The organism is Flavobacterium frigoris PS1 (genome assembly GCF_000252125.1).
Taxonomy (GTDB): Bacteria; Bacteroidota; Bacteroidia; order Flavobacteriales; family Flavobacteriaceae; genus Flavobacterium; species Flavobacterium frigoris_A.
Genome location: NZ_AHKF01000010.1, coordinates 288356 through 373503 on the forward strand (window position 1 = coordinate 288356; position 85148 = coordinate 373503).

Below are 85148 nucleotides of genomic sequence, written 5' to 3' on the forward strand. Positions count from 1 at the left end.
ATTCTTTTGGCATTGGCTGGATTGATATTAGGATTGGTAAATCCAAAAATAGGGACCAAAATGGAAACGGTGAAAAGGGAAGGAATTGATATCGTTTTTGCGATGGATATTTCTAAAAGTATGCTTGCCGAAGATATTGCTCCAAGCCGATTAGAGAAAAGCAAACAGATAGTTTCGCAAATCATAAACCAATTAGGAAATGACAGAATCGGTATTGTAGCTTATGCAGGAAGTGCGTTTCCAGTCTTGCCTATAACGACAGATTACAGCGTGGCTAAAATGTTTTTGCAAAGCATGAATACAGGAATGGTTTCTTCGCAAGGGACATCTCTTGATGAAGCGATCAAATTATCGGCGACTTATTTTGACGACAAGAGCAAAACGAGTAAGTTGTTGATTTTGATTTCTGATGGCGAAGACCATTCTGAAGGAGCACAAGCAGCGGCGGAAGAAGCCAATAAGCAGGGAATGAGAATTATTACGATAGGAATCGGAACCGAAAAAGGAGGGACTATTCCTTTAAAAAGGAACGGAATTGTTGAAAGCTATCAGCGAGACAATAATGACCAAGTTGTAGTTACAAAATTAAACCGTGCTAGTTTAGAAGCAATCGCAAAGGCTACAAAAGGCGGTTATGTGAACGGAAACAACACTAAAGAAGTGCTGGAATACATAAAAAGTACTTTGGATAAAATTCAAAAAACTGAATTTGAATCTACGCAAATGGCAGATTTTCAGTCGCAATTTCAATGGTTTCTTGGAATCGCATTTGGTTTGTTGTTTTTAGATTTCTTCTTGTTAGAAAGAAAAACGAACTGGGTTAGCAAGTTGAATTTATTTAACGAAGAAAAGTAAATCGTTACTCCTTCAAAGTTTTGGCTTTGTAGGATTGACAGAATTAAATTAAAATGAAAAACATTAAGAAATATATATTTGCCTCTTTCTTCTTTCTCCTTTGGGGACTGGGAGGAGTGTTTGCCCAAGAAAAGGATAAAAGTTTGCCTAAAGCAAATGACGAATATGCTGACAGTAAGTTTGTTGACGCTGAAGCGAATTATAGGATTTCAAATTCAAAATTCCCCAGTAGAACTATTGCTTCCTATAATTTAGGGAATGCGATTTACAAGCAAAACCAAGCTTCAGAAGCGAAATTTGCCTATGCAAAATCAATAAAAAATGCCAAAACTAGACCTCAAAAGCACAAAGCCTTCCATAATTTAGGAAATGTTTTTATGAAGGAGAAAAATTATACTGAGGCAGTAGAAGCATATAAAAATGCACTTCGCAACAATCCAGCTGACGAGGAAACAAGATACAATTACGCCTTGGCTAAGAAGATGCTAAAGGAAAATCCTCCGAAAGACGATAAGAGCAAGGATAAAAAAGACAAGGATAAAGATAAAAAGGACAAAGACAACAAGGATAAAAAAGATCAAGACAAGGATAAAAAGGACGATAAAAGCGATAAGGATAAAGATAAAAAGGACAAAGAAGGAAAGGATAAGGATGACAAACCGAAAGATCAAGAAAAACCAAAGCCAGCTCCTGGCGGAATTTCAAAACAACGATTAGAAAACCTTTTAGATGCCGTTAGTAATGAAGAAAAGAAAGTTCAAGACAAAGTAAACGCTTCGAAAGTAAAAGGGAAGCCTACGAAAACTGAGAAAGATTGGTAATCAATTTTATCAGTTAGGAAATTAGGCACGCAACAATAGAATTTAATATATATCCGGTAAGGAAAGATTGAATAAGAAAATGAAAAGATATTTGATTTTAATACTGATCAGTTTTCAAGGACTATTGGCTCAAGTGCAATTTGAAGCTAAAGTCAGCAAAACAACGCTTGGATTAAACGAAAGACTTCGTATTGATTTTGCTATGAATATTGATGGAGATAACTTCAACGAGCCCTCTTTTGACGGATTTAGGGTAATTGCGGGACCTAGTCAGCAAGTGAGCCAATCGTGGGTAAATGGTAGGAGTTCTTTCGAAAAAATCTACTCCTATTATCTGTTGCCAAATCAAAAAGGGAACTTGGTGATCAAGCAGGCCACTATTGAATATAATGGACAGGTGTATAAGACATCTCCTATAAAAATCAATGTAACTGCAGCTGTTGAGCAACCTAAAGATCCAAATGACACTAGCGTTTCAGCAGATAATAATATATATCTGGTTGCCGATATTTCTAAAATGAATCCTTATGTCAATGAACCAATTACAATCGTTTATAAATTGTATTTCACCAATGTGGGAATCTCTAATTTTAGAGAATTAAACAAGCCTAAATACAATGATTTTTGGAGCCAAAATATCGAAATAAAGCAACTTGTTGCCGAAGAAGGCATGTTTAAAGGCGAGAATTATCGTTATGTTGTATTGAAAAAAACAGTATTGTATCCCCAAAAAGCGGGTAAGCTTGATATTGAGCCATTGTCTATGGATATTGACGTGCAGCTGCCTAGCAATCGAAGAGATGTTTTTGGCCGAATGGTCTTGACTGAAGGGAATAAAAGAGTGTCTGCTGGAGCAAAAACTATTACGGTGAAAGCGCTTCCGGAAAAAGGAAGGCCAGATGATTTCTCAGGGGCTGTGGGTAATTTTGATTTTAAAGTAACACCTACAAAAACGAATCTGAAAAACGGGGAAAGCCTTGATTTAATTGTAAGTGTTACCGGAAAAGGAAATATGAAATTGTTCAGTTTACCAAAGCCAGTGGTTCCTAATGCGTTAGAAATGTACGATGCCGTTCACAACGAACAAGTCAACACTTCCTTGTCAGGAATGTCTGGAAAGGTATCAGACACTTATACAATTGTACCACAGTATAAAGGAAATTATCCTGTAAAACCAATGCAATTTTCCTATTTCGATTTGGCGACAAAAACCTATAAAACGATAACTTCTGCCGAGGTAATGGTCAATGTGCTAGAGGGACCTACCGATACCAGAACTGTAGAAAATCAAAATTCGAAGAATGGTAAGAATAAAATTTCAAGCCTAGAACAATTCAAGTTCATTAAACTAAAAACGAATCTTATATCAAGAGCACAGGATGATTTCTTTGGATCTCAGTTGTTTTATGGATTATTGTTTTTACCTTTTTTACTGTTGCCACTAATTGTTTTGTTCAAAAAGAAGAAAGAAGCTATCGATGGCGATGTTGTAGGAAACAGAATAAGAAGGAACAATAAATTGGCCAAAAAATATCTGTCGGAAGCCAAAAAACAAATCAAGAACAAAGAACCTTTTTATGTTGCCTTAGAAAAAGCGATGCATAATTTTCTTAAAGCCAAACTACATATCGAAACTGCAGAAATGAGCAAGGACAATATAAAGGAACTGTTATTAGGCAAAAATGCTAGTCCAGAAGGAGTAAACGATTTTATAGCGCTTACTGAGAACTGTGAAATCGCTAGATATGCTCCTGCCTCAAGTGCTACAATCCAGCAAGATTATGACAAGGCTGTATTGATAATTTCAGAGTTGGAAAAACAGATCTAATAATTGGTAATCCACAACTGACAAGTAAACAAAATGAAACAGATACTTTATATATTTTTATTATTAACTCAAGTGATCTTTGCCCAAAATGGCTTTGAAACAGGGAATGATCTGTATCAAAAAGGCAAATACAAAGAAGCGGTCGCTGCCTACGAAAATGTTTTGAAAACCAACAAACAATCTTCGGAATTGTATTTCAACTTGGGGAACTGCTATTACAAACTCAACAAAGTGGCACCAGCTATTTATAATTACGAAAGGGCTTTAGTACTTAGTCCGAATGATAGCGATGTGCTGACCAATTTACGATTTGCCCAAAAGCGAACCATCGACGAAATAAAAGTGATTCCTAAAGTGGGATTTGCTAAATTACTTCGTGATTTTACAGGTATTTATCATTACAATACTTGGGCGTGGATTTCAGTTGCGTTTTCTGTGTTGTTTTTATTGTCATTTATTGGGTACTATTTTTCTCAATTGACCGTGTCAAAGAGAATTTTCTTCTTCGGAATGTTCATTATGTTTGTTTTACTACTTATTAGTGTTGCTGCAGCTATTTTCGAGAATAGCCATTATAAAAATGAAATTCCCGCAGTAGTATTTGCTGAAATGGTAGAGGTCAAAGCAGAGCCCCAAAAATTGGCGTCAAATGTTGTGACACTGCACGAAGGGACAAAGGTTTTTGTGAAGGAAACGCTGCAAAACTGGAAAAAAATCCAGTTAACTGATGGTACCGAAGGTTGGATTCAAACATCCGCCATTAAAGAAGTAAAGTAATTCGGTTTTTTTAAGTCGGAAAATTTATCAGGTTTAGAATAAGCTTAGGTAGGATTGCTTTCTTTTTTCTTTTTAAAATCATTGTACCAAGTTTCCAGTGAGGGATAAATGCATTTTGATGTCTCTTGGATCGGATTATAAAATAAGGAATGATCAAGTGTCTCTTCCTTGGTAATCATATTGTTTATATTGATTTTTTGAAAAAGATTCAATACAATACTTAGAAGCAGTATGGTTTTTATAACACTAAAGAAACCTCCTGCCAATTTGTTGATCCAACCTAAAAAGGCGAAGTCCATAATTCCAGTAAAAATTTTTGCCAAAACATGTACTACTAACACGACAGCTATAAAAGTCAGTCCAAAAGCAACTATCTCTATATATTTAGGCGACCAAGAAACATGTCCAGCAAGAGTTTTCCGAACCACATAAGAGAATTTTATGGCAATATAGATTCCCAATAGCAATGAAATCAAGGAGGCTAATTCTATAAACAGACCATTTTTTATGCCTTTGTACAAGGCGTAAATAAGTAGAGAACCTAAAACAATATCTAAAAAACTCATAGTTAAGGAATAAAGAGAATAGAGCAAAGATAGAAGAATATAGAAATTAGACAGAGAAAAGAAAGCAAAAGAGAGAAGTCATTAAAAGAATAAAGAAAATAGAGAATAGAATATCCCGAAGTCATAAAGGTAGTTGCTATCTTTGCCAAAATCAATTTTTTTTAACGCAAAGGATGAAGTGTTTTTACTTTATTCTTTATTCTATTTTCAAAAAAAATGTCAAGAGACACGCAACTTAAAGACCGCTGGGAAAAGCTGGTAAATATACTTTCAGATCAATTTTCACAAGGAGAAGATTTAGATTTGGACGCCATAATTTATTTAATCGGAGTACAAGAACTAGGAAAAGTTCATAGTGAATATAAAAAAGACGAGAAACTAAATCTGATGCATATCGCGATTTGCAGATTACTGGAGCCTTATGGTTTCTATGAATTCGAATTTTTTGATGAAGACGGCTGGCCTCATTATAGAGTCAAAGAAGAGTTGCCACCGCTAAAAGCGGGTGAACAGTCTGTTTTGATGAAAGAGGCAATTGTTAATTATTTTCTGGAAAGAGAAGTTATAGAGTAAGAATTTAGAATCGCAGATTTAGGATTTTTGACTTTAGCTTGTAAACTTTGAACTTTACACTTTAAACCTGAAACAAATTACTTAAATTTGCACACTCAATTATTGAATGAAAATGATAGATAAGATAAAAGAATATATTGGTGAAGCACAAGCTTTCTCAACACAAACCCCAGCAGAATTAGAAGCTTTCCGAATTAAATTTCTTGGAAGTAAAGGGCTTTTAAAAGAGTTTTTTGCCGAATTCAAAAATGTTCCTAACGAACAAAAAAAAGAATTTGGACAAGTAATTAACTTGCTTAAAACTTCGGCTGAAGAAAAAGTAAAATCCATTCAAGAAGCTTTGGAAAACAAAGAAGAAAGTAAAGGGTTTTACGGTGATTTAACAAGGTCCGGTGAGCCTGTTACTATTGGTTCCCGTCATCCTATATCTTTGGTAAAAAACCAAATTATCGATATCTTTTCAAACATTGGTTTCAATGTTTCCGAAGGGCCTGAAATCGAGGATGATTGGCATAATTTCACTGCATTGAACTTACCGGAATACCATCCGGCGCGTGATATGCAAGACACTTTTTTCATTCAAACAGATCCTGATATTTTGTTGCGTACACACACATCATCTGTGCAAGTGCGTTACATGGAAAACAATAAACCGCCTATACGTACTATTTCTCCGGGAAGAGTTTTCCGTAATGAAGCCGTTTCATCTCGTTCGCATTGTATTTTCCACCAAGTGGAAGGACTATATATCGATAAAGATGTTTCATTTGCTGACTTAAAGCAAACTTTGTTGCATTTTACAAAAGAGATGTTCGGAAAATCAAAAATCCGTTTGCGTCCGTCTTATTTTCCATTTACGGAACCAAGTGCTGAAATTGATATTTATTGGGGACTGAAAACCGAAACCGATTACAGAATTACCAAGGGAACCGGATGGTTAGAAATTGGTGGTTGTGGTATGGTAGATCCTAACGTGCTTAAAAACTGTGGTATCGATCCAGAAGAATATACTGGTTTTGCTTTCGGAATGGGAATTGAAAGAATTGCCATGCTGAACTATCAAATTGGTGATATTCGTATGTTTTATGAAAACGATGTTCGTTTCTTGGAGCAATTCAAAGCGAGTATATAATTAATAAGAATTAGGAGCTATTTCCAGCTATTCGTTGCAATCTTTTCTTGTTTTAAAGAAAAACAAGAAAAGGATTTTCACTTCTATCTGGGCTAGAAAGTTCTAAATAATACTATTTTGTATCTTCAAGACATCATAGCAAAACATTAGTAATGAAAAAAGACATTATCATCCCCGAAGTGGAAAACGTATTTGTAGCTGCCGTTCAAGAATGGAGCGACGATTTCATGGAGAAAGTATGGTATGCCTATGTAATAAACGATAGCGACTTCCTTATAGAAAGCGTTATGGTTGTTTCAAAGGCTTTTGGAACCATAGATGGCGAAATGAAGAAAACGTCATTATTGCGTCATGCTTTTGTTGAAGTGCCACCAGTTTCAGTTGTTAAGATTGAAATGATGGAGAAAAGTGTTTTAGTACTCAATAATGAGTTTATGGTTACTTTTTTCATTGGCAATAAACTATACGACAAGAAATTTATATTTAAAGCAAAAGCTATTAATGAAGAAGCGACTGAGGAAGTACCTATATTATTTGTTGAGGGTGTCATTGTAAGGTAAGGCTGTTTTGAAATCATAAAAAAAAAGCACATTTATTTCTGTTTGTAAACAGTAATAAATGTGCTTTTTTATTTCGACTAATATTGTGTACAGTATGCCTATATTTTGAGCACTAAAACGAAATAACTTTGGTCAGTTTGTCCGTGGCCAAAAGACTTGCGTCTTTATTAACATACCAGGTTCTTACTTTTGGTATTTTAATTCCCAAGAAAACCTCTTGTTCGCTTACTACAATGTATTCTCCGTCGTTTTCAGTTACGTTATGGTAGAATTGGTATATTTCCATGGCATAGGTTTTTGGATCAAAATAAAAGAGCCAGGAATCTTTTCCGATCCCTTCTTCATATTTGACTTTTAAAACCAAATACTCTTTTCCCATAAATTCTTTTTGCTCAACTACCGGATCAATAATCGTTCCTGGGTCTTTAAGTTTCATTGGCAAACCATATAAAAACGTATAGTAGTTGCGCATGAATTTTGCTCTAGTTTCAGTTAAGTTGTAGGTTTTGGCTTCCTCCTCACTAAATTCTGTTTTACCGTTTATACTAAATGAGCAATTTTCTTTGTTTACAATATGCTCAATTTTATTCTCGTTTTTCAGAGAACTCAGTTTAAAATATTCTTGCGGTAAATCAATACTTATTTCACTCAGACGTTGATTGCCGTTAGGCATTTGCATTTCGATGAAAAGTTTTCCTTTAAATTGACTCCAATTGTTATTTGGGTCGTGATATTGAATGGTTTTATTTAGTAAATCTAATCCTGTCATCTGCTGAGCAGAAGCTGGGAAAACAACAACAAGACAAAGGAAAAGCAAGTTGCTCTGCAGCAATGCTAATGTTCTTTTGAATAAGATTGCAGCCATATTCTTGATTTTGTGTAAAATTACTTTTCTGAAGCGAACTAATTAATCAAGTTTGTCTGTTAATTCTTTAAAGGTAGCTTTAGCATCTTTTCCTTCATACAAAATTTGATATACAGCATCTATAATCGGTGTTTTTGCTCCATATCCCTGATTCAATTTGTAGGCGCTTTTTGTAGCGTAGTAGCCTTCAGAAACCATGCTCATTTCCATCATGGCGCTTTTTACGGTATAGCCTTTCCCGATCATGTTTCCGAACATTCTGTTTCTTGAAAAAACGGAATATCCAGTCACTAATAAGTCACCCAAATAAGCTGAGTCATTAATGTTTCGTTTCATTTTGTGTACTTTCTTGATGAATTTTTTCATCTCGCGGATACCATTACTCATCAAAACAGATTGGAAATTATCTCCGTAACCTAATCCATGTGCGATACCGGCAGCAATTGCATAAATGTTTTTCAACATGGCAGCATATTCAGTCCCGATAATATCGTCAGTGATTTTCGTTTTGATGTAATTTCCGGCTAAAGTTTTGGCTACAATTTCTGCTTTGTCAGCATCGCCACAAGCGATAGTTAGGTAGGACAAGCGTTCCAAAGCCACCTCTTCCGCATGACATGGACCGGTGATAACACCAATATTATAATAAGGAATGTCGTATTTGAAGTGAAAGTGTTCTCCCACAATCATGCTCGTTTCTGGAACGATTCCTTTGATAGCTGAAAAAATCACTTTGTCTTGTAAAGAAACTGTAAGTTTTTCTAGCTCACCGTTTAAGAATGCAGAAGGGATTGCAAATATGATGTAGTCAGCATAGGCGACAGCTTCATTAATATCACTTGTCAGTTTAAGTTTGTTTGTGTCAAACTCCACTGAACTTAAATAATTAGGGTTGTGCTTGTAGGTTTTAATATGTTCAATGGCAGATTCATTTCGCATGTACCACGAAACTTCAGAAAGATTTACACACAGCATTTTAGTAATTGCCGTTGCCCAACTTCCTCCACCAATCACTGCAAATTTTAAATTTTCGGTCATTTTTTTCATTAAATTTAACCAAAAGTACTTAAAATTGGATGAATTAATTAAAAAAATAATTGAAGATGACTTAAGTTATATGGGGGTGAGAACCTTTAAATTGCAATTAAAATTATTTTTATTATAATAATATGCAATAAAAGTTATTTATTAACGTTTAAGCCTATTATAAATTAAGTTTTTAATTAAAAATAAGAATTGAGTTAGTTAGTTTTGTTTTGGTATTATGAAAAAGGCGTCCTGAATTTAATTCCAGAACGCCTTTTTATTTCACACTGAATGATTTCAGTATTTTGAATTAGTAACTCATTTCCACAATAGCTTTTACTTTGTCTAATGTGATATTTTGTCTTTCACCTAAACCTTTCCAGCCTCTTTCGTCAAAACGATTCACAATAAAATCTGCCGTGTCGTCGTATTCTTTCGTGTAGTCAGAAAGTTTAGTGTCCATTCCCATTTTGTGGAAGAACTCAACTGTTTTATTAATCGCTTCATTGGCAATTTCATCTTCCGTACCTTCTAAGTGGAAGATGCGTTTTCCGTATTGTGCCAGTTTTCCTTTTTTAGTTTCAAACATTACTTTGTATAAACTTGGAGCAATAACAGCTAGTGTTCTTGCATGATCAATTCCATACATTGCAGTTAGTTCGTGACCAATCATATGAGTTGCCCAGTCACTAGGAACTCCTTTTTGGATTAAACCATTCAAAGCCATAGTACAACTCCACATAAAGTTAGATGCTAATGCATAATCTTTTGGGTTTTCTACCACTTTAGGACCAACTTCAATTAAAGTTTGCAAAATTCCTTCGGCAATGCGGTCTTGTAAATATCCTTCATGAGGATAAGTTAGGTATTGCTCCATTACGTGAGTGTAAGCATCAACAACACCATTTTGTAATTGTCTTTTTGGTAAAGATTCGATTACTGTTGGATCACAAATAGAGAATTGAGGAAACATAGCTGAACCACCAAAAGCTAATTTTTCTTTTGTAGATTCGATAGTAACTACAGCTCCAGAATTCATTTCACTTCCTGTTGCAGGTAAAGTCAATACAGTTCCAAATGGTACTGCGTTCTCCTTAATCAATATGCGTTTTTGCAAGATGTCGATTGGGTTTCCTTCAAAATTAACAGCAGCCGAAATAAATTTCACACCATCAATTACAGACCCACCACCAACAGCAAGGATGAAGTCAATCTTTTGTTCTTTAACCACAGCGACAGCTTTCATTAAAGTTTCGAAGTGAGGGTTAGCTTCTATTCCGCTAAACTCTACAACCTCATGACCTTTAAGATTGTTCATCACTTGTTCGTGAATTCCGTTTTTAAAGATACTTCCTCCACCGTAAGCTAGTAATATTTTAGCTCCTTTAGGTACGAGTTCACCTAATTTTTCAATTTGTCCTTTACCGAATACAAGATTCGTAGGATTATATAATTCGAAGTTTAACATGCTTATTTTTGTGTGTTTAATTGGTGCAATAATTTCTCAGCAACTAATTTAGATGAAGCTGGATTTTGTCCTGTAATCAACAAACCATCTTCAACTGCATAAGGGTGCCAGTCTTCAACTTTTGAATAAGTTGCGCCGTTTGCCTGTAGCGCATCTTCTAGTAAGAAAGGAACAACATCTGTTAATCCTACTGCTGCTTCTTCCGTATTTGAAAATCCAGTTACTTTTTTACCTTTTACTAAAAACTCTCCGTTTACTTTTACGTTTTTCAACACCGCTGGTGAGTGACAAACGAAAGCTACTGGTTTGTTATTAGTATAGAAAGCTGAAATCAATTCGCTTGATGTTTTGTCTGTCGCCAAATCCCAAAGTGGACCGTGACCTCCTGGATAAAACACAGCATCATAATCAGCTTCATTCACATCAGATAACCTATGTGTGTTTTTTAGTTTTGCCAATACTTCACTGTCTTTGTCAAGTCTTTTTGTGTCTTCTGTTGCTGCAGAAGGGTCGTCACTTTTTGGATCTATTGGAGGTTGTCCTCCTAGTGGTGTGGCAATGTCAATTTGAACGCCTTTATCAGCTAATTCGTAATATGGAGCTGCAAATTCTTCAGTCCAATATCCTGTTTTTTCTCCGGTATCTCCTAGTTTATCATGACTAGTAAGAACAAATAATACTTTTTTCATAATTTTTTTATTTTGTTTTTGCGCAGTTGCACCTAGGCAGCCTACTGTTAATGCTATTACTGTAAATAATGCTATTTTCTTCATTACTGATTTTGTTTCTACAAATTTACGGCGAATATGTTATCAATAAAAATAATTTAAATTATGTTTGTGATAAATATATTTATATCATGGTAAACTTGGAATGGTACAGAACATTTAAATCGGTGTATAAAAACCGTAATTTTTCATTGGCAGCCAAAGAATTATTTATCAGTCAACCGGCGGTTAGTCAGCAAATGTCAATGTTAGAGGCGCATGTAGGTTATAAACTATTCAATAGAAAATCTAAAGGAGTCGAACCAACAGAATATGCTAAGTTACTGAATAACTTAATAATAGAAGCTTTAGATCGATTGGAAAATGTGGAAAATGGTTTCCGAACTAAAGCTTTTAATGCCAATCGATTAATTACCATAGGAATATCTACCCATTTATTCAGTAGTTTGGGTAGTTCTCTAATTGCGAAATTTGAGTACATTGATTTTAGTTTTCATGAAGATGAAGTGCTTTTTGAATTGGTTAACGACAAGAAACTGGATTTTGCAATTGTGACTACTAAATACGACACTTTTGATACCATTCAGAAAAAAGTGGGTGACATCAAACAAATTATAGTTGGCTCAAATACCATTGCTGCTGCAGGATTTAAAACTAAAATCAAAGCGAATGATTTTACGGCTGCTGAAAATTGGTTAAATGAGCAAGTGTGGTATAGCCATGATTCTGGAATTCCGCATGTGAAATTATTTTGGATGTATGCCTTTAATAAAAAAAGGCCTTCTATAATTCCTAATTACATTATTCCTTCTGAATACGAGATGTTAGGGGTGCTCTCGAAAAATACTGGCGTGGCAGTTGTGTGGAATTGTAATGCCAAATCTTTCCTGCAGGACAAAAAGTTGCAATTACTATGGGACAGTAAGCAAATGCCTAATACTGAAGTACACTTATTATCCGGTAAAAACGATAATTTTAATACTGCTTTTCAAGAAATTGAGTCCGAGTTGAATAGTATATTGCGGTAATTATTTTTTGTAAAAATTATTGTGATCAATGTATTCCCAAACTTTTGAAGGTAATAATGGTTGGATATTTTTTCCTTCTTTAATGCTTTTCCTGATAAAAGTCGAAGAAATTTCAACGATGGGAGCATCAATCAAGTGAACTTTAGGGTGGTTTTTTAAACATGAATCTTCCTGATCGGGCGAGAGTCTTGGATAAACATAGATGTGATGATTTTGCAAAAGAACCTCATAGTTTTTCCATTTGTGTAGGGACTTCAGATTGTCTTCTCCCATAATCAGCGAAAATTCATGATCTGGATATTTTTCTTCGAGATGAACTAAAGTGTTAACCGTATAATTGGGTTGCGATAATTTAAATTCAATGTCAGATGGTTTGAGTTTTGGATAATCCTCGGTTGCCAGATGTACCATTTGTAGCCGATGATAATCATCTAGTAAAGTCTCTTTCTTTTTGTGCGGATTGTGCGGCGTAACGACTAACCAAACTTGTTCCAAGTCAGCATTTTCTGCCATGTGATTAGCAATAATTAGATGGCCAACGTGGATGGGGTTAAATGTTCCAAAATAAAGTCCAATTTTCATAGATTTAATTTAAAGATTTAAAAATTAAAGAATTGAAAGATTGTAATTGGTTTTTCAATCTTTTAATTTTTATTTATTTACAAAGTCCTTCACCAATTCATAGGCTTCGTCCAAAGCGATATCCAAGTCGTAGTTTTTGATAACAACATCAAACTGTGGAGCAGTAGCTAATTCTACGGAAGCTTTAGCAATACGCATATTGATCTTGTCGTCACTTTCTGTGGACCTTTTCTTGAGTCGGATTTTCAATTCATCAATACTGGGAGGTTTCACAAACACAGCTAATGTTTCTTCAGGAAATTTGTGTTTTATTCGTAATCCACCAGCCACATCAATATCAAAAATCACATTTTTTCCTTTAGCCCAGATGCGTTCCACTTCACTTTTTAGGGTGCCGTAGAAATTATCACGATAGACTTCTTCCCACTCCACAAAATCTTCGTTTTTGATATGAGTTTTAAAATCTTCTAAGGACATGAAGTAATAATCTTTTCCGTTAACTTCTTCCCCGCGACCTTCTCGAGTGGCGGCTGAAATGGAAAACTCCAAATTCAAATTTGGTTTGCTTAATAAATGCCTAACGATGGTCGTTTTTCCAGAACCAGAGGGTGCTGAAAAAACGATTAATTTTCCTTTTTTCATTTTATGCTGAATTTATTCCAGTATTTTTTTATTAGCTAAATCTACAATACGTTCAAAACCTGTTCTTTGATTTTTTCTAATTCGTCTTTCATTTGAACGACTAATTTCTGCATTTGTGCGTGGTTTGATTTAGAACCCATAGTATTGATCTCACGCCCCATTTCTTGGGTAATAAAACCTAATTTTCTACCATTGGCTTCCGTTCCGTTTATTGTTTCTAAGAAATAATCTAAATGGTTTGTTAGACGCACTTTTTCCTCAGTAATATCAAGTTTCTCTAAATAATAGATTAATTCTTGTTCAAAACGATTTTCATCCACGTTTACTTTAAGTTCTGCAATTGCAGTTTGTAAACGATCTTTTATTGCTTGTACGCGCTCTGGATCTAATGCTAGTGCTTCAGTCATGTATTGACGAATGTTGCCAATGCGCAATTGAAATTCCTTTTCCAATGACATTCCTTCGTCTTTTCTAAAAGCCAAGATATTCTGAACAGCTTCTTCGATAACAACTTGGATTTGTACCCAGTCATTTTCGTCAATTTCATCACGCTCCACTTTTAATGCGTCAGGCATTCTAACTGCCATTTTCATCAATTCAGTCTCGTCTGCATCAGCATAGATTTCCTTAAGCTGTTTGATGTATCCTTTTATGATTGGCGCATTTACTTTGGTTGAAGTTTGTTCTGCTGTGCTTTCGATAAAAATAGAAAAATCTACTTTTCCTCTTTCTAGTTTTACTGCTAATTGATTGCGCAATCCTAATTCTATTTCGCGGTAAAGGGAAGGCATTCTCACGTTCAAATCAAGTCCTTTACTATTTAAAGATTTTACTTCTATTGTTATTTTCTTGGTTGGTAATTGCAAAGAGGCTTTACCAAAACCTGTCATCGATTGTATCATATAATTTTCTAAAAGAGTTCAAAGATAAGAAAAAAGAGTTCATTGGCCAGAGTTCGACGCTGCCGATGTGTTTAAGAATATAAATGTCCTGTGAGCGAGCTTTAGTTTAGCTATCAGCAGTTTTCCTTTTCTGGGTAACCATGTAAACGCCCACAAAGATTAAAACTGCCGAAACTATTTTTACCAAACTCAGATCATCCTTTCCTAGGCCAATTGCAAACACAGTAGCGAAGAAAGGCTGAAGGTAGATAAAGACGGCAACGGTTGTTGGTTTTAATTCTTTCATGGTAAGCAGGTTTAATAAATAGGTTATAAAGGTCGAAATCACCACCACAAATCCTATTTTCCAATAAATGTGCACTGGTACTATCGCCCAGTTTACCGCTTCAAATTGGCTCCAGCCAAAAGGTAAAACCATCAAAAAACCAAAAAGATAGATCCATTTTACAAAGGTAAAAGCATTGTATTTGTCCATTAGTTTCTTGACAGTTATCAGATAGAAACCGTAGGAGACCGCATTGACAAAAACTAAAATATTGCCCAAGCTGGCATTAGAGGCCGTGCCAATTGATCTGCCGTAAAGGATTAGAAAGGCGGTTCCTATTAATCCGAGAATTATACCAATGACCATGCGTTTTTGCATGCGTTCCTTCATAATAATTGCTGACAGAACTAATACGATCATTGGTGTTGTGACCATTATCACTGATGCCGAGATTGGCGAAGTTAGGCTTAATCCCTTAAAAAAAGTAAGCATATTAAAAGCGACACCAAAGAAAGCGGCAGCAATAATTCGAGGAAAGTCCTTTAGTGCAATTTTTTCTTTTGGCATAAAAAGCCAGGAAAGCCAAAATAGCAGCATTGCGCCACTTACGCGCAATAAAATAAAGCCGTATGCATCGATATATTCTGGCATCACGTCCTTAGCAATAGTAAACGTAACGCCGTAAATTACAGAAACAATAGTAGCACCAAAAAGCGCAACATTCCTTTTAGACATTAGCTAACGCTTTCATTACTTGAAGCATGTTTTGCTGCGTACCGCCTACATAAACGTTATTGTCAATAACAAAAACGGGTCGGCTTAAAAAGGTATAGTGTTCTAGAATGTATTTTTTATAATCGGCTTCGGTCAAAGATTTATTCTTTAAATCCATTGTTTTATACAGTACTGCTTTTTTGCTGAATAACGCTTCGTAACTACCAGAAAGTTGGTGCATTTCTTCTAATTCCTCTTCTGTCAAAGCTGTTTGTTTTATATCGCGAAAAACTAGATTATTACCTTTTGGTAATGATTTTATAATTTTTCGGCAAGTATCACAAGAAGCGATGTAATATATTTTGTTCATAATAATTTCAATTTCTTTGTGCAAAGAAAAATCATTTGAAAGTGAAAATGATTATTTTTATCAAAAAAATAAAAATGAACACATCATTAGACGTTACTAGAACTAGTAGAAAAATGTTATCTCAATTTTTAAAAGGATATAATTTAGCTCAACTTAACACTATTCCCGAAGGACATAACAATAATTTGATTTGGAATATTGCACATATTGTTGTGGTACAACAGATGCTGGTCTATAATTTGTCTGGTCTTCCGATGAAAATTTCAGACACGCTGGTACAAAAATATAAAAAAGGAACAAAGCCAGAACAGGATGTGACACAAGCCGAAGTTGATGAAATTTATAATTTACTTATAGAAACGATCGATCAAACTGAGGTTGATTTGAATAACAATAGTTTTGTTAATTACCAAGAATATCCCACTTCGACAGGATTAGTTTTAAAAAACGTCAAAGACGCAATGTCTTTTAATAGTTTTCATGAAGGGATCCATATTGGAGCTATTCTTAGTATTAGAAAGTTCGTTTAGGTTTGAGTTATTTTATTAAAAGATAATCATTCACTTCGTTATAAGACAGCAATAATTCTTTAGGACCATCAGCGTAAGATGCTGCTTCATAAGGGTTGTAATATAAAAGCAGCCCTTGATCCGTATAGAATATATTGTTAGGTAAGCTAAATTTGTCGCCTTCAAATAGAAGGCCTGTTGCGTTAATGGACTTATTTGCAGGGATATTATATTTACTTCTGAATTTTTTTTCGGCGAAAGCCTTAAAAGTATTCTGGTCTTTAAACAATAGATGGTTTGGAATTGATTTTCCGGTTTCGGGATCAAAAATTAAAGAGCGTAGCCCTTGATACCCATGTGCGCCACCAGTAAAAGTATAGTGCTTGATTTGAATGTTAAGGATGCTATCAGACTGGTATTTTATGCTTCCTTCAATTTCTGCTTCCCAACCAAAAACGTCTTTTGGAAAATCTTTTCTAAGTTTCTCATAAGAGCCAATAAATGAATTTAGCAGTCCATTATATTCAGTTGAAGTATAGGGTTTCTCGCCAAAATAAATAATCTCCTTCAAAACAGAAAATACTTTTTTGTTGATACTATCGGATACAATTGGGACGTCTTTCGCAATTGGGATAGTGACACTTATATGCGGACAATTTTCATTACAGGGCAAACTGCTTTCCTTTTCGAAAGATTGGTTGTCAAAAGTCAATTCTTTTGAACATCGTGCCATTGATAAAAGTAGTATTGTGTATAGGAGAATGTGTTTCATTGCAAAAAATGTTAATCAAATAAAAAGGGATGGACTTGCATCCTGCCAAGAATAAATTTAAAGGTAAGTTTGTAAAGCCATTAAAAATTTAAAGATATGAAATTCAATACTAAAACAATACACGGCGGGCAACATCATGACCCAAGCACTGGGGCAGTTATGCCACCGGTTTTTCAAACTACTACATTTGCACAAACTAGTCCGGGTAAACCTATTGGTGATTATGTGTATAGTAGATCTGCAAATCCAACTAGAACGGCTTTAGAAGAGGCTTTGGCTAGTATTGAAAACGGTGCGAAAGGATTGGCTTTTTCTTCAGGCTTAGCTGCGACAGATTGTTTGTTGCGTTCTTTTAAAGCTGGTGACGAAATTATTGCGATGGACGATTTATATGGTGGTACCTATAGAATGTTTACTAAGATATATAAGAATTCAGGAATTAAGTTTCATTATGTTGATATGAATGATCTGGATAATGTTCGAGCATTAATTAATGAAAACACTAAAATGGTTTGGGTAGAAACACCTACAAACCCTTTAATGAAATTAGCCGATATTGCTGCTGTAGCAAAAATTACTAAGGCTAATAATATTTTGTTTGCCGTAGATAATACGTTTGCAACACCATATTTACAAAACCCACTGGACTTAGGTGCGGATGTGGTAATGCATTCGGCTACAAAATACCTTGCTGGTCATTCTGATGTAGTGGCAGGAGCTTTAATTGCTAAAACAGCGGAGCTAGGCCAGCAATTACATTTTCAGCAATTTGCCACTGGTGCTACACTAGGGCCAATGGATAGTTTTTTAGTTCTTAGAGGAATAAAAACATTGCATTTAAGGATGCAAAGACATTGCGAAAATGGAGAAAAAGTGGCTGAATTTTTAAACAATCACCCAAAAGTAAAGACAGTTTATTATCCAGGATTAGCCAGTCATCCTTATCATGAAGTTGCTAAGAAGCAAATGAGTGCTTTTGGCGGAATGGTTTCTTTTGATTTTGTGTCAGGAGCAAAACAAGACTCTATTGATTTTTTAGAGAAAGTCAAAATATTCACTTTGGCTGAATCATTAGGAGGTGTTGAATCATTGGCAAATCACCCGGCTTTAATGACTCATGCTTCGATTCCGGAAGATAAACGAAAAGAAGTGGGAATTACGGATGATTTAGTTCGTTTAAGTATCGGTGTAGAAGATATTGAAGATCTTATAGAAGATTTGAAGCAAGCATTGACGTAAGCAAAAACATCTCACTTTGTAAGTGACTTTTTAGATGAATAAAAAAGTCCCAATTCTAAATTTAGAATTGGGACTTATGTTTTTTTATGATAAAGCAATATGCTATTGTAAATAATAGATGTATCCAACATTAAACCACACTAACCAGTCGTTTGCTTTATTCTCCTTGTAAATCGCAGGGTTGGGATTTAAGCCATCCACCCAGTTAGAGAAATAATATTGAAAGCGTAAATCAACCATAAAATCACTTAAAGGGCTTAATTTGTATCGTGTTCCCACACTTGAAACAACGGACCAAACAGAGCCTCCTTCGGTTGAAAATCCATAAGGACGATTGTCAGTAGGGACTAAATATTTAGGAAATGTAGTTAATGGTGTGCCCAAAGGACCAAGCGTAGAATAAGCCTTAGCGTTATAATAACTGAATTGGGCTCCCAGACTTACAAATGGACCGAGGCTCCCTATTGAGGCGGTGAAATCACGTATGCTTAAAGGGAAATATTCCAGTTGCATTCCAATATTAGTAACCGCTGTGCTTCCTTTCATAGCTCGCAATTGATTAGCACCTACTGATGTTTTATCTGGTGCGACCCATTCCCCAAGATGCTCTAAGTTGGTTTTGTTGTAAGACAATTCGCTTCTTAATTTAAAATGATCATTAAAATAGGTTTCTGGCGTGTAGCAATTACAATCTGCTTCGTAGGAGAAATTTATATAATGGATTATCCCTATTCCTATCCCTGTATTTCCGGCATTAGTACTTAAACTATAACGCTCGCCATAGTCAGATTGAAAAGCGACAGGGCCAGCAATAACTCCCACTTCATGAGAGAAGCCGAATTGAGCATTAGAATTATTTGAAAAGCCGAAGAAAACAAATAAAATAAGAGAGACGTATCTGAGCATTTTCTATTAAAATTTCGAGTACGGACAAATATATAAAAAACATCATTCATCCGTTAAAATTAAAATCAAAAATAAATAAACAAATAGGAATTTGCTTAAGAAAAACACAACGTTTTTATATAATTGCTAACTTCCAAAGCCTAAATTTTAAGGAATGATTAATAAAAATATAATTCGGCGAGATATAATTAAATATTATTTATAAATAGTCGCATAAAACGTATATTTGTATACTCTAACGAAAACGTTTTCTTAAACGTTAATAATCTAATAATCATGTCACAAAGTATTACTACTTTTATTGAAGAGGTTACTAAAAAAAACCCAAACGAGCCGGAATTTTTACAGGCAGTTTTAGAAGTTGCTGAAACTGTAATTCCTTTTATCGAAGAAAATAAAAAATACCAGAACAAAATGCTTTTGGAAAGAATGGTCGAATCAGATCGAATCATTATGTTTCGCGTAGCTTGGATTGACGATAAAGGAGCAACTCAAGTGAATAGAGGATACCGTATTCAAATGAATTCGGCAATCGGACCATACAAAGGAGGACTTCGTTTTCACCCATCTGTGAATTTGAGCATCTTGAAATTTTTAGCTTTCGAACAAACATTTAAAAATAGCTTAACTACATTACCAATGGGTGGTGGAAAAGGTGGAGCTGATTTTGATCCAAAAGGAAAGTCAGATAATGAAGTGATGCGTTTTTGTCAAAGTTTCATGACAGAATTATCTAAACATATCGGAGCTAACACGGATGTTCCTGCAGGGGATATCGGAGTTGGAGGAAGAGAAGTTGGTTTTATGTTCGGTCAATATAAAAGACTTAGAAATGAATTTACAGGTGTTTTGACCGGTAAAGGAATTTCTTTTGGAGGTTCATTAATCAGACCTGAGGCAACTGGATACGGTGCGGTTTATTTTGCACAAAGTATGTTAGAAACAAAAGGAGATAGTTTTGCAGGTAAAACAGTTGTGGTTTCTGGTTCTGGAAACGTAGCGCAATATGCTACTGAAAAAGCAACTCAATTAGGTGGTAAAGTAGTGACTATGTCAGATTCTGCTGGATACATTTATGATGCTGAGGGTATTGATGCGGAGAGATTGGCTCACGTAATGGAAATCAAAAATGAATTGAGAGGAAGAATTAGCGAGTATGTTAAGAAATACCCTAATGCAAAATATGTTGCAGGAGCACGCCCTTGGGAAGTGAAATGTGATATTGCATTGCCTTGTGCAACTCAAAACGAATTGAATGAGGATGAGGCTAAAGCTTTAGTAGCGCACGGATGTATTTGTGTAGCTGAAGGAGCTAATATGCCAACTATGCCTGATGCAGTTATTGTATTTCAAAATGCTAAATTATTGTTTGCTCCAGGAAAAGCATCTAATGCTGGTGGAGTAGCAACTTCTGGTCTTGAGATGTCTCAAAACTCATTAAGATTAAGTTGGACTTCTGAAGAAGTAGACGAAAAATTAAAGGGAATTATGCTTGCTATTCACGCTTCATGTGTGAAATATGGTTCTGATACTAATGGTTATGTTGACTATGTAAAAGGTGCAAACATCGCTGGATTTGTAAAAGTAGCTGACGCTATGCTAGCTCAAGGAGTAGTATAAATCTTTTTTAAATACTTAAAAAGCTTTCTGCCGAAGTTTCGGACAGAGGGCTTTTTTTTGGTTAGAACAAAAATCGGATACTTTTGTTTGTGTTATATTTGTAAACTAATAGTCACAACGATAATGAAAAAAAGACTTTTAAGTTTACTACTTTTAGTTGTCATTCAAATGACTTTTGCCCAAACTAATTTGTCTTGGCAGGGTTATTTTTCATATAATGAAATTAAGGATGTCTCAATATCAACATCTGGAATTTTTGCGGCTTCAGAAAACGCCTTGTTTTCTGTAAATACAATCAGCAACCAAATAAAAACAACCAATACGGTAGATGGTCTTTCAGGTCAAACCATAAGTTCACTTTACTATAGTCCTAAATTTAATAAGTCGGTTGTTGGCTATGAAAATGGATTAATCATTGTTATAAATGAGGCTGACGGAAGTATGCTGAATGTAGTTGATATTATCAACAAGCAACTTCCTGCTAACATGAAAAAGATAAACCATTTCATGGAATATGATGGTATTGTATATGTTTCCTGTGATTTTGGAATCGTTCAGTTCAATTTAGCTACGATGCTCTTTGGAGACACTTATTTCATAGGGGATAATGGTGCGGAAATTAGCATAAGACAAACGGCAGTTTACAATGGGTTTATTTATGCAGCAACAATTAATGGAATTCGAAGAGCTGCGATCACAAGCGCGAATTTAAATGACTTTAATCAATGGATGCAAGTGATTGCTGGAAGTTGGGCTAGTATAGAAACTTTTAATACAGATTTAGTGGCAATTAGCACTTCTGGTAATATACATAGATATAATAGTAATACGAACTCCTTTGTCAGTTTTGTGGTTTTGTCCCAGCCGACTGTGGATATGAGGGCAAATGATAGCTATTTGATTGTTACAAGTCCGAATAGTATATATGTTTACAATAAGCAAATGGCTTTAGTACGCCAAATAAGCAGTAATCAAATCCCAGAAAGCGACCCTGTATTTAGCTGTGCCGCAAGTGCAGGAGGTATAATATACATTGGTACAAAGGAAAATGGACTATTTACAACAACAATAGTTGGTGTTTCTGATTTTAAAAACGCAATGCCTTCAGGTCCAAGCCGAAATAATATTTTCGCAATCGAAGCTACGTCAAGTTCACTTTGGGCAGTTTATGGAGATTATACGGTAGATTATAATCCTTATCCACTAGATAATTATGGGATTAGCAAATTTAGCGCAACAGGCTGGTTGAATATTCCTTATGAATCAGTTTTGGATGCAAAATCGTTGGTAAGGATTATTGTGAACCCTAGTAATGAAAATGAGGTTTATATAGGTTCCTCTTATTCTGGCTTGTTAAAAATAGAAAATGATGAGCCATCAGTTTTATACAATCAAACAAATAGTGGGCTAGAGCAGATTTCATTCCTGCCAAATTACTTTAATGATGTGCGAGTAAATGGGGCTGTCTTTGATAAATCAGGGAATTTGTGGGTCAATAATAGTTTGGTTGATAACGGCATAAAAGTGTTAAAAAGAGATGGGTCTTGGCAAGCTTTCTCGACAAAAACAATACTCGCTGATATCGAGAAATCCAGTTTTGGAAGAATGACTGTCGATAAAAACGGAACAAAATGGATAGCAACCAGCAGAGATGGTATTATAGGTTTTAATGAAATTAGTAATGTGCTGAAGAAAATCACATTTGGACCTGAATCGGGGAATCTTCCTATTGCAGATGCAAGAGTAGCGGCAGTAGACAATAGGAATCAGCTTTGGATTGGAACGACAAAAGGCCTTCGTATTTTGTCGAATGTGGGCGATTTTCAAACCGAAAACCAATTGACAACAAGTTCGATTATTATATTAGAAGATAACCTTGCTCAAGAATTATTGTACGAGCAATTTATTACTGATATTGTTGTTGATGGGGCTAATAATAAGTGGATCGGTACTGCAGACTCAGGTTTGTTTCTAGTTTCTCCAAACGGACAGCAAACGCTATATCATTTTACAATAAACAACTCCCCTTTGCCTAGTAATGTCATCAATGATATTGCAATAAACAGTGCAACAGGAGAGGTTTTTATTGCTACTGACAAAGGTTTAATTTCTTTTAAAGGAGTTGCTACAAAAGCCAATGAGGATTTAAGTGAGGTTTATGTATATCCAAATCCAGTTCGGCCAGAATATGAAGGAACTGTGAAAATAGCAGGTTTAATAGATAGAGCTAACGTGAAAATCACCGATATTGAAGGGAATCTAGTGTATGAATCTACTTCAGAAGGAGGAACGCTAGAATGGGATACTTATGCATTTGGAAAGTATAAAGTAGCTTCTGGTGTATATATGATTTTTATTTCGGCGAATGACGGAGTAGAAACCAAAGTTAAAAAAGTGATGATCATAAGGTAGTTTAGAAGAATGAATTAAGTTTTCAATCTTAAATTTTTCAATTTTTGAATTAAAATAATGCAAGTCAAAACAAAAGCCATCGTTATTTCATCTATAAAATTCCAAGAGAAAAGCTTGATTGTGAAATGCTTCACCCAGTCTCATGGTTTGAAATCTTATTTTGTCAGAGATGCTTTTTCGGGTAGAAAATCGAATCAAAAAATCGCTTATTTTCAACCGTTGACCATTCTTGAAATTGAAGCTGTCCATAAGAATAAAGGAACTTTGGAAAACTTCAAAGAGATAAAGATTAGCGCACCTTTTCAGTCGATTCATTCGGATATTTATAAAAGTACCATCGTGATGTTTGTATCGGAAATTCTGCATCATTCAATACATGAAGAGGAAGAAAACGAATCGCTTTTCAGCTTTCTGGAAACGGCCTTACTTTGGTTAGATCATCATGATGAAATAGCTAATTTTCATTTGATTTTGTTGCTTGAAACTACAAAATATCTTGGCTTTTATCCTGATATTTCTGACATAGAGATGCCTTTTTTCGAGATGACCGAAGGTGTTTTTACGCCTTTTCACGCCATAAGTTCTCTTACGGAGCATGAAACGAATTTGTTTAAAAAATTGATCAATTTAAAATTCGATAACGACCAAAAAATCTTCCATGTCATTGAAAGGCAAATTGTGCTGAAGGTTCTTATTGATTACTACAGTATTCATCTTGACGGATTCAAAAAGCCAAAATCCCTTGATGTTTTAAAGGAAGTTTTTTCTTAGAAAGTTGAGCTCATCTCCCTTAAAAATTCAAGAAAAATCTAATTGAATACTTGTAACTTCAGGCAAATAGATAATTTCATTTTTGAGTTTAATAAACTCAAAAATGAAATTACTCTTACTTTTAAATTACTTGAAACGCAGTAGTTGACAAAAATCTGCGTCAATTCATGAAATCCGTGTTTAATTATTGAAAATTCCTTACTTTCGCACTTCGATTAAAGAAAAGGATAAAATGAGCACAAAATTTACTGAATACAAAGGACTTGACTTACCAACTGTAGCATCAGAAGTACTTGATTTTTGGAAGAAAGAAAATATATTTGAAAAGAGTGTAACTACCCGTGAGGGAAATGAACCATTCGTATTTTTTGAAGGGCCACCTTCAGCAAATGGTTTACCAGGTATTCACCATGTTATGGCACGCGCTATTAAAGATATTTTTTGCAGATATAAAACTCAAAAAGGATTCCAAGTAAAGCGTAAAGCGGGTTGGGATACTCATGGTTTGCCTGTGGAACTTGGTACCGAGAAGGAACTAGGAATTACAAAAGAAGATATAGGAAAGAAAATTTCTATCGAAGAATACAACGAAGCGTGTAAGAAGACCGTGATGCGTTATACTGACGTATGGAATGACTTGACTGAAAAAATGGGGTATTGGGTAGATATGGAAGATCCATATGTGACGTACAAGCCTAAATATATGGAGACGGTTTGGTGGATTTTGAAACAGATCTATAACAAAGATTTGATGTACAAAGGGTACACAATTCAACCGTATTCTCCAAAAGCAGGAACAGGATTGTCTTCACATGAAGTGAATCAGCCAGGAAGTTACCGTGATGTAACTGATACAACTGTCGTGGCTCAGTTCAAAACGATCAATGAAACTTTACCAGCTGCTTGGCAAGGATTAGGAGAGATTCTTTTTTTAGCTTGGACAACGACACCTTGGACATTGCCTTCGAACACCGCTTTGACTGTAGGTCCTAAAATTGATTATGTAATTGTAAAAACATTCAACCAGTATACTTTCTTGCCTACTAACGTGGTTCTCGCTAAGAACTTAGTTGGAAAACAATTTGGTAAAGGATTTTTCGCTAGCGAAGATGCTGCCGACTTTGAGAATTTCAAAGCAGGAGACAAGAAAATACCATTCCAGGTTATTGCTGAAGCAAAAGGCGCTGACTTAGTTGGGATTCGTTATGAACAATTAATGCCGTTCGTCTTGCCTTATCAAAATTCAGAAAATGCTTTTAGAGTAATTTCAGGAGATTTTGTGACCATTGAGGATGGAACAGGAATTGTACACACTGCACCAACTTTTGGGGCTGATGATGCAAAAGTGGCAAAAGAAGCTTCACCAGAGGTACCGCCATTATTGGTTTTGGATGAAAACGAAACTCCAGTTCCACTTGTAGATTTACAAGGAAAGTTTACTTCTCACATGGGTGAATATGCTGGTAAATACGTTAAAAACGAATATTATAACGATGGTGAAGCACCAGAGCGTTCTATAGATGTTGAAATTGCCATTCAATTAAAAGAAGAAAATAAAGCGTTTAAAGTAGAGAAATACGTGCACAGTTATCCACATTGTTGGAGAACAGACAAGCCTATTTTGTACTACCCGTTAGATTCTTGGTTTATAAAAATCACAGAAGTTAGAGACAGAATGTTCGAACTGAACGAAACCATCAACTGGAAACCAAAATCAACAGGGGAAGGTCGTTTTGGTAATTGGATTAAAAATGCCAATGACTGGAATTTATCTCGTTCAAGATATTGGGGAATTCCATTGCCAATCTGGAGAACAGAGGACAAACAAGAAGAAATCTTAATTGGTTCTGTTGAAGAGTTATACAACGAAATAGAAAAATCAATCGCTGCAGGTTTCCAAAAAGAAAATCCTTTCAAAGGTTTTGAAATTGGGAATATGGACGAGAGCAACTATGACCTAATTGACTTGCATAAAAATGTAGTTGATGAAATCACCTTGCTTTCTCCTTCAGGAAAACCAATGATGCGTGAAGCTGATTTGATTGATGTTTGGTTTGACTCCGGTTCAATGCCGTATGCACAATGGCATTATCCTTTTGAAAACAAAGACAAAATAGACGAGAATAAAGACTTTCCAGCTAATTTTATTGCTGAAGGAGTCGATCAAACCCGTGGATGGTTTTATACTTTACACGCTATTGCAACTTTAGTTTTTGATAAAGTAGCTTATAAAAATGTAGTTTCGAATGGTTTAGTGCTAGATAAAAACGGACAAAAAATGTCTAAACGTCTAGGGAATGCTGCAGATCCATTTGATACTTTGGCGGAATATGGACCAGATGCTACACGCTGGTATATGATATCAAATGCCAATCCTTGGGATAACTTAAAATTTGACTTAGAAGGAATTGCTGAGGTGCGTCGTAAGTTCTTTGGGACTTTATACAATACTTATTCTTTCTTTAGTTTATATGCTAATATTGATGGATTTACCTATAAAGAAGAGGAAATTCCAGTAAACGAAAGACCAGAAATTGACCAATGGATTATTTCTGAGTTGAATACTTTGATAAAAGATGTCGATGGTTTCTATGCTGATTATGAGCCTACGAAAGCAGCTCGTGCAATATCAGAATTTGTTCAGGAAAATTTGAGCAACTGGTACGTTCGTTTGTGTAGAAGACGTTTCTGGAAAGGGGAATATGCACAAGATAAAATAGCGGCTTATCAGACGCTATATACCTGCTTATTGACGGTAAGTAAACTGGGTGCTCCAATTGCTCCGTTCTTTATGGACAAGCTTTACAGAGATTTAACTTTAGCAACACAGTCAGAAAACTATGACAGTGTACATTTGGCAAAGTTTCCAATTTCGGTTGACAACTATGTTAATAAAATGTTAGAAAGTAAAATGGAGAAGGCACAAACCATTTCGTCATTAGTCTTGTCACTCCGTAAAAAGGAAATGATTAAGGTGCGTCAACCATTACAAAAGGTAATGATTCCAGTACTTGACGAGAATCAAAGGCTTGAAATAGAGGCGGTTTCCGATCTAATAAAGGCTGAGGTAAATGTTAAAGAAATCTTACTTTTGGACGATGCTTCTGGAGTTTTGGTGAAGCAAATAAAACCTAACTTTAAAGCACTAGGGCCTCGTTTTGGAAAAGATATGGGTCTAGTTTCCAAGGAGATACAAGTTTTTTCTACTGAAAAAATTAGTCAATTGGAGAGTAGCGGAGCTATAAATGTTGTTATTGATGGAAAAAGTATAACTTTAACATTGGAAGATGTAGAGATTTCTTCCCAAGATATAGAAGGATGGTTGGTTGCTAATTCAAATGGAATAACCGTAGCCCTTGATATAGTTATCTCTCCAGAATTGAAGAAAGAAGGTATAGCTAGAGAATTGGTAAACAGAATTCAAAATATCAGAAAGGATTCGGGATTTGAAGTGACGGATAAAATAAAGGTTCATTTGCAAAAAAATGACACTTTAGAAGATGCGATAAAGCCGAATTTAGAATATATTAAATCAGAAACACTAACAGAAGAATTGGTTTTTGAAGAAGTTATAGATAATGGCACAGAAATTGAGTTTGACGAGATAAAAACAAAAATAAAAATTACTAAATAATTAGGATATGGTAGATGCACCAACAAGATACTCAGACGCTGATTTGGCAGAGTTCAAAGAGATAATTCTAAACAAAATACATAAAGCGCAGGCTGATTTAGACTTGATAAAAAGCGCCTACATGAATGATTTGAATAATGGTACGGATGATACGTCGCCTACATTCAAAGCGTTTGAGGAAGGAAGTGAAAGTATGTCTAAAGAGGCGAACTCGCAACTGGCCATCCGTCAGGAAAAATTCATTCGTGATTTGAAGAATGCATTATTCCGTGTAGAGAACAAGACTTATGGTTTATGCAAAGTAACTGGTAAACTAATTGGTAAAGAGAGATTGAAAATCGTTCCTCATGCTACCATGAGTATTGAAGCTAAAAATCTACAGCGATAATATCTTCCGTTATATAAATATTTAACGCTCCATTGGGAGCGTTTTTTTTGATAAAATTATTACTTTTGCGCCACTTAAAATTTTAAAAATGTCATTACGAAAAGCGTATCTACTTATCTTCATTATATTAATAGTTGATCAGGTTTCAAAAATATTTGTAAAAACTAATTTTATATTAGGTGAAGAGGTTGAAGTTTTCAGATGGTTTAAAATTCTGTTTATAGAAAATGAAGGAATGGCTTGGGGTACTGAAATACCAGGAACCTATGGTAAGTTGTTCTTGACCATTTTTAGATTGATTGCAGTAGGCGGAATTGGATATTGGTTATGGGATTCTGTAAAAAGAAAACATAGTTCTAATTATTTAATTGTAGCAATAGCATTAATTCTGGCAGGGGCATTTGGAAATATCATTGACTCTGTGTTTTATGGAGTTATTTTTGACGACAGCCATGCACAATTAGCTACACTATTTACTGATCAGCCTTACGGCAAATATTTTCACGGTAAGGTAGTTGATATGTTTTACTTTCCGTTTTGGCATGGAACTTTACCAAGTTGGTTGCCGATTTGGGGTGGAAAAGATTTTACATTCTTTAATGCTATCTTTAATGTTGCTGATATGGCCATTTCAACTGGAGTGGGAGTATTAATCTTTTTTAATAAAAAAGCTTTTCACAAGAATTAAACTCTGAATTATAATAAAAAAGGGACCAATTCAAACTTGAATTGATCCCTTTTTTATTTGTTATGTCCTGGAGCATACTTTTTAGCGCTTTTTCCGCCATATATTTTTTTAGCTTGACCTGGTGGGAGTTTTTTAGCTTTATAAGTTGATCTGCTGGTTCCAGTCTGTATGCTGCAGTTTGATAATGATACTGCAAACAGAAGGACTAAAATTGCCATTAGAGACCTTGTGTATTTAATTTTTTTCATAATTTTAAATAAAATTGGAGGCGAAATTAAGCTTTTTTAAATTGATAAATAGCAGTAGGACATACGCAATAATCTAATTTCACATCAGCTTCGTGAGCATCAGTTATTTTATTTTCTGCTTCAAAAAAGGAGAGCCCAACTTTAATTACGTCCGGTTTACATTCCGAAAGAAATTTGTCATAAAAGCCTTTGCCATATCCCACACGATGTCCTAGCTTGTCAAAAGCCAAAAGTGGGACAAAAACCACATCAATTTTATTGGAAGGAACTTCAATTCCGTCAACTGGTTCGGGAATATTGAATTCGTTTTTTTTGATTTTGGTATTATCGGTTAATAAAAAATGGGTCATATTCCGCGTTTCAAAATCTGATTTCGAAATGATTATCTCTTTATCCTTACCTGAAAGTAAATATAAGATTAGTTCCGTATCCACTTCTTTATGTTCAATAATAGGCAAGAAAATATGAAAATAGGTCTTCTCCCAAATGGGTAAAGTCAATAGTTTATTGGCGATAGCCAAACTCATTTCCTCCAATTCATTTTCGGTTAATTCCCTTCTTAATGCTTTATACTTCGAGCGTAATTCTTTTTTGTGCATGAATGCTGCCTTTTAAATCAGCTATAAAAGTACTCAAATGATCTAGTTCTACATGGTCCATAACCACAATTTTATACCATTGATTGCCTTCTGCGTGTTTTTGAGGAACTAAATCATATTTTTTTTCCAATGTTTTTGTGATGTATTTAGCTGGAATCGCGACTATATTCATGAATGGTTCCCTGAAGTAAGGAATGTCTAATTGATCTAATTGGTCGCATAACCATTCAGTTCTCATTTGCAAGACCCTAATTTTTTCACACCATCCAAAGGGACCATAAGTAAACAGAATCATCCAGACCGCAACTGCATTGGATCCAGACCGACTTCCGCATAGTGTTAAGTCCATTCCTTCTACATATTCGGCTTCTTTCGTTAGGACGTTTTCAATCAAGCCTTTTCGGCAGATAAAAATTCCAGTTCCATAAGGTGCCTGAAGCATTTTATGGGCGTCAATAGTTATCGAACTGATTTTTGGATTTTCAAAATTTATGTCGCAGTTCTTATTGCTAAACGGATACACGAAACCTCCATAAGCTCCATCGATATGTAGTTTGTACTTTAAGTGGTGTTTCTCTAAAATCTGGGTGTAATCATCGGGATTGTCAACAGCGCCAAACATAGTGGTTCCCATGTTTGAAACTATAATGAAGTATTTTTTGCCGCTTTCTTTGGCGTTGAGAACGATGTCTTCAAGTGCAAAAACGTCTATAGTGCGGTTTTTAACATCTACGGGAACTTTTAACCAATCAAGCATTAATAGATTGGCTGCTTTAGGTATAGAGTAATGTGTGTCTTCGGATGCGATAATGGCAATTTCAGAGGGCTTTGCATTCTGTTTGTACATAAAGTAGTTGCGGTACATCCATATTGCCTGTATGTTTGCTTCGGTTCCTCCGGGTGCGATATAACCATCAAATGAATTGGCCTCAGCCTTGAATATATCAACTGCGAGAACACTCAAGACTTCACGTTCTATTTCCTGTGTTCCTTTGAATGCTTTCTCTGAAGTGCCAAGTGTGTGGCAACCGATATGATTTGGATTGGCTACATAAGTCTGAAGTGTTGGGGCGTCTTTTAGAAAGGCTGCGTCACTGTTAAATACCTTTCCATCTAGTTTAGATGCAGGATATCCCAATGAAGTATCCTTTTCAAAATTCACATTTTCATCTAACGCTTTTTCAATGCGTTCCTGTCTTTCATTTTGTGATAGTTTTTTCCAGTATTGCATGTTTGTTATTTTTTCATCAAAAATACGCATCCAAACTGGGGAGAAATATGATAAATGTTAGCTTTTTACTTTTCTAAAGTTTTAGATATATGGTAAATAGCATCACCTTGGTAGACAATAGGAGCAAGATTTGCATTGATGATATAACCGTCATTAGGCGCTTTTATTTTTCGTTCAAATTTACCAAAAGGGTCTGTAATGATCGCCAGAACAGTTCCTTTTTTTACAAAGCTACCAATCGTATTTTGATCATGTAATAAGCCGGAACATTTGGCTCTGATCCAGGTTGATTTTTCAATATAAATGGTGTTTGATTCTTGTTCTTTTACAAAATGTTTTGGGTCTAACATATCAAGATGGGCGAGAATTCGCTTTACACCATCGACACCTGCATCAGCAATTGATTCATTGATATCAAGCGATTTTCCGCCTTCAAAAAGTAACATTTTTACATTTAGTTTCTGGCTCGAATTCCTGAATGATCCTGCGATATTTTTAGAAAACAAGGTGAAAGGAGCATTAAAGACATCAGCTAATTCTTTTAATTCGGGACTGTTTGGAGCAAGTCGGATTTGTGGAGCGTTGAATCGACTGGCGCCTCCTGCATGAAAATCTACTGCGTAATCAACTAGCGGTATAATTTCGGTTAGGATATGAAAAGCAAATCTGCTGGCTAAGGAGCCTTTTTTAGTTCCGGGAAAAACTCGGTTTAAATCCCTGCCATCAGGAAACTGGCGGGACATATTTATAAAACCAAACATGTTGATTATAGGAATGCATATAATAGTTCCTCTTTTTGGCTTGTTGATTTTTTTTGTGATAAGTTGGCGAACAATTTCTACTCCATTTATTTCATCTCCATGAATTCCAGCTGTAAAAAGAACTATGGGACCGTCAATTTTAGAGCGCTGAACAATGATTGGTATTTTAAGTTTTGCCGTGTTGTGCAATTTGGCGATTTCCATATCGATGGTTCTACTCTGGCCTGCTAAGATAACCTCTCCTAGGATAGTTATAGGTCTTGTGTTTTTCATGGGGAATAAAAAGGTTAAATGTAGAAATTATTATTTGTAATTCGTAAATTTGGATTCAAAACAATAATTAAATCCAAATTAATAAAATCACTACAGATCAGTAAATGCTACTGTGTATCTTTGTGAAATATAATTAAAATGCAAAACCCAACTCTCGAACTTCAAATACAGACTTTACCAGACGGTCCTGGAGTATATCAATATTATGATAAGGAAGGAAAAATATTGTATGTAGGGAAGGCTAAAAACTTGAAAAAGAGAGTTTCTTCCTATTTTAACAAGATTCACGATACGGCCAAAACAAATGTGTTAGTAAAGAAGATTGTGACCATAAAACATATCGTGGTACCAACTGAGACCGATGCTCTTTTATTAGAGAATAACCTCATAAAAACACTGCAGCCTCGATATAATGTGCTGTTGCGCGATGATAAGAGTTACCCTTGGTTGTGTATTAAGAAAGAGCCTTTTTCGCGCATTTTTGCCACAAGAAGAATGGTAAAGGATGGTTCTGAGTATTTTGGTCCATACACTAGTTTCAAGACAGTAAATACTATTTTAGAACTTATAAAAGAGCTGTACCCGCTGCGTACTTGTAATTTTGATTTAAGTAAATCAAACATTGAAAGCGGGAAATTTAAAGTTTGTCTCGAGTACCATATTGGAAATTGCAAAGGCCCATGTGAAGGTTTTGAAACTTTAGAAAATTATCAGAAGCAGGTAGATGCCATTCGCGAAATTCTCAAGGGGAATTTTAAAGAAAGCATGAAAGACTTTAAGAAAGTGATGACTGAGCTAGCTCAAAATATGCATTTTGAAGAAGCACAAAAAATAAAAGAGAAAATCGAAGTGCTCGAGAATTACCAATCGCGCTCGACAATCATAAACCCAAAAATTACCAATATTGATGTGTTCTCCATCGTTTCTGATGAAAGTGCCGCCTACGTAAATTTTTTACAAATTTCCCACGGATCTATTATTCGTTCGCACACCATGGAAATAAAGAAAAAACTGGAAGAAACGGATGAAGAATTATTAGAACTGGCGATAATAGAGTTGAGAGAACGATTTCAATTGTTGTCTCGTGAAATTCTTGTTCCATTTATGGTAGATTTGGGTGAAAATATAAAAGTCACCGTACCTCAGTTGGGGGACAAAAAGCAAATTTTAGACCTTTCTATTCGTAATGCTAAATTTTATAGGATTGAACAGTTGAAACAATTACAAATTGTTGATCCAGACAGGCATACTAATCGGATTATGGCACAAATGCAGAAAGATTTGCGATTGCCTTTCGAACCAAGACATATCGAATGTTTTGACAACTCGAATATTCAAGGGACAAATCCTGTGGCAGCTTGTGTGGTTTTTAAAGATGGAAAACCAAGTAAGAAAGACTATCGCCATTTTAACATCAAGACGGTCGAAGGACCAGATGATTTTGCTTCTATGACTGAGGTTGTTTACCGTCGTTACAAAAGACTCTTGGATGAAAATCAAGCTTTGCCACAATTGATAATTATAGACGGGGGGAAAGGACAATTATCTGCGGCGCTTAAAAGTATTGACGAGTTGGGACTAAGAGGAAAGATAGCCATAATTGGTATTGCAAAAAGACTGGAGGAGTTATTTTATCCAGGAGATTCGATTCCGTTATACTTAGACAAGAAATCAGAAACACTTAAGGTAATTCAGCAGTTGCGGAATGAAGCGCATAGATTTGGGATAACACATCATAGAGATCAAAGAAGTAAAGCAGCATTAAATTCATCAATAGAATCCATTCCTGGAATAGGCGAAAAAACCATGTTGGCGCTAATACGACACTTTAAAAGTGTTAAAAGAGTGAAATTAGCAACAGAAAAAGAAGTTTCAGATGTTATAGGGTTATCAAAAGCCAAAAAAATTGTCGACTTTTACAATTCCATAAAAGAATGAATTTGATATAGGTAATAAAAAGTAATAAGTAGTAAAAAATACAAACGTCCTTTATGAAAAAATATATTCTTCTAATTTTAATATTTTTCAGTAGCATATCGATGTTTTCACAAAAGCAAAACAGACCAAAGATAGGTTTGGTCTTAAGTGGTGGTGGAGCAAAAGGATTTGCACATATAGGGGTTTTGAAAGTGCTGGAAGAAGCAGGGGTAAAGATTGACTACATAGGAGGAACCAGTATGGGTGCTGTTGTAGGGGGACTTTATGCTGTGGGATATAATGCGACGCAAATTGATTCGATCTTTCAGGTTACTAATTTTGATGAATTAATAAATGACTTCATTCCAAGATCATCAAAAAATTTTTACGAGAAAAGTAACGATGAACTGTATGCGCTTGTTTTACCTTTCAACAAATTTAGCATTGGAATACCTGAAGCACTTTCAAAAGGAATGTACAATTTTAATTTATTAAGCAGAATCACAAGGAATGTGAGGCATGTAAGAGACTTCAGTAAGTTGTCTACTCCATTTTTGTGTATTGGTACTGATATTGAATCAGGTAAACAGGTTGTATTAAACAAGGGTAATCTGGCTCAAGCCTTACTTGCTAGTTCGGCATTTCCTTCGTTGTTTTCTCCGGTAGAAATTGATGGTAAGCTTCTAGTTGATGGGGGAGTTACTAACAATTACCCTATTGATGAGGTTAGGAAGTTAGGAGCGGATATTATTATTGGAGTTGATGTGCAAGATGACTTACGGGATAGAACTACACTTAATGATGCTACTAAAATATTAGTGCAAATAACGAACCTTCATTCGATAGAAAAAATGAAAAATAATGTCCTTAAAACGGATATTTATATCAAGCCTGACATTACAGATTATGGAGTAATATCATTCGACAAAGGGAAAGAGATTATACAAAAAGGGGAAGAAGCCACATTTGCTGTTTTTGAAAAAATAAAAGAGTTAGTGCGTAATGATTCAATACTATACAAGAAACCTAAATTAAAAGTCCAAAGGGATAGTTTACAAATAGGCGATATAAATATTACTGAATTAGACAATTTCACAAAAGACTATGTCCTTGGGAAATTGAAATTTAAGCCAGGAACTACTATTAGCTATAAGCAGTTGGAAGTAGGGGTTAATAATATTAATGCAACAAATAACTTTAGTGTCATAAATTACTCGTTGGATTCAAATGGGGAAGAGGATGACTTCAATCTTAATTTAAAAGAAAATGCAACCAAAACATATTTAAAATTTGGATTGCATTATGACGGACTATTTAAGAGTGCTGTATTACTAAATTTAACGCGTAAAAGGACATTGTTTAAAAATGATATTGCATCGTTAGATTTTGTACTGGGAGATAATTTTAGGTATAATTTTGATTACTATATCGAAAACGGTTACAATTTGAGTTTCGGTTTTAAATCCTCTTTCAATCAATTCAATAGGAATGTGGCTAGAGATATAAGTAGTTTGGATTTTGGGCCTTTGGGTATAAATTCGATTAATATTGATTTTTCAGATATTACGAATCAGCTTTATTTTCAATCTTTATTTGTGCAGAAATTTTTAATTGGTGGAGGTCTAGAATATAAACGACTGAAGATTACTTCTGAGACTTTGGCTGCCATGGATCCAGTAATAGATAATAGCGATTATATAAGTGTTTTTGGATATATGAGATACGATTCTTTTGATGACAAGTATTTTCCAAAAAAAGGATGGTATGGCTCTGGAGATATTAAGTCTTACTTACTTTCGTCAGACTATACAAAGGAATTTAACACCTATTCTATAGTGAAGGGAGAGTTTGGAATTGCAGCAACCGTTTTTAAAAATGCAACCGTCAAATTTCAAACGGAAGCAGGTTTTTCTTTTGGCAACGAAAGTGTTACATTCTTTAATTTTATTTTAGGTGGATACGGCTACAACCAAATTAATAATTTCAGACATTTTTACGGCTACGATTTTTTAAGTATTGCGGCTAATAGTTATGTAAAGTCTACTGTGACAATGGATTACGAGTTTTTGAAAAACAATCATATTAATTTCGCAGCTAATTATGCCAATTTGGGTGACAGAATTTTTGAATCTGTTGATTGGATTTCAATACCTAAATACTCGGGCTACGGCATTGGTTATGGTCTTGAAACGGTAGTAGGTCCTATTGAAATTAAACATACTTGGTCACCTGAAACCAAAAAAGGGTACACTTGGTTTAGTGTGGGATTTTCGTTTTAAATTTAAACTTTATCAATAAAAATTCCGATATTTGTTATAATGAAAGCAAAATGGACAGGTTTATTAGAGTATCTACAATTCTTAATCAAGAGAAATCCTGAATAAGGCACTATTTTTTGATTTAGAATAACGAATTGCAAAGCCTTGCCGCTTTATTAGTTACACTTTAAACAAAATAATCATGCCATTATACCATAAATTAGGGGAGTTTCCTCAAAAAAGACACACGCAGTTTGTAAAACCAAATGGTGGTTTTTACTACGAACAATTATTTGGAACAGAAGGTTTTCATGGAAATTCTTCCTTGTTATATCATGTCCACAGACCAACTCAGGTAAAAGAAATCAATAAATCATATTCAGTAGAGCCTAGAATAGCTATTGGAAAAAACATAAAATCTTTACTACTTAAAGGATTTGAATTAAAGCCAGAAGATGATTTTCTAGACAGTCGCAAAGCGATGTTAGTTAATAAAGACTGTACAATTGGGCTTGCGGCACCTAAAAAATCGCTAACGGAATATTTCTATAAAAATGCCGATGCTGATGAGATGATTTTCATCCATAAAGGAAAAGGAAAATTACGTACGATGATGGGAAATATTCCTTTTGACTACGGAGATTACCTCATCATACCGCGCGGAATCATATACCAAATTCAATTTGATACCGAAGACAATCGCTTGTTTTATGTAGAATCTTTTGCGCCATTTTATACGCCTAAACGCTATAAAAACGAATCTGGACAACATTTAGAACATTCGCCATTTTGCGAACGCGACTTTATTTTGCCAAACGAGTTAGAAACCCACGATGAAAAAGGAGATTTTTTAATCAAAATCAAAAAAGAGGGAATGATGCATGAAGTAGTTTATGCTACGCATCCCTTTGACGTTATTGGTTGGGATGGTTATAATTTTCCATACGGATTTAGTATTCATAACTTCGAACCTATAACGGGGCGTGTACACCAACCGCCGCCAGTACATCAAACATTTGAAACGTCAACTTTTGTAGTTTGTTCGTTTGTTCCTAGATTGTACGATTACCACCCAAAAGCAATTCCAGCGCCTTACAATCACAGCAATATTGACAGTGATGAGGTATTGTATTACGTAGATGGTGATTTTATGAGTCGCAATAACATTGAGCAAGGACACATCACGTTGCACCCGAAAGGAATTCCACACGGTCCGGCGCCAGGAGCTATGGAACGCAGTATTGGTCACAAAGCTACCGAGGAATTAGCTGTTATGGTTGATACTTTCCGTCCGCTGATGGTAACCGAAGAAGCTATGGGGCTAGATGACGGCAAGTACTACAAATCTTGGGTAGAGTAGTTTAAGGAGCTATTTCCTGCTGTACGCTGTATCTTTATGTTTTTAAAGAAAAAACATAAAGGATGCCGCTACCATCAGGGCTAGAAATCAAAATTCAAAAAAACAATTCGGTTGTATCAAATAAACGATTGACCGATTAAACAAATAAACATTATGGCTAAAGAAGTAAAATCAGTAGAATACGGACTAGAAAAAATATTTGAAGGGGCACAAGATTTCCTTCCATTATTAGGAACTGATTATGTAGAATTCTATGTAGGAAACGCAAAACAATCTGCACATTATTATAAAACGGCTTTTGGGTATCAATCACTGGCCTATGCCGGATTAGAAACTGGAGTTAAAGACAGAACATCTTATGTGTTAAAACAAGATAAGATCCGCATCGTGCTTACAACGCCGTTAATACAAGATTCTCCAATACACGACCATTTGAGAAAACATGGTGATGGAGTAAAAGTAGCTGCTTTATGGGTAGAAGATGCCACAAGTGCTTATGAAGAAACGATGAAACGTGGCGCACGTTCTTTTATGGAACCTACAGTCGAGAAAGACGAGCATGGTGAAGTGGTGCGTTCAGGGATTTATACTTACGGAGACACCGTTCATATATTTGTGGAACGTAAAAACTACAATGGTGTTTTCTTGCCAGGATATAAAGAATGGAAATCCGATTACAACCCAGAACCAACAGGTTTAAAATACATTGACCATATGGTGGGGAATGTAGGTTGGAATGAAATGAATACTTGGGTTAAGTTCTATGAAGAGGTAATGGGATTTGTAAACTTCCTTTCTTTTGATGACAAACAAATTAACACGGAGTATTCAGCCTTGATGAGTAAAGTGATGTCTAATGGAAATGGAAGAATTAAATTTCCTATTAACGAACCTGCCGAAGGGAAGAAAAAATCACAAATTGAAGAGTATTTGGATTTTTACGGAGGTCCAGGAATACAACACATAGCCATCGCGACAGATGATATTATCAAAACAGTTAGTCAATTAAAAGCCAGAGGGGTTGAGTTTTTGTCAGCACCGCCACATACATACTATCAAGCAATTCCGGAACGTTTAGGAGAGCATATGGGTATGATGAAAGAAGATATCAATGAAATTGAAAGATTAGCTATCATGGTTGATGCTGATGAAGATGGGTATTTATTGCAAATTTTTACAAAACCAGTACAAGATAGGCCAACTTTGTTTTTTGAAATTATTCAAAGAATGGGGGCTAAAGGTTTTGGAGCAGGTAATTTTAAAGCATTGTTTGAATCTATTGAGAGAGAGCAAGCATTGCGAGGAACGCTGTAAAAATGCATTTTTTTTACAGTATGTGAAAAAATAACCGACGAACAACCTGTTATTTTATCAATGTTGTGTTAAACTTTTTTTTTAGTTTAAATATGTAGATTTGTTGGCTACCTTTGCACTCGCAAAATGGAAGGGGTGGTTTCCTTCCGATTTGATATAAATTTCATAATTTATAGTTTTTTGGTTAGTTAATAGCATAAAAACTCAGTCATTATTTGACTGAGTTTTTTTGTTTTAATATATTTGGAACAAAATTTGCAACTGCACTCAATAAATAGATAAAGTAAGTTATGAAAAAAATAATACTATTCTTGTTATTGATACTAACTGTAAGTTTTGACTCACCTAAAGATGACGCATATGATGTTGGCGAATGGTTTAAGTTTCGCATTCATTATGGTTTTGTAAATGCTGGGTATGCAACCTTAGAAGTCAAAGATGCCAATATAAATAATAAAAAAGCCTTTCATGTTATCGGTAAAGGATATACGACAGGAATGTCTCGGTTTTTCTTTAAAGTAGATGATTTATATGAAAGCTATATAGATAAGGAATCGGGTAACCCTTATCAATTTGTAAGAAAGATAAATGAAGGAGGTTATACTAAAAACCAACAAGGTTTCTTTAATCAGTCATCCAATAAAGTTACCGTAAAAGATTACAAACACGGAAACGAAAAGACCTTTGTTATTCCTAAAAATACCCAAGATATTTTATCAGCCTTTTATTATTTGAGGAACTACCCTAGTATAGATAAAATTAATCCAGGGGAAACAATCGCTATCGACATGTTTTTTGACGATGAAACCACAAAATTTAAGTTAAAGTTCATAGGTCGTGAAGATATTACGACTAAATTTGGCACAGTGTCTTGTATGGTCTTTAAACCCTACGTTCAGTCAGGTCGTGTTTTTAAGGAGCAGGAGAGTTTAACTGTTTGGATATCAGATGATGATAATAGATTGCCTGTTAGAATAAAAGCCGAATTGGCCGTAGGATCAATAAAAGCGGACTTAGATGCGTTTAAAGGATTGAATAATCCGTTTAAAATAAAAAAGTAATGAAAATTAATGAGAATACAGAAGCTATTTTAAATGAAATCGAGCTTAAATACCAGGCCATAAACCAAAAAACAGAGACGCATTTAGAAGGTTTGCTGTGGTCAAAACCAATTACATATTGGGACTACATCCAAACTGATGCCTTGTTGAGTTTGCAAACGCAAAGAACAACACTTCCTGATGAGATGGTTTTCATTATGTATCATCAAGTAAATGAACTTATTTTTAAGATGATTCTGTGGGAGATGCATCAAATATGCTATTGTGAAGATATAAAGACAGACTTTTTTACTGAAAGATTAATGAGAGTCAGTCGCTATTTTGATATGCTAACTACTTCTTTTGGAATCATGGAAGAAGGTATGGAGGTAGATCAATACATGAAATTTAGAAATACCTTAACTCCAGCTAGTGGATTCCAGAGCGCACAATATAGATTAATCGAATTTTCTTCAACAGATTTGATTAATTTGATTGATTACCGTTTCAGAGCTAAGATTGACAGAGACACTTCATTTGAACATGCTTTTGAACATTTATATTGGCAAGCTGCTGGAAAGGATTATAAAACAGGTGAAAAATCATTCCTTTTACAGGAATTTGAACGCAAATATAAAGCTACTTTCCTAGCCCATATGAAGGAATATAATTCCATTAATATTTGGCAGAAATTTAAGCAACTTCCTAAAGACGATCAGAACAATCCGGAATTAGTAAAGGCAATGCGTCATTTTGACCATACTGTCAATATTACTTGGGTGATGCAGCATTTAAACGTAGCAATTAAGTACATCGATCATAGCGGAAAAGGAGATGGAGAGGCGACAGGCGGAAGCGATTGGAAAAAATACATGCATCCAAGATACCAACGAAGGATATTTTTCCCGGAATTATGGACTGCTGAGGAATTGGCAAATTGGGGTGTAGAAAATTAAGTTGAATTCAGAAAAATAACACAGTTTGAAGAAGGTATTAATGGTTATCATAGTATTGACAACAATACTAGCTTGTAATAAATCTAATAATAAATCCAAAAACACAAATAAGGTTAAGCCTAAAAAGGAGATTGCGGAAAATTCTGACTTTGGATTTAATTTTTCTGAATACAATGTGGTTCAGGATACGGTAAAAAGAGGCGATACTTTTGGTACAATTATAGAAGACCAAAATATTGGAGACAGAAAAATATACGAAATTGTACAAAGTATAAAAGACACCTTTAATGTTAGGATTATTAGACCTAATCGAGCGTATACAATGCTGAGGTCAAAGGATAAAACTAATAAGCTGCAGCTTTTTGTCTACCAGCCAGATGCTTTAAGTTACTATATCTTTGATTTACGTGACTCAGTAGTTGTTGCTCACAAGAAAACAAGACCTATTACTATAAGAAGAAGGACAATTGGTGGTGTTCTAAAAGGTTCCTTGTCGGAAACTTTAGGAGATGCCGGTGTCGAGGCTGCGTTAGCTAATAGAATTACAAAAATATATGCTTGGTCTATTGACTTTTTTAAACTTAAAAAAGGAGACCGCTTCGGAATCACTTTTACGGAAAGATTCATAAATGACTCAGTTTACGACGGAGTAGATAATCTAGAAGCTTCATTTTTTGAATACAAAGGAAAAATTATCTATGCCTTTCCTTTTGCCCCAAACCCTTCTTCTGAGAAAATTCAATATTACGACGAAGATGGTAAGACATTGAAAAACTTCTTCCTTAAAACTCCAATTAAATTTAGTAGAATTTCGTCGAGATTTACAATGAACCGCTATCATCCGGTACAACATAGGTGGAAAGCACATAAAGGAACTGATTATGCGGCACCTACGGGAACTCCTATTACTACAACCGCTTCAGGTACGGTAGAAAGAACAGGTTATACGGCGGGAAACGGGAATTATGTAAAAGTGAAGCATAATAGTACTTATTCTACACAATACCTACACATGTCAAAAATCTTGGTTCGACGCGGTCAACGTGTCAATCAAGGGGATGTTATAGGAAGAGTAGGTAGTACTGGTTTAGCAACAGGTCCTCATGTCTGTTATCGATTTTGGAAAAATGGTAAGCAGGTTGATGCATTGAAGCTGAATTTACCAAACGGAGAGCCGATGAGCGGTAAAAATAAAGTGCGATTTTTAAAGACAATACAACCGTTGAAATTTGAATTAGACAGCGTTGGAAATTTATAATTCAATATAAAAATGTTCTAAACGTAGTTTTTGTAAGTTAATTTGTAAAGAGGAACAATTATTTAAATTAAATAATTGTTCCTCTTTTATGTTTTGTTGGGAAACTGATATCCTTTTGAATTTTGATTAAATTATTATAAAAAGTAAAACGCTTTATCAATTAAAACTTAATTCAGTATTTTTGCTTGTATAAAATATAACTTGAACCCCACTATAAATGGCTTTAAATACTACAAACCCGACTGAAACATCATCTTGGAAAAAATTACAAAAGCACTTTGATGAAATGCAAGGAGCTTCAATGCAGGAGATGTTTCAAGCGGATGCTGCAAGAACTGAAAAGTTTAACCTAAAATGGAATGACTTTTTAATTGACTATTCGAAAAATATAATTAATAAGGACACGATGGCTCTTTTGCTCGAATTGGCAAATGAGATGGGGCTTGAAAAGGCAATAGTGGACTATTTTGAAGGAGATTTAATTAATCAGACGGAAAATAGAGCAGTGCTTCATACCGCGTTAAGAGCTAAGGAATCAGCTGTTATCAATGTAGATGGTATTAATGTAGTTCCTGAGATATATGATGTAAAGGGTAAGGTAAAAGCATTTACGGATCAAGTGGTGTCAGGAGAAAGAAAAGGGTACGGCGGAAAAGCTTTTACTGACGTTGTTAATATCGGTATTGGAGGTTCTGATTTAGGTCCTGCAATGGTAGTTGAAGCTTTGCAATATTATTCAAATCACCTAAACGTTCATTTTGTTTCAAATGTTGATGGTGATCATGTTAATGAAATTATTAAAAAATTAAATCCTGAAACTACTCTTTTTGTTATCGTTTCTAAAACTTTTACAACTCAGGAAACACTAACAAACTCCGAGACCATCAAAAAATGGTTTTTACAATCAGCCAGTCAGGAGGATATTGCCAAGCATTTCGTTGCGGTTTCTACCAATGTAGAAAAAGTAACTGAATTTGGGATAAATCCAGAAAACGTTTTCCCTATGTGGGATTGGGTTGGTGGACGGTTTTCTTTGTGGAGTGCGGTGGGACTTACCATCAGTTTAGCTGTTGGTTTTGATAATTTTGATGAATTATTAGGCGGTGCAAATGAAATGGACGAGCATTTTAAAACGGAGGATTTTGACAAGAACATGCCTGTAGTTTTAGCTTTGTTAAGCATTTGGTACAATAATTTCTTTGGTGCTGAAAGCGAAGCCCTAATTCCTTATACTCAATATTTACAGAAGTTGGCACCTTATTTACAGCAAGGAACTATGGAGAGTAATGGTAAAAGTGTAGGTAGAGACGGGAAACCGGTAAACTATCAAACTGGAACTATAATTTGGGGAGAACCAGGGACAAATGCACAGCATGCTTTTTTTCAGTTAATTCATCAAGGGACTAAGCTAATCCCATCAGATTTTATCGGGTATGTTAAGCCATTATATGGTGATGAGGATCACCACGATAAATTGATGTCTAACTTTTTTGCGCAAACTGAAGCTTTAATGCACGGTAAAGCTGCAGACCAAGTTCAGGCGGAATTTGATAAACAAGGACTTTCGGCGGATAAAGCAAAGTTTTTAGTTCCTTTCAAGGTTTTTAAAGGTAATAAACCTACTAATACTATTCTTGTCGACAAATTGACTCCAAAATCGTTGGGTTCTTTAATTGCACTATATGAACATAAGATTTTTGTTCAAGGAGTGATTTGGAATATTTTTAGTTTCGATCAATGGGGAGTAGAACTTGGTAAGCAATTGGCGACTTCTATATTAGAAGAGATACATACTAAAAAAGTTAAAAATCACGATAATTCAACTGAATTTTTATTGAAATATTATTTAAAGAATAAATAGAGTTTATTTGTAGATTCTTTTACTTTTTTTTAAAACCCTGATTGTTTTTATAATCAGGGTTTTTTATTTCAGTTAAATAAATGAATATGATTGTTATTTTGCTTTTTTAGCGTCATTTTTAATTATTAAATCAGTAATTAAAAGATTATTTTGCCTAACTAATTAATAATTTTTAACATAAAAAATACGAAAATTAACAATTTATTGAGCACCTACATTAATGAATGTTTTTTTAACAATAAGTTAACTTTATAATCTGAAAATTTTATAATTTAGCCGAAATTTTAAATAACTAAATCAATACACAAAAACAAAAATGAAAAAAATTATTCTTATTTTGATTATTTTTTTATCAGCGGTTGGTCATGCGCAGGTTACTAGTTCTGCAATGTCTGGTTCTGTTAAATCAAGCGCTGGAGATTTGCTTCCAGGGGCCACGGTTGAGGTTATACATAAACCAACTGGGACAAAGTATTTTTCGTCTACGGATGGGAACGGTGGGTATGCTGTGCAAGGGATCCGTCCAGGAGGTCCTTATACTGTGAAGGTGACTTATGTTGGTTTCAAAACAACGGAGATTACTGAAATTAACGCGCCGTTAGGTAACAATATTACAGTGAATATTGTTTTAGCTGAAGAGTCCAATACTTTAAAAGAAGTAGTGGTTGTTTCTACAAAATCTAATGGAGCTTTCAACAGAGGTAGAACAGGAGCATCGCAACAATTCTCGAATAGAGAATTAACTGCGATACCAGTTACTGGTTCAAGATCTATTAATTCGGTAACTAAGTACAATGCTAATGCAGGTGCTGGAGGTTCTTTTGGTGGTCAAGATTCAAGATTGAATAATTTTACAATTGACGGATCGGTTTTTAACAATGGTTTTGGTTTAGGTTCTGATGCGCAAGCTGGAGGTAGAACAGGTTCTACAGCAATCTCTCTTGATGCAATCGAGCAATTACAAGTAAATATTGCACCTTATGACGTACGTCAGTCAGGGTTTTTAGGATCTGGTATTAATGCAGTCACAAAAAGTGGAACTAATGAAATAGAAGGTTCTGTTTATAATTCATTTAGAAGTAATAAAAAGAGTTTTATCGGAACTAAAGCTGGAGATCAAGTTATAGTACCTGGGAAATTTGAAGAAAAAATTTGGGGAGCAAGAATTGGAGCTCCAATCATTAAAGATAAATTATTCTTTTTTGGAAATTTTGAGACAGTAACAAATACAAGTCCAGCTACTACATGGACTTCTACAGGTTCTCCAAGTCCCAGCGCTCAAGTATCAGCGCCTACTTACACTCAAATGCAAACACTTTCTACTTTTTTGAAAGACAAGTTTGGGTATGAAACAGGACCATGGGAAAATTACAATGCGGATAATGTTTCAAAAAAGTTTCTTGCTAGAATTGACTGGAATATTAATAACAATAACCAACTTACTGCTCGTTATGTTTTCCATAATTCAAATGCAGATAATTTAGTTTCAAATTCAACATCAGCAGGTAATGGAAATAGAAGAACTAGTCCTCTTGCGATGTCATTCCAAAATAGCGGATATGTTGTGTTAGATAATACAAGATCAGTTGTTTTAGAATTAAACAGTAAATTGAGTAATTCTTGGCATAACAATTTTGTGGGAGGTTATGATAAACAAATTGAAGATAGAGCTTTGATAGGTGGAGGTGTTTTTCCAACAATTGATATCAAAGAAGGTGCAAATACGTTTATCTCTGCAGGTTTAGATCCTTTTACTAACGGGAATAAACTTTCGTACTCAACATTACACTTTACAGATAATTTGACAAAAACTATAGGGAAACATACTTTATTGGCTGGAGTTAATTTTGAGCATTTTAAATCAAGTAACTTGTTTTTCCCAGCTTCTAATGGAGTTTATATTTTTAATTCATTGTCTGATTTTTATGCTGCGGCTAATCAATCTTCTGCAAATGCAGGCGCTCCCTCAACGACAGCGCTTCCGTTTCGTACACAATTTAGATATTCTGCCTTGCCTAATGCAGAAGAGCCTTTACAAATTTATAAGTCTGATAAACTAGATTTGTATGCTCAAGATGAAATTAAGTTTAACGATAGATTTAAAGTAACTGTTGGTCTTCGTGCTTCTAGAGTTTCATTTGCAAATACAGCTCTAGAAAATACAGCTGTAACAGCAATGACGTTTGGAAATGGCGAGAAGTTTAATACGGGAGTAATGCCTGATACTCAATATTTATTAGAGCCTAGAGTTGGATTTAATTTAGATGTGACTGGTGATACATCTACTCTTCTTCGTGGAGGTAGTGGTGTATTTACAGGTAGAGCGCCTGGTGTGTTTTTATCTAATGCTATTGGAAATAACGGAGTGCTTACTGGTTATGTTGACGTGAGTGGAGCTGCATTAGCTTCAGGAGGATATGGTTTCACTGCTAATCCAAGTGATTATTTCGTTCCTGCTACGCCTACTTTGCCTACGACATTTGATTTAGCATTGACTGATACTAAATTCAAATTCCCTCAAGTTTGGAAAACAAATATTGCTGTTGATCAAAAGCTTCCTTTCGGTTTTAGAGGTACGCTTGAAGGAATATATCAATCTAATATCAATGCTATTCATTACTACAATGCTAATTTTGATGCTCCAGTTGGAAATTTCAGCGGGCCAGATCAAAGACCAGTGTATGCTCGAAATGATAATGGTGTTCGTATAAATGACAATGTATCAAATGCAATTGTACTTACAAATACTAATAAAGGATATTTCTATTCTTCTACAGTTAAATTAGAGTATCCATATAAAAAAGGTCTTTGGGGATCTTTCTCTTATACTTATTCAAGTGCTAATGACTTGCTTTCTGCAGGTTCTATTGCTTCTGGTTCTTGGACTGGTGCTAGATCTGTTAATGGAAACAATGATTTACCATTATCTTTGTCAAGTAATAATACACCACATAGATTAGTGGGTGTTTTAGGGTATAAAATCGAGTACGGTAAAAATCCAGGTGCTGCGACTTCTATTAACTTAGGTTATATTGGGGAGCAGGCAGGTGCATATTCTTATTCTTACGGAGGAGATATGAATGGAGATAGAATATCAAATAATGATTTAATCTTTGTTCCTAATAATGCAAATGAAATCCGTTTTCAATCTTTGTCTGTGACAAATGTAGTGAATGGAGCAAATGTAGTAACGGTTTATACTGAGGCACAACAGCAACAAGCGTATGAGGCTTTTATCAATCAAGATTCTTACCTTTCTACTAGAAGAGGTCAATATGTTGAAAGAAACGGGGCTACATTGCCAATGTTGAATAGATTAGATTTATCTGTTACTCAAGACTTTTTTATGAAAATTTCAGGTAAAAAGAATAGTTTTCAGTTTAGAGCTGATATCTTGAACTTTACAAATTTATTGAATAAAGACTGGGGTGTTACACAAAGAGTTACAAATGTAAATGTACTGAGTTATAGAACAACTACTGCTAACGTACCATATTATCAATTGGCAACACAAACAGATGCAGCTGGAACAAAAGCTTTGATTAAAGATACTTTTCAAAAAAATGCTTCAACATTTGATGTATGGCAAGCACAATTTACACTTAGATATATTTTTGGGAAATAATACCTAATCAAAATATTTGAAATTTAAACCACGCTTTATAGCGTGGTTTTTTTATGCCTTAAAATGACTGAAGCTGCTACGGATTTATTTATAAAGTTTCATTCTGTCACATCTTATGTCGTGCTTTTAATATTGAGTTTGATACTTAATGCGGTGTATTTTTTTGTCTGACCTGATTAAAAGTGGATATGTAAAATAATAATATTTTATAATGTCACTTTGAAGGTAGAAATATAAGTGCAAATTAAGCTGTGTGATAAAGATGTATTTGTGTAAAAATGGCTGTTTCAATCCTGAGTTCGAGCATTTTTAGTGGATTGCTGAAATTGTAATAAAGAGCTAAGGTTGAAGCTGTTTTTTAAGGCAATCACTGCTAGTGAAGAAGTTGTGAATATTTTAGATGAAATTAGTGTAGTTCAGTTTTCTTATAAAGTATTTCCGTTGTTTTTGTGATACTGAAATTTAAATTATTTGGAGTAATTTAAGGTCAATTTAATCGGTTTTTTGTGATGATTTGATGCAATATTCCCTGTAAAACTCTTTTTTTTATAACAAAAACAATAGTTTTCCGCGTTTTCAAGTTCGTTTTTTTAGCTGCTGTTTATTGTGATTTTATCACTTTAATCGATATAATGATGCATTATTATCTTTTTTTTAAATAAAATAGCTGTTTTAATGATTTTAATTAAATAAAAACGAGTTAAGGGTTTTTTCATTCTTAACGTTATGTTAACAGTTTCCGGTAAAATTGTTATAATTTTGCCAAAAATAATAAACTAAACAAAAAATGAAGACATTTAAAAATTGGTTACTCTCTGGATTACTATTTTTAGTAGTTGGAACTGCCTTTTCTCAAGGGAAAATTACAGGTACAATTACTGATGGACAAGGTTCACTACCTGGTGCCAATGTAGCTATTAAAGGTACTAAAATAGGAGCCTCTGCAGATTTTGACGGTAAATTTTCAATTAGTTCTACAGTTAGTACTGGAGAATTAGTTCTTTCTTTTATAGGTTTCGAACCTAAAACTATTAAGTTTTCAGTTGCACAAGGTGCGACACAAAATTTAGGTAATATCGTATTGATATCTAATTCTAATGAATTAAGTGAAATTGTTGTTATTGGTAGAGGAATTATTGATTTAGCAAAGGATAGAAAAACTGCAATTGCTGTTTCTACTATTAGAGCTGAAGAGATCCAAGCAAAAATTGGTGCATCTGATGTAATTCAAGCTCTTGTAAATACGCCTTCTGTATATGTTGCTGGTCAAGCTGGTGGATATGGTGATTCAAGAATAAGTGTACGTGGTTTTGCTCAAGACAATACTGCTTTCTTATTAAACGGACAGCCTATTAACGGAATGGAAGATGGGAAAATGTACTGGTCTAACTGGTCAGGAATGTCTGATATTGCAAGTATAATTCAAATTCAAAGAGGATTAGGTTCTTCTAAATTAGCAATATCTTCTGTAGGAGGAACTGTGAATTTTGTAACAAAGGCTACTGATAAAAAACAAGGTGGTTTTGCTTCATTTGGGCAGGCAAATGACAATTATTTTAAATCTACAATTGCTTATAACACAGGAATGAGTAAAAGCGGTTGGGGAACAAGTGTATTGTTTTCTCATTGGCAAGGTGATGGTTACAACGATGGAACTAAAGGTCAGGGTCAAAACTATTTTATCTCTGTAGGTTATAAAGCAAATGACAAACATAGTTTTAACTTCATATTGACTGGAGCTCCGCAAACACATGATCAAAACTATGGTAAAAGATTAAGTGATTTTGAAAAATATGGTAGAAAATACAATAATAACTGGGGAACTCTAAATGGAGAATATCTTTCAGCAGTTGGGAATTATTACCATAAACCAGTTGCTAATTTAAACTGGGATTTTGATATTAATGATAAATCAAGTTTGTCTACTGTTCTTTATGCGTCATGGGGAAGAGGTGGAAGTGTAGGTACTGTTGGTTCAATTAAAAGAACAGCTACTGATAATGTTGATTTTGATGCTACTATAGCAGCAAATCAAGCAAGTGCAACAGGTGCTGCAACAGGTGCTTTACGTAATTCAGTAAATAACCACGCTTGGTACGGTATGGTAACTAATTTTAAAACTGAATTGACTGAGAGTATCAACTTCAATATGGGTCTTGATTTGAGAACGTATAAAGGAACTCACTTCAGACAACTTACAAATTTATTAGGTGCTGACTATTATTTAGATAAATACAATGTAAATATTCCTAATAATAAAATATACGAGACTAACACAAACAATGCTTGGGCAGTTTTAACAAATACTGCTTCTGTTGAAAATAGATATTCATGGGATTATGATGAAACAATTTCTTATGGTGGTTTCTTTTCTCAAATAGAATATGCTAAAGACAATGTTTCTGCATTTTTCCAAGGAGCAGTTTCAAACCAATCTCATGAAAGATTTGATAGATATGCTTACCTTCCTGCAGATGCAAAATCTGAAAAGGTAAATAATGTAGGATATAATGTTAAGGCTGGTGGTAGCTACAAAATAGGTGGTAGCAGTTCATTTTATGTAAATGCGGGTTATTATTCTCGTCAACCTTACCATGATAATATATATTTGAATTTTGGAAATGAAGTAAACCCATTAACTAAGAATGAAAAAGTTATTGGTTTAGAAGCGGGTTACAGCTTTAAATCACAATTTTTAAGCGGTAGTATTAATGCTTACAGAACTTCTTGGAAAGATAGAGTTACTACAAGTTCTAATGAAGTTGATAATGATTTGCAATACACAACTAATGAGGGAGTAGAGCAACTTCACTCAGGTTTGGAACTTGATTTTGTTGCTAAGCCATTCTCAAAATTAGACATTAGTGGTTTTGCTTCTGTTGGAGATTATCATTATGTTGGCGATGCAGTAAAAACGGTAAGAGACTCAGATAGAAATATACTTAGCAGCTCTAGAGAAGATGTTGACGGAGGTAAAGTGGGCGATGCTGCACAGGTTACTATAGGATTAGGCTTTAAGTATGAAATAGCAACTCGTTTTTCTATTGATGCTGACTGGAGAAATTATGAAAAATTGTATGCTAACGTAGGTTCAGTTAAGAATAATGTGGAATTGCCAAGTTATGATTTAGTTGATACAGGACTTTCTTATAAAATGCTAACAGGGAAAGATAAAAACAGATCAGTTGTTTTTAGAATAAATGTTAACAATGTATTTGATGAAATTTATGTATCTGAATTAACTACAAATATTGCTGCTAATCCAGGAGATGTAGTTATTAATGGTCTTAATGCTAGTAATAAAGGATATTATGGTTTTGGAAGAACTTGGAATGCTTCAATGCGTTTTAACTTCTAGAACATAGTTTTAAATAAGCAAAAGCGGCATTCACTTTAAGTGTAATGCCGTTTTTTTTATGCCTTTTTTGCTTATATTTGTTGTAAAAAACAAATACTCTCTATGTACGAATTCATTAAAAATTTTCACTCTGGTTGGGCTTACTTAGCTCTTTTATTATTGGTTGTTGCGGTTATAAACTCAGTTATTGGCTTAGTTGGTAAAAAAGAATTTACTGCCAAAGACAGAAAAATTGCCATTTTCGGGTTAATAGGTACTCATACGCAATTGTTAATCGGATTAATCTTGTATTTTGTTTCTCCTCTAGGTTTTGCATCTCTTGGACAAATGTCTGATAAGGCGCTGAGACTAACTTCACTGGAGCACCCATTAATTAATATTATCGCAATTACTTTGATTACTATTGGTTGGACAAAACATAAAAAACTGATGACTTCTGAGTCGAAATTCAAAACTTTTTCTATTTTTTATGGCTTAGGATTGGTACTTATTTTAAGTAGAATTCCATGGTCTATGTGGTTCTAAAATACGTAGAAGTCCTAGAAATAGGACTTTTTTTTTATCTAGGTATGGTTTTTGTTTAAATAGATTTCTAACTAAAAAGTTAATAATGAGAAAATCAATAACAGCCCTTTGTTTATTTGCCATTGTCGCATTGGTGAGTAGTCAAAGCCAAATTATAAATAATCAAAAATTACCAACTCAAAAAACTTCGGTACCCAAAGACACTGTCAAAAAGGCAAAAGTAATAGTACTTCAGACGGAAATTAAAAAGGATACCATAGAGGAAAAAATGGGGAAGCTTATTCCTTATAAAAAAGGGGCGCATGCCTCCTATTATGCCGACAAATTTCATGGAAAAAGAACGGCTAGTGGCATCTTATTTGACATGAATAAATATACTGCCGCCCATAAAAAATTCCCTTTCGGGACCAAATTAAGAGTTACAAATCAAGCAAATGGTGAGTCAGTAATCGTCGAAGTGACTGATAGAGGCCCATTTGTTAGATCAAGGGAAATTGACCTTTCTAAAAAAGCTTTTATGGAAATTGCAAAGAATAAAGGAGCGGGTGTGATGACTGTAAGTATTGAGGTATTTACAAAATAATTATTGCCATTTTGTGTATGGATTCATGCTTAAATTAGAGTTGTAATAAAGTTTGTCATTTGTTACTTCTTGTCCCAGCCAGTGTGGTTTTTCAAAGGTTTCTGTTTCTGACTGAAGTTCTATTTCGGCGATAATTAAGCCTTTATTTTCGCCATAAAACTCGTCCACTTCATAGGTGTGGTTGCCTATTTTTACTTCAAATCTAGTTTTGTCGATTACGCCTTTTTCGCATAATAGTAATAAGCTTTTGGCTTCATCAAAAGGGATTTCTTTTTCCCATTCAAAACGTGACATTCCAGTTTCGTTTGAGATCCCTTTTATGGTTATGTATCCTTGATTGCCTTTTATGCGTATTCTTACGGTACGCTCGGGATCTGAGTTTAAATAACCTTGCGCAATACGATTTTGGTTAAATGCTGCCGATTTGAATGAGTTGTCTTTAACTAAAAATTTTCTTTCTATTTCTATCATTTCTTACCGAATTTATTTTGTTTTTGGAGCTTTTTCCAGCTCTCTGCTATATCTTTATGTTTTTAAAGAAAAACATAAAGGATACCGCTTCCATCTGGGCTATCTGGGTTCTCCAAATGTATCAAATATTTTAATGTTAGTTCGTCTCATTATATACAAAAGGGGTTTAAATTTGTCTCATGCCTAATACTACAGTAAATCGTAAAATCATACACATTGATATGGATGCCTTTTATGCATCTGTGGAGCAAATGGATAATCCTGCTTTACGCGGGAAGCCCGTTGCTGTAGGCGGTTCAGAAAACAGAGGAGTCGTTGCGGCAGCTAGCTACGAGGCTAGGAAATTTGGTGTCCGAAGTGCGATAAGTGGGATAATGGCTAAGAAGTACTGCCCTGAACTTATTTTTGTCAAACCAAGGTTTGATAGATATAAGGAGATTTCAACCAAGATTCATAAGATTTTCCATGAATACACGGACTTGGTAGAACCGCTTTCTCTAGATGAAGCTTATTTAGATGTTACCCAAAATAAGAAAGGGAATCCAAGTGCGGGTTTGTTAGCAGAGGAAATTAGAGCGCGAATTTTTAAAGAAGTAGGTTTGACGGCTTCGGCAGGAATCTCAATTAATAAGTTCGTAGCTAAAATTGCCAGCGATTACAACAAACCAAATGGACAAAAAACAGTTAACCCAGATGAAGTGAATGCTTTTCTGGAAGAGTTACCTATTCGTAAATTTTATGGAGTTGGGAAAGTAACCACTGAAAAGATGTATCAATTAGGGGTGTTTACGGGCTTGGATTTAAAAAGTAAATCGGTGGAGTTTTTGGAGAAACATTTTGGAAAATCAGGAAATTTCTATTTTAATGTTGTCCGCGGAATCCATAACAGCGAAGTGAAATCAGATCGAATCACCAAATCAGTTGCCGCTGAACATACTTTTGATGTTAACCTTTCCTCAGAAATATTCATGTTGGAAAAGCTAGAAGGCATAGCGATTGCACTTGAAAGACGATTGAATAAACACAAGGTTGCTGGTAAAACGATCACTTTAAAGATCAAATACAGCGATTTTACCCAGCAAACCCGAAGCAAAACGGTGCCTTATTTTATTTCAGATAAAGGCCTTATTTTAGAAATAGTAAAGGAATTATTATATCAAGAGCGAATGAAAGATTCCGTACGACTATTGGGGATTTCTTTGAGTAATTTAAATACAGAGGAAAAGAAAATTGTCGTTGTACAGTTGAAATTTGATTTTTAATTGAGTAGGATTGTCGTTCAACAAAGGTTAAACCTGTGGATTTGTTTTTTCCTTTTTAGAAAAAAAATTACATTTGGAGAATATAATCCAAAAAACATGAGCGATTTAAAACGATATGAAGAGGCTATTGTGAAGTATCACAGTGATTTGCGAATTAAATCAGTTCCAGTTCTTTCTTTGGAATTTTATTATCAGTATATTAAGGAGTTAAAAGAATCTTTGGTGGATTTCCGTAATCTTAAAGGTCTTGCCTTTAAAAATAAATGGGAAATGTCTCCAGATTGGAATATTGATACTCCTATAAAAGAAGAAGTAATTATTGTCACTGATGCTAAATTAAGCATCGTCTTTGCTTCGCGTAATATGATAAAAATGAATGGTTATGTAGCGGCAGACGTTTTAGGTAAAAGTCCTAAAATGTTTCAAGGTGAAGTAACTGATAGAGTTATTTCTAGTGAAATAAATACTGCTATTCAATTACGCCAAGCGTTTGAAAAAACGGTTTTAAATTATAAAAAGAACGGTGAAATATACGCTTGTTTAATAAAGGGCTACCCTATTTTTAATATAAAAGGGGAACTAATCCATTATATCGCTTTTGAAAAGGCGGCATAAAAAAAGACCTTTCTAAACAGCAGAAAGGTCTTTTTTTAGTATTTTAATAGTGGTCTTGCAATTAATTTTTACTGCTCAGTTTTGACAGTAATCGCAAAAACTCAATGTATAGCCAAACTAAAGTGATCATCAATCCCATTGCTCCATACCATTCCATGTATTTCGGCATTTTTTGCTCGGCTCCTTTTTCTATGCGGTCAAAATCCAAGAATAAATTTAAAGCAGCAATTATTATTACAAAAACACTAATTCCAATGCTCATCATAGAATTACCATAGTGAACTGGCTGAAAGCTCGTGAACATGGAGAACACCCATGAAATTAGGTAATAAGTGGCAATAGCAAGTGTAGCTGCAACAACAACTGATTTAAATTGCTCCGTTACTTTTACAATCCGGTATTTATATAATCCTAAACAGACAATAAAAGTGACAAAAGTTGCCCCCACTGCCTGAATTACTATTCCAGGATACATCGTTTCGAAAATGGCTGAAATCCCGCCGATAAATAAACCTTCAAATAAGGCATATCCGGGGGCAAGGTAAGGGGAATATTGTGGTTTGAAAGCAGAAATAACTACTAGAATTAAACCTACGATAGCGCCGCCAATAGCTGGAACCAAGGGGTTCATGCCGTTAAAAGTCATCCACCAAATCACCATAGCTGATGCCGTAAGTAATAGGAATAAAAGTAACGTTTTACTAACTGTACCAGACAAAGTCATTTCCTGGTTGTAATCTATAATAGTAGCATTATGTACTTGCTCTTTTCTTGAAGCAGTTGTTGCAGAAAAAGATTTATTATTTAAAAAAGGATTTTGCGATTTGAAATTCATGGGAAATTAAATTTATTTTGTCAAAGATAAATCAAAAAAAAATTGGGTACAAAAAAATCCGTCTTGTTTAATTACGAAACAAGACGGATTATATTTGTGATTAGCGTTAGTTAGCTTATTCTATTTCTGAAACTCTCATGGTGTTTACCATTCCTTTTTCTTTGATAGGCATAGCTGCTAAATTGATTAGGAAATCGCCTTTAGTTACGTATCCTTTTTCTTTAACAAGTTCGTTTACATCCGTTACAGTATCGTCAGTACTTACTACTTTATCATAGTAATATGATTTAACTCCCCACAATAAACTTAATTGTGTCAAGATTCTTTTATTAGATGTAAAAACTAAAATATAAGCTGATGGTCTCCATGCTGAAATTTGGAAAGCAGTATAACCACTATTAGTCAAAGTACAAATTGCTTTGGCGTTAATAGCATTTGCCATTAATGCAGCATGACGACAAATTGTTTTAGTAATAAAACGTTTTGTTTTTATTTGTGGTGTATTTTGTGGCACAGTGATTAGCGGAGAATCTTCAACCGCTTTAATAATTTGTGTCATTTTTTCGATTACTTGTACAGGATAGTTACCAGTAGCTGTTTCTCCCGAAAGCATTACCGCATCAGCACCATCCATTACCGAGTTGGCAACGTCGTTTACTTCAGCTCTTGTTGGAGTTAAACTAGTGATCATTGTTTCCATCATTTGAGTGGCTACAATTACTGGAATTCGAGCCATTTTAGCTTTGCGAATCAATTCTTTTTGAACAAGTGGTACTTCATGAGCAGGAAGTTCAACACCAAGATCTCCACGAGCAACCATTAGTGCGTCGCAATAAGCTACTATCTTGTCGATATTTTCTAATGCTTCAGGCATTTCTATTTTAGCTACAATCGGAATTTTATGTTCAGAATGTTCAGCAATTAAATCCTGTAAGTCTTTTAAATCTTGTGGTGTTTTTACAAAAGAAAGTGCAATCCAGTCTACTTTTTGTTCAATCGCAAAAATAGCATCTGCAATATCTTTTTCTGTCATTGCAGGAAGAGATATTTTTGTATTAGGTAGATTTACTCCTTTTTTAGACTTCAATTCACCACCTTGTATTACTCTGGCGATAACTTCTGTTTTCTTGTCTGTTTCGACAATTTCAAAAATTAATTTCCCATCATCTAGTAAAATTCTTTCTCCAGGATTAACATCGTTTGGAAAGTTTTTGTATTTCATGAATACTTTTTGTGCAGTACCCAGTATGTCTTCAGCAGTTGTGAATGTAATTAAGTCTCCGTCATTTACTACAACGCCCTCACCCATAACTCCTACGCGAAGTTTTGGTCCTTGTAAATCTCCAAGTATCGCAGTAGTATATCCATATTCTTCATTTAGTCCACGGATGATATTAATTTTTTCTTTAACGTCAGAATAATCTGCGTGAGAAAAGTTAACCCTAAACACATTTACTCCAGCATCAATCATATCTTTGATGATTTCTCTAGTACTACATGCAGGTCCAAGTGTGGCTACAATTTTTGTTTTTTTGTTTGGAATCATTTGTATTAAAAAATTAAATTGTTTTTTGATTTTATTTGATTTGTATCTACGATATATGCAGTAGATATGGTATCAATGGTATTTAATATTGTCTTTATTTTTGACACATCTAAAGCGTCATCGGTATTTTCAATTTTTAAAAAGAAATCTGCTTTTTTAAATTCTGGTAGCAAGAAAACTTTTGTCGAAATTTCCATGGTTATATTTGAAAATAAATTTTGGAGCGTGTCTTTTTTATGTTGAGACACAGCGTTTTTATTTTGAATCAAATTCCATGAAATTGCGTTTTCTAGGTCATAATAATAAAATCTGGAAAAATTCGTTTCTCCTTCTTTTATATTTATTTGAACTTCATCTTTACTTTTACTTAAATTTATCGGCAATTTTTGATTGATGAAATAAGCCAATCGAAAATCTTCTAATGAAGTATGAATAGCGATAAGATAGTAATCTATTTCGTCAAATTCGCCAAGATCCAATTTGTGAATTGCCATTTCATGATAAAATAAGTGGTAAATATACCATTTCTATCGAAGTTAAAGAGAAGAAAATGTAATGAATTCGTTAATTTATGAACGAAAACGTTGTAGTTTTGAGGGATTTGATATTATTTCTTGTCCATTTTTTCTTGAAATGCAAAATAGGCACGTTGTGATGCTTTTTCCTCTGCTTTCTTTTTTGAAGTAGCTCTTGCTTTTGCAATTACTTTGCCATCGATGCTTAATTTTACTCCAAAAAGGCGTTGACCGTCAATTGCGTTGTCTTCAAAAATATCATAATGAAATATCTTTTTTTCTTTTTGACACCATTCTATAACCAGACTTTTATAGCTGATTACCTTTCCTTCTAATCGAGAAATGTCAACATAAGGAATGATAACTCTTTTCTGTATGAATTTTTCGCAATAGATATAGGTCCTGTCAAGATAAATTGCGCCAATTAAAGATTCAAAAATATTACCGTGTATGTTTTCTCCAAAATGTTGTACAGGAACTTTGCTCTCTATAAACCGGATAAGGTTTAAGTCTTTTCCCAGTTCATTTAAATGTTCTCTACTTACGATTTTTGAACGCATTTTTGTAAGATAGCCTTCGTCTCCGCGCGGAGCTTCACGAAATAGGTATGCCGCAATTACGGAACTTAACATGGCGTCACCTAGAAACTCCAAGCGTTCGTAGTTGATGATGTTTCCTTCTGGATCAACACGGCTGGAAGAACGATGCGTAAATGCTTTTTTATAGTGATCTAAGTTTTTAGGTGCAAATCCTAAAATTGTTTGCATAGCATCAAAAAAAATCCCGTCTTCTGGAGAACGGGATTTTGTAAATATTTTTCTTAATCTATTCATTTAAATTAGAATTCTAATTTTTTAACCAATACACAAGCATTATGTCCACCAAAACCAAAAGTATTACTCATGACCACTTTCATATCTCTTTTTTGAGCTACATTGAATGTGAAGTTAAGTTTTGAATCAATATTTTCATCATCTGTAAAATGATTGATAGTCGGTGGAACTATTCCGTATTTCATCGATAGAATAGAAGATATAGTTTCAACAGCTCCGGCTGCACCTAGTAAGTGACCGGTCATTGATTTTGTAGAGTTCAAGTTCATGGTATATGCATGTTCGCCAAAAACGTGTTCAATAGCCTTAGATTCTGCTAAATCCCCAAGAGGAGTAGAGGTACCGTGCATATTCACACCATCAACATCTGTTGGTTTTAAACCAGCATCTCTCAAACAGTTCAACATTACGTTTTTTGCACCTAAGCCGTCAGGATGTGGAGCAGTTATGTGATATGCATCAGCTGACATTCCGCCACCACCAATTTCACAGTATATATTAGCGCCACGTGCAACTGCATGCTCGTATTCTTCAAGAATTAACGCACCAGCACCTTCACCTAGTACAAATCCATCTCTGTCTTTGTCCATGGGCCTTGAAGCTGTTTTTGGGTCATCGTTTCGTGTTGACAGCGCATGCATAGCATTAAATCCACCCATTCCAGCAATAGTTACTGCAGCTTCTGATCCACCGGTTACCATAACATCTGCGTGTCCTAAACGGATATAGTTGAATGCGTCAATGATTGCATTTGTAGAAGAGGCGCAAGCTGAAACAGTTGCGAAGTTAGGACCTCTAAAGCCGTATTTAATTGATATATGGCCACAAGCAATATCCGAAATCATTTTTGGGATAAAGAAAGGATTGAATTTTGGAGTACCGTCACCGGCAGAGTAATTCAACATTTCTATTTGAAAAGTTTCTAAACCGCCAATTCCTGATCCCCAAATAACTCCAGCTCTGTCTTTATCTAGTTTTTCAAAATTGAAACCAGCATCGTTTATCGCTTCTTCAGATGAAACCATGGCATATTGAGCATAACGATCCATTTTTCTAGCTTCTTTTCTGTCCAAGAAATCTTCGGCGTTAAAGTTTTTTAACTCGCAAGCAAATTTAGTTTTGAACTTTGAAGCGTCAAAATAAGTTATTGGAGCAGCTCCACTTACGCCGCTGATAAGAGCGTTCCAATATTCCTGAATATTATTTCCAATAGGAGTAAGAGCACCTATACCCGTAACAACAACTCGTCTTAATACCATAACTTCTTTATTTTGTTATCTTTAAACAAATAAAACCCATGCTTTCTTTGCCGTATTTTTATTACAAAAGAGCCATGGGTATTACAATAAATATTTCTTTGATTGAAAATCAATCTTGAATTTAATTTTTTTTAAAAAAATAATAACACCCGCAGGCATGGATGCAGGCGGGTGCTTAAATTATTATTTTTTAGCTTCTTCGATGTAAGAAATAGCTTGACCAACAGTAGCAATGTTTTCTGCTTGATCGTCTGGAATTTGAATGTCAAATTCTTTTTCGAATTCCATAATAAGCTCAACAGTGTCTAATGAATCAGCCCCTAAATCATTAGTGAAGCTTGCTTCTGTTACAACTTCGTTTTCGTCAACGCCTAATTTGTCTACGATAATCGCTTTTACTCTTGATGCAATGTCTGACATAATCTTTAATTTTAGAATTTAATTGATGGCAAAAATAAAAAACTTTATTTTAAAACAACGAATAAGTTGATAAATGTGTCATCTAAATTAAAAAATAATTTTCAACAAAGACTTGCTAATGTTATTTAATTTGAGTTTTTATTCCTTTTTTTGCGTAATATAAATTGGGTAAATCATGAAAAAAATAGTCGTTTTTGCTTCCGGATCGGGTACAAATGCTGAAAATATCATAAAGCATTTTGCTTCAAATGAAATGGTAACAGTGGAGGCTGTTTTTACAAACAATCCAAATGCTAAAGTTATTGAGAGAGCCAAAAATAATGGAGTTCCTGCTGAAGTTTTTTCTAAATCTGAATTAATTGAAAGTATAGTACTACAAAAAATAAATATAATTCAGCCGGATTTAATTGTTCTCGCGGGCTTTTTATTAAAATTCCCTGAAAATATTATTGCTGCTTATCCCAACAAAATAATAAATATCCACCCAGCATTATTGCCTAAATATGGCGGTAAAGGGATGTATGGTATGAATGTTCACAAAGCAATTGTGGATAACAAAGAAGTGGAAACTGGAATTACTATTCATTATGTTAATGAAGATTATGACGAAGGGGGAATAATATTTCAAAAGAAAGTTACGGTTTTAGGAACAGATACGCCGGAAGTGGTTGCCGAAAAAATACACGATCTAGAACAAAGATATTTCCCAGGAGTTATTGAAAAATTGTTAACTGATAATTCAAAATAGTGAAAAGTTACGACGTACATATTTATACTGATGGAGCTGCTAAGGGAAATCCAGGAAAAGGAGGCTATGGCGTAGTTATGGAAACGGTTGTAGATGGCAAGTCCTTTAGAAAAGAGTTTTACGAAGGATTCCGCCTTACCACCAATAATAGAATGGAATTATTGGCCGTGATTGTAGGTTTAGAAAAATTAAAAAATTTAAATACAAGGGTTCTTGTAGTTTCTGATTCTAAGTACGTGGTGGATTCAGTTGAAAAAAAATGGGTTTTAGGATGGGAGAAAAAGGGTTTTGTTGATCGGAAAAATTCGGATTTATGGAAACGTTTTTTGGTTATTTATCGAAAGCACAAAGTCGACTTCAAATGGATAAAAGGACACAACAATCATATGCAAAATGAAAGGTGTGACGAATTAGCAGTTATGGCTTCGATGCAGAAGGCACTTGGCGTTGATGAGTTTTATGAAAAAGAGGTTGGTAAGTTGCTGTAAGTACTTAATATAAAGGATTATAAATTGGCAAAACTTTACAATTGTTAGTCTTTGCAATTTTATACTTTATAAACTATCTTTGCACCTTAATTCGAATCTCAAATAAATGAACAAATTATTGATTGTTGGAACAGTTGCTTTCGACGCCATTGAAACTCCTTTTGGCAAAACAGATAAAATTTTAGGTGGTGCAGGAACATACATCGGTTTGTCCGCCTCTTTTTTTAATTTACAATCGGCTATAGTTTCTGTAGTTGGAGATGATTTTCCACAAGAACATTTAGATTTGTTAACTGAAAGAAATATTGATATTTCTGGTTTAGAAGTAGTTAAGGGTGGAAAAACGTTCTTTTGGAGCGGTCGATACCATAATGACTTAAATAGTAGAGACACTCTTGATACACAATTGAATGTTTTGGCTGATTTCCAGCCTAAAGTACCTGAGAATTATAAAAATGCTGATGTGGTTATGCTAGGAAACTTGCACCCGCTAGTTCAAAGTAGTGTTTTGGACCAAATGGAAACGAAGCCAAAGTTAGTAGTTTTGGATACGATGAATTTTTGGATGGATTGCGCTTTACCAGAATTATTAGAAGTAATAAAACGTGTTGACGTTATAACCATCAATGATGAAGAGGCGAGACAGCTTTCTGGAGAATATTCTTTAGTGAAGGCTGCCGCAAAAATTCAAGCTATGGGACCGGAATATGTAGTGATTAAAAAGGGTGAGCATGGTGCGCTTTTGTTTCATGATAAAGAAGTGTTTTTTGCTCCAGCATTACCGTTAGAGGAAGTATTTGACCCAACGGGTGCAGGCGACACTTTTGCAGGCGGATTTGCAGGTTTCATAACTCAAAGCGAAAATGTTTCATTCGAAAACATGAAAAATGCGATTATATACGGTTCTAATCTAGCCTCATTTTGTGTGGAGAAATTTGGGACAGAAAGAATGGTGGATTTAAATAAAGACGAAGTTATGTTAAGATTGAAACAATTCAAGTCTTTGACACAATTCGAAATAGCATTGTAATGCCATGAAACCTCGGAAACGGGGTTTTTTTAATTTATATTTAGTAGGGACTAAAATAGAGTTTCCTTTTTATTTGTAAGAATTTATTATTAGAAACAACAACACAACAAATAACTACACGATGAGCGATGCGTTACAACATGAATGTGGAATAGCCTTAGTTAGACTTCTTAAACCGCTTGAATTTTACAAAGAGAAGTATGGAACTGCTTTCTACGGGATACAAAAAATGTATCTCCTTATGGAAAAGCAACACAATCGCGGACAAGATGGTGCTGGATTCGCAAGTATAAAATTAGATATGGAGCCGGGAGAGCGTTATATAAGTAGAGTGCGTTCTAATCACGCTCAACCTATTCAAGATGTTTTTGCGCAAATAAATGACAGAATAAACGAAGAGATGGCTTCTCATCCTGAGTATGCCGATAATGTGCCTCTTCAAAAGGAAAAGCTGCCTTATTTAGGGGAACTTTTTTTGGGGCATGTTCGCTATGGTACTTTTGGAAAGAATAGTATTGAAAGCGTTCATCCTTTTTTACGTCAGAACAATTGGATGCACAGAAATCTAATTTTGGCTGGAAATTTCAATATGACTAACGTAAAAGAGCTTTTTCAAAGCTTGGTGGAGTTAGGTCAACATCCGAAAGAAATGGCTGATACTGTTACCGTAATGGAGAAAATAGGACATTTCCTTGATGATGAAGTTACAGATTTGTATCAAGAGTGCAAAAACAATGGCTTGACCAAAAGAGAGGCTTCGCCAGTAATTGCAGAGAAACTAGATGTTGCAAAAATTTTGACACGAGCTTCTAAGAATTTAGATGGAGGTTATGCCATGGCAGGACTTCTTGGTCATGGTGATGCTTTTGTTTTTAGAGATCCAGCAGGGATTCGCCCAGCCTACTTCTATCAAGATGATGAAGTGGTCGTGGTAGCTTCAGAGAGACCAGTAATTCAGACCGTATTTAATGTTGCTTTTGAAAAAGTACAGGAAATTGAGCCAGGTAATGCGTTGATAATTAAGAAAAATGGAACCGTTTCGATGCAAGAAATTCTTACACCAACGGTTAAAAAAGCGTGTTCGTTTGAGAGAATTTATTTTTCTAGAGGAAGTGATGCTGAAATATACCAAGAGAGAAAAAATTTAGGAAGATTGATTCTGCCTGCTGTTTTGGGAGCTATTGATGAAGATACTGATAACACTGTTTTTTCATATATTCCTAATACTGCAGAGACATCCTTCTACGGATTGGTTGAAGCAGCACAAGATTTTTTGAACCAAAGGAAAAACAATTTCATTCTTAAAAATAGAAGTAAATTAACTAAGGAATCTTTGCAGGAACTTTTAGCAGTAAAAATACGAACTGAGAAAGTAGCTATTAAAGATGCTAAACTTAGAACGTTTATTACTGAAGACAGTAGCCGCGATGATTTAGTAGCCCATGTTTATGATGTTACTTATGGTGTAATAAAACCAACAGATAATTTAGTGATCATTGATGATAGTATCGTGAGAGGGACTACCTTGAAAATGAGTATTATCAAAATGATGGATCGTTTGAATCCAAAAAGAATTGTTGTTGTTTCCTCGGCGCCTCAAATACGTTACCCTGATTGTTATGGAATTGACATGGCAAAATTAGAAGGTTTAGTGGCTTTTAAAGCTGCATTGGAATTGTTAAAAGAAAGAAATTTGTATCATATTGTCGATGAAGTTTATGCTAAATGTAAAGCACAAGAAAACTTCAAAGATTCTGAGGTGGTGAATTACGTTACTGCAATTTATGAACCTTTCCAACCTCAAGAGGTTTCTGATAAGATAGCTCAAATGTTGAGTTCTCCTGAAATAAAAGCCGAAGTAAAAATTATATTTCAAACGGTAGAAGATTTGCATATCGCTTGTCCGAAAAATTTGGGGGATTGGTACTTTACTGGTGATTACCCTACTCCAGGTGGTAATAGAGTTGTGAATCGTGCATTTATGAATTTTTATGAAGGGAAAGATGCGAGAGCATATTAGAAATTTTCGAATGTTGCAATTGAACGACTTTATGAGCTGTTCATCTAAAATATTTGTATAGAATATACATCTACCATAACTTTGGAAGACCATAAAATTAGTAGGTTAAGTTTATGGTAGATTTGGGGCAAAAAAGGTGGAAGAGATTCCACCTTTTTTATTTTACCTAATTTTAGACTTTAAAAAAGACTTATGAAGTTGGACTAGTCCAACTTCATAAGTCTTTTTTAATTAGTAATTAATGAAGCTTTAAAGAGTGCATCCCGGAGTTTGTTAGTCTATATAAGTTGATCGGGTTGTTTTAAATTGAAGGAAAAAACATATATTTATTTGTTATGCAGTGTGTTGTGTTTTAAAAATCGAGTAATTTATCGACTTTTGAGGTTAGTTGTCTAATAAATTATTTTTAAGCTAATAAGCTTCTTATCTTTGAATCACCATAAAATTAGTAGGTTAAGTTTATGGTAGATTTGGGGCAAAAAAGATGGGAGAAATTCCATCTTTTTTATTGGAATAAAGTCAAGTATAGAGAGAAGGTGAATAAGCGAAGTGTTTATTATTCTTTTTTATTTGAATTAGCACTATAAAGGACTGAAAAGGAGTAGGCATAAAAAAAATAGACAAATCAACTTTTCAGTCAATTTGTCTATTCTCCATGTTCTTTAATCGATGTTTTTCTAAAAAAAACTATTTCTCAGAAGCATATCTTCTAGAAACTTCAGTCCAATTGATTACACTGAAAAAAGCTTCAATATAATCTGGTCTTCTGTTTTGATAATGCAGATAATAAGCATGTTCCCAAACGTCCATACCTAAAATTGGAGTTCCGCCACAACCGATTCCCGGCATTAATGGATTATCCTGATTTGGTGTTCCACAAACATCTAATTTTCCACCTGGATGAACGCAAAGCCAAGCCCATCCTGAGCCAAATTGCGTTGCTCCTGCTTTACTGAATTTAGCTTTAAATTCTTCAAAAGATCCAAAAGCACTCTCAATTGCAGTTAACAAATCTCCAGTTGGAAGTCCACCTCCATTAGGAGTCATAACAGTCCAGAATAGATTGTGATTGTAAAATCCACCACCATTGTTTCTAACAGCAGTATTTTTCATGTCTAGGTTAAGTAGAATATTGTCTATTGTTTTACCTTCCATGTCAGTACCAGCGGTAGCTGCATTAAGGTTGGTAGTATATGCATTATGATGCTTTGTGTGATGAATTTCCATCGTGCGTGCATCAATATAAGGTTCTAATGCGTCATACGCATAAGGTAATTGAGGTAGTTCAAAAGCCATGATATATTTGTTTAATGATTTATAAATATTTATTCAAATTTAAACATTTAAGTTTGGAATTCGAAATTCTATTTCGTTATAATTTCATTAATTAAATTGATAGTGTAATTATGTATGACTTAAATTTGCTTTTTATACAAATAAAATCATGTGTTATGGATTATCAAAAAGAGGACGAATTATGCCTTTGGCTCTTTTAAGGCGATGGGTTTAATTTAGTCTTCGGGCAGAAAAACAATGTGTTTTAAACGCCGTGAAATGGATGTACATTCCATGAGCAATTATTTTGGACGATTCAATTTAATGAAGTGATTTTAGGATTGCGCCATTGCCATGCATACTATGCTGATCTTAGAGTCAGGAATTTTTAGTAAAGCGCGACAACATGCCTCAAGTGTGGCGCCAGTTGTAATCACATCATCGATAAGTAGAAAATGTTTGCCGTGATCCTTTTCGGTAAAAGAAACACCAAAAGTGGATTCGATGCCTTCTGTCCTGCCCAAAAGGTTCTTTTTGGATTGAGTTTTTGAATAAACTTTTCGTTGTAATATCGAGTCATTATATGTGATATTCAAATCAGCAGAAAGTGCTTTTCCAAAGGTAGTAACTTGATTGTAGCCTCTCTCGCTATATTTTCTTTTATGCAAAGGAACTGGGATAATTATATCTGCTGTTTGTAAGATTGTTATTGCTTTTAAATCTTGGGCGTACCAATGTCCTAGAACCGTACCTATTTCTTCGTGTCCTTTGTATTTTAATTTGTGAATTATTTCCTGTGCTATTCCTTTTTTATGAAAATACAGCAGTGCCGATGCATATTCTAAAGGAATTCTGCCGTAAAACTTTTTGAAAGCTTCGTTATCTGGATTGAGATGTTGATTTGTCAGCGGAATATTATGTCTGCAAAGGGTACAAATCACTTTTTCATTCGATGATAATAAAGAGTTGCAGCCTGCACAAACAGCAGGAAAAAATAGATTTATTATGTGTTTAAACATATAATTGATAATTTATTTATAAAAATATGAAAATCAACGCTTCAAACTTCAGCTATTCTTCTTTTTTTAAGTTCACTTTTTATATTTTTGCAGTATGGCAAAACAAGAAGATATATTTAAGAATGTAATTTCGCATGCAAAAGAGTACGGATTTATTTTTCCGTCAAGCGAAATATACGATGGTTTGAGTGCAGTTTATGATTATGCACAGAACGGTGTGGAGTTAAAAAAGAACATACGTGAATATTGGTGGAAATCAATGGTTCAGTTAAATGATAATATTGTGGGTCTAGATGCATCTATTTTGATGCACCCTACGACCTGGAAAGCATCAGGACACGTTGATGCTTTTAATGATCCTTTAATTGACAATAAAGATTCTAAAAGAAGATACAGAGCTGATGTTTTGATTGAAGATTATGCTGAAAAGTTAAATGTCAAAGCAATCAAAGAAGTTGAAAAAGCGAAAATTCGTTTTGGAGACGCCTTCAACCAAGCCGAATTTGTAAGTACAAATGCTAGAGTTGTAGAATATAAAGCGAAAGAAAGAGAAATTCTTGAGCGATTGGGTCGTTCTCTTGGTAATGAAGATTTAGAAGATGTAAAAGCGCTAATTGAAGAATTAGAAATAGCTTGTCCTGAGTCAGGTTCTAGAAACTGGACTGAAGTGCGACAATTTAACCTGATGTTCGGAACTAAATTAGGAGCTTCAGCAGATACTGCCATGGATTTATATTTACGTCCGGAAACAGCTCAAGGTATTTTTGTGAATTTCACGAATGTTCAAAAATCGGGAAGAATGAAAGTCCCTTTTGGAATAGCACAAACAGGGAAAGCATTTAGAAATGAGATTGTCGCTAGACAATTTATTTTCCGTATGCGTGAGTTTGAACAAATGGAAATGCAATTTTTTGTGCGTCCAGGGGATGAAATGAAACATTATGAATTCTGGAAAGAAACAAGACTGAAATGGCATTTGTCATTAGGTTTAGGTAAAGAAAATTACCGTTTTCATGATCATGAAAAATTAGCTCATTACGCAAATGCTGCGGCTGATATTGAGTTTGACTTTCCTTTTGGATTCAAAGAATTAGAAGGAATACACTCTCGCACTGATTTTGATTTAAAAGCACACGAAAAATTCTCAGGAAGAAAGTTACAGTATTTTGACGCTGAATTGAATCAGAACTATGTTCCTTATGTAGTGGAAACATCTGTTGGTTTAGACAGAATGTTCTTAGCTGTTTTTGCAACTTCTTTGAAAGAAGAAACATTGGAAGATGGTTCAACTAGAACGGTTCTTAAATTACCATCGGTATTGGCTCCTACAAAGGCGGCAGTTTTACCTTTAGTTAAAAAAGACGGTTTGCCAGATATAGCGCATAAAATCATCGAAGATTTAAAATGGGATTTCAATGTCGCTTATGATGAGAAAGATGCAGTTGGTCGTCGTTATAGAAGACAGGATGCGTTGGGAACTCCTTTTTGTATCACTGTGGATCATCAAACTATAGAAGATCAAACGGTAACGATTCGTCATAGAGATACCATGAAGCAAGACCGTGTTAAAATATCAGAATTGAAAGCTATTATTGATAATGAAGTTTCCATGAAAAACTGGTTAATGAAAATGTAATCAAATTTTGTTTTATTATAAAAAGGCCTTCCTATAAGGGAGGCCTTTTGCGTGGTATACTATTTTAAGAGCGCGGTTTAGGAAGGAAATCCAATTATCTTAAACATGGATTTGTGTACTTTATCGGATTTATTTGCGTTTCATCTTAATGTATCAACATTTGTTAAAAACATATTAACATCTCATGTAAGGAATACACTAAACGTGTATTTTTATTTTGTTGAATATTGATAAATGATTGGTTTTTAAATTGATAATCGGATATTTTTATGCAATTGGTTTCCCAAAACTACCATTAATTTCGAATTTTTTGACGTATACCTGCTTCAAACATGACATAATATGCCTAACAATTAGGAGAGCCATTAATGAATTATTCGTACATTATTATTGACGACGATCAAGAAAGTGTTTTGAAAACAAAAGCCATGGCTGATAGTTTTTCGGAGCTGGAGTTCTTAGCTTCGGCTACTAATTATCAAGACGGCTTGAATCTTATATTAGAGCACACTCCTCAATTAGTTTTTCTCGAGATTGACCCGGCGGATAAAAAAAGCAATTTATCGTTGATGCTTATCAATGAATTATATCGTTATCTGAAAATTGTTCCAAAGATTATCGTTACTACCAAGAAAAAAGATTTGGCATTTGAAGCGATACAATATGAAGTCACGGATTATATATTGAAACCATTAACCCGAATTGATTTTGTGAAATTGATTTTAAAATTAAGCAAGTCAAACACGGAGTCGGAAATTAGTTCATTGAAACAAGCTGTTGTTTCTCATGCAATCCCAAAAAATGCAGAACATATCAAAATTGGCAATACTGAAAAGCCTTTGATATTATGTATAAAATCGTATGGCGATTATAGGTATATAGATGCAAAAGATATTGCCTATTTGCAAGCAGATAATAACTCCACTGATATACATTTAAGTAACGGAGAGATGATTACTGCATTCAAGACTTTGAAACATTTCGAAAGTGTATTGACCTATCCTTTTATTAGAATTCACAATAGTTATATTGTAAACCGTACGTACATTTCTAGAATTCATAATGGTAATACGGTTTGTTATATTAAAAACACCACAATAAAGCTTCCTTTTTCCAAATCATATAAGGCAAATATAGACCTTATTATTAGTGATTTTTCAAACGAAAATTACCTGGAAATCTAAAATGCATCCATTCACATGGATTTGGCATTCATTCACTATCAGATGATTACATTCTACCATTTAAGTTGTGTATTGCAAGAAAAACAGAGGGATGCTGTGTAGATTTACATCGTGGTACTGCAACAACAGCAAGATCATCAAATTAATGTAAATCAAAAAAATAACATAAAAATCCCCTATTATGAAAAAAGCAATCTACACAATCAGTTTATTATCTTTAGTAATGATTTTAACTTCATTCACTACACCAGAAACAAACAACGATAATAATGTAAATATCATTGGGCAAAATGCTGCTGGTGGAAATGTTAAAGTTGATATAATAGGACAAAATGCTGCTGGAGGAAATGTTAAAGTGGACATCATAGGACAAAATGCTGCTGGAGGAAATGTTAAAGTAGATATTATTGGTCAAAATGCTGCTGGAGGAAACGTAAAAGTAGACTAAAATTTAAATTTCTTTTTTAAAATATATATACAGGCTATCAATTATTTGATAGCCTTTTTTAGGTCAATAGTTTTATTTTACTATTTTTGGTAAAACATCTTAACGGCTTTTGAAAAATAAATACCACATACTTCTATTGTTTTTTATGCTATTTGTTTTTTTTGGGTGTTCCAAAAAGGAAATGGATGGTGTATTTCTGACCTCATCTGAAGACAGTCTCTCCACTTACTTTTCATTAGCGAACGATTTTAGTTTGGCTAAAGAGAAAAGACTTGCGTTTACTCAAAAAGCATTTAATGTTGTTGTCAATCAGGACAATGATTCTCTCAATAGAGTAAACTTGTTCAAAGTTGCCAATCGTTATTATAACATAAACGATTGGAAAGCATTTAATAAAACGGTCCATATTGTATTAGAGAAGTCAGAAACTGCAAAGGACACGTTAAATGTAATAAAGGCATATACCTATTTAGGGGATTATTATGATTCACAAGCTATTCTAGATAGTTCTTTTCAGTTTTATTATAAAGCCGAAAAAATGTATGAAAGACAGGGAGATAATTTAAATTTAGGAAAGACACTCATCAATAAAGCAACTTTGCAGTTTAAAGCGGGTGATTTTTTTGGCTCTGAAAAGTCAGTTTTTAATATATTACGAATTATTAAAGATGAGAAATTAGCAAATAATATTTTGTATGATGCGTATAACCTTTTAGGTATTATCTATGGCGAACTTGGGCAGTTTGAGAACGCAATAGCTTATCATAACAAGGCATTGCTAATTAGTGAAGATGAAATAATACCCAAAGTATTTCAGTCAAAAGCGACTACTTATAATAATATAGGCGTTCTATATCTTACATCACAAAAATACTTAGTTGCAAAAGATTACTTTATAAAAGGATTACAGAAAAAAAATGTGATGGTTCAAAAACCTTATGTTTATGCTATGCTATTGGATAATTTAGCCTACTCTAAATTTAAATTGAATGATACAAAAGAATTACCTCAACTATTTTATGAATCACTAAAATTAAGTGACAGCCTTCAACTGACAGCTGGAATCTTTGTTACTAAAATTCATTTATCTGAATATTTTTATTCAAAAAAAGATTTGACCAGAGCATTGCAATATTCTAATGAAGCTCTTTTACTTGGTAGAAACACAAATAATTATCGAGATGTGTTGGTAGCTTTGAAGCAACTTTCAATTATTGAGCCGAAAAAGGCTTCTGTTTATACAAAAGAATATATTCAAATTAATGAAAATCTGCAAAAAGCAGAACGTGCAATGGGGGATAAATTTTCCCGTATTGAATACGAAACGGATAGGATAAAAACAGAGAATTCTAGTTTGGAGGTTCAAAACAGGAATTTGGTATATGTGTTCAGTGCATTAACTATTTTGGGTTTGTTCTTGTATATCATAAAAGCGCAGAAGACTAAGAACAGAGAACTGTTGTATAAACAGCAGCAACAAATTGCCAATGAGGATATTTATAATTTAATGATTTCTCAGCAAAATACGATCGAAACAAATAGGGTAAAGGAGAAAAAAAGAGTGGCACAAGAGCTGCATGATGGTGTTTTGGGAAGGATGTTTGGCGTCAGGATGAACTTGGACAGTTTAAATAATTTTCAGGACGATATTGCTGTCAGTCAAAGAATTAATTATTTGTCTGAATTAAAAAATATCGAACAGGATATTCGTGAAATTTCACATGACCTAAATAGAGAAAAATCGGAATTAATTAATAACTTCGTTGCGATAGTTGACAATCTATTTGAAGAACAAAGAAAGACATTTCCTTCTAAATTAGTCTCAACAATAGATCGCAGGATAAAATGGGAATTAATGGTCAATTCCGTAAAGATCAATTTATTTCGAATTATCCAGGAATCGCTTCAAAATATTAATAAGTATGCCAAAGCAGATTCTATTACTATTGAATTAAAAAGACAGGAGGATGATTTGTTGTTGGTAATTACTGATAATGGAGTTGGATTTAATTCCAAGGCGAAAAAGAAGGGGATAGGAATACAAAATATGCTTTCGCGAACTAAAGAATGCAATGGTCTATTTATTATTAAGTCCAAAAAAGGAGAAGGTACAGTCATTACTGTTACCTTGCCAATAGAACAAAAACAAATACCAACATAAAAATGACAACGGACTCGGAGGGTTTAACGATCACAAAGAATAATATACTAATTGTTGATGACCATCCTTTTATCATACAAGGATATAAAAATGCAATTACTAGATATAATCCAAATAAGTATGAGTTTGTAATATCTGAAGCAAAGGATTGCAAATCGGCATATGATGTTATTACAGATTCAGAGACGCTACCTTTTGATATTGCTTTTTTGGACATAAGTATGCCGCCTTATGAAGAGAAGGGGCTTTATTCTGGTGAAGATTTGGCGAAATTGATTTTAGATACGATGCCTAACTGCAAAATTATTTTGCTTACCATGTTCACTGAATTTTTAAAGATAAAGACAATCATAAAAAATATTAATCCACATGGATTAGTGATTAAAAATGATTTGACATTTGATGAATTATTGTTTGCTTTTGATAAAGTAATTAAAAACGAGCAATATTATAGCCAATCTGTTCTAAAAATGTTGGATTCTCAAGAAGACACTATAGAAATTGATTTATTCGACAAACAAATTTTATTTCACTTGTCCAAAGGAACGAAGACAAAAGATATTCCTCAATACATTCCTATATCTTTAAATGCAATTGAAGTTCGGAAGTTAAATCTTAAGATATTATTAAAAGTAACTGAGGGGAGCGACATCGATTTGGTGCGTGAAGCCCGAAATATTGGACTGTTATTTTAGAAAATAGCAAAAAAAAACGGCATTTTTAAAAAATGCCGTTTTTTGTTTTATTCAGTTATAGAATCCCAACCTCGGGCTTTTAAAGGAATTTTAGTGTTTGCTCTAGTCACTAAATGAATGCCTTCACTTTCCTGAGTCATATGTCCAATAATTGAGAAATTAGGGTTTGCTTTTATCTTATCAAAATCTTCCATAGCGATAGTGAAAAGTAGTTCATAATCTTCGCCTCCATTTATGGCTACTGTAGTGCTATCAATATTAAACTCTTCACATACACTAATAAATTGAGGGTCTAAGGGTAATTTATCTTCGTATAAATTACAACCCACATTTGATTGTTTGCACAAATGCATGATTTCAGAAGATAATCCATCCGAAATATCAATCATTGAAGTCGGTTTTATTTCTAAGGCATGAAATAAAGTACGAATATCTTTTCTTGCTTCTGGTTTCAATTGGCGTTCTATTAAGTAGGTATAAGCATCTAAGTCCGGTTGTGAATTTGGATTTACCTGAAAGACTTGTTTTTCACGTTCTAAAACTTGTAAGCCCATGTATGCTGCTCCAATATCTCCAGTTACCACTAATAAATCGGTTTGTTTCGCGCCATTTCTATATACAATTTCATCTTCGTCAGCCTCACCAATAGCAGTAATGCTTATGATTAGTCCTTTTTGAGAAGAGGTGGTATCACCACCGATAACATCAACGTTATATTCTTTAGCAGCGTGGTTAATTCCAGCAAATAATTCATCTAATGCTTCTAATGGAAAACGATTTGAAACTGCAATAGAAACTGTGATTTGAGTTGCTTTGGCATTCATTGCACAAATATCAGAGATATTAGTGGTGACTGCCTTGTATCCTAAGTGTTTCAAAGGCATATAGGCCAAATCAAAATGTACTCCTTCAATCAATAAGTCAGTCGAAACAACTACTTTTTTATCCTTAAAATCAAGAACGGCAGCATCGTCACCAATTCCTTTTAGTGTTGAAGCCTGATTAATTTTGAAATTTTTTGTTAAATGGTCAATCAATCCAAATTCTCCTAATTGAGCTATACTTGTACGTTGTGGGTTTTTATCTTCAATCATTTTTTTAGTTTATTTTGTCTGACTCTTTTCTTAAATCGATTCAGAGGTACAAAGGTACAAAGTTGGAAAGGTTTTGTCTAATAAAAAACGACACCATCAACGCTAAATGATTGTAAATACTTGTTTTGAGATTTAATATTTTTTTCGCATCTTAGATTAGTAAAACTGTTTACAATGAAAAAACATAAAATCGTAACCCTAACTGTAAATCCAGCACTTGATAAAAGCGCTCATTTCTCAGGACTAGTACCGGAGCAAAAGATTAGGTGTGAAGCTCCTTTATATGATGCAGGAGGAGGAGGGATAAATGTATCTAAAGCAATATCTCGTTTGGAAGGGACTTCTTTGTCTGTAATCGCTTCCGGTGGACCATCAGGCGAAATGATAAAAGAAATTTTAAATAAGGAATCTATTTCATTTCAAAGTATTGAAACTAAAAATTTGACAAGAGAAAGTTTTGTAGCTGTTGATGATAATACCAATTCGCAATATCGTTTTAATTTCCCAGGGACTTCAGTGACGGACGCTGAAAAAAACGAGATTATTAAAACTGTTGAAGGTCTTGAGGCGGAATTTATTGTCGTAAGCGGAAGTTTGAGAGATGGTTTGTCTGTAGATTTTTATCAACAGATTGCTAAAATCGCAAAAAAATCAGATACAAAAATGATTGTTGATACCTCAGGTGAAGGATTGAAAAAGGTATTGGAAACTGGAGTATATCTCATTAAACCCAATGTGGGTGAGTTAGCAAAACTAATTGGTGTGGAGCGTCTCGAAATGGAAGAAGTCAATGATGCTGCCAAGCAAATTATTGAAAAAGGCGGAGCTGAAATTGTAGTTGTTTCACTTGGTCCTCAAGGTGCGGTTCTGGTAACTAAAGATTCGTATGATTATGTCCCTGCTCCTAATGTTGCTAAAAAAAGTACAGTGGGAGCTGGAGACAGTATGGTAGGCGGAATGGTTTGGGCGCTTTCGCAAAATAAAAACCTAAAAGAAGTAATCCGTTGGGGTGTTGCCTGTGGTTCAGCGGCAACAATGAACGAAGGAACGCAGTTATTTAAATTGGAAGATGCGAAACGATTGTTTGAATGGTTGAAGGATAAATAATTGTAGTTTTATTATTGTATTGTAGAGACACAAGTATGATTTATAGACACGAGATTTAGGCATACACACTAAAGTGCGTCTCTACTGAAATACCATAAAAAAACCCTGACAACTTTTACATCATCAGGGTTCTCTTTTTACTGTTTTCTATATTCTTTTCTCTAAAAAAAGTTAATCATTCAATTTCAAAACGGCCATAAACGCTTCTTGTGGAATTTCAACATTTCCAACTAATCTCATACGTTTCTTTCCTTTTTTCTGTTTTTCAAGTAATTTACGCTTACGAGAAATATCACCACCATAACATTTGGCAGTCACATCCTTACGTAGCGCTTTAATGGTTTCACGTGAGATCACTTTTACACCGATAGCCGCCTGAACAGGAATGTCAAATTGTTGTCTTGGAATCAATTCCTTCAATTTTTCACACATTTTTTTACCTATCGAGTAAGCGTTGTCTGTATGCATTAATGACGATAAAGCATCTACAATTGTTGCGTTTAATAATATATCTACTTTAACCAAATTAGAAGTTCGCATTCCAATAGGTGTGTAATCAAATGAAGCATATCCTTTAGAAACCGTTTTTAAACGATCGTAAAAATCAAATACAATCTCAGCTAATGGCATGTCAAAAGTCAATTCAACTCGTTCTGTTGTCAAATACGTTTGATTGGTAATTAAACCTCGTTTTTCGATACATAAACTCATTACGTTGCCTACGTAATCTGCTTTAGTAATGATAGTTGCTTTGATAAAAGGCTCTTCAACATGGTCTAAACGAGAAGGTTCAGGTAAGTCGGAAGGGTTATTTACAATCAAAACAGTATCAGGATTTTTCTTGGTAAACGCATGGTAAGAAACGTTAGGAACAGTGGTGATAACAGTCATGTTGAACTCTCTCTCTAAACGCTCTTGGATAATCTCCATGTGTAACATTCCTAAGAAGCCACAACGGAAACCAAAACCTAATGCTGCCGAACTTTCCGGTAAAAACACAAGAGAAGCATCGTTCAATTGCAGTTTTTCCATAGAGTTTCTCAACTCCTCATAATCTTCGGTGTCTACAGGGTAAATTCCAGCAAAAACCATCGGTTTTACATCCTCAAAACCTGTAATTATATTTGTTGTTGGATTTTTTGCATCCGTCAAGGTATCTCCTACTTTTACTTCTTTAGCTTCTTTAATTCCTGAAATTAAATATCCAACATCGCCTGCTGAAATTACTTGTTTCGGAACTTGGTTTAATTTTAATGTACCAATTTCATCTGCAAAATATTCATTGCCTGTAGCCATGAATTTTATCTTCTGACCCTTTTTGATTTGTCCGTTTTTCACACGGAAAATAACTTCAATTCCGCGAAAAGGATTGTAGTGAGAGTCAAAAATCAAAGCTTGTAAAGGCTCATCAATATTTCCTGATGGAGGTGGGATTTTTTCTATAATGGCAGCCAAAATATTTTCGACACCAAAACCAGTTTTTCCAGAAGCATGAATGATATCTTCCAATTTACAACCTAGCAAATCAATAATATCGTCACTTACCTCTTCTGGGTTCGCAGATGGTAAATCTACTTTATTCAGAACCGGAATAATTTCCAAGTCATTCTCTAAAGCCAAATATAAATTTGAGATTGTTTGTGCTTGTATGCTTTGAGCTGCATCAACAATCAAAAGTGCTCCTTCACAGGCAGCAATCGATCGAGAAACTTCATAAGAAAAATCAACATGTCCAGGGGTATCAATCAAGTTCAAGATGTATTCTTGTCCTTTATAAGTATATTCCATTTGGATTGCGTGACTTTTAATGGTAATCCCACGTTCACGTTCCAAGTCCATGTTATCAAGTAATTGTGCTTTTTCTTGACGAGCTGTAACTGTTTGAGTTGCCCCTAATAAACGGTCAGCAAGTGTACTTTTTCCGTGGTCAATATGTGCAATAATGCAAAAATTCCTTATATGTTTCATCTTCTATATAGTATCAAGTTTTTTTGGGCGTGTCTTTGCTTCCACTATCGTTCCAGCAAAGTCGGGCTATCCGCTATATCTTTTGTTTCGCAAACTTCACAAAAGGATGTCGCTTCTATCCCTCACGCACGATCGCAAATGGCGACAATTAATCTGCAAATATACGCTAAAATCAATAGGTTCAAAGCCTAGAATTAGTAAACTAATAGGTTAAGTCATAAGTCTTTTCGTTAACTACTTTCTATGATTCATCTAAATGTTGTAATTTTGCACAAAATTTAAGCAGATGATTAAGATTGGCAACATAGAATTACCAGATTTCCCTTTACTTCTCGCTCCTATGGAGGACGTGAGTGATCCGCCTTTTCGCAGGTTGTGTAAAATGCATGGTGCTGATATGATGTACTCTGAATTTATTTCTTCTGAGGGACTGATTCGCGATGCGATAAAAAGCCGAATGAAATTAGATATCTTCGACTATGAGCGACCTGTTGGTATTCAGATTTTTGGAGGAGACGAGGAAGCGATGGCCATGTCATCTAAAATTGTTACAACGGTAAATCCAGACATCATCGACATTAACTTTGGTTGTCCCGTGAAAAAAGTCGTTTGCAAAGGAGCCGGAGCTGGAGTATTAAAAGATGTTGATTTAATGATACGCTTGACACAAGCGGTTATTGATAGTACAAATCTGCCTGTTACGGTAAAAACGCGTTTGGGATGGGATGATAATTCGATCAATATAGATGAGGTTGCGGAGCGCTTGCAAGACATTGGTGTTGCGGCTTTAAGTATTCACGCCAGAACTCGTGCACAGATGTACAAAGGTCACTCTGATTGGTCTCATATTGCACGGGTAAAAAACAACCCTAGAATCACCATGCCTATTTTTGGTAACGGAGACATTGACAGTCCGGAAAAAGCATTGCAATATAAAAATGAATACGGTATTGATGGAATTATGATTGGTCGTGCCGCAATTGGATATCCTTGGATTTTTAACGAAATCAAACATTACTTCAAAACAGGAGAACATTTGGCTAAGCCTACTGTCGTTGATCGTGTAGAAGCAGTGCGTAACCATTTGACTTGGGCGATGGAATGGAAAGGCGAAAGATTAGGTATAGTGGAAACAAGACCGCATTATACTAATTATTTCAAAGGAATTCATTCGTTTAAACCTTTCAAACAACAATTGGTTACACAAGACGATCCTGCCGAATTATTCGCAATTCTGAATAATATAGAACAAGCTTATGCTGGTTACGAAGTAGTTTAAAAAGAATAGTTAAACTCGAATTCCACTGATTTCCACGAATTAATTTGTGTAAATTAGTGGAATTCGTATTTTAGATAGCCTTATTAGTTCTCTGGAGAGCTGCTGCGCTACGTCTTTACTTACAACTCATCTATTCTAACAATTTCTTACTCACGCGGCTACTCGCAATCAATGAAGCAATAAAGCCAAGAGTAACAATTGTTCCCATAACAATCAATACGTTTGTTAACGTAAAAACGACTGGATAAGCTAGTGTAGGTGTAATCATAACTAGTTGGAAATGTTGCTGCAATAGTACAATAGCAATTCCTAAAGTCAGTCCAATAACCCCGCCAAAAATACTCAATAGCGTTCCTTGAAGTAAAAATATTTGTCGCAAATCCTTGATTTCGGTTCCTAGATTAAAAAGCGTTTTTAAGTTCCCTTTTTTGTCTAGAATCATCATAATCAATGCACCGATTAGGTTGAAAAGTGCCACAACTATCACCAAAGTAAATATTAAATACACCGCAATATTCTCGGTGTTCAACATTTTATACAGCGACTCGTTGAGCTGTGCTCTATTTTTTACCGTGATTTTATTTTTGAAAATGGTTTGCAGTTGGTCGATAATGGCATCTTCGTCGGCTCCAGTTTTTTCTTTAAGCTCAATTCCTGAAATCTGATTGTTTTTGTATTCAAGTAATTCTTGGGCTAAGCCTAAATCGGCAAATACATATTTAGAGTCCAAGTCCTCGCTGATGGCATAAATTCCTACTGGAAAAACATCGCTTTTGTTAAATGCTTGTTCCGCATTTTCAACGGTGCCTTTTCCTGGTTTTGGTACCAGAACTTCCAGATTTTTATTGAAATCAAGCAAGCCCATCGAGAATTTTTGTGCAATTCCGTAACCTACAACTACCTGGTAGCTGTCCGGCTCAAGCCATTGACCATTGTAAAGTGTTTTTTTAATGGCGTTGACCTTACTGAAATTGGGGTCAACACCTTTCAGATACGTAACTTCCTGCTTGTCGTCAAAAACAAATAAAACGCGTTCCTCTATTATTTTAGAATAAGAGGCAATACCTTCAATTTTATTTATTTGAGCTTCCTGTTCTGGAGTAACAAAAAAGGATTTCCCTAGAGTACTGCTTATTTTCAGATCTGGATCGATATCATTGGTAAACGAAAGACTAAAAACTTTCAGTCCGCTAAAAACTGACAAGACCACAAACAAAGCCATCGCACCCACAATGATTCCCATGCTCGCAATGCGATTAATGATATTTATGGCATTGTTTTTACTGTTACTAAGAATGTAACGTTTGGCTATGTAAAGGGAAAAATTCAAATTATATCAGCTTGCGTTTCTCTAAAAGATCCCTGTTTTCAATTGGGTTGTCTCTGTTTGATAATGCATTGTCAATTTTTTCAATGTAATCTAAAGAGTCATCAATAAAGAAAACCAAGTTAGGCACCTTTCTTAATTGCAAACGTACTCTTTGTGATAAATCGTGTTTTATTGTTTTAGCATTTGACTTAACCGCCTCTAAAATTTCTTTTGCTTTGTCTTGAGGAAAAACGCTTAAATAAACTGTAGCCACAGATAAATCTGTTGTCACAGTAACCTTGGATACCGAAATAATTAAATTACTTACTCCGTTTTTTCTCACTTCACCTTGTAGGATGTCAACCAAATCTTTTTGGATAACCCCACCTATTTTTTTCTGTCTATTTGTTTCCATAGTGCAAAAATACTACTTTTAAACATTAAACAAACAAATTTTAAAAACTAGCTAGCAATAGTTGTGTTTTTAGGAGCTTTTTCCTGCTGTGCACTTTATCATTCCTGCCAACCACTGGCAAGAAAGGATGCCGTTTCCATTAGGGCTACGGCTTTTGGGAAATTAGAAAGTTGAGTTTAAATCAGAAATCTAAAATCGTTAATCAGAAATCTAAAATCCAGATGCAAAGACCTTCTTTCTCCATATATGACGCTTCCGCAGGTTCCGGTAAAACATATGCACTTGTCAAAGAGTACCTGAAAATTATTTTGGTAGCTCACAAAAACGATGCGTATAGAAACATTCTTGCCATTACGTTTACTAACAAAGCGGTTCACGAAATGAAAAGCCGTATTGTAGGAAGTCTGTCTGAATTTGCCAAAGATGAACCTTCACAAAAGGCACAGGATTTAATGCAGGATTTAGCAATTGACACGGAGCTATCGACTATCCAAATCAAAACGAAATCGCAGCAAATCATCAAGCATATTATTCATAATTATGCCGCTTTTGATATTTCGACGATTGACAAATTTACCCATAAAGTGATTCGGGCTTTTGCGCATGATCTTAACTTGCCCATGACGTTTGAGGTGACTTTGGACACTGAGAATTTATTAATTGAAGCTGTAGATGCCATCATTGCTCAAGCTGGAGAAGATGAAACTTTGACCAAGTTATTGATCGATTTCACCATGGAAAAAACCGATGATGATAAGTCTTGGGATATTTCGCGCGAAATTCTAGATACGGGTCGCTTGGTGCTGAATGAAAATCACCGTTCTCAGATTACTCATTTTCATGACAAATCCATTGCTGATTTCGTCGAAATAAAAAAGAAATTAGTCGAAACCTCTAAGGTTTTAGACAAAGAAAATGCTTCGTTAGCTGAAGGACTATTAGTTTTAATAGAAAATAACGGAATCGATTTAAAGTCGTTTTCTAGAGGAACGTTTCCGAATCATTTAATTAGTATTCGTGATGGAAAATTCAACCCGAAAAACAAGACTTTTCACGAGTTTGATGATATTGCCATCAATAAAACTGCTAAAGACCGCGCTTTAATAGAAAATCTAATTCCAGAATTAATCCAAATTCTAGCCAGGATTTATAAAAATTTCGAAAAAAGAGATTTCTACAAAGCCTTTCTTAAAAATATAACACCACTTTCATTACTGAATACGGTGAGCAATGAATTGGCTAAAATTCAAGAAGAACAAAACGTACTTTCAATAACCGAATTTAACGCCATTATTCACCGCGAAATTCAAAATCAGCCTGCGCCTTTTATATACGAGCGATTAGGGGAACGTTACCGTCATTTTTTTATAGATGAATTCCAAGATACTTCTGAAATGCAATGGCAAAACCTGATTCCGCTTATCGATAATGCACTTTCGGGTCAAGATGATTTTGGAGAAAAAGGAACTCTGATGATTGTGGGCGACCCAAAACAGTCTATTTATCGTTGGCGTGGCGGAAAAGCAGAGCAGTTTATTGAATTAAGCAAAGACAACAATCCGTTTAATAACCCCGATAAAAAATTAGAGCATTTAGATAAAAATTACCGCAGCTATTCGCAAGTAATTGACTTTAATAATGAATTTTTTAAATTGGTGTCTGGTGAGTTTGAGCATCCTGATTACAAAGATTTGTATGAAAATCACAGCCATCAAAAAACGAATAATAAAACGGGCGGTTATGTGAATATTTCTTTTATTCCAAAAGTAGAAACGACCGAAGAGGATGAAGAAGCTTTGGATAAAACGGAACTATTTGTTTTAGCGACTTTAAATACAATTCAAAAAGTCCTTCGGGATGGTTTTGAATACAAAGACATTGTCATTTTAACGCGCAAACGTGGACAAGGTGTCGCGATTGCTAATTATTTGACAGAGCAAAATATTCCGCTTTTATCTTCAGAAACCTTGATGATACAAAACGCGACCGAAGTGCGCTTGATTATTCACTTACTAAAATACTTAAAAAACAACGCCGATTTAGAAGCAAAAGCTTATTTCCTGCATTATATCGCAGAGCATGTTCAAGATAAATTAGCTGTGCATGATTTCATTGCCCAAGGAATGGAGCACAAAAACGAACTGGAATTTGAGAATTGGCTCACGAGTTTTGATATATCACTTTCGTTTCAAAACATCCGTAAAAAGTCATTATACGAAGCGGTAGAGATTATTGTATCCAAATTTTTGTCGCCAAAGCTAGCCAAAGGCGGCGGAGCATATGTGCAATACTTTCTCGACATCGTTCTCGAGCGTGATGTACGCAATCAAGCTGGAATTTCTGATTTCTTGAATTTTTGGGATAAGAATGCGGAGAAATTCAGTATTCCGTCACCTGAAGGGAATAATGCTGTGCGCATTATGACCATTCACAAATCAAAAGGTCTGGAATTTCCAGTAGTGATTATGCCTTTTGCAGAGGAAGATTATAGCCGAAAACCAAAAGATAAATTATGGTTAGATGCTCCGGAAATGGATTTTGGTTTGCCTAAAGTTCTGATTGACAATAGTAGCGCTGTGGAAGGTTTTGGTGAAGAAGCAAAATCAGTTTACGATTTAAAAAAGCAGGAAGAACTTTTGGATAATATTAATGTTTTATATGTTGCTTTGACCCGTGCAGAAGAGCAACTGTATATTATATCCAATATGAATTTAACAAATAAAGGAGAAGTAAAGACCAATAATATGTCGACTTTTTTTATTAATTATTTAAATAGTAAGGATGGTTTTGAAGAGGGTAAATTCGAATATGAATTTGGCAGCCCGACAAAATTATCTTCAGCTTCAAAACATGTAGATACATCAAAAAAGATTGAAGTAGTTGCAGAAACATTAAATCCCAAGAACATTAAAATTGCCCAACGAGAAGCGTTAATGTGGGGAACGTATCAGCAGGAATCAATCGAGTACGGAAATGTGGTGCACGAAATTCTTTCATTTGTAAAAATAAAAGAAGATGTAGAACTGGCTGTTGATAAAGCAATCGAAAACGGATTGATTAATTTTGGACAAAAGGAATTGGTGTATCAAACGATTCAGGACATTGTCAATCATAAGGAATTGGAATTGTTCTTTGCGGAAGGGAATACCGTTTTAAACGAACAAACCATTATTCAAAAAGAAGGTAGTACAATAAAACCTGACAGAATGGTTGTAACCAGTATTGATGAAGTTTATTTGTTGGATTATAAAACAGGGGTTCATAATGCAAAATATCAAAAGCAACTAGAGAATTACCAACATGCAATTGAATTAATGGGTTATAAAGTCGTAAAAAAAGCACTGATTTATATAGGAAAACAAATTGATGTAGTAAATTTGTAGTGTAAAAATGAATTATTCGCAAAAGTAAATTTTCAAAAGCAACTAAATTTAATAGAAAAGGATAGTTATTTTAACAATGTTATTTGCGTTAGGATAACTTTAAACAAATTAAACTTGAAACAAAATACACCATAAATTATGTACGGAAAAATTAAAGAACATCTTCAAAACGAATTACAAACAATTGAAGATAACGGGATTTTTAAGAAAGAAAGAATCATTACATCACCGCAAGATGCTGAAATCACGGTTTCGACAGGAGAAACGGTTTTGAATTTTTGTGCAAATAATTATTTAGGATTATCATCACACCCAGAGGTGATCCAAGCGGCGAAAGATGCAATGGATACTCATGGATTCGGAATGTCATCTGTACGTTTTATTTGTGGTACACAAGATATTCACAAAACATTAGAAAGAAAGATTTCTGAGTTTTACGGGACGGAAGATACTATTTTATATGCGGCGGCTTTTGATGCAAACGGAGGGGTTTTTGAACCTTTATTTGGAGAAGGAGATGCTATAATTTCAGATAGTTTGAATCATGCCTCTATTATTGATGGAGTTCGTTTGTGTAAAGCAGCACGTTACCGTTATGCAAATAACGACATGGCCGATTTAGAACAACAACTAATCAAAGCAAATGAATCGGGCAGTCGTTTTAAAATAATAGTTACTGACGGTGTTTTTTCTATGGACGGTATTGTAGCATCGTTAGACAAAATTTGTGACCTAGCGGATAAATATGATGCGATGGTTATGGTAGATGAATGTCATGCTGCCGGTTTTATTGGAGCGACAGGAAAAGGAACACTTGAGGCTAAAGGAGTAATGGGAAGAGTCGATATCATCACTGGAACTCTTGGAAAAGCCTTGGGAGGAGCAATGGGCGGATATACGACCGCTAAAAAAGAAATCATCGAATTGTTGCGTCAGCGTTCAAGACCGTATTTATTCTCTAATTCTTTAGCACCTGCTATTGTTGGAGCATCGATTAAAGTTTTTGAACTTTTAGAAAAAGACACTACTTTACGAGATAAGTTGGAATGGAATACAAATTATTTCAAAGACGGAATGAAAAAGGCTGGTTTTGATATCGTTGAAGGAGATTCTGCGATTGTGCCAGTTATGCTCTATGATGCTAAGTTGTCACAAACTATGGCTGATGAATTACTTAAAAAAGGGATCTACGTAATTGGATTCTTTTTCCCTGTTGTGCCCAAAGATAAGGCAAGAATCAGGGTTCAGCTGTCAGCCGCACATACAAAAGAGCATTTGGATAAAGCTATAGCTGCATTTATCGAAGTGGGTGAGTCTTTAAATGTTGTGTAATTACATTTAGAAGTTGTATAATTTCCACTTTTGGTGGTTTATATAGGTTTTTTTTAACATTTCTTTTTGTAGTTAAAGAATTACGCGTTACTTTTGTGTGTAATTAACTAAATTGTAATCAAAAAAATTAAGTATGAAACATCTTAACAAAATTTTAGTTGCTGTAATGATGGTGATGGGCTTAAGCTCTCACGCACAAGACAGTAACAACCCATGGGCTGTCTCTTTTGGAGTTAATGCCGTAGACACTAAAACAAGTGCTGGTGGTGGAAATGGATGGTTAGATCAGCATTTCTCTCAACCTTTTGCTGTAAAAGACAACTGGAATGTTCTTCCTTCTGTATCGTACATCAGTGTATCGAAGTACTTAGGGGATAATTTCTCTTTTGGAGTTCAGGGTTCTGTGAACAAAATTGATAAATATGTAAAATTTGACCCTACTGCTGTTGGTCATGATTCAAGAGGGTATGTAGTATCTAACCCAGGAGATTTAATGTATTATGGTATTGATGCTAGTGTTAAATACAGCTTCATGAGCCTTATCAATTCTAAAGTTATTGACCCTTCGTTACACGTAGGTGGAGGTTATACTTTCTTTGGAGATAGTAGTTATGGTACTGTAAATCCAGGTGCTGGATTAACTTTTTGGTTTTCAGATAACATCGGTTTTTCGCTTGAAACGTCATACAAAAAAGCGTTTGGAGATAGAGAAGATGCTTCAGGAACACCAGATGCACCATCACATTTTCAACACACTGCTGGTCTTACTTTCAAATTTGGAGGAAAAGATACTGACGGAGATGGAATCTACGATAAAGATGATGCTTGTCCAGAAGTTGCTGGTTTGAAAGAATTCAATGGTTGTCCTGATACTGATGGAGATGGAATTATCGATGGAAATGATGCTTGTCCAGATGTATTTGGTTTAGCTGCATTAAACGGTTGTCCTGACACTGACGGAGATGGTATTGCTGATAAAGATGATGCTTGTCC

Annotated in this window: 73 protein-coding genes (1 of these 73 cut by a window edge); 44 read left to right on the top strand and 29 right to left on the bottom strand. The window is 34.6% G+C overall.

The annotated features are described in order from the left end of the window. The 4 genes from HJ01_RS03675 to HJ01_RS03690 form a co-directional block, all read left to right on the top strand. Window positions 1-855, top strand: partial view of a VWA domain-containing protein gene (locus tag HJ01_RS03675; protein WP_007136951.1) — the 3' portion only. It extends 180 nt beyond the left edge of the window; only the last 855 of its 1035 coding nucleotides appear in the window; its start codon lies off the left edge, out of view; its stop codon occupies window positions 853-855. 53 nt (window positions 856-908) lie between these two features. Then, complete coding sequence (locus HJ01_RS03680) at window positions 909-1676, top strand: tetratricopeptide repeat protein (RefSeq protein WP_007136952.1); 768 nt, start codon at window positions 909-911, stop codon at window positions 1674-1676. Window positions 1677-1755: 79 nt separating this feature from the next. Beyond that, a complete protein-coding gene (locus tag HJ01_RS03685; protein ID WP_007136953.1) occupies window positions 1756-3504 on the top strand; it encodes a BatD family protein in 1749 nt (582 codons plus the stop codon). 33 nt (window positions 3505-3537) lie between these two features. Beyond that, complete coding sequence (locus HJ01_RS03690; protein WP_040473657.1) at window positions 3538-4281, top strand: tetratricopeptide repeat protein; 744 nt, start codon at window positions 3538-3540, stop codon at window positions 4279-4281. Between the two features lie 44 nt (window positions 4282-4325). Here HJ01_RS03690 and HJ01_RS03695 read toward each other — a convergent pair whose 3' ends face one another. Further along, entirely contained in the window at window positions 4326-4847 is a 522-nt protein-coding gene (locus tag HJ01_RS03695; RefSeq protein ID WP_007136955.1) for a CvpA family protein, read from the bottom strand. A 216-nt stretch (window positions 4848-5063) separates the two neighbouring features. On the opposite strand from HJ01_RS03695, the gene HJ01_RS03700 reads away from it, so the two are divergent. The 3 genes from HJ01_RS03700 (at window position 5064) to HJ01_RS03710 (ending at window position 7112) form a co-directional block, all read left to right on the top strand. Then, entirely contained in the window at window positions 5064-5420 is a 357-nt protein-coding gene (locus tag HJ01_RS03700) for a hypothetical protein (protein WP_007136956.1), read from the top strand. A 112-nt stretch (window positions 5421-5532) separates the two neighbouring features. Further along, window positions 5533-6552: a phenylalanine--tRNA ligase subunit alpha gene (gene pheS / locus HJ01_RS03705; RefSeq protein ID WP_007136957.1), complete on the top strand. Its 1020-nt coding sequence runs from the start codon at window positions 5533-5535 to the stop codon at window positions 6550-6552. A 152-nt stretch (window positions 6553-6704) separates the two neighbouring features. Beyond that, window positions 6705-7112, top strand: coding sequence for a hypothetical protein (locus HJ01_RS03710; protein WP_007136958.1), 408 nt, complete (start codon window positions 6705-6707; stop codon window positions 7110-7112). A 112-nt stretch (window positions 7113-7224) separates the two neighbouring features. On the opposite strand, the gene HJ01_RS03715 is transcribed toward HJ01_RS03710, so the two are convergent. The 4 genes from HJ01_RS03715 to HJ01_RS03730 all read right to left on the bottom strand — a co-directional run bounded on the left by HJ01_RS03715 (window position 7225) and on the right by HJ01_RS03730 (window position 11244). Then, window positions 7225-7977 carry a DUF6503 family protein gene (locus HJ01_RS03715; protein WP_007136959.1) on the bottom strand — a complete coding sequence of 251 codons (753 nt, stop codon included), beginning with the start codon at window positions 7975-7977 and terminating at the stop codon, window positions 7225-7227. A 42-nt stretch (window positions 7978-8019) separates the two neighbouring features. Beyond that, entirely contained in the window at window positions 8020-9015 is a 996-nt protein-coding gene (locus tag HJ01_RS03720) for an NAD(P)H-dependent glycerol-3-phosphate dehydrogenase (protein WP_040473681.1), read from the bottom strand. 298 nt (window positions 9016-9313) lie between these two features. Next, complete coding sequence (locus HJ01_RS03725; RefSeq protein ID WP_007136961.1) at window positions 9314-10471, bottom strand: iron-containing alcohol dehydrogenase; 1158 nt, start codon at window positions 10469-10471, stop codon at window positions 9314-9316. Between the two features lie 2 nt (window positions 10472-10473). Continuing rightward, window positions 10474-11244 carry a type 1 glutamine amidotransferase domain-containing protein gene (locus tag HJ01_RS03730; RefSeq protein WP_007136963.1) on the bottom strand — a complete coding sequence of 257 codons (771 nt, stop codon included), beginning with the start codon at window positions 11242-11244 and terminating at the stop codon, window positions 10474-10476. An 86-nt stretch (window positions 11245-11330) separates the two neighbouring features. Here HJ01_RS03730 and HJ01_RS03735 point away from each other — a divergent pair, with 86 nt between their 5' ends. Then, on the top strand, window positions 11331-12227 hold the full coding sequence (locus tag HJ01_RS03735; RefSeq protein ID WP_040473658.1) for a LysR family transcriptional regulator: 897 nt from the start codon (window positions 11331-11333) through the stop codon (window positions 12225-12227). Here HJ01_RS03735 and nadD read toward each other — a convergent pair whose 3' ends face one another. The 5 genes from nadD to HJ01_RS03760 all read right to left on the bottom strand — a co-directional run bounded on the left by nadD (window position 12228) and on the right by HJ01_RS03760 (window position 15702). Beyond that, window positions 12228-12809: a nicotinate (nicotinamide) nucleotide adenylyltransferase gene (gene nadD, locus HJ01_RS03740; RefSeq protein ID WP_007136964.1), complete on the bottom strand. Its 582-nt coding sequence runs from the start codon at window positions 12807-12809 to the stop codon at window positions 12228-12230. A 69-nt stretch (window positions 12810-12878) separates the two neighbouring features. Then, entirely contained in the window at window positions 12879-13451 is a 573-nt protein-coding gene (gene gmk / locus HJ01_RS03745) for a guanylate kinase (protein WP_007136965.1), read from the bottom strand. A gap of 41 nt (window positions 13452-13492) precedes the next feature. Next, window positions 13493-14353, bottom strand: coding sequence for a YicC/YloC family endoribonuclease (locus HJ01_RS03750; RefSeq protein WP_007136966.1), 861 nt, complete (start codon window positions 14351-14353; stop codon window positions 13493-13495). A 106-nt stretch (window positions 14354-14459) separates the two neighbouring features. Continuing rightward, window positions 14460-15353, bottom strand: a complete 894-nt coding sequence (locus tag HJ01_RS03755) for a DMT family transporter (RefSeq protein WP_007136967.1) — start codon at window positions 15351-15353, stop codon at window positions 14460-14462. Continuing rightward, complete coding sequence (locus tag HJ01_RS03760) at window positions 15346-15702, bottom strand: arsenate reductase family protein (RefSeq protein ID WP_007136968.1); 357 nt, start codon at window positions 15700-15702, stop codon at window positions 15346-15348. The genes HJ01_RS03755 and HJ01_RS03760 overlap by 8 nt, the downstream gene beginning before the upstream one ends. A 74-nt stretch (window positions 15703-15776) precedes the next feature. Between HJ01_RS03760 and HJ01_RS03765 the strand changes: the two genes are divergently transcribed. Next, window positions 15777-16232: a DinB family protein gene (locus HJ01_RS03765; protein WP_040473682.1), complete on the top strand. Its 456-nt coding sequence runs from the start codon at window positions 15777-15779 to the stop codon at window positions 16230-16232. Between the two features lie 7 nt (window positions 16233-16239). Here HJ01_RS03765 and HJ01_RS03770 read toward each other — a convergent pair whose 3' ends face one another. Then, window positions 16240-16983, bottom strand: a complete 744-nt coding sequence (locus tag HJ01_RS03770) for a DUF3298 and DUF4163 domain-containing protein (protein WP_040473659.1) — start codon at window positions 16981-16983, stop codon at window positions 16240-16242. Between the two features lie 96 nt (window positions 16984-17079). Here HJ01_RS03770 and HJ01_RS03775 point away from each other — a divergent pair, with 96 nt between their 5' ends. Then, on the top strand, window positions 17080-18222 hold the full coding sequence (locus tag HJ01_RS03775) for a cystathionine gamma-synthase (RefSeq protein ID WP_007136971.1): 1143 nt from the start codon (window positions 17080-17082) through the stop codon (window positions 18220-18222). Window positions 18223-18324: 102 nt separating this feature from the next. Here HJ01_RS03775 and HJ01_RS03780 read toward each other — a convergent pair whose 3' ends face one another. Then, window positions 18325-19128 carry a THC0290_0291 family protein gene (locus tag HJ01_RS03780; RefSeq protein ID WP_007136972.1) on the bottom strand — a complete coding sequence of 268 codons (804 nt, stop codon included), beginning with the start codon at window positions 19126-19128 and terminating at the stop codon, window positions 18325-18327. Between the two features lie 276 nt (window positions 19129-19404). Between HJ01_RS03780 and gdhA the strand changes: the two genes are divergently transcribed. From gdhA to HJ01_RS03810, 6 genes are all read left to right on the top strand, one after another. Beyond that, window positions 19405-20748 (top strand): NADP-specific glutamate dehydrogenase, encoded by a 1344-nt coding sequence (gene gdhA, locus HJ01_RS03785; protein ID WP_007136973.1) that lies wholly within the window; start codon window positions 19405-19407, stop codon window positions 20746-20748. Between the two features lie 123 nt (window positions 20749-20871). Next, a complete protein-coding gene (locus HJ01_RS03790) occupies window positions 20872-23160 on the top strand; it encodes a T9SS type A sorting domain-containing protein (protein WP_007136974.1) in 2289 nt (762 codons plus the stop codon). Window positions 23161-23217: 57 nt separating this feature from the next. Then, window positions 23218-23931 (top strand): DNA repair protein RecO, encoded by a 714-nt coding sequence (recO, locus tag HJ01_RS03795; RefSeq protein WP_007136975.1) that lies wholly within the window; start codon window positions 23218-23220, stop codon window positions 23929-23931. Window positions 23932-24163: 232 nt separating this feature from the next. Beyond that, window positions 24164-27565, top strand: a complete 3402-nt coding sequence (gene ileS / locus HJ01_RS03800) for an isoleucine--tRNA ligase (protein WP_007136976.1) — start codon at window positions 24164-24166, stop codon at window positions 27563-27565. 7 nt (window positions 27566-27572) lie between these two features. Next, window positions 27573-27953: a TraR/DksA family transcriptional regulator gene (locus HJ01_RS03805; RefSeq protein WP_007136977.1), complete on the top strand. Its 381-nt coding sequence runs from the start codon at window positions 27573-27575 to the stop codon at window positions 27951-27953. 88 nt (window positions 27954-28041) lie between these two features. Then, window positions 28042-28641: a lipoprotein signal peptidase gene (locus tag HJ01_RS03810; protein ID WP_007136978.1), complete on the top strand. Its 600-nt coding sequence runs from the start codon at window positions 28042-28044 to the stop codon at window positions 28639-28641. 53 nt (window positions 28642-28694) lie between these two features. On the opposite strand, the gene HJ01_RS17285 is transcribed toward HJ01_RS03810, so the two are convergent. The 4 genes from HJ01_RS17285 to HJ01_RS03825 all read right to left on the bottom strand — a co-directional run bounded on the left by HJ01_RS17285 (window position 28695) and on the right by HJ01_RS03825 (window position 31753). After that, window positions 28695-28889, bottom strand: coding sequence for a hypothetical protein (locus HJ01_RS17285; protein ID WP_081478696.1), 195 nt, complete (start codon window positions 28887-28889; stop codon window positions 28695-28697). A gap of 26 nt (window positions 28890-28915) precedes the next feature. Then, window positions 28916-29488, bottom strand: coding sequence for a 5-formyltetrahydrofolate cyclo-ligase (locus HJ01_RS03815; RefSeq protein ID WP_007136981.1), 573 nt, complete (start codon window positions 29486-29488; stop codon window positions 28916-28918). Further along, complete coding sequence (locus tag HJ01_RS03820) at window positions 29457-30719, bottom strand: pyridoxal phosphate-dependent decarboxylase family protein (protein WP_040473683.1); 1263 nt, start codon at window positions 30717-30719, stop codon at window positions 29457-29459. Before HJ01_RS03820 ends, HJ01_RS03815 begins: the two co-directional genes overlap by 32 nt. Before the next feature lie 65 nt (window positions 30720-30784). Further along, complete coding sequence (locus tag HJ01_RS03825; protein WP_040473660.1) at window positions 30785-31753, bottom strand: succinylglutamate desuccinylase/aspartoacylase family protein; 969 nt, start codon at window positions 31751-31753, stop codon at window positions 30785-30787. A 138-nt stretch (window positions 31754-31891) separates the two neighbouring features. Between HJ01_RS03825 and uvrC the strand changes: the two genes are divergently transcribed. From uvrC to HJ01_RS03885, 12 genes are all read left to right on the top strand, one after another. Then, on the top strand, window positions 31892-33691 hold the full coding sequence (uvrC, locus tag HJ01_RS03830; RefSeq protein WP_007136984.1) for an excinuclease ABC subunit UvrC: 1800 nt from the start codon (window positions 31892-31894) through the stop codon (window positions 33689-33691). Between the two features lie 53 nt (window positions 33692-33744). Next, window positions 33745-35949 (top strand): patatin-like phospholipase family protein, encoded by a 2205-nt coding sequence (locus HJ01_RS03835; RefSeq protein WP_040473661.1) that lies wholly within the window; start codon window positions 33745-33747, stop codon window positions 35947-35949. Window positions 35950-36130: 181 nt separating this feature from the next. After that, window positions 36131-37288, top strand: a complete 1158-nt coding sequence (locus tag HJ01_RS03840; protein ID WP_007136986.1) for a homogentisate 1,2-dioxygenase — start codon at window positions 36131-36133, stop codon at window positions 37286-37288. Between the two features lie 153 nt (window positions 37289-37441). Then, window positions 37442-38602: a 4-hydroxyphenylpyruvate dioxygenase gene (hppD, locus tag HJ01_RS03845; RefSeq protein WP_007136987.1), complete on the top strand. Its 1161-nt coding sequence runs from the start codon at window positions 37442-37444 to the stop codon at window positions 38600-38602. 290 nt (window positions 38603-38892) lie between these two features. After that, entirely contained in the window at window positions 38893-39663 is a 771-nt protein-coding gene (locus HJ01_RS03850) for a DUF3108 domain-containing protein (RefSeq protein WP_007136988.1), read from the top strand. After that, the gene (locus tag HJ01_RS03855; RefSeq protein ID WP_007136989.1) at window positions 39663-40598 is read left to right on the top strand and encodes a tryptophan 2,3-dioxygenase family protein; all 936 of its coding nucleotides are present in this window, start codon (window positions 39663-39665) and stop codon (window positions 40596-40598) included. The genes HJ01_RS03850 and HJ01_RS03855 overlap by 1 nt, the downstream gene beginning before the upstream one ends. A gap of 25 nt (window positions 40599-40623) precedes the next feature. Beyond that, window positions 40624-41856: a M23 family metallopeptidase gene (locus HJ01_RS03860; RefSeq protein WP_040473662.1), complete on the top strand. Its 1233-nt coding sequence runs from the start codon at window positions 40624-40626 to the stop codon at window positions 41854-41856. Between the two features lie 217 nt (window positions 41857-42073). Then, window positions 42074-43717: a glucose-6-phosphate isomerase gene (gene pgi / locus HJ01_RS03865; RefSeq protein WP_007136991.1), complete on the top strand. Its 1644-nt coding sequence runs from the start codon at window positions 42074-42076 to the stop codon at window positions 43715-43717. Between the two features lie 316 nt (window positions 43718-44033). Continuing rightward, on the top strand, window positions 44034-47342 hold the full coding sequence (locus HJ01_RS03870; RefSeq protein WP_007136992.1) for a TonB-dependent receptor: 3309 nt from the start codon (window positions 44034-44036) through the stop codon (window positions 47340-47342). Between the two features lie 787 nt (window positions 47343-48129). Continuing rightward, window positions 48130-50700, top strand: coding sequence for a TonB-dependent receptor (locus HJ01_RS03875; RefSeq protein WP_007136993.1), 2571 nt, complete (start codon window positions 48130-48132; stop codon window positions 50698-50700). Window positions 50701-50802: 102 nt separating this feature from the next. Next, window positions 50803-51225 carry a hypothetical protein gene (locus HJ01_RS03880; RefSeq protein WP_007136994.1) on the top strand — a complete coding sequence of 141 codons (423 nt, stop codon included), beginning with the start codon at window positions 50803-50805 and terminating at the stop codon, window positions 51223-51225. 85 nt (window positions 51226-51310) lie between these two features. After that, the gene (locus HJ01_RS03885) at window positions 51311-51808 is read left to right on the top strand and encodes a septal ring lytic transglycosylase RlpA family protein (protein WP_007136995.1); all 498 of its coding nucleotides are present in this window, start codon (window positions 51311-51313) and stop codon (window positions 51806-51808) included. Here HJ01_RS03885 and HJ01_RS03890 read toward each other — a convergent pair whose 3' ends face one another. Further along, window positions 51809-52279 carry a CYTH domain-containing protein gene (locus HJ01_RS03890; RefSeq protein WP_007136996.1) on the bottom strand — a complete coding sequence of 157 codons (471 nt, stop codon included), beginning with the start codon at window positions 52277-52279 and terminating at the stop codon, window positions 51809-51811. It abuts the gene before it with no gap. Between the two features lie 179 nt (window positions 52280-52458). On the opposite strand from HJ01_RS03890, the gene dinB reads away from it, so the two are divergent. Both dinB and HJ01_RS03900 read left to right on the top strand, forming a co-directional pair. Next, a complete protein-coding gene (gene dinB / locus HJ01_RS03895) occupies window positions 52459-53541 on the top strand; it encodes a DNA polymerase IV (protein ID WP_007136997.1) in 1083 nt (360 codons plus the stop codon). Window positions 53542-53637: 96 nt separating this feature from the next. Next, window positions 53638-54156 carry a PAS domain-containing protein gene (locus tag HJ01_RS03900; RefSeq protein ID WP_007136998.1) on the top strand — a complete coding sequence of 173 codons (519 nt, stop codon included), beginning with the start codon at window positions 53638-53640 and terminating at the stop codon, window positions 54154-54156. A 61-nt stretch (window positions 54157-54217) separates the two neighbouring features. On the opposite strand, the gene HJ01_RS03905 is transcribed toward HJ01_RS03900, so the two are convergent. From HJ01_RS03905 to HJ01_RS03930, 6 genes are all read right to left on the bottom strand, one after another. Continuing rightward, window positions 54218-54991, bottom strand: a complete 774-nt coding sequence (locus HJ01_RS03905) for a Bax inhibitor-1/YccA family protein (RefSeq protein ID WP_007136999.1) — start codon at window positions 54989-54991, stop codon at window positions 54218-54220. Window positions 54992-55106: 115 nt separating this feature from the next. Further along, on the bottom strand, window positions 55107-56537 hold the full coding sequence (gene pyk / locus HJ01_RS03910; RefSeq protein ID WP_007137000.1) for a pyruvate kinase: 1431 nt from the start codon (window positions 56535-56537) through the stop codon (window positions 55107-55109). 5 nt (window positions 56538-56542) lie between these two features. Next, window positions 56543-57031: an IPExxxVDY family protein gene (locus HJ01_RS03915; RefSeq protein ID WP_007137001.1), complete on the bottom strand. Its 489-nt coding sequence runs from the start codon at window positions 57029-57031 to the stop codon at window positions 56543-56545. A gap of 113 nt (window positions 57032-57144) precedes the next feature. Continuing rightward, window positions 57145-57885, bottom strand: coding sequence for a ribonuclease III family protein (locus tag HJ01_RS03920; RefSeq protein WP_007137002.1), 741 nt, complete (start codon window positions 57883-57885; stop codon window positions 57145-57147). Between the two features lie 5 nt (window positions 57886-57890). Next, window positions 57891-59144: a beta-ketoacyl-ACP synthase II gene (fabF, locus tag HJ01_RS03925; protein WP_007137003.1), complete on the bottom strand. Its 1254-nt coding sequence runs from the start codon at window positions 59142-59144 to the stop codon at window positions 57891-57893. 183 nt (window positions 59145-59327) lie between these two features. After that, the gene (locus HJ01_RS03930) at window positions 59328-59564 is read right to left on the bottom strand and encodes an acyl carrier protein (protein WP_007137004.1); all 237 of its coding nucleotides are present in this window, start codon (window positions 59562-59564) and stop codon (window positions 59328-59330) included. Window positions 59565-59739: 175 nt separating this feature from the next. Between HJ01_RS03930 and purN the strand changes: the two genes are divergently transcribed. The 4 genes from purN (at window position 59740) to HJ01_RS03950 (ending at window position 63850) form a co-directional block, all read left to right on the top strand. Continuing rightward, a complete protein-coding gene (gene purN / locus HJ01_RS03935; protein WP_007137005.1) occupies window positions 59740-60312 on the top strand; it encodes a phosphoribosylglycinamide formyltransferase in 573 nt (190 codons plus the stop codon). After that, window positions 60312-60800: a ribonuclease HI gene (locus HJ01_RS03940; RefSeq protein WP_007137006.1), complete on the top strand. Its 489-nt coding sequence runs from the start codon at window positions 60312-60314 to the stop codon at window positions 60798-60800. Before purN ends, HJ01_RS03940 begins: the two co-directional genes overlap by 1 nt. Window positions 60801-60906: 106 nt before the next feature. Further along, complete coding sequence (locus HJ01_RS03945; RefSeq protein ID WP_007137007.1) at window positions 60907-61830, top strand: PfkB family carbohydrate kinase; 924 nt, start codon at window positions 60907-60909, stop codon at window positions 61828-61830. A 121-nt stretch (window positions 61831-61951) separates the two neighbouring features. Next, complete coding sequence (locus tag HJ01_RS03950; protein WP_007137008.1) at window positions 61952-63850, top strand: amidophosphoribosyltransferase; 1899 nt, start codon at window positions 61952-61954, stop codon at window positions 63848-63850. 687 nt (window positions 63851-64537) lie between these two features. Here HJ01_RS03950 and HJ01_RS03955 read toward each other — a convergent pair. Continuing rightward, complete coding sequence (locus HJ01_RS03955) at window positions 64538-65146, bottom strand: superoxide dismutase (protein WP_007137010.1); 609 nt, start codon at window positions 65144-65146, stop codon at window positions 64538-64540. A 314-nt stretch (window positions 65147-65460) separates the two neighbouring features. Beyond that, complete coding sequence (locus HJ01_RS03960; RefSeq protein WP_007137011.1) at window positions 65461-66144, bottom strand: ComF family protein; 684 nt, start codon at window positions 66142-66144, stop codon at window positions 65461-65463. Window positions 66145-66238: 94 nt separating this feature from the next. On the opposite strand from HJ01_RS03960, the gene HJ01_RS03965 reads away from it, so the two are divergent. The 5 genes from HJ01_RS03965 to HJ01_RS03985 all read left to right on the top strand — a co-directional run bounded on the left by HJ01_RS03965 (window position 66239) and on the right by HJ01_RS03985 (window position 72268). Then, window positions 66239-67780 (top strand): glycine--tRNA ligase, encoded by a 1542-nt coding sequence (locus HJ01_RS03965; protein WP_007137012.1) that lies wholly within the window; start codon window positions 66239-66241, stop codon window positions 67778-67780. Window positions 67781-68148: 368 nt separating this feature from the next. Then, window positions 68149-68964: a LytR/AlgR family response regulator transcription factor gene (locus HJ01_RS03970; protein WP_040473663.1), complete on the top strand. Its 816-nt coding sequence runs from the start codon at window positions 68149-68151 to the stop codon at window positions 68962-68964. A 181-nt stretch (window positions 68965-69145) separates the two neighbouring features. Continuing rightward, window positions 69146-69412 (top strand): hypothetical protein, encoded by a 267-nt coding sequence (locus HJ01_RS03975; protein WP_007137014.1) that lies wholly within the window; start codon window positions 69146-69148, stop codon window positions 69410-69412. Window positions 69413-69593: 181 nt separating this feature from the next. After that, window positions 69594-71573 carry a tetratricopeptide repeat protein gene (locus HJ01_RS03980; RefSeq protein ID WP_007137015.1) on the top strand — a complete coding sequence of 660 codons (1980 nt, stop codon included), beginning with the start codon at window positions 69594-69596 and terminating at the stop codon, window positions 71571-71573. Window positions 71574-71575: 2 nt separating this feature from the next. Further along, window positions 71576-72268 carry a response regulator gene (locus tag HJ01_RS03985; protein WP_007137016.1) on the top strand — a complete coding sequence of 231 codons (693 nt, stop codon included), beginning with the start codon at window positions 71576-71578 and terminating at the stop codon, window positions 72266-72268. Window positions 72269-72315: 47 nt separating this feature from the next. Here HJ01_RS03985 and thiL read toward each other — a convergent pair whose 3' ends face one another. After that, entirely contained in the window at window positions 72316-73362 is a 1047-nt protein-coding gene (thiL, locus tag HJ01_RS03990; protein ID WP_007137017.1) for a thiamine-phosphate kinase, read from the bottom strand. 174 nt (window positions 73363-73536) lie between these two features. Here thiL and HJ01_RS03995 point away from each other — a divergent pair, with 174 nt between their 5' ends. After that, window positions 73537-74469, top strand: coding sequence for a 1-phosphofructokinase family hexose kinase (locus tag HJ01_RS03995; protein ID WP_007137018.1), 933 nt, complete (start codon window positions 73537-73539; stop codon window positions 74467-74469). Window positions 74470-74640: 171 nt separating this feature from the next. On the opposite strand, the gene lepA is transcribed toward HJ01_RS03995, so the two are convergent. Beyond that, complete coding sequence (lepA, locus tag HJ01_RS04000; RefSeq protein WP_007137019.1) at window positions 74641-76437, bottom strand: translation elongation factor 4; 1797 nt, start codon at window positions 76435-76437, stop codon at window positions 74641-74643. 286 nt (window positions 76438-76723) lie between these two features. Here lepA and dusB point away from each other — a divergent pair, with 286 nt between their 5' ends. Further along, window positions 76724-77716, top strand: coding sequence for a tRNA dihydrouridine synthase DusB (gene dusB / locus HJ01_RS04005; protein WP_040473665.1), 993 nt, complete (start codon window positions 76724-76726; stop codon window positions 77714-77716). 130 nt (window positions 77717-77846) lie between these two features. Here the strand turns inward: dusB and HJ01_RS04010 are convergent, their stop codons facing one another. Next, complete coding sequence (locus HJ01_RS04010) at window positions 77847-79046, bottom strand: ABC transporter permease (protein ID WP_040473666.1); 1200 nt, start codon at window positions 79044-79046, stop codon at window positions 77847-77849. A gap of 1 nt (window position 79047) precedes the next feature. Beyond that, window positions 79048-79440: a 30S ribosome-binding factor RbfA gene (gene rbfA, locus HJ01_RS04015; RefSeq protein WP_007137022.1), complete on the bottom strand. Its 393-nt coding sequence runs from the start codon at window positions 79438-79440 to the stop codon at window positions 79048-79050. Between the two features lie 221 nt (window positions 79441-79661). Between rbfA and HJ01_RS04020 the strand changes: the two genes are divergently transcribed. From HJ01_RS04020 to HJ01_RS04030, 3 genes are all read left to right on the top strand, one after another. After that, window positions 79662-82823 (top strand): UvrD-helicase domain-containing protein, encoded by a 3162-nt coding sequence (locus HJ01_RS04020; RefSeq protein WP_007137023.1) that lies wholly within the window; start codon window positions 79662-79664, stop codon window positions 82821-82823. Between the two features lie 138 nt (window positions 82824-82961). After that, entirely contained in the window at window positions 82962-84155 is a 1194-nt protein-coding gene (gene kbl / locus HJ01_RS04025; RefSeq protein ID WP_007137024.1) for a glycine C-acetyltransferase, read from the top strand. 133 nt (window positions 84156-84288) lie between these two features. Beyond that, window positions 84289-85148: thrombospondin type 3 repeat-containing protein (locus HJ01_RS04030; protein ID WP_040473667.1), on the top strand; the 860-nt coding region annotated here is incomplete at its 3' end.

What these genes read in the sequence shown, in the direction of transcription:
- ileS (WP_007136976.1), top strand. Translation starts at nt 24,164, where the DNA reads ATGAGCACAAAATTTACTGAATACAAAGGACTTGACTTACCAACTGTA.
- HJ01_RS03930 (WP_007137004.1), bottom strand. Translation starts at nt 59,564, where the DNA reads ATGTCAGACATTGCATCAAGAGTAAAAGCGATTATCGTAGACAAATTA.
- HJ01_RS03855 (WP_007136989.1), top strand. Translation starts at nt 39,663, where the DNA reads ATGAAAATTAATGAGAATACAGAAGCTATTTTAAATGAAATCGAGCTT.
- HJ01_RS03850 (WP_007136988.1), top strand. Translation starts at nt 38,893, where the DNA reads ATGAAAAAAATAATACTATTCTTGTTATTGATACTAACTGTAAGTTTT.
- HJ01_RS03690 (WP_040473657.1), top strand. Translation starts at nt 3,538, where the DNA reads ATGAAACAGATACTTTATATATTTTTATTATTAACTCAAGTGATCTTT.
- HJ01_RS03750 (WP_007136966.1), bottom strand. Translation starts at nt 14,353, where the DNA reads ATGATACAATCGATGACAGGTTTTGGTAAAGCCTCTTTGCAATTACCA.
- HJ01_RS03985 (WP_007137016.1), top strand. Translation starts at nt 71,576, where the DNA reads ATGACAACGGACTCGGAGGGTTTAACGATCACAAAGAATAATATACTA.
- HJ01_RS03920 (WP_007137002.1), bottom strand. Translation starts at nt 57,885, where the DNA reads ATGAATAGATTAAGAAAAATATTTACAAAATCCCGTTCTCCAGAAGAC.
- HJ01_RS03890 (WP_007136996.1), bottom strand. Translation starts at nt 52,279, where the DNA reads ATGATAGAAATAGAAAGAAAATTTTTAGTTAAAGACAACTCATTCAAA.
- HJ01_RS03820 (WP_040473683.1), bottom strand. Translation starts at nt 30,719, where the DNA reads ATGCAATACTGGAAAAAACTATCACAAAATGAAAGACAGGAACGCATT.
- HJ01_RS03880 (WP_007136994.1), top strand. Translation starts at nt 50,803, where the DNA reads ATGTACGAATTCATTAAAAATTTTCACTCTGGTTGGGCTTACTTAGCT.
- HJ01_RS03885 (WP_007136995.1), top strand. Translation starts at nt 51,311, where the DNA reads ATGAGAAAATCAATAACAGCCCTTTGTTTATTTGCCATTGTCGCATTG.
- HJ01_RS03965 (WP_007137012.1), top strand. Translation starts at nt 66,239, where the DNA reads ATGGCAAAACAAGAAGATATATTTAAGAATGTAATTTCGCATGCAAAA.
- HJ01_RS03840 (WP_007136986.1), top strand. Translation starts at nt 36,131, where the DNA reads ATGCCATTATACCATAAATTAGGGGAGTTTCCTCAAAAAAGACACACG.
- recO (WP_007136975.1), top strand. Translation starts at nt 23,218, where the DNA reads ATGCAAGTCAAAACAAAAGCCATCGTTATTTCATCTATAAAATTCCAA.
- HJ01_RS03765 (WP_040473682.1), top strand. Translation starts at nt 15,777, where the DNA reads ATGAACACATCATTAGACGTTACTAGAACTAGTAGAAAAATGTTATCT.
- HJ01_RS03970 (WP_040473663.1), top strand. Translation starts at nt 68,149, where the DNA reads ATGAATTATTCGTACATTATTATTGACGACGATCAAGAAAGTGTTTTG.
- HJ01_RS03825 (WP_040473660.1), bottom strand. Translation starts at nt 31,753, where the DNA reads ATGAAAAACACAAGACCTATAACTATCCTAGGAGAGGTTATCTTAGCA.
- HJ01_RS03755 (WP_007136967.1), bottom strand. Translation starts at nt 15,353, where the DNA reads ATGTCTAAAAGGAATGTTGCGCTTTTTGGTGCTACTATTGTTTCTGTA.
- HJ01_RS03770 (WP_040473659.1), bottom strand. Translation starts at nt 16,983, where the DNA reads ATGAAACACATTCTCCTATACACAATACTACTTTTATCAATGGCACGA.
- fabF (WP_007137003.1), bottom strand. Translation starts at nt 59,144, where the DNA reads ATGGTATTAAGACGAGTTGTTGTTACGGGTATAGGTGCTCTTACTCCT.
- HJ01_RS03960 (WP_007137011.1), bottom strand. Translation starts at nt 66,144, where the DNA reads ATGTTTAAACACATAATAAATCTATTTTTTCCTGCTGTTTGTGCAGGC.
- lepA (WP_007137019.1), bottom strand. Translation starts at nt 76,437, where the DNA reads ATGAAACATATAAGGAATTTTTGCATTATTGCACATATTGACCACGGA.
- HJ01_RS03730 (WP_007136963.1), bottom strand. Translation starts at nt 11,244, where the DNA reads ATGAAGAAAATAGCATTATTTACAGTAATAGCATTAACAGTAGGCTGC.
- HJ01_RS03980 (WP_007137015.1), top strand. Translation starts at nt 69,594, where the DNA reads ATGGATGGTGTATTTCTGACCTCATCTGAAGACAGTCTCTCCACTTAC.
- HJ01_RS03955 (WP_007137010.1), bottom strand. Translation starts at nt 65,146, where the DNA reads ATGGCTTTTGAACTACCTCAATTACCTTATGCGTATGACGCATTAGAA.
- HJ01_RS03995 (WP_007137018.1), top strand. Translation starts at nt 73,537, where the DNA reads ATGAAAAAACATAAAATCGTAACCCTAACTGTAAATCCAGCACTTGAT.
- thiL (WP_007137017.1), bottom strand. Translation starts at nt 73,362, where the DNA reads ATGATTGAAGATAAAAACCCACAACGTACAAGTATAGCTCAATTAGGA.
- HJ01_RS03680 (WP_007136952.1), top strand. Translation starts at nt 909, where the DNA reads ATGAAAAACATTAAGAAATATATATTTGCCTCTTTCTTCTTTCTCCTT.
- HJ01_RS03695 (WP_007136955.1), bottom strand. Translation starts at nt 4,847, where the DNA reads ATGAGTTTTTTAGATATTGTTTTAGGTTCTCTACTTATTTACGCCTTG.
- HJ01_RS03875 (WP_007136993.1), top strand. Translation starts at nt 48,130, where the DNA reads ATGAAGACATTTAAAAATTGGTTACTCTCTGGATTACTATTTTTAGTA.
- HJ01_RS03780 (WP_007136972.1), bottom strand. Translation starts at nt 19,128, where the DNA reads ATGCTCAGATACGTCTCTCTTATTTTATTTGTTTTCTTCGGCTTTTCA.
- HJ01_RS03700 (WP_007136956.1), top strand. Translation starts at nt 5,064, where the DNA reads ATGTCAAGAGACACGCAACTTAAAGACCGCTGGGAAAAGCTGGTAAAT.
- HJ01_RS03915 (WP_007137001.1), bottom strand. Translation starts at nt 57,031, where the DNA reads ATGGCAATTCACAAATTGGATCTTGGCGAATTTGACGAAATAGATTAC.
- HJ01_RS03710 (WP_007136958.1), top strand. Translation starts at nt 6,705, where the DNA reads ATGAAAAAAGACATTATCATCCCCGAAGTGGAAAACGTATTTGTAGCT.
- HJ01_RS17285 (WP_081478696.1), bottom strand. Translation starts at nt 28,889, where the DNA reads ATGAAAAAAATTAAATACACAAGGTCTCTAATGGCAATTTTAGTCCTT.
- HJ01_RS03815 (WP_007136981.1), bottom strand. Translation starts at nt 29,488, where the DNA reads ATGCACAAAAAAGAATTACGCTCGAAGTATAAAGCATTAAGAAGGGAA.
- HJ01_RS03775 (WP_007136971.1), top strand. Translation starts at nt 17,080, where the DNA reads ATGAAATTCAATACTAAAACAATACACGGCGGGCAACATCATGACCCA.
- pyk (WP_007137000.1), bottom strand. Translation starts at nt 56,537, where the DNA reads ATGATTCCAAACAAAAAAACAAAAATTGTAGCCACACTTGGACCTGCA.
- HJ01_RS03945 (WP_007137007.1), top strand. Translation starts at nt 60,907, where the DNA reads ATGAACAAATTATTGATTGTTGGAACAGTTGCTTTCGACGCCATTGAA.
- HJ01_RS03805 (WP_007136977.1), top strand. Translation starts at nt 27,573, where the DNA reads ATGGTAGATGCACCAACAAGATACTCAGACGCTGATTTGGCAGAGTTC.
- gdhA (WP_007136973.1), top strand. Translation starts at nt 19,405, where the DNA reads ATGTCACAAAGTATTACTACTTTTATTGAAGAGGTTACTAAAAAAAAC.
- purN (WP_007137005.1), top strand. Translation starts at nt 59,740, where the DNA reads ATGAAAAAAATAGTCGTTTTTGCTTCCGGATCGGGTACAAATGCTGAA.
- HJ01_RS03725 (WP_007136961.1), bottom strand. Translation starts at nt 10,471, where the DNA reads ATGTTAAACTTCGAATTATATAATCCTACGAATCTTGTATTCGGTAAA.
- HJ01_RS03715 (WP_007136959.1), bottom strand. Translation starts at nt 7,977, where the DNA reads ATGGCTGCAATCTTATTCAAAAGAACATTAGCATTGCTGCAGAGCAAC.
- hppD (WP_007136987.1), top strand. Translation starts at nt 37,442, where the DNA reads ATGGCTAAAGAAGTAAAATCAGTAGAATACGGACTAGAAAAAATATTT.
- pheS (WP_007136957.1), top strand. Translation starts at nt 5,533, where the DNA reads ATGATAGATAAGATAAAAGAATATATTGGTGAAGCACAAGCTTTCTCA.
- rbfA (WP_007137022.1), bottom strand. Translation starts at nt 79,440, where the DNA reads ATGGAAACAAATAGACAGAAAAAAATAGGTGGGGTTATCCAAAAAGAT.
- kbl (WP_007137024.1), top strand. Translation starts at nt 82,962, where the DNA reads ATGTACGGAAAAATTAAAGAACATCTTCAAAACGAATTACAAACAATT.
- pgi (WP_007136991.1), top strand. Translation starts at nt 42,074, where the DNA reads ATGGCTTTAAATACTACAAACCCGACTGAAACATCATCTTGGAAAAAA.
- HJ01_RS03790 (WP_007136974.1), top strand. Translation starts at nt 20,872, where the DNA reads ATGAAAAAAAGACTTTTAAGTTTACTACTTTTAGTTGTCATTCAAATG.
- dusB (WP_040473665.1), top strand. Translation starts at nt 76,724, where the DNA reads ATGATTAAGATTGGCAACATAGAATTACCAGATTTCCCTTTACTTCTC.
- HJ01_RS03720 (WP_040473681.1), bottom strand. Translation starts at nt 9,015, where the DNA reads ATGACCGAAAATTTAAAATTTGCAGTGATTGGTGGAGGAAGTTGGGCA.
- HJ01_RS03900 (WP_007136998.1), top strand. Translation starts at nt 53,638, where the DNA reads ATGAGCGATTTAAAACGATATGAAGAGGCTATTGTGAAGTATCACAGT.
- HJ01_RS03950 (WP_007137008.1), top strand. Translation starts at nt 61,952, where the DNA reads ATGAGCGATGCGTTACAACATGAATGTGGAATAGCCTTAGTTAGACTT.
- nadD (WP_007136964.1), bottom strand. Translation starts at nt 12,809, where the DNA reads ATGAAAATTGGACTTTATTTTGGAACATTTAACCCCATCCACGTTGGC.
- HJ01_RS03685 (WP_007136953.1), top strand. Translation starts at nt 1,756, where the DNA reads ATGAAAAGATATTTGATTTTAATACTGATCAGTTTTCAAGGACTATTG.
- HJ01_RS03905 (WP_007136999.1), bottom strand. Translation starts at nt 54,991, where the DNA reads ATGAATTTCAAATCGCAAAATCCTTTTTTAAATAATAAATCTTTTTCT.
- HJ01_RS03760 (WP_007136968.1), bottom strand. Translation starts at nt 15,702, where the DNA reads ATGAACAAAATATATTACATCGCTTCTTGTGATACTTGCCGAAAAATT.
- HJ01_RS03975 (WP_007137014.1), top strand. Translation starts at nt 69,146, where the DNA reads ATGAAAAAAGCAATCTACACAATCAGTTTATTATCTTTAGTAATGATT.
- HJ01_RS03810 (WP_007136978.1), top strand. Translation starts at nt 28,042, where the DNA reads ATGTCATTACGAAAAGCGTATCTACTTATCTTCATTATATTAATAGTT.
- gmk (WP_007136965.1), bottom strand. Translation starts at nt 13,451, where the DNA reads ATGAAAAAAGGAAAATTAATCGTTTTTTCAGCACCCTCTGGTTCTGGA.
- HJ01_RS03735 (WP_040473658.1), top strand. Translation starts at nt 11,331, where the DNA reads ATGGTAAACTTGGAATGGTACAGAACATTTAAATCGGTGTATAAAAAC.
- HJ01_RS04020 (WP_007137023.1), top strand. Translation starts at nt 79,662, where the DNA reads ATGCAAAGACCTTCTTTCTCCATATATGACGCTTCCGCAGGTTCCGGT.
- uvrC (WP_007136984.1), top strand. Translation starts at nt 31,892, where the DNA reads ATGCAAAACCCAACTCTCGAACTTCAAATACAGACTTTACCAGACGGT.
- dinB (WP_007136997.1), top strand. Translation starts at nt 52,459, where the DNA reads ATGCCTAATACTACAGTAAATCGTAAAATCATACACATTGATATGGAT.
- HJ01_RS03870 (WP_007136992.1), top strand. Translation starts at nt 44,034, where the DNA reads ATGAAAAAAATTATTCTTATTTTGATTATTTTTTTATCAGCGGTTGGT.
- HJ01_RS03835 (WP_040473661.1), top strand. Translation starts at nt 33,745, where the DNA reads ATGAAAAAATATATTCTTCTAATTTTAATATTTTTCAGTAGCATATCG.